General features: G+C 38.2%; 113 protein-coding genes (1 of these 113 cut by a window edge). 110 read left to right on the plus strand and 3 right to left on the minus strand.

Annotated features, from left to right (window positions below; genetic code table 11):
* The 63 genes from topA to MKY08_RS05005 form a co-directional block, all read left to right on the plus strand.
* On the plus strand, window positions 1-989 hold the 3' end of the coding sequence (topA, locus tag MKY08_RS04695) for a type I DNA topoisomerase (RefSeq protein ID WP_069510146.1). Its footprint begins 1,090 nt before the window's first position; only the last 989 of its 2,079 coding nucleotides appear in the window; its start codon lies off the left edge, out of view; the stop codon is at window positions 987-989.
* A gap of 18 nt (window positions 990-1,007) precedes the next feature.
* The gene (trmFO, locus tag MKY08_RS04700; RefSeq protein WP_024362044.1) at window positions 1,008-2,321 is read left to right on the plus strand and encodes an FADH(2)-oxidizing methylenetetrahydrofolate--tRNA-(uracil(54)-C(5))-methyltransferase TrmFO; all 1,314 of its coding nucleotides are present in this window, start codon (window positions 1,008-1,010) and stop codon (window positions 2,319-2,321) included.
* Between the two features lie 285 nt (window positions 2,322-2,606).
* On the plus strand, window positions 2,607-3,506 hold the full coding sequence (gene xerC / locus MKY08_RS04705) for a tyrosine recombinase XerC (RefSeq protein ID WP_069510145.1): 900 nt from the start codon (window positions 2,607-2,609) through the stop codon (window positions 3,504-3,506).
* 22 nt (window positions 3,507-3,528) lie between these two features.
* Window positions 3,529-4,074: an ATP-dependent protease subunit HslV gene (gene hslV, locus MKY08_RS04710; RefSeq protein WP_069510144.1), complete on the plus strand. Its 546-nt coding sequence runs from the start codon at window positions 3,529-3,531 to the stop codon at window positions 4,072-4,074.
* Window positions 4,074-5,474, plus strand: a complete 1,401-nt coding sequence (hslU, locus tag MKY08_RS04715; RefSeq protein WP_069510143.1) for an ATP-dependent protease ATPase subunit HslU — start codon at window positions 4,074-4,076, stop codon at window positions 5,472-5,474. Before hslV ends, hslU begins: the two co-directional genes overlap by 1 nt.
* Before the next feature lie 86 nt (window positions 5,475-5,560).
* Window positions 5,561-6,340 carry a GTP-sensing pleiotropic transcriptional regulator CodY gene (gene codY, locus MKY08_RS04720; RefSeq protein WP_024362040.1) on the plus strand — a complete coding sequence of 260 codons (780 nt, stop codon included), beginning with the start codon at window positions 5,561-5,563 and terminating at the stop codon, window positions 6,338-6,340.
* A gap of 875 nt (window positions 6,341-7,215) precedes the next feature.
* The gene (flgB, locus tag MKY08_RS04725) at window positions 7,216-7,608 is read left to right on the plus strand and encodes a flagellar basal body rod protein FlgB (protein ID WP_069510142.1); all 393 of its coding nucleotides are present in this window, start codon (window positions 7,216-7,218) and stop codon (window positions 7,606-7,608) included.
* 3 nt (window positions 7,609-7,611) lie between these two features.
* The gene (gene flgC / locus MKY08_RS04730) at window positions 7,612-8,073 is read left to right on the plus strand and encodes a flagellar basal body rod protein FlgC (protein ID WP_069510141.1); all 462 of its coding nucleotides are present in this window, start codon (window positions 7,612-7,614) and stop codon (window positions 8,071-8,073) included.
* Window positions 8,074-8,097: 24 nt separating this feature from the next.
* Window positions 8,098-8,403, plus strand: coding sequence for a flagellar hook-basal body complex protein FliE (gene fliE, locus MKY08_RS04735; protein ID WP_069510140.1), 306 nt, complete (start codon window positions 8,098-8,100; stop codon window positions 8,401-8,403).
* Window positions 8,404-8,551: 148 nt separating this feature from the next.
* A complete protein-coding gene (fliF, locus tag MKY08_RS04740; protein WP_069510138.1) occupies window positions 8,552-10,144 on the plus strand; it encodes a flagellar basal-body MS-ring/collar protein FliF in 1,593 nt (530 codons plus the stop codon).
* A gap of 15 nt (window positions 10,145-10,159) precedes the next feature.
* Window positions 10,160-11,173 carry a flagellar motor switch protein FliG gene (gene fliG, locus MKY08_RS04745; protein ID WP_024362036.1) on the plus strand — a complete coding sequence of 338 codons (1,014 nt, stop codon included), beginning with the start codon at window positions 10,160-10,162 and terminating at the stop codon, window positions 11,171-11,173.
* Entirely contained in the window at window positions 11,157-11,951 is a 795-nt protein-coding gene (gene fliH, locus MKY08_RS04750) for a flagellar assembly protein FliH (RefSeq protein WP_176723148.1), read from the plus strand. Before fliG ends, fliH begins: the two co-directional genes overlap by 17 nt.
* 5 nt (window positions 11,952-11,956) lie before the next feature.
* Window positions 11,957-13,282, plus strand: a complete 1,326-nt coding sequence (gene fliI / locus MKY08_RS04755) for a flagellar protein export ATPase FliI (protein WP_069510775.1) — start codon at window positions 11,957-11,959, stop codon at window positions 13,280-13,282.
* A gap of 1 nt (window position 13,283) precedes the next feature.
* A complete protein-coding gene (gene fliJ, locus MKY08_RS04760) occupies window positions 13,284-13,733 on the plus strand; it encodes a flagellar export protein FliJ (RefSeq protein ID WP_081327892.1) in 450 nt (149 codons plus the stop codon).
* A gap of 4 nt (window positions 13,734-13,737) precedes the next feature.
* Complete coding sequence (locus MKY08_RS04765) at window positions 13,738-14,346, plus strand: hypothetical protein (protein WP_069510136.1); 609 nt, start codon at window positions 13,738-13,740, stop codon at window positions 14,344-14,346.
* Between the two features lie 29 nt (window positions 14,347-14,375).
* The gene (locus tag MKY08_RS04770; protein ID WP_069510135.1) at window positions 14,376-15,659 is read left to right on the plus strand and encodes a flagellar hook-length control protein FliK; all 1,284 of its coding nucleotides are present in this window, start codon (window positions 14,376-14,378) and stop codon (window positions 15,657-15,659) included.
* 3 nt (window positions 15,660-15,662) lie between these two features.
* On the plus strand, window positions 15,663-16,331 hold the full coding sequence (gene flgD / locus MKY08_RS04775; protein ID WP_069510133.1) for a flagellar hook assembly protein FlgD: 669 nt from the start codon (window positions 15,663-15,665) through the stop codon (window positions 16,329-16,331).
* 15 nt (window positions 16,332-16,346) lie between these two features.
* Complete coding sequence (locus tag MKY08_RS04780) at window positions 16,347-16,718, plus strand: TIGR02530 family flagellar biosynthesis protein (RefSeq protein WP_024362029.1); 372 nt, start codon at window positions 16,347-16,349, stop codon at window positions 16,716-16,718.
* Window positions 16,719-16,803: 85 nt separating this feature from the next.
* Complete coding sequence (gene flgG / locus MKY08_RS04785; RefSeq protein WP_069510131.1) at window positions 16,804-17,751, plus strand: flagellar basal body rod protein FlgG; 948 nt, start codon at window positions 16,804-16,806, stop codon at window positions 17,749-17,751.
* A gap of 211 nt (window positions 17,752-17,962) precedes the next feature.
* On the plus strand, window positions 17,963-18,184 hold the full coding sequence (locus tag MKY08_RS04790; protein WP_069510129.1) for a flagellar FlbD family protein: 222 nt from the start codon (window positions 17,963-17,965) through the stop codon (window positions 18,182-18,184).
* On the plus strand, window positions 18,174-18,602 hold the full coding sequence (gene fliL, locus MKY08_RS04795; RefSeq protein ID WP_069510127.1) for a flagellar basal body-associated protein FliL: 429 nt from the start codon (window positions 18,174-18,176) through the stop codon (window positions 18,600-18,602). The genes MKY08_RS04790 and fliL overlap by 11 nt, the downstream gene beginning before the upstream one ends.
* A 33-nt stretch (window positions 18,603-18,635) precedes the next feature.
* Window positions 18,636-19,631, plus strand: a complete 996-nt coding sequence (gene fliM / locus MKY08_RS04800) for a flagellar motor switch protein FliM (protein WP_069510125.1) — start codon at window positions 18,636-18,638, stop codon at window positions 19,629-19,631.
* Window positions 19,624-20,856, plus strand: coding sequence for a flagellar motor switch phosphatase FliY (gene fliY / locus MKY08_RS04805; RefSeq protein ID WP_069510123.1), 1,233 nt, complete (start codon window positions 19,624-19,626; stop codon window positions 20,854-20,856). The genes fliM and fliY overlap by 8 nt, the downstream gene beginning before the upstream one ends.
* 21 nt (window positions 20,857-20,877) lie before the next feature.
* Window positions 20,878-21,240: a response regulator gene (locus MKY08_RS04810; RefSeq protein ID WP_004269288.1), complete on the plus strand. Its 363-nt coding sequence runs from the start codon at window positions 20,878-20,880 to the stop codon at window positions 21,238-21,240.
* Window positions 21,241-21,250: 10 nt separating this feature from the next.
* Window positions 21,251-21,922 (plus strand): flagellar biosynthetic protein FliO, encoded by a 672-nt coding sequence (locus MKY08_RS04815; protein ID WP_256093138.1) that lies wholly within the window; start codon window positions 21,251-21,253, stop codon window positions 21,920-21,922.
* On the plus strand, window positions 21,919-22,584 hold the full coding sequence (gene fliP / locus MKY08_RS04820; protein ID WP_024362022.1) for a flagellar type III secretion system pore protein FliP: 666 nt from the start codon (window positions 21,919-21,921) through the stop codon (window positions 22,582-22,584). The genes MKY08_RS04815 and fliP overlap by 4 nt, the downstream gene beginning before the upstream one ends.
* A gap of 13 nt (window positions 22,585-22,597) precedes the next feature.
* Window positions 22,598-22,867 carry a flagellar biosynthesis protein FliQ gene (gene fliQ, locus MKY08_RS04825; RefSeq protein WP_024362021.1) on the plus strand — a complete coding sequence of 90 codons (270 nt, stop codon included), beginning with the start codon at window positions 22,598-22,600 and terminating at the stop codon, window positions 22,865-22,867.
* Window positions 22,868-22,871: 4 nt separating this feature from the next.
* Window positions 22,872-23,648, plus strand: coding sequence for a flagellar biosynthetic protein FliR (fliR, locus tag MKY08_RS04830; RefSeq protein ID WP_024362020.1), 777 nt, complete (start codon window positions 22,872-22,874; stop codon window positions 23,646-23,648).
* Window position 23,649: 1 nt separating this feature from the next.
* Entirely contained in the window at window positions 23,650-24,738 is a 1,089-nt protein-coding gene (gene flhB / locus MKY08_RS04835) for a flagellar biosynthesis protein FlhB (protein WP_069510119.1), read from the plus strand.
* A gap of 24 nt (window positions 24,739-24,762) precedes the next feature.
* Entirely contained in the window at window positions 24,763-26,796 is a 2,034-nt protein-coding gene (gene flhA / locus MKY08_RS04840; RefSeq protein ID WP_069510118.1) for a flagellar biosynthesis protein FlhA, read from the plus strand.
* A complete protein-coding gene (gene flhF / locus MKY08_RS04845) occupies window positions 26,793-27,989 on the plus strand; it encodes a flagellar biosynthesis protein FlhF (protein WP_069510115.1) in 1,197 nt (398 codons plus the stop codon). The genes flhA and flhF overlap by 4 nt, the downstream gene beginning before the upstream one ends.
* Window positions 27,986-28,861 (plus strand): MinD/ParA family protein, encoded by an 876-nt coding sequence (locus MKY08_RS04850; protein WP_024362016.1) that lies wholly within the window; start codon window positions 27,986-27,988, stop codon window positions 28,859-28,861. Before flhF ends, MKY08_RS04850 begins: the two co-directional genes overlap by 4 nt.
* The gene (locus tag MKY08_RS04855) at window positions 28,862-30,016 is read left to right on the plus strand and encodes a chemotaxis response regulator protein-glutamate methylesterase (protein ID WP_081327891.1); all 1,155 of its coding nucleotides are present in this window, start codon (window positions 28,862-28,864) and stop codon (window positions 30,014-30,016) included. It abuts the gene before it with no gap.
* 16 nt (window positions 30,017-30,032) lie between these two features.
* A complete protein-coding gene (locus tag MKY08_RS04860; RefSeq protein ID WP_069510113.1) occupies window positions 30,033-32,096 on the plus strand; it encodes a chemotaxis protein CheA in 2,064 nt (687 codons plus the stop codon).
* Between the two features lie 27 nt (window positions 32,097-32,123).
* On the plus strand, window positions 32,124-32,570 hold the full coding sequence (locus MKY08_RS04865; protein ID WP_024362013.1) for a chemotaxis protein CheW: 447 nt from the start codon (window positions 32,124-32,126) through the stop codon (window positions 32,568-32,570).
* Between the two features lie 10 nt (window positions 32,571-32,580).
* Window positions 32,581-33,213 (plus strand): chemotaxis protein CheC, encoded by a 633-nt coding sequence (locus tag MKY08_RS04870; protein ID WP_024362012.1) that lies wholly within the window; start codon window positions 32,581-32,583, stop codon window positions 33,211-33,213.
* Window positions 33,214-33,216: 3 nt separating this feature from the next.
* Complete coding sequence (locus tag MKY08_RS04875; protein WP_069510111.1) at window positions 33,217-33,723, plus strand: chemotaxis protein CheD; 507 nt, start codon at window positions 33,217-33,219, stop codon at window positions 33,721-33,723.
* Window positions 33,723-34,094: a hypothetical protein gene (locus MKY08_RS04880; protein ID WP_069510110.1), complete on the plus strand. Its 372-nt coding sequence runs from the start codon at window positions 33,723-33,725 to the stop codon at window positions 34,092-34,094. Before MKY08_RS04875 ends, MKY08_RS04880 begins: the two co-directional genes overlap by 1 nt.
* 362 nt (window positions 34,095-34,456) lie before the next feature.
* Window positions 34,457-35,227, plus strand: a complete 771-nt coding sequence (locus MKY08_RS04885) for a FliA/WhiG family RNA polymerase sigma factor (RefSeq protein ID WP_069510108.1) — start codon at window positions 34,457-34,459, stop codon at window positions 35,225-35,227.
* A gap of 31 nt (window positions 35,228-35,258) precedes the next feature.
* The gene (locus MKY08_RS04890) at window positions 35,259-35,567 is read left to right on the plus strand and encodes a hypothetical protein (protein WP_024362008.1); all 309 of its coding nucleotides are present in this window, start codon (window positions 35,259-35,261) and stop codon (window positions 35,565-35,567) included.
* A 9-nt stretch (window positions 35,568-35,576) separates the two neighbouring features.
* Window positions 35,577-36,152, plus strand: coding sequence for a hypothetical protein (locus MKY08_RS04895; RefSeq protein WP_069510106.1), 576 nt, complete (start codon window positions 35,577-35,579; stop codon window positions 36,150-36,152).
* A gap of 157 nt (window positions 36,153-36,309) precedes the next feature.
* Complete coding sequence (gene rpsB, locus MKY08_RS04900) at window positions 36,310-37,029, plus strand: 30S ribosomal protein S2 (protein WP_024362006.1); 720 nt, start codon at window positions 36,310-36,312, stop codon at window positions 37,027-37,029.
* Between the two features lie 101 nt (window positions 37,030-37,130).
* Window positions 37,131-38,018: a translation elongation factor Ts gene (gene tsf, locus MKY08_RS04905; RefSeq protein ID WP_069510104.1), complete on the plus strand. Its 888-nt coding sequence runs from the start codon at window positions 37,131-37,133 to the stop codon at window positions 38,016-38,018.
* A 236-nt stretch (window positions 38,019-38,254) separates the two neighbouring features.
* Window positions 38,255-38,983 (plus strand): UMP kinase, encoded by a 729-nt coding sequence (gene pyrH / locus MKY08_RS04910; protein WP_024362004.1) that lies wholly within the window; start codon window positions 38,255-38,257, stop codon window positions 38,981-38,983.
* The gene (gene frr, locus MKY08_RS04915) at window positions 38,980-39,537 is read left to right on the plus strand and encodes a ribosome recycling factor (RefSeq protein ID WP_069510102.1); all 558 of its coding nucleotides are present in this window, start codon (window positions 38,980-38,982) and stop codon (window positions 39,535-39,537) included. Before pyrH ends, frr begins: the two co-directional genes overlap by 4 nt.
* A gap of 358 nt (window positions 39,538-39,895) precedes the next feature.
* Window positions 39,896-40,690: an isoprenyl transferase gene (locus tag MKY08_RS04920; RefSeq protein ID WP_069510100.1), complete on the plus strand. Its 795-nt coding sequence runs from the start codon at window positions 39,896-39,898 to the stop codon at window positions 40,688-40,690.
* Entirely contained in the window at window positions 40,687-41,487 is an 801-nt protein-coding gene (locus MKY08_RS04925; protein ID WP_069510098.1) for a phosphatidate cytidylyltransferase, read from the plus strand. Before MKY08_RS04920 ends, MKY08_RS04925 begins: the two co-directional genes overlap by 4 nt.
* A gap of 245 nt (window positions 41,488-41,732) precedes the next feature.
* Window positions 41,733-42,878 carry a 1-deoxy-D-xylulose-5-phosphate reductoisomerase gene (gene dxr / locus MKY08_RS04930; protein ID WP_069510769.1) on the plus strand — a complete coding sequence of 382 codons (1,146 nt, stop codon included), beginning with the start codon at window positions 41,733-41,735 and terminating at the stop codon, window positions 42,876-42,878.
* A gap of 46 nt (window positions 42,879-42,924) precedes the next feature.
* A complete protein-coding gene (gene rseP / locus MKY08_RS04935) occupies window positions 42,925-44,187 on the plus strand; it encodes an RIP metalloprotease RseP (protein ID WP_069510096.1) in 1,263 nt (420 codons plus the stop codon).
* A gap of 209 nt (window positions 44,188-44,396) precedes the next feature.
* Window positions 44,397-46,103, plus strand: coding sequence for a proline--tRNA ligase (locus MKY08_RS04940; RefSeq protein WP_069510094.1), 1,707 nt, complete (start codon window positions 44,397-44,399; stop codon window positions 46,101-46,103).
* A gap of 275 nt (window positions 46,104-46,378) precedes the next feature.
* A complete protein-coding gene (locus MKY08_RS04945; RefSeq protein WP_081327890.1) occupies window positions 46,379-50,710 on the plus strand; it encodes a PolC-type DNA polymerase III in 4,332 nt (1,443 codons plus the stop codon).
* Window positions 50,711-50,941: 231 nt separating this feature from the next.
* A complete protein-coding gene (gene rimP, locus MKY08_RS04950) occupies window positions 50,942-51,418 on the plus strand; it encodes a ribosome maturation factor RimP (protein WP_024361996.1) in 477 nt (158 codons plus the stop codon).
* Between the two features lie 24 nt (window positions 51,419-51,442).
* On the plus strand, window positions 51,443-52,576 hold the full coding sequence (nusA, locus tag MKY08_RS04955) for a transcription termination factor NusA (protein ID WP_024361995.1): 1,134 nt from the start codon (window positions 51,443-51,445) through the stop codon (window positions 52,574-52,576).
* A gap of 206 nt (window positions 52,577-52,782) precedes the next feature.
* Window positions 52,783-53,061: a YlxR family protein gene (locus MKY08_RS04960; protein WP_024361994.1), complete on the plus strand. Its 279-nt coding sequence runs from the start codon at window positions 52,783-52,785 to the stop codon at window positions 53,059-53,061.
* Entirely contained in the window at window positions 53,058-53,366 is a 309-nt protein-coding gene (locus MKY08_RS04965; RefSeq protein ID WP_024361993.1) for a YlxQ family RNA-binding protein, read from the plus strand. Before MKY08_RS04960 ends, MKY08_RS04965 begins: the two co-directional genes overlap by 4 nt.
* 14 nt (window positions 53,367-53,380) lie before the next feature.
* Window positions 53,381-55,663 (plus strand): translation initiation factor IF-2, encoded by a 2,283-nt coding sequence (gene infB, locus MKY08_RS04970; RefSeq protein ID WP_069510092.1) that lies wholly within the window; start codon window positions 53,381-53,383, stop codon window positions 55,661-55,663.
* Window positions 55,663-55,941: a DUF503 domain-containing protein gene (locus MKY08_RS04975; RefSeq protein WP_024361991.1), complete on the plus strand. Its 279-nt coding sequence runs from the start codon at window positions 55,663-55,665 to the stop codon at window positions 55,939-55,941. The genes infB and MKY08_RS04975 overlap by 1 nt, the downstream gene beginning before the upstream one ends.
* 123 nt (window positions 55,942-56,064) lie before the next feature.
* Window positions 56,065-56,406, plus strand: coding sequence for a 30S ribosome-binding factor RbfA (rbfA, locus tag MKY08_RS04980; protein WP_024361990.1), 342 nt, complete (start codon window positions 56,065-56,067; stop codon window positions 56,404-56,406).
* Between the two features lie 76 nt (window positions 56,407-56,482).
* Entirely contained in the window at window positions 56,483-57,394 is a 912-nt protein-coding gene (truB, locus tag MKY08_RS04985) for a tRNA pseudouridine(55) synthase TruB (RefSeq protein WP_069510090.1), read from the plus strand.
* A gap of 13 nt (window positions 57,395-57,407) precedes the next feature.
* Window positions 57,408-58,358, plus strand: a complete 951-nt coding sequence (ribF, locus tag MKY08_RS04990) for a riboflavin biosynthesis protein RibF (RefSeq protein ID WP_069510088.1) — start codon at window positions 57,408-57,410, stop codon at window positions 58,356-58,358.
* Between the two features lie 170 nt (window positions 58,359-58,528).
* The gene (rpsO, locus tag MKY08_RS04995; protein WP_008178982.1) at window positions 58,529-58,798 is read left to right on the plus strand and encodes a 30S ribosomal protein S15; all 270 of its coding nucleotides are present in this window, start codon (window positions 58,529-58,531) and stop codon (window positions 58,796-58,798) included.
* Between the two features lie 281 nt (window positions 58,799-59,079).
* Window positions 59,080-61,194, plus strand: a complete 2,115-nt coding sequence (gene pnp, locus MKY08_RS05000) for a polyribonucleotide nucleotidyltransferase (RefSeq protein ID WP_024361987.1) — start codon at window positions 59,080-59,082, stop codon at window positions 61,192-61,194.
* 73 nt (window positions 61,195-61,267) lie between these two features.
* Window positions 61,268-62,491, plus strand: coding sequence for a pitrilysin family protein (locus MKY08_RS05005; protein ID WP_069510086.1), 1,224 nt, complete (start codon window positions 61,268-61,270; stop codon window positions 62,489-62,491).
* Window positions 62,492-63,003: 512 nt separating this feature from the next.
* Here MKY08_RS05005 and MKY08_RS05010 read toward each other — a convergent pair.
* From MKY08_RS05010 to MKY08_RS05020, 3 genes are read right to left on the minus strand one after another with little or no spacing between them, the layout of a single operon-like run.
* On the minus strand, window positions 63,004-63,630 hold the full coding sequence (locus tag MKY08_RS05010) for an ABC-2 transporter permease (protein ID WP_069510084.1): 627 nt from the start codon (window positions 63,628-63,630) through the stop codon (window positions 63,004-63,006).
* Window positions 63,627-64,475, minus strand: a complete 849-nt coding sequence (locus MKY08_RS05015; protein WP_069510082.1) for an ABC transporter ATP-binding protein — start codon at window positions 64,473-64,475, stop codon at window positions 63,627-63,629. Before MKY08_RS05015 ends, MKY08_RS05010 begins: the two co-directional genes overlap by 4 nt.
* Window positions 64,476-64,853: a GntR family transcriptional regulator gene (locus tag MKY08_RS05020; protein ID WP_069510080.1), complete on the minus strand. Its 378-nt coding sequence runs from the start codon at window positions 64,851-64,853 to the stop codon at window positions 64,476-64,478. It lies immediately after the preceding gene.
* A 145-nt stretch (window positions 64,854-64,998) separates the two neighbouring features.
* Here MKY08_RS05020 and MKY08_RS05025 point away from each other — a divergent pair, with 145 nt between their 5' ends.
* The 47 genes from MKY08_RS05025 to MKY08_RS05255 all read left to right on the plus strand — a co-directional run bounded on the left by MKY08_RS05025 (window position 64,999) and on the right by MKY08_RS05255 (window position 115,278).
* Window positions 64,999-65,262, plus strand: coding sequence for a sporulation protein, YlmC/YmxH family (locus MKY08_RS05025; protein WP_024361981.1), 264 nt, complete (start codon window positions 64,999-65,001; stop codon window positions 65,260-65,262).
* A gap of 9 nt (window positions 65,263-65,271) precedes the next feature.
* Window positions 65,272-66,051 (plus strand): dipicolinate synthase, encoded by a 780-nt coding sequence (locus tag MKY08_RS05030; protein WP_069510079.1) that lies wholly within the window; start codon window positions 65,272-65,274, stop codon window positions 66,049-66,051.
* Window positions 66,045-66,635 carry a dipicolinate synthase subunit B gene (locus MKY08_RS05035; RefSeq protein WP_069510077.1) on the plus strand — a complete coding sequence of 197 codons (591 nt, stop codon included), beginning with the start codon at window positions 66,045-66,047 and terminating at the stop codon, window positions 66,633-66,635. Before MKY08_RS05030 ends, MKY08_RS05035 begins: the two co-directional genes overlap by 7 nt.
* Window positions 66,636-66,717: 82 nt before the next feature.
* Window positions 66,718-67,755, plus strand: coding sequence for an aspartate-semialdehyde dehydrogenase (locus MKY08_RS05040; protein ID WP_024361978.1), 1,038 nt, complete (start codon window positions 66,718-66,720; stop codon window positions 67,753-67,755).
* A 13-nt stretch (window positions 67,756-67,768) separates the two neighbouring features.
* Window positions 67,769-68,668: a 4-hydroxy-tetrahydrodipicolinate synthase gene (dapA, locus tag MKY08_RS05045; RefSeq protein WP_069510075.1), complete on the plus strand. Its 900-nt coding sequence runs from the start codon at window positions 67,769-67,771 to the stop codon at window positions 68,666-68,668.
* Between the two features lie 334 nt (window positions 68,669-69,002).
* Entirely contained in the window at window positions 69,003-70,670 is a 1,668-nt protein-coding gene (locus MKY08_RS05050) for a ribonuclease J (RefSeq protein ID WP_069510073.1), read from the plus strand.
* Window positions 70,671-70,974: 304 nt separating this feature from the next.
* Window positions 70,975-73,269, plus strand: a complete 2,295-nt coding sequence (locus MKY08_RS05055; protein ID WP_069510071.1) for a DNA translocase FtsK — start codon at window positions 70,975-70,977, stop codon at window positions 73,267-73,269.
* A 188-nt stretch (window positions 73,270-73,457) separates the two neighbouring features.
* Entirely contained in the window at window positions 73,458-74,186 is a 729-nt protein-coding gene (locus MKY08_RS05060; protein WP_024361974.1) for a GntR family transcriptional regulator, read from the plus strand.
* Window positions 74,187-74,239: 53 nt separating this feature from the next.
* Window positions 74,240-75,322: a BMP family protein gene (locus tag MKY08_RS05065; protein WP_069510069.1), complete on the plus strand. Its 1,083-nt coding sequence runs from the start codon at window positions 74,240-74,242 to the stop codon at window positions 75,320-75,322.
* A gap of 353 nt (window positions 75,323-75,675) precedes the next feature.
* Window positions 75,676-77,223 (plus strand): ABC transporter ATP-binding protein, encoded by a 1,548-nt coding sequence (locus MKY08_RS05070; RefSeq protein ID WP_069510067.1) that lies wholly within the window; start codon window positions 75,676-75,678, stop codon window positions 77,221-77,223.
* Entirely contained in the window at window positions 77,223-78,269 is a 1,047-nt protein-coding gene (locus tag MKY08_RS05075) for an ABC transporter permease (protein WP_069510065.1), read from the plus strand. Before MKY08_RS05070 ends, MKY08_RS05075 begins: the two co-directional genes overlap by 1 nt.
* A gap of 1 nt (window position 78,270) precedes the next feature.
* Window positions 78,271-79,230, plus strand: coding sequence for an ABC transporter permease (locus MKY08_RS05080; RefSeq protein WP_069510063.1), 960 nt, complete (start codon window positions 78,271-78,273; stop codon window positions 79,228-79,230).
* Window positions 79,231-79,450: 220 nt separating this feature from the next.
* Entirely contained in the window at window positions 79,451-80,722 is a 1,272-nt protein-coding gene (locus MKY08_RS05085) for a pitrilysin family protein (RefSeq protein WP_069510061.1), read from the plus strand.
* Entirely contained in the window at window positions 80,719-82,017 is a 1,299-nt protein-coding gene (locus MKY08_RS05090; RefSeq protein ID WP_069510059.1) for a pitrilysin family protein, read from the plus strand. Before MKY08_RS05085 ends, MKY08_RS05090 begins: the two co-directional genes overlap by 4 nt.
* On the plus strand, window positions 82,017-82,745 hold the full coding sequence (locus MKY08_RS05095) for an SDR family oxidoreductase (RefSeq protein WP_069510058.1): 729 nt from the start codon (window positions 82,017-82,019) through the stop codon (window positions 82,743-82,745). Before MKY08_RS05090 ends, MKY08_RS05095 begins: the two co-directional genes overlap by 1 nt.
* Window positions 82,746-82,793: 48 nt before the next feature.
* Complete coding sequence (locus MKY08_RS05100) at window positions 82,794-83,051, plus strand: DUF3243 domain-containing protein (protein ID WP_024361966.1); 258 nt, start codon at window positions 82,794-82,796, stop codon at window positions 83,049-83,051.
* A 227-nt stretch (window positions 83,052-83,278) separates the two neighbouring features.
* A complete protein-coding gene (locus tag MKY08_RS05105) occupies window positions 83,279-84,067 on the plus strand; it encodes a DUF3388 domain-containing protein (protein ID WP_069510765.1) in 789 nt (262 codons plus the stop codon).
* Between the two features lie 16 nt (window positions 84,068-84,083).
* Window positions 84,084-84,995 carry a RodZ domain-containing protein gene (locus MKY08_RS05110; protein ID WP_172583013.1) on the plus strand — a complete coding sequence of 304 codons (912 nt, stop codon included), beginning with the start codon at window positions 84,084-84,086 and terminating at the stop codon, window positions 84,993-84,995.
* Window positions 84,996-85,042: 47 nt separating this feature from the next.
* Window positions 85,043-85,621, plus strand: a complete 579-nt coding sequence (pgsA, locus tag MKY08_RS05115) for a CDP-diacylglycerol--glycerol-3-phosphate 3-phosphatidyltransferase (protein ID WP_024361963.1) — start codon at window positions 85,043-85,045, stop codon at window positions 85,619-85,621.
* 17 nt (window positions 85,622-85,638) lie between these two features.
* Window positions 85,639-86,898, plus strand: coding sequence for a competence/damage-inducible protein A (locus MKY08_RS05120; protein ID WP_069510056.1), 1,260 nt, complete (start codon window positions 85,639-85,641; stop codon window positions 86,896-86,898).
* A 254-nt stretch (window positions 86,899-87,152) separates the two neighbouring features.
* Window positions 87,153-88,217, plus strand: a complete 1,065-nt coding sequence (gene recA / locus MKY08_RS05125) for a recombinase RecA (protein WP_069510054.1) — start codon at window positions 87,153-87,155, stop codon at window positions 88,215-88,217.
* 446 nt (window positions 88,218-88,663) lie between these two features.
* Window positions 88,664-90,223: a ribonuclease Y gene (rny, locus tag MKY08_RS05130; RefSeq protein ID WP_069510052.1), complete on the plus strand. Its 1,560-nt coding sequence runs from the start codon at window positions 88,664-88,666 to the stop codon at window positions 90,221-90,223.
* Between the two features lie 337 nt (window positions 90,224-90,560).
* Entirely contained in the window at window positions 90,561-91,259 is a 699-nt protein-coding gene (locus MKY08_RS05135) for a Wzz/FepE/Etk N-terminal domain-containing protein (RefSeq protein ID WP_069510050.1), read from the plus strand.
* A gap of 31 nt (window positions 91,260-91,290) precedes the next feature.
* Window positions 91,291-91,995, plus strand: a complete 705-nt coding sequence (locus MKY08_RS05140) for a CpsD/CapB family tyrosine-protein kinase (RefSeq protein WP_069510048.1) — start codon at window positions 91,291-91,293, stop codon at window positions 91,993-91,995.
* 31 nt (window positions 91,996-92,026) lie between these two features.
* Window positions 92,027-92,791 (plus strand): CpsB/CapC family capsule biosynthesis tyrosine phosphatase, encoded by a 765-nt coding sequence (locus tag MKY08_RS05145; protein ID WP_069510046.1) that lies wholly within the window; start codon window positions 92,027-92,029, stop codon window positions 92,789-92,791.
* Window positions 92,792-92,849: 58 nt separating this feature from the next.
* Window positions 92,850-93,968: a glycosyltransferase gene (locus MKY08_RS05150; RefSeq protein ID WP_069510044.1), complete on the plus strand. Its 1,119-nt coding sequence runs from the start codon at window positions 92,850-92,852 to the stop codon at window positions 93,966-93,968.
* 40 nt (window positions 93,969-94,008) lie between these two features.
* Window positions 94,009-95,190 (plus strand): glycosyltransferase, encoded by a 1,182-nt coding sequence (locus tag MKY08_RS05155; RefSeq protein ID WP_069510042.1) that lies wholly within the window; start codon window positions 94,009-94,011, stop codon window positions 95,188-95,190.
* Complete coding sequence (locus MKY08_RS05160; protein ID WP_069510040.1) at window positions 95,187-96,527, plus strand: hypothetical protein; 1,341 nt, start codon at window positions 95,187-95,189, stop codon at window positions 96,525-96,527. Before MKY08_RS05155 ends, MKY08_RS05160 begins: the two co-directional genes overlap by 4 nt.
* 4 nt (window positions 96,528-96,531) lie before the next feature.
* The gene (locus tag MKY08_RS05165; RefSeq protein ID WP_069510763.1) at window positions 96,532-97,575 is read left to right on the plus strand and encodes a glycosyltransferase; all 1,044 of its coding nucleotides are present in this window, start codon (window positions 96,532-96,534) and stop codon (window positions 97,573-97,575) included.
* Window positions 97,572-99,080, plus strand: coding sequence for a polysaccharide transport protein (locus MKY08_RS05170; protein ID WP_069510039.1), 1,509 nt, complete (start codon window positions 97,572-97,574; stop codon window positions 99,078-99,080). The genes MKY08_RS05165 and MKY08_RS05170 overlap by 4 nt, the downstream gene beginning before the upstream one ends.
* Before the next feature lie 76 nt (window positions 99,081-99,156).
* Window positions 99,157-100,278, plus strand: a complete 1,122-nt coding sequence (locus tag MKY08_RS05175) for an acyltransferase family protein (protein ID WP_069510037.1) — start codon at window positions 99,157-99,159, stop codon at window positions 100,276-100,278.
* Between the two features lie 167 nt (window positions 100,279-100,445).
* Window positions 100,446-101,243, plus strand: a complete 798-nt coding sequence (locus MKY08_RS05180; RefSeq protein WP_024361951.1) for a TIGR00282 family metallophosphoesterase — start codon at window positions 100,446-100,448, stop codon at window positions 101,241-101,243.
* A 231-nt stretch (window positions 101,244-101,474) separates the two neighbouring features.
* On the plus strand, window positions 101,475-101,741 hold the full coding sequence (locus MKY08_RS05185; RefSeq protein ID WP_010858535.1) for a stage V sporulation protein S: 267 nt from the start codon (window positions 101,475-101,477) through the stop codon (window positions 101,739-101,741).
* A 434-nt stretch (window positions 101,742-102,175) separates the two neighbouring features.
* Window positions 102,176-103,915, plus strand: coding sequence for a 2-oxoacid:acceptor oxidoreductase subunit alpha (locus MKY08_RS05190; protein ID WP_069510035.1), 1,740 nt, complete (start codon window positions 102,176-102,178; stop codon window positions 103,913-103,915).
* The gene (locus MKY08_RS05195; RefSeq protein ID WP_069510033.1) at window positions 103,915-104,781 is read left to right on the plus strand and encodes a 2-oxoacid:ferredoxin oxidoreductase subunit beta; all 867 of its coding nucleotides are present in this window, start codon (window positions 103,915-103,917) and stop codon (window positions 104,779-104,781) included. The genes MKY08_RS05190 and MKY08_RS05195 overlap by 1 nt, the downstream gene beginning before the upstream one ends.
* A 208-nt stretch (window positions 104,782-104,989) precedes the next feature.
* Window positions 104,990-105,364, plus strand: a complete 375-nt coding sequence (locus MKY08_RS05200) for a 2-oxoglutarate ferredoxin oxidoreductase subunit beta (protein ID WP_256093137.1) — start codon at window positions 104,990-104,992, stop codon at window positions 105,362-105,364.
* Between the two features lie 255 nt (window positions 105,365-105,619).
* On the plus strand, window positions 105,620-106,708 hold the full coding sequence (locus MKY08_RS05205) for an extracellular solute-binding protein (protein WP_024361947.1): 1,089 nt from the start codon (window positions 105,620-105,622) through the stop codon (window positions 106,706-106,708).
* The gene (locus MKY08_RS05210; RefSeq protein ID WP_069510028.1) at window positions 106,698-107,528 is read left to right on the plus strand and encodes an alkaline phosphatase family protein; all 831 of its coding nucleotides are present in this window, start codon (window positions 106,698-106,700) and stop codon (window positions 107,526-107,528) included. Before MKY08_RS05205 ends, MKY08_RS05210 begins: the two co-directional genes overlap by 11 nt.
* Window positions 107,529-107,599: 71 nt before the next feature.
* Window positions 107,600-108,445 (plus strand): ABC transporter permease subunit, encoded by an 846-nt coding sequence (locus tag MKY08_RS05215; protein ID WP_176723147.1) that lies wholly within the window; start codon window positions 107,600-107,602, stop codon window positions 108,443-108,445.
* Window positions 108,442-109,227 (plus strand): ABC transporter permease subunit, encoded by a 786-nt coding sequence (locus MKY08_RS05220; RefSeq protein WP_069510024.1) that lies wholly within the window; start codon window positions 108,442-108,444, stop codon window positions 109,225-109,227. Before MKY08_RS05215 ends, MKY08_RS05220 begins: the two co-directional genes overlap by 4 nt.
* Window positions 109,224-110,225 carry an ABC transporter ATP-binding protein gene (locus tag MKY08_RS05225; protein ID WP_069510022.1) on the plus strand — a complete coding sequence of 334 codons (1,002 nt, stop codon included), beginning with the start codon at window positions 109,224-109,226 and terminating at the stop codon, window positions 110,223-110,225. The genes MKY08_RS05220 and MKY08_RS05225 overlap by 4 nt, the downstream gene beginning before the upstream one ends.
* Entirely contained in the window at window positions 110,222-111,004 is a 783-nt protein-coding gene (locus tag MKY08_RS05230; RefSeq protein ID WP_069510020.1) for a DeoR/GlpR family DNA-binding transcription regulator, read from the plus strand. Before MKY08_RS05225 ends, MKY08_RS05230 begins: the two co-directional genes overlap by 4 nt.
* Window positions 111,004-112,017, plus strand: coding sequence for a histidinol phosphate phosphatase domain-containing protein (locus tag MKY08_RS05235; RefSeq protein WP_069510018.1), 1,014 nt, complete (start codon window positions 111,004-111,006; stop codon window positions 112,015-112,017). The genes MKY08_RS05230 and MKY08_RS05235 overlap by 1 nt, the downstream gene beginning before the upstream one ends.
* Window positions 112,018-112,247: 230 nt before the next feature.
* Window positions 112,248-113,792, plus strand: a complete 1,545-nt coding sequence (gene miaB / locus MKY08_RS05240) for a tRNA (N6-isopentenyl adenosine(37)-C2)-methylthiotransferase MiaB (protein WP_069510016.1) — start codon at window positions 112,248-112,250, stop codon at window positions 113,790-113,792.
* Window positions 113,793-114,230 carry a RicAFT regulatory complex protein RicA family protein gene (locus MKY08_RS05245; RefSeq protein WP_069510014.1) on the plus strand — a complete coding sequence of 146 codons (438 nt, stop codon included), beginning with the start codon at window positions 113,793-113,795 and terminating at the stop codon, window positions 114,228-114,230.
* Window positions 114,231-114,409: 179 nt separating this feature from the next.
* Window positions 114,410-115,030 (plus strand): outer spore coat protein CotE, encoded by a 621-nt coding sequence (cotE, locus tag MKY08_RS05250; RefSeq protein WP_176723146.1) that lies wholly within the window; start codon window positions 114,410-114,412, stop codon window positions 115,028-115,030.
* A gap of 119 nt (window positions 115,031-115,149) precedes the next feature.
* A complete protein-coding gene (locus tag MKY08_RS05255) occupies window positions 115,150-115,278 on the plus strand; it encodes a hypothetical protein (protein WP_256093136.1) in 129 nt (42 codons plus the stop codon).
* The last annotated feature ends 65 nt before the right edge of the window (window positions 115,279-115,343 follow it).

The raw sequence follows: 115,343 nt of genomic DNA on the forward strand, positions 1-115,343 counted from the left end.
TTAGTCGCGATCAGCTACGCTTATACCGTTTGATTTGGGAGCGCTTTATTGCGAGTCAAATGGCACCTGCTGTTTTAGATACAGTAGCTGTAGATCTTCAGAATAACGATGCTTTATTCCGTGCAAACGGTTCACAGGTCAAATTTGCCGGATTTATGAAACTCTATATTGAAGGTACAGATGATCAAACTGAAGAAACGACGAAACTTCTACCGGAAATGGAAATCGGGGATCAGGTGACATCACTTGAAATCGAACCGAAGCAACACTTTACGCAGCCTCCACCTCGTTATTCAGAAGCACGTCTTGTAAAAACAATGGAAGAGTTAGGAATAGGACGACCGTCGACATATGCACCGACCCTCGATACAATTCAACGCCGCGGCTATGTTGTGCTTGATGCAAAAAGATTTATGCCGACAGAGCTAGGTGAAATTGTCCACCAACAAATGCTGGAATTTTTCCCTGATATCATCAATATCGAATTTACAGCAAAAATGGAACAAGATCTCGATGATGTTGAAGAAGGTAGTCGTAAATGGGTTGAAGTAATTGATGATTTTTATAAAGACTTTGAAGTTCATGTAAAGCATGCGGATGCTGAAATGGAGAAAGTAGTAATTAAAGATGAACCAGCTGGTGAGGATTGCGAAAAATGTGGTTCACCAATGGTATTCAAACTGGGTCGCTATGGAAAATTTATGGCTTGCTCGAACTTCCCCGATTGCCGAAATACAAAAGCAATTATGAAGCCAATTGGAGTGAAATGCCCTTCTTGTGAAACAGGAGAAATTGTTGAGCGTAAAAGTAAAACAAAGCGTTTATTTTATGGATGTAATCAATATCCAGAATGCGAATTTGTATCATGGGATAAACCAATTAGTAGACCATGTCCGAAATGTAGTGCATTATTAGTAGAGAAAAAATTAAAAAAAGGTGTCCAAATTCAGTGTACGAAATGTGACTATGAAGAGACACCAACACAATGATAGGAAGATGGTAAGAACATGACTGAACTAGTTGTAAATGTAATAGGTGCTGGCCTTGCAGGAAGTGAAGCGGCTTGGCAAATTGCTAAACGTGGGGTAAAAGTTAAACTTTATGAAATGCGTCCTGTTAAACAAACACCTGCCCACCATACTGATAAATTTGCAGAGCTTGTTTGTTCAAACTCACTACGTGCTAATACACTAACAAATGCAGTAGGTGTTATTAAAGAAGAAATGCGTTTATTAGACTCTGTTATTTTAAAAGCAGCCGATGCATGCTCAGTACCAGCAGGTGGTGCACTTGCAGTTGACCGTCATGAGTTTGCAGGCTATGTAACAGAAGCGGTAAAAAATCACCCTCTAGTGGAAGTAATACATGAAGAAGTTACAGAAATTCCAGAGGGCATTACGGTTATTGCAACAGGTCCACTTACTTCAAAAGCGTTAGCTGAAAAAATTCAAGGATTAACAGGTCTCGACTATTTATATTTCTATGATGCAGCAGCACCAATTATTGAAAAAGATAGCATCGATATGGATAAAGTGTATTTAAAATCTCGTTATGACAAAGGGGAAGCGGCTTATTTAAACTGTCCTATGACAAAAGAAGAATTTGATCGTTTCCGCCAAGCATTGATTGAAGCAGAAGTTGTGCCATTAAAAGAATTTGAAAAAGAAATTTATTTTGAAGGCTGTATGCCAATCGAAGTAATGGCAGCTCGTGGTGAAAAAACAATGTTATTTGGACCGATGAAGCCAGTAGGGCTTGAAGATCCAAAAACAGGTAAACGACCATATGCGGTTGTTCAATTGCGCCAAGATGACGCTGCAGGTACCCTTTACAATATCGTAGGTTTCCAAACCCACTTAAAATGGGGGCCGCAAAAGGAAGTACTACAACTAATTCCTGGACTAGAAAATGTTGAAATCGTACGATATGGTGTTATGCACAGAAATACTTTCATTAATTCTCCGAAAGTTTTAGAGAAAACATATCAGTTACGTGAACAAAAAAATATTTTCTTTGCTGGTCAAATGACGGGTGTCGAAGGTTATGTAGAATCAGCAGGAAGCGGTTTAATTGCTGGTATCAATGCGGCACGTTTAGCATTGGGACAAGAGCCAATTATTTTCCCATTTGAAACGGCATTGGGCAGTATGGCGCGTTATATAACAGAAGCACAATCGAAAAACTTCCAACCGATGAATGTCAATTTCGGCATATTCCCTGAATTACCACCTGGACGTCGTTCAAAACCTGAACGTGCAGAAATGCATGCTGCTCGTGCAATGAGCACAATTCAAAATTTTGTGAATTCACAAACAATTTAATTGCCAAAAGCCTCTAAAAGTTGATATACTCTTAGAGGCTTTTTCTTTTATGTAGACAAAATGCTTATTTACACGTATTTTATTATTTTGTATAGAGATTTTCTCAAAATATAACCATTTTCACTTGCTATATTACGAAGATAGGTATAGTGTCAATATGTATGTTTTTTAAAGATTACTAAAGCGACAAATTAATTTAGATGGCCACAATTGTTTTACCATTTGAATTTGTTGGTAATAGTAATGAGAGAAGGTTACGAATAATTCATTGGTGGTGAATCTTTCATGTTAGTTTCGTCCCAAGAAGCACTTGAACAGTTTATGCTTTACATCCAGGTAGAAAAAAACTTCTCTGTTCATACTGTGCGAGAATATGAATCAGACCTACTAGATTTTTTAGCGTTTTTACAGGCAGAGGGCGTTAATGATTTAGCTAGTGTTGAGTATATACATGCACGTCTATATGTAACGAAGTTGTACGATGAAAAGAAAGCAAGAACTTCTGTATCAAGGAAGATTTCATCAATCCGCTCCTTTTTTCGCTTTCTAAATAAACAGCACGGCTTGGATGATGGCGCTTTTCGATCGCTCTATCATCCGAAAAAAGAATCACGTTTACCAAGCTTTTTCTACGAACAAGAATTGATGCAGCTTTTTGATGCGAATGTAGGCGATGATTTGAAATCGTTGCGCAATATGGCGATTTTAGAGTTATTATATGCAACGGGCATTCGTGTGAGTGAGCTTACATCCATTATGGTAGGGGATATAGATTTCCGTTATTCTATTGTTCGGGTAATGGGTAAAGGAAGAAAAGAACGTATTATACCATTTGGTCAATTTGCGAGTGTGGCTATACAGCACTACATAGAGCAGGCTCGTCCACGTTTGATGAAACAAACAAGTCATGAGCAATTATTTGTCAACATGCGTGGTGGGGAACTTACACCACGAGGGGTACGTCATATTTTAAATGAAATGATTGACAAGACCTCACTCCATACGAAAATATACCCACATATGCTTCGCCATACTTTTGCTACACATTTACTGAATCATGGCGCGGATTTACGGACGGTGCAGGAGTTACTGGGCCACGCGCATTTAACTTCAACACAGGTTTATACGCATGTAACAAATGAGCATCTTCGTCAAACATATATGAATGCCCATCCAAGGGCATAATAGAGGCTAAGGAGGAAGGCAAATGGGACAAATCCATGCGACTACGATATTTGCGGTACATCACAACGGCGGGTGCGCTATGGCTGGCGATGGTCAAGTGACACTTGGCAATGCGGTTGTCATGAAAGGCACTGCAAAGAAGGTCAGACGTCTGTTTAATGGTCAGGTGTTAGCAGGCTTTGCAGGATCGGTAGCTGATGCATTTACACTTTTTGAAATGTTTGAAGCGAAGTTAAACGAATATAATGGGAATTTACAGCGAGCTGCTGTAGAAGTAGCAAAACAATGGCGCGGTGATAAAATGCTACGCCAATTAGAGGCGATGTTACTTGTGATGGATAAAAGTACACTACTCCTTGTATCTGGAACGGGAGAAGTAATCGAACCGGATGATGGTATTTTAGCGATCGGTTCTGGTGGGAATTATGCATTATCGGCAGGTCGTGCTCTAAAAAAATACGCAGGTGAAACAATGACTGCCCGAGAGATCGCGGAGGCAGCGTTAGAAACTGCCGCTGAAATTTGTGTATTTACAAACCATAATATTATCGTGGAGGCACTTAACTAATGACACCACAAAACTTAACGCCAAGACAAATTACTGAGCATTTGGATCGTTTTATCGTAGGGCAAAATGAGGCGAAAAGAGCGGTAGCTATTGCATTACGAAATCGCTATCGTCGTTCTCTTCTAGCGGATGATATGAAGGCTGAAGTTATTCCAAAAAATATTTTAATGATTGGACCAACTGGAGTTGGGAAAACTGAAATTGCAAGAAGAATTGCAAAGCTAACGAATGCACCGTTCGTAAAGGTTGAAGCAACGAAATTTACCGAAGTGGGCTATGTTGGACGTGATGTGGAGTCTATGGTACGCGATGTTGTAGAGGCTTCTCATCGTTTAGTGAAAGAAGAAATGATGGAGTCTGTGAAGGAGCAAGCGGAAGAGTTGGCAAATGAAGCCATTGTAAAATTACTTGTCCCTTCTTTACGTAAAAAACAGGCTATGCAAAATCCGTTTGAAATGTTATTTGGTGGCAAAGAACAACAAACGCATGATGATACATCTTCTGAAGAAACGGAAGTGCGTTCAAAACGTGCGCAAATCGCAATTGATTTACGCAATGGCAAATTAGAAAATGAGTGGGTTACAGTTGAAGTAACGGAGCAAAGTCCGTCGATTTTTGATGCATTGCAAGGAACAGGAATGGATATGTCTGCAAATAGTGGTATGCAAGATATGTTGTCTAGCTTAATGCCTAAAAAACAGAAAAAACGCAGAGTGCAAGTAAAAGATGCACGTCGTATTTTAACTATAGAGGAAGCAAATAAGCTGATTGACGCAGATGAAGTGTCACAAGAAGCGATTGCTAGAGCAGAACAATCTGGGATTATATTTATTGATGAAATTGATAAAATCGCAAGCAAAGATACGAACTCTTCTGCTAGTGTTTCACGCGAGGGTGTTCAGCGCGACATTTTGCCGATTGTCGAAGGTTCTACTGTGACGACAAAGTATGGGGCGGTCAAAACAGACTATATGCTTTTCATTGCAGCAGGTGCTTTCCATATGTCAAAGCCGTCCGATTTAATTCCAGAATTACAAGGGCGATTCCCTATCCGTGTTGAATTAGAAAAATTAACGAAGCAAGATTTTGTTCGTATTTTAAAGGAACCAGATCAATCACTTATTTTGCAATATAAAGCATTGTTAGAAACAGAAGGTGTAGCAATTGATTTTGCAGAAAATGCAATTGAACGAATTGCAGAAATTGCTACAGAGGTTAACCAAGAAACCGATAATATTGGTGCACGTCGTTTGCATACCATTTTAGAACGTTTGTTAGAAGAATTATCGTTTGAAGCGTCTGAAATTGCACCGGCGCAAATCGAAATAACTGCTGCTTATGTTGACCAAAAGCTAGCGGGTATTGTAAAAAACAAAGATTTGTCACAGTTTATACTGTAGGCAAGGCTTGTTAGTATCATTCAATTGTAAAAAACTTTAGAATATTAACTAAATACGGTATGGATTATTTATAGGAGGAACACATAATGAACTTATTAGAAAAAACACGTAAAATTAACTCGATGCTCCAAGCATCTGCAGGTAAGCCAGTAAACTTTAAAGAAATGGCTGACACACTAGGTGATATTATTGACAGCAATGTTTATATTGTCAGCCGTAAAGGGAAGCTTCTAGGTATTTCAATTCACCAACAAATTGAAAATGAGCGTATGAAAAAAATGTTCGAAGAGCGTCAATTCCCAGAAGAATATACACATAGCTTATTTACAATTTCAGAAACATCTTCAAACTTAGATATAAACAATGAACATACTGCGTTCCCTGTAGAAAATAAAGATTTATTCCAAAGCGCTTTAACAACAATCGTTCCAATCGTTGGTGGTGGTGAACGTTTAGGTACTTTAATTTTAGCGCGTTTATCCGCTCAATTTGAAGATGATGATTTAATTTTAGCTGAATACGGTGCAACAGTAGTTGGTATGGAAATTTTACGTGAGAAATCAGAAGAGATTGAAGAAGAAGCACGTAGCAAAGCTGTTGTACAAATGGCGATTAACTCACTTTCATATAGTGAATTAGAAGCGATTGAACATATTTTTGAAGAGCTAGACGGTAACGAAGGTTTATTAGTTGCTTCAAAAATTGCTGACCGCGTAGGTATTACACGTTCAGTAATCGTCAATGCATTACGTAAACTAGAATCTGCGGGTGTCATTGAATCACGCTCTCTAGGTATGAAGGGAACTTACATTAAAGTATTAAACGATAAGTTCTTAAATGCGCTAGCTGAAATTAAAATGAAATAATTAAAAAAGCTCCCTCGAAATCATTTGAGGGAGCTTTTTCACTGTAACTAAGTGTTGTTTTAGTTATCTCAACTATAGATTGCTAAATTGTTAAGCCTTACTTAGCTTTTCTTTACGTGCAAGTGGTATGTCACCAAATGGTATTTGTGTCATTTTTGTGAATGGGTCCAATCTTGTATTTCTAATAGGGAAAAATATGGTAGGGCTTTTTTAGTAGAGAAATTTAAAATCCATCTTTTGTAAGTATTGTAACTGCATCCTATGGTCTGTTTATTGTGGAAATGGGGAGTTGGCTTTACCAAAACGAAGGGACAATTCAAATTCGTTAAGCAAAGAATTAATGCTTATCCGAGAATAATGTGCTGATTTCGAAGGAATCTAATCTTTACATTTAGAGAATTTTTCAGGGAAGCGCCTGAAAAGATATCAGTTCGATGAAAGTACATCTGTACATAAGATAGTCATTTAAGTAGCCTTTTTTTGTCGATACGTGAAAAATTTCATAATTACATTTCTAGAAGGTTACTTATATAATCATATTAAATATAGTAAAAAGGGACTTTTTTTTGCCGAAAAATCACAATTTGTAATTTTTATCCAACCCTATCTAGTAATAAACAGGGAGATAATTGATACTAATACAGTAAACACTGTCGAAATAGTGTAAAATAACTAGAAATAAGACGAAACGCATCGACGCTTAGTGCCCCAAGGGATGGGGCATATTTGTCCTGGTTAAACTTCTAAAAAAATAGGGCGTATCTACTATTAAAAAATGACAAAAGACAATAGACACTACGTATCATCTTAATTACAATTGTATTATTGGATAAAATAAGAAGTACATAGATTGAATTAAAATGAGGTGAATGGTTTTGAACTTATTTGGAGGAACTATTAGTAGCCTGGAAAACGGACTTTCCTATGCAACTTTGAATCATAAAACAATCGCAAATAACATTGCGAATGTCGATACACCAAATTATAAGGCGAAAAGTGTAAGTTTTAAGGATATGTTGGAGAATGAGAAACAAACATCTATTTCGGCATATCGCACAGATATTAGACATTATGATTTCGAAATAAAACAATCGACACCAGGTGTTCATAATATTGCTGGCTTACGATATCGAAATAACGGAAATGCTGTAGATATGGATGCTGAACAAACGAAATTAGCAGAAAATCAAATCTACTACAATGCTTTAATCGACCGTGTAAATGGTAAGTTAAATACACTCAATACAGTTATTAAAGGAGGTAAGTAATAAATGTCTATTTTTCATGGAATGAATACCACTGCCTCTGCTTTAACAGCACAAAGGTTGCGCATGGATGTTATTTCTTCCAATATGGCAAACATGGATACTACCCGTGCTAAGCAAGTAAATGGGGAATGGGAGCCTTACCGACGGAAGTCTGTCACTTTTTCCGCGCAAGAAGGGCAATTTTCAAAGTTTCTTAATGTAGCAATCGGAAAAAATGCTAAAGGTGGCGTGGGGAATGGCGTGAAAGTATCACGAATTAAGGAAGATACAGAAACACCTTTCAAATTAGTGTATGATCCGACACATCCAGATGCTAATGCAGAAGGCTATGTCAACATGCCAAATGTTGACCCGTTAAAAGAAATGGTAGATTTAATGTCTGCTACGCGTTCTTACGAGGCCAACATAACGGTTTTAAATGCAAATAAGTCAATGCTGACAAAGGCGTTGGAGATTGGTAAATAAACATAAAGAAAGGATGGATACATAATGGCAATTTCGTCCGTTTCACTAATGACACCTACTCAGGTTGTAAATGAAACAAATAAACTAAATACGACACCTTACGAAGCGCAACAAAGCTTTGCGAATTCGTTAAAAGAGGCAATAGCGAAAGTGAATGATCAGCAAATCACTTCTGATAATTTAACACAAAAGCTAATAACTGGTGGAGATGTGGAGTTGCACGAAGTAATGATTGCATCTCAAAAGGCGAGCATTACATTAAACGCAACACTTGAAGTTCGCAATAAGGTGATTGAAGCTTACCAAGAAATAATGCGAATGAGTGTCTAATTTAATTGCGTTGGTGAAGAAAAGACACCAATCCAATTAATTAGGCTTCTCATGGAACTAAATATTTTATATTCATACTTCCATGAGATTCCACTGTTATCGCGAATTATTGATTGCTAGGTTATTCACTATAACCGGAGGATTCATAATGAATGAACGATTGACGAAAATAAAAACCGACACCAGCCAATTTTGGAAAAGTCGGAGTAAAACACAAAAAATAGTAATGCTTAGTTCTGTAGTAGGTGTGATAGCACTTGCAGCTATCATTACGTTTTTTGCAACAAAAACTACATATGTTCCGCTCTATAAAGATTTATCCACAAGAGAAATCGGGCAAGTAAAAGAAGCTTTGGATTCTCAAGGTGTAAAATATGAAATTGCCCCAGGAGGCACATCTATATTAGTGCCCCAAGAACAGGTAGATTCATTATTGGTGCAACTAGCATCAGAAGGATATCCACAGACTGGAACAATTGATTACTCTTTTGCTAATAGTTCTGGCTTCGGTATGACGGACAATGAATTCAATTTATTGAAAAAAGCTGCAACTGAAACAGAAATCGCTAAGCTAATCAAAAATCTAGAGGGCGTAAAAGATGCAAAAGTGATGATTACTCTGCCTGAAGAAGGAGTTTTCATACAGGATGTAAAAGAAGATGCAACTGCATCCATTGTATTGAACACAGATCCTGGCTATAAGTTTACAGAACAACAAATTGCAACAATGTACAACTTAGTTTCAAAAAGTATTCCGAATTTAAAAACAGATAACATTGTGATCTCGAATCAATTCTCAGAGTACTTTGATTTAAATGCTGCAACAACAGATGGTACATCGACAACTACAGCTGAAGGTCAATTACAAATGAAGAAATTGGTTGAACGTGACTTACAACGTCAAGTGCAAAATATGCTAGGGACACTGATGGGACAAGATAAAGTAATTGTTTCGGTTACAACAGACATTGACTTTAAAAAGGAAAATCGTGAAGAAAACTTAGTAACACCAGTTGATGAAGAGAATATGGCAGGGATTGCGATTAGTGCCCAACGTATTTCAGAGCAATATTCTGGTACTGGTAATGCAGCAATGGGTACACCTGAAGCTGAAACAACAACAGATAATTTCACAACATACAATGAGGGTGCAACAGGAAATGGTGATTACGAACGTACGGAAGAAACGATCAATAATGACGTCAACCGTATTCGTAAAGATATTCAAGAAGCACCATATAAAATTCAAGACATTGGCATCCAAGTAATTGTGGAGCCACCAACAGCTACAGACGCAGCATCACTACCTGATGGTGTACAACAAGACATTGAGAAAATTTTAAGTACTATTGTTCGTACGACAATTTCAAAGGATGTAGCAGCGGAACTTACTCAAGAGCAAATTGATGAAAAAGTGGCTGTTTCTGTCCAAGCGTTAAATGGTAAGGTAGCTGATACTGCTGATGAAACACCTGTTATCCCATGGTGGGTTTGGGTAGTTGGAGGTATTTTACTAGCTGTTATTCTATTACTTGCATTCTTTATTATCCGTTCACGTAAACGTGCGAAGGAAGAAGAAGAGTTAAGTATCCTAGAAGAACAAGAAGAATTGATGATTGATGATATTAATGAAGAAATTGAAACGGAAGCTACAATGCGTCGTAAGCAACTTGAAAAAATGGCGAAAGAAAAGCCTGATGATTTTGCAAAGTTACTGCGTAGTTGGATTGCGGAAGACTAACTAGGAGGTTCTGCTGTGTCCAAGAAAGATAAGGAATTAACCGGAAAACAAAAGGCCGCACTCTTGTTAATTTCACTAGGGCCTGAGGTTTCAGCTTCTGTCTATAAACATTTAACTGAGGAAGAAATTGAACGTTTAACGTTAGAAATTTCAAGTGTTAAAAAAGTAGAAGCAAATGTAAAAGAAGAAATTATTGAAGAATTCCACAATATTGCACTTGCGCAAGATTATATTACACAAGGCGGTATTGGCTACGCGAAGACGGTATTAGAGAAAGCACTAGGTATTGAACAAGCTCAAACAATCATTAATCGTTTGACTTCTTCCTTACAAGTGCGCCCATTCGACTTTGCACGTAGAGCAGATCCTGCACAAATTTTTAACTTTATTCAAAATGAACATCCACAAACAATTGCCCTTATTCTTTCTTATTTAGAAGCAGGACAGGCGGGTGTTATTTTATCTTCATTACCACAAGAAGTACAAGCTGATATAGCTAAGCGTATCGCAATGATGGAGTCAACTTCACCAGAAGTAATTAGTGAAATCGAGTCTGTCTTAGAACGTAAACTATCTTCAACTGTGACGCAAGACTACACAGAAACAGGTGGTATAGATGCAGTCGTTGAAGTATTAAATGGTGTAGACCGACAAACGGAAAAAACGATTCTCGATGCACTCGAAATTCAAGACCCAGAGCTTGCTGAAGAAATCAAAAAACGCATGTTTGTATTCGAAGATATCGTTACGCTTGACAACCGTTCGATTCAGCGTGTTATCCGTGATTGTGAAAACGAAGATTTACTCCTTTCAATGAAAGTGTCAAGCGAAGAAGTAAAAGATATTATCTTCCGAAATATGTCACAACGAATGGCAGATACTTTCAAAGAAGAAATGGAAATTATGGGGCCAGTTCGTTTGCGTGACGTAGAAGAAGCTCAATCGCGAATTGTTGCTGTTATTCGTCGCTTAGAGGATGCTGGTGAGATTATTATTGCACGTGGTGGAGGAGATGACGTCATTGTCTAGAATCATCCGTTCTGTATACACACAGTCCAATGGCGATAATGTAAAGAAGATACAAATTCGTGATATGTTTGATATACCCGAAATGGAAACAGATGAAACATCTCATCATCAAATGACAATGGAAGATGTATTTGCCGAACGTGATCGCTTACTTGCAGAGGCTCGAGCTGGAATTCAAGCGGCACGACAAGCCTTTGAACAAGAGAAGCAAATGCACTTCCAAGAAATTGAGCATATGAAACAAAGCTGGGAAGAAGAACGCCCAAATCGTGTACAAGAAGCGTATGATGAAGGGTATGGTCAAGGCTATGAGGATGGTACAAACAGAGCCACAGAAGCAATGGCGCAATCCCTTCAAACAGCGAATGAAATCATTGCACAAGCTGGGGAAAATGCAAAAAAATATATCCAAGATCAAGAAGCAATTATTTTGGAACTAGGCTTAACTGCTGCAGAACGTATTATAGGGACTTCATTAGAGCAAAACAATGAACTATATCTATCCATTGTTCATAGAGGTCTTAAAGAAGCGAGAGAAATGAAAGAAATTAAAATCTACGTTTCTCCTACATATTATGGCTTAATTACATCTAATCGTGATGAATTGGCAGAAATGTTCCCCACAGACGTACCATTTATGATTTTTGTTAATGAGGATTTTGCAAACGAAACAGATTGCTATATCGAAACAAATCATGGTCGGATAGTTGTCAGTATTGACGAGCAATTAAATGAATTAAGAATCAAGCTACTTGAAATATTAGAAAGTAAGGAATGATCGACATGAAAACGGCTCAATTAATCGAACATATTCCAAATATACCGACTTTCAAAAAGTTTGGTAGAGTAACGAGAGTTGTCGGCTTAATGATTGAGTCGCAAGGTCCCGATAGTTCCATCGGTGATGTGTGTAAAATTCATGTTGAAACGTCAAAAAACGGTCATCAAATCATTTTAGCAGAGGTTGTTGGCTTCAAAGATGAAATTGTTGTTTTGATGCCTTATACCTCGCTTCGAGAAATATCGATTGGTTGCTTAGTAGAAGGAACAGGGGCACCGCTTGAAATTAAAGTTGGACCAGAGTTAATTGGGAAAGTTCTAGATTCAATGGGGAATCCTATTGATGGCACTTTGTTACCGAAAGGATTAATGTCTGTACCGACAGAACAAGACCCACCCAATCCCCTTACTCGTCCGCCTATTAACGAAAGACTTGAGGTTGGAGTAAAAGCAATTGATGGAATGTTAACTGTCGGCAACGGACAACGTGTAGGTATCTTCGCCGGCTCTGGGGTAGGTAAAAGTACATTACTAGGTATGATTGCGCGCAATACACAAGCTGATTTAAATGTCATTGCGTTAGTTGGAGAGCGTGGCCGTGAGGTGCGCGAATTTATTGAAAGAGATTTAGGATCTGAAGGGTTAAGCCGTTCAATCGTTGTGGCAGCTACGTCAGATCAACCTGCGCTAATGCGTATTAAAGGAGCATTTACTGCAACGGCCATTGCAGAGTACTTTAGAAATCGTGGCTTAAATGTCATGTTGATGATGGACTCCGTGACGCGTGTTGCAATGGCACAGCGGGAAATAGGGCTTGCAACAGGTGAACCCCCTGCTCAAAAAGGCTATACGCCATCTGTATTTGCGATTTTACCAAAATTATTAGAGCGCACTGGGACAAATGAAAAAGGTTCGATTACTGCCTTTTACACAGTATTAGTTGACGGTGATGATATGAACGAGCCTATTGCTGATACTGTGCGAGGTATTTTAGACGGACATATTGTACTTGACCGAAACCTCGCTAATAAGGGCCAATATCCTGCTATTAATGTGCTGAAAAGTGTCAGTCGTTTAATGAATCATGTGGCAGAGCCAGCGCATAAAAAAGCGGCCGAGCGTTTACGTGAGCTTTATTATACATATGACAAATCAGAGGACTTAATTAATATCGGTGCCTATAAGCGTGGGACATCCAAAGAGATTGATGAGGCCATTCATTATGAACCGCTCATTACGGCTTATTTAAAGCAAGGGTATTTAGATAAGGTGACGCTTGAGGAAAGTATGAATGAGTTGATTACATTATCGAACGGTGGTGGCAAGTAGGTTGGTAAGTTATATGTATCGTTTTGAAAAAGTGCTAACCATTCGAGAACAAGAAAAAAATGAAACTGAAATTGCCTATAAAGAATCTGTTCGTTCTTTTGAAGAGGTTGCAACAAAGTTGTATGACTTGCTGAAAAAGAAAGAGAATTTAATAGAATTTCAGCAAGAACGTTTAGTTGTAGGATCATCAATAGAGGAAATTCATCACTATGCTCGTTTTATTGATAGCCTTGAAAAGACTATTGCCGACGTACAACAAAAAGTTGTACAGGCACGTTCTAAAATGAATTGGTACGAAGAAAAACTATTAGAAAAAAACTTGGAAGTACGTAAATTTGAAAAAATGCGTGAAAAAGATTATAAGTCTTTTCAACAAGAACAAGATCGCATTGAGAGCATATTTTTAGATGAAATTTCTTCACTTACGTATTTCAAGAAAGAAATCAGGTGATTTCATGGCGAAAAAAGAAAACCGTATTAAAACTGAATTAGAAGTACAACAGCCACCACGTAAATCAGGAGGTTTCCAAAAGTTTTTTATATGGATATTAATACCTGTTATGTTCGTAGTAGCGGTGTTACTTGTTGTAGCAACGTTAATGAATACGAACGTCTTTGATTTAGGAAAAAAAGCAGTAAGTAGCTTACCTTTTGTTGAATCAGAGGCACAGCAAGCGAAAGATGCTGTTGTAATTGATGATTCCAAAGTTGTAAGTTTACAGGCAGAATTACAAGAAAAAGAAGCCGAAATAGCTCAATTGCAAAAAAAATTAGATGACACGACAACTGAGAAAGAAAAATTGTTGACGGAACAAGAGAAATTACAGTTTGAAATAGAAAAATTAAATCGAGAACAAGATGATGTGAAACGTGATTTCAATGATATTTTGTCTACTTTTGATAAGATGTCACCTAAAGCAGCAGCACCGGTGCTTATAAAAATGAGCGATGCACAGGCGTTGCGCATTTTATCAAGCTTAAAACCGGATAAGTTAGCAGCTATTCTAGAAAAAATGGAACCACAAGATGCTGCGAAATATACTGAACTGATGGCTAAACAATAAAAAAACAATTGAAAAGGAGGTGAAAAAACATGAATATTGCAATGTTGAATATGACGGCTTCTAAAGTAAATACTGCTTCGCCGAAAGCTGTGTCAGCTAGTAATGCTGAAGTAAAAACAAATGCAGGGACAGCTCAAGATAAAGTATCAAGATTTGGTTCTGTATTTGGACAAGTAGTAGCTTCAACGAACCAGCAAAATAACATATCACAAAGCAGTGAAACACAAGACAACGATAAGTTAGCTGAACTAGAGGAATTATTAAATACTCAATCTATCGAGGAATTGTTAGATTTGTTAGAAATTCCGCATGACGAAGGCTTGTTAATGCTTCAAATAGGGGAAGATGGCAAAGCAGTAGCTATGGATGAGATGTTGAATTTAGACAATTTAATGGCTGCATTGAATGTAGATAAAGAGCAACTTCAGAAATTGGTTCAACAACTTCTAGGGGAAGAACAGCAAGCGAGCGATGTATGGGAGCTACTCACTTTAGTAGACGCTCAAGCACCTGTGTTACAGACACAGTTGGTAGCTGCTTTACAAGGGGAAGGACAAGTAACGCCCGAAGAGGCTACAACCCTACTTCAAGTATTAAAACTAACACAATTGGTTGGACAAAAAACAGATTTAACAATGTCTCAAGAAAATAGCTTGTCAAACGTTCAACAATTTTTAACAACGTTGCAAACGCAAATTGAAACGATTCAAACTGCACAACAAGTTACCACAAAAACAACCGTTACATTGCCGTTGCAAGGTTTCCAACAAGTCATTCAGCAAGTACAAGTGACGAAACAAAGCGATACAAATGCTAATGAAATGGTGACAGCAAATACAGTACAAACAAAAGCAGATACATTCCAAGTAACTTTGCCAACAGCTAAGCCAGCTCAATCGGAAGCATTACTGAAAGAAATGCAGGCAATCATCAATAAAGCTCAAATTTCTAATGCGCAAGGGATTACACGTTTAACATTAAAATTATATCCTGAAAATCTTGGTACAATTCGAATCGAGCTTGTCCAAAATGACGGTGTTTTAACTGCGCGTCTACTAGCATCTACTGCGCACGGGCGTGAACTGCTTGACAGTCAAGCACATCAATTAAAGCAAGCATTTGTTCAGCAAAATATCCAAGTGGAGCGACTCGATATTGCACAGTCGTTGCAGGATGCTGATAGACAACAGCGAGATCAACACTTCTTTAACAACTTCTTTAAGCGACAACAGCAAGAAGAACAAGAGCAACAAAATGAGGATAACGAAGAGAGTATGTCCTTCCATGATTATTTAGAAATTGAGGAGGTGTAAACAGTGGCTGAAACGAAAATTACAAATGATCTTTACTATTCAAACTATAGTGCACCAACTAAACAAACGGGTAGTAGTGAGCTCGGTAAAGATGCATTTTTAAAGTTATTAATTACACAATTACAACATCAAGATCCAACAAATCCTATGGATGACCGAGAATTTATTGCTCAAATGGCGCAGTTCTCATCTTTAGAGCAAATGCAAAATATGACAAAGGCGATGGAATCATTACTGATGTCTCAACAACAATCGCAGCTTATGAACTATACATCATTTGTTGGCAAAGAAGTAAAATGGCATGAAATCACAAAAGAAGTGGATAAAGATAATAAGCCGATTGTAAAAGAAGGTTCAGGCGTTATCCAATCTTTAAAATTTGTTGATGGGGAAGCCGTGTTTGTATTAGCAGATGGTAAGGAAATCTATCCTGGAAACATCTCTGCCATTCTTGGTAATAAAGAAACGAGCACAGGTGAAAACAATACATCAACTGAATCACCGCTTGTGCAAGCGAGTAAGCTAATCGGCAAAAATGTTACGTACAAAGACGGGGAACAAGATGCACAAGGCAGAATCACTTCTGTATCTAATAAAGATGGCATTATTTATTACGAATTAGCAAATGGTAAAAAACTAGCAGGAAAAGAATTTACAGTAATAAGCGAATAAAGGTGGTGGAGAAAGATGGATAAATTTTCAATTCATCGTGTCCCATTGTATCCAACTATTCGCCAAAAGCAACCTACACCTACCAATACACAGCAATCGTTTAGTGCACATTTACATGAGGCGACGAACCAACAGGAGCTAAAAGTCAGTAAGCATGCTCATGAACGCATTAAAGAGCGTAATATCGCGATTACTGAACAGGAATGGCAGGTTGTATCTGACAAGGTATTTGAGGCACATTCCAAAGGTGTCAAACAACCATTAGTCTTGATGGATCAAGCAGCTTTAATTGTCAGTGCTAAAAATGCTACTGTTATTACAGCAATGGATCGCACGGAAGCAAAGCAACAACTGTTTACTAATATTGATGGCACAATCGTGCTTTAAGGCTGGACCTTCTTTAGTAAGGAAGCCTATGTGTTGCTGACTGACAGAGGCACACAATTCAAAAATGAAGGGAGAACGACAACTTATGTTACGTTCTATGTATTCAGGTATTTCAGGTCTTAAAAACTTCCAAACAAAGCTAGATGTTATTGGCAATAATATTGCCAATGTAAACACGTATGGATTTAAAAAAGGTCGCGTGATTTTCAAAGACATCCTATCTCAAACAAGCGGAGGTGCTTCAGCTGCAACACCTACTCGTGGTGGTACAAACCCTATACAAGTAGGTCTTGGTTCAACACTTGCAGCAATTGATACAGTTCACGGTTCTGGCTCACGTCAAACGACAAACCGCCCATTGGATCTTGCCATTCAAGGTGAAGGCTTCTTTATGGTAGCTGACTCTGTAACAAATACGGATGGTGTTGCAGAAAACTATACAAACGTTGTTTATACGCGTGCAGGTAACTTCTACATGGATAATGCAGGTTATTTAGTGAATGCAGAGGGGAAATATTTAGTTGGTCATGCCAATGATACATTGTATGAAACAGACTCAACTGAAAGTAATGCAGAAGCAGATAAAAATGCAAGCCCGCTGAATGGCATAACGGAGGATTTACTTGGAGAAAACGATACATTTACTTTTGACGGTAATAACCCAATTAAAATTCCAACAACTGCAAAAGAGGTGAGTATCGGTCCAGATGGAACGGTTGAATATGTGGATGCCAATGGATATAGACAATATGCAGGTCAAATTGTTATGGTTAAATTCCCTAATGCAGGTGGTCTTGAAAAAGTAGGTAGTAACTACTTCCAAGCAACTGCTAACTCTGGAGCACCTTATGGACAAATTGCTACAGTAGCAGGTATGGGGTCAATTACGGCAGGGGCACTTGAAATGTCCAACGTAGACTTATCTGAAGAATTTACTGAAATGATTGTAGCGCAACGTGGCTTCCAAGCGAATACGCGTATTATTACTACATCGGATGAGGTTCTTCAAGAATTAGTTAACTTAAAACGATAGTTTAGAAATTAGTTACTTCTAGTTTCGAAAGCTGCTATCTCATAGTTTTTAAGCCTTCAAGTATGCAATAGCCAAATAGATGCTAGTAATATAGCAGACCTTTGGATGATGGAACAAGAGGCTATACGTAGATGGCGTTCGAGCTATAAAACATAATTTTCAATATGAGGGAGGGTCGGGCCGGCTCTTGCGCTAGACCGGCCCTATTTCAATGATTGAACTAACACGACTAAATGGCAAAGCATTTACACTGAATGCTTTATACATAGAAACAGTCGAATCTTTCCCAGATACGACTATTACTTTAACAACAGGAACAAAAATTATTGTGTTACAGAGTGAAGATGAGGTGCGACAAAAGGCAGCAGCTTTTTATAACAATATACAAGTACTATCAAACCCGCATCTACGAGGTGAAGAAGATGAAGAATAATAAAGTGTTAACGATGATTATCATCGTACTAGTGGCGATTATACTTATTGGCGTTATTGCGTTTGTATTATTTACTCAATTCAATAAGCCGGCAGCATCACTTGAACCATCAATAGACGATATTGTAGAAGCCTCTGTTGATGTTCCTGAAATTATGACCAATCTTGCTGATAAAAGGGTTGTGCGCATGACGCTAAAAATCCAAACTTCTAGCAAGGACGCTGCAGAAGAGTTAAAGAAGCGTGATTTCCAAACGAATAATTTAATTATTCAAGAGCTTTCAGAAATGGAACAAAAAGATTTAGATGGCAAGCAAGGTAAAATAATGTTTGAAAAGGCAATAAAAACACAGTTAAATGAATTGATGCAAGAGGGAGAAATTCAACAAGTATATATTACCTCCTACATCTTTCAATAAAAATTAGAAACTGCTTGAAATGGAGGTGGGCAAATGGCAGGAGATGTGTTATCCCAATCTGAGATAGATGCGCTACTATCCGCAATCTCGACCGGAGAAATGTCAGCGGATGACATTAAAAAAGAGGACGAGGGGCGAAAGGTTAAAGTTTATGACTTTAAGCGAGCGTTGCGCTTCTCAAAAGATCAAATCCGAAGTTTGACCCGAATACATGAGAATTTTGCACGACTACTGACTACCTTCTTTTCTGCACAGTTAAGAAGCTATGTACAAATTACAGTAGCATCAGTAGACCAAATACCCTTTGAAGAGTTTGTTCGTTCAATTCCGAATATGACGCTCATTAATGTGTTTGAAGTGCCACCACTTGATGGTAATATATTGATGGAAATAAACCCGAACATTGCTTATTCGATGTTAGATCGTTTAATGGGTGGTAGTGGAGCAAGTCATAGTAATGTTGATAACTTAACAGAAATTGAAACAAAAATTATGACAAATCTCTTTGAACGCTCATTCGACAATTTACGCGAAGCATGGGAAAATGTTGCTGAAATCGACCCGATTTTAGTAGAGCTTGAGGTAAATCCTCAGTTTTTACAAATGATTTCACCAAATGAAACGGTAGTCGTAATTTCGTTAAATACGATTATTGGTGAGACAAGCGGTATGATTAATATTTGTATTCCGCATGTTGTTTTAGAGCCAATTGTACCAAATCTATCTGTTCGCTATTGGATGCAAACTAATACAAAAGAGATGTCACCAGAGCAAACAAAAATGCTTGAAACACGTGTTAAACAAGCTAAATTGCCTCTTTCTGTTGAGCTAGGCATTAGCGACATCACCATTGAAGACTTCTTAATGATGCAAGTCGGTGATGTCATTCAATTAGAACAAAAAATTGATGATCCACTGCTGCTGAAAGTAGGTACATTGCCTAAATTCACAGTACAACCCGGAAAACAGGGTAAAAAATTAGCAATCCAGATTATCGACCCTTTGAAAGGAGGAGACGAAGATGAGTGATGAAATGCTCTCCCAAGAAGAAATTGAAGCGTTATTAAGGGGCGAAACGTTGGACGATAGAATGAACGACAGCGAAGCTTCTACAAAAGAAGAACAAAATGAGGTAAGAGTAGAGGATTACCTTGATTCGTTTGCTCAAGATGCACTCGGTGAAGTTGGCAATATATCTTTTGGTAGTTCAGCTACTGCTCTTTCTGCGTTATTAGGACAAAAAGTAGACATTACTACCCCTAGTATTTCAATGATTAACCGCAATAAGTTAGAAGAGGAATTTCCTCATCCGTATGTAGCAGTACAGGTAGAATATACGATTGGTTTAACAGGTATGAACTTACTTGTAATTAAACAATCAGATGCTGCCATTATAGCTGATTTAATGTTAGGTGGGGACGGTTTAAACCCTAAGCCTGACCTAGGTGAGATTCAACTAAGTGCAGTACAAGAAGCGATGAATCAAATGATGGGTTCTGCGGCAACATCCATGTCGACAGTATTCAACAAAAAGGTGGATATTTCGCCACCGACAATCGATCTAATGAATATTTCTAAAAATGAAGGTCGAGACAATATTCCAGAGGACGATTTACTAGTAAAAGTTTCATTCCGACTTCGTATTGGTAATTTAATTGATTCGAACTTAATGCAATTATTACCACTTAAGTTTAGTCAAAATATTGTCAAATCATTATTAGGTGAAACAGAGGCGATTGCAGAGCCAGTTGCAGCTACAATTGCACCGGAAGCGCCAATTGCGCCACCACCAGTTCAACATACACCGCCACCAGCACAGCAACCGGCATATCAACAACCCGCTGCACCAGTGCAACAGCCGATGTATCAAGAGCAACCACCAATGTATCAAGAACAACAACAAATTCATACGCAACAAAGACCAGTTCAACCTGTAAATGTTCAGCAAGCACAGTTTGCTAGCTTTGATCCAAATGTAATCTCTCAATCTGAGGCTAGAAATTTAAATATGCTACTTGATATTCCATTGCAAGTTACTGTAGAGTTAGGACGTACGAAACGTTCTGTTAAAGAGATTTTAGAACTAGCTAGTGGATCGATTATAGAATTAGATAAATTAGCAGGGGAACCAGTTGATATTCTAGTAAATAGTCGTCTAATTGCCAAAGGCGAAGTTGTTGTTATTGATGAAAACTTCGGTGTCCGCATTACAGATGTTTTAAGTCAAGCAGAGCGTTTAAATAATTTAAGATAGTTTCAATTGGAGGAGTTAACCATGTCTAAAAGAATTTTGATTGTAGACGATGCTGCATTTATGCGCATGATGATCAAGGATATTTTATCCAAAAACGGATTTGAAGTTGTAGGGGAAGCTGCCGATGGTCTACAGGCTGTTGAAAAATACAACGAATTAAAGCCAGATTTAGTAACAATGGATATTACAATGCCTGAAATGGATGGTATTGCGGCTCTTAAAGCGATTAAAGGTACTGATCCAAGCGCAACAGTAATCATGTGTTCAGCAATGGGACAACAAGCGATGGTAATCGATGCAATTCAAGCTGGCGCGAAAGACTTTATTGTTAAGCCTTTCCAAGCTGATCGTGTAATTGAAGCGATTCAAAAAGCACTAGGATGATTTCATGCAAATGTTAAAATCATTTCGTGTCACGATGATTTTCGCATTTCTTGTAACCTTCCTATTTGTGTACCCACCAACAGTTTCTGTTCATGCAGATACCGATACAAATAGCATTGAGTATTGTATGAAAAAACCAGAGGAATGTAAGGATAATTCAGACCCAGCTGCGAAAGAAGATACAGTTGTTTCAGCAGCTGGAGATGTTTCTGCATGGGAATACATAAAAATGGTTTTGGCGCTTATTTTTGTTGTAGCTTTATTTTATGGGTTGATGAAGTTTTTAAATAAAAGAAATTTAACTTTTCAACGAAATCAAATGGTACAAAATTTAGGCGGTTTATCGTTAGGTGCGCAAAAGTCTGTTCAACTGTTGCAAATAGGTAAAACGATTTATTTAGTAGGTGTCGGTGAAGATGTCCAACTGATACGTGAAATTACCGATCCGCAGGAAGTTGAAGAGTTGTTAGCGCTCTATAACGAAAAACAGGAATTTGCGGCAACATCACCTTATATAGCAGAAGTAATTTCTAAGTTTAAGAGAAAAAATAAACAAAATTCATCAACAAATACACAACAAGATTCGTTTGGTGAACTTTTTGGAAAAAAAATCTCTGAAATTAAACAGGAGCGTAGTGAAGAATTAGAGAGATGGAAGCAAAAGGAGAATGATGATAAATGAATGATATAGTCAATTATTTTTCCAACAGCGACCCAACCAATGTCTCAACTTCTATTAAGCTCCTTTTATTATTAACTGTATTGTCACTTGCCCCGAGCATTTTAATTTTAATGACATCATTTGCGCGGATTGTCATTGTGCTCTCATTTGTGCGTACAGCGTTGGCGACACAACAAATGCCTCCTAATCAGGTTATTGTTGGACTTGCCTTATTTTTAACCTTCTTTATCATGGCTCCTACATTTCAAGAGGTCAATAAAGAGGCATTACAGCCACTATTTGCTGAAGAAATTGGGCTAGAAGAAGCATATGAGAAGGCAAGTGTGCCGTTTAAAGAGTTTATGAGTAAGCACACAAGGCAAAAAGATTTAGATTTGTTTTTACAATATAATAAGGCAGAAAAGCCAGCATCTGTAGAGGAAATTCCACTTACTATGCTAGTACCTGCTTTCGCACTTAGCGAAATTAAAACCGCTTTCCAAATTGGTTTTATGATATTTATTCCATTCCTTGTAATCGATATGATTGTTGCAAGTACGTTAATGTCGATGGGGATGATGATGTTACCACCGGTTATGATTTCATTGCCGTTTAAGATTTTATTATTTGTACTCGTCGATGGCTGGTACCTCGTAATGAAATCATTACTACAAAGTTTTTAGGGGATGATACAGTATGACAGGTGAAATGGTTATTTCAATAGCAGAGCGTGCCATTATGATTATCCTTCTAACAAGCGGACCGCTATTATTAGTTGCTTTAATCTCTGGTTTAGCGGTAAGTATATTTCAAGCAACCACTTCGATTCAAGAGCAAACATTAGCATTCGTTCCAAAAATCGTCGCAGTATTAGTGGCCATCGTTTTCTTTGGTCCGTGGATGTTATCACAAGTTACGAGCTATGCGAGAGACATTTTTGAGAATTTAACGCGTTATATAGGGTGAGTACATGAATGAACTAGTCCCTCAAATAACGGTATTCTTATTAGTACTAGTGCGCGTAACAGCTTTTTTTGTTACGGTACCTTTCTTTTCATATAGGACGATTCCGCAGAAAGTACGAATTTCCCTCGCATTCGTTTTAGCTTGGATGATGTATTATACAATAGACGTAGAGCCATTTCTTTTTAATGGTGATTACATACTTTTAGTGATGAAAGAAGCTGTTATTGGATTGTTATTAGGTCTAATAGGCTATATCATCATGTCGGCAATTCAAATTGCCGGAAGCTTTATCGATTTCCAAATGGGATTTGCCATTGCCAATATTATAGACCCACAAACAGGGGCGCAAAGTCCATTAATCGGTCAATTTTTCAATACATTGGCGTTGCTGTTCTTATTGGCGATTGATGGTCATCATATGATTTTAGATGGAATTTTCTATAGTTATCAGTTTTTACCTATAGATCAGGGATTTCCTAATTTCGCACAAGATGATTATATCCAGTTTGTCATGACAACATTTACTGCCGTCTTTGCCATTGCGTTTCAAATGGCAGCACCTGTTGTAGCAACGTTGTTTTTAGTGGATTTAGCACTTGGTATAACGGCAAAAACGGTGCCACAATTAAATATCTTTGTGGTTGGTTTTCCAATTAAAATTGGTGTCAGTTTTTTAGTGCTCTTCACAATGATGGCGGTTATGATACAAGTCATTCAAAAGTTGATTACGATTATGATTTACGGAATGCGCGATTTAATGGCGATATTAGGTGGTGGATAAGATGTTGCTACTACTGGACTTAGACTTACAGTTTTTTGCAGGTGAAAAAACAGAAAAGGCGACACCTAAAAAACGACAAGATGCTAGAAAAAAAGGGCAGGTCGTAAAGAGTCAGGACATATCCAGTGCGATTGTAATGCTCATGGTGTTTATCTTTCTATTATTCTTTGCAGGATCATTGCGAGACGATCTGTTAGCTTTTTTTAGGCAAACATTTATCCATAACGTACGTGTAGAAACACTTACGATTGACAGTGTAATGCATTTATTTACCGAAACATTGGTAGAAATGGCTTATGTCATTGTTCCGATAATGGCAATTGCGTTTGTAGGAGCCTTGGCAGGTAATTTTCTACAATTTGGTTTCTTATTCACATTAGAGCCGATGAAATTTGATTTGAAAAAGATGGATCCAATTAAAGGCTTAAAAAAAATCTTTTCTGTAAAAGCCATTGTTGAACTTATAAAGTCAATCTTAAAGATTTCCTTTATTGGTGGAGTTACAACAATTATCATATGGTCAAATTTACATGAAGTTTTAGCACTATCATTTAAAAGTCCGTGGGTGACCCTTGTTACAGTTGGTAAACTTGTTGGCATTATGGGAATTGCGGCTTCTCTTGTGTTACTGTGTGTATCCTTATTGGACTGGATGTATCAAAAACATGAGTATGAAAAAAATCTGAAAATGTCTAAACAAGATATTAAAGATGAATACAAAAATAGTGAGGGTGACCCGCTGATTAAATCAAAAATCAAGCAACGTCAGCGCGAAATGGCAATGCGTCGAATGATGTCAGAAGTGCCAAATGCTGATGTCGTGATCACTAACCCAACTCACTATGCAATCGCTCTAAAGTATGATGAGGACAGTATGGATGCCCCTCGTGTAGTGGCGAAGGGGACAGACTTTGTTGCTCAAAAAATTAAACTGATTGCGAAAGAACATGATGTCGTAATGGTAGAAAACAGACCATTAGCCAGAGCCATGTATGATCAGGTAGAAATAGGCGATCAGGTACCAGAACAATTTTTCAAAGCAATAGCTGAAGTACTCGCTTATGTTTATCGTATTAAGCGGAAAATTTAAAGCTTTTATGTAGGAGGGACACAAATGAAGGTTCGCGATATAGGGGTTTTAGGTGCGGTTATTTTAATCGTTGCGATGCTCATCATCCCTCTTCCTCCGTGGATGCTAAGTTTCTTAATCGTCATTAATATTACGTTAGGATTAATAGTACTTTTAACAGCAATGAGTATGAAGGAAGCATTAGATTTCTCTATTTTCCCTTCCGTTATTCTTCTGTTAACCCTGTTTCGACTTGGCTTAAGTGTTTCCACAACGCGTGCAATTTTAGCAAATGGAGATGCTGGATCAGTTGTTGAAACCTTCGGGGATTTCGTAGTTGGTGGGAATGTTCTCGTAGGTTTAGTAGTGTTTTTAATTCTTGTATTGATTCAGTTTATCGTTATTACAAAAGGGGCGGAACGTGTTGCAGAAGTAGCTGCTCGTTTCACACTCGATGCGATGCCTGGTAAACAAATGAGTATTGATGCGGATTTAAACGCAGGTGTAATATCTGAGCGAGAAGCACGTGAACGACGTGACAAAGTTGCGGGAGAAGCGGATTTCTACGGAGCGATGGATGGTGCTACGAAATTCGTAAAAGGGGATGCAATCGCCTCCATGGTGATGGTAATTATCAACTTATTATTTGGTATTATTATCGGTGTTGTACAAATGGGCTTACCATTTGCGGAAGCAGCAACCCATTTCTCAAAGCTAACGGTTGGTGATGGTATTGTTTCACAAATCCCTGCACTTCTTATTTCAACAGCAACAGGGATTGTAGTAACACGCGCATCCTCTAAAGGAAGTCTAGGAGAAGATATTACAGGACAACTATTCGCTCAAGCAAAGCTTCTTTATGTTGCTGGGGGTACTATTGTTTTACTTGGTTTATTCACACCAATTCCTAACTGGGTAACGTTACCAATTGGTATTTCACTTATTGCAGGTGCTTACATGATGGAACGTAAGAAACCAGAGGATGAGGAAGAATTACTTGAAATTGAGGAAGAAGTGGCAACAGACGGCATGAAGAGCCCTGAAAATGTTGTGAATTTATTAAATGTGGACCCAATTGAATTTGAATTTGGCTATGGCTTAATCCCACTAGTAGATGCAGCCCAAGGTGGGGACTTATTGGATCGCGTCATCATGATTCGACGCCAACTAGCATTGGAACTAGGGATTGTCATTCCAGTTGTTCGTATTCGTGATAATATTCAACTTCAGCCAAATGAATACCGCATAAAAATTAAAGGTAATGAAATGGCTCGTGGGGAGCTCCTACTCGATCATTATTTAGCGATGAGCCCTGGAGATGATGATTCAATCGAGGGTATTGATACTGTTGAACCGTCATTTGGTCTTCCTGCAAAATGGATTACAGAGCAAGTGAAAGAGGATGCCGAGATGTCTGGTTATACAGTTGTTGATCCACCGAGTGTTGTGTCAACACACCTAACAGAAATGATTCGAGCAAATGCGCATGAATTATTAGGACGTCAGGAAACGAAACAATTAATTGACCATTTACGTGAAACACATCCAATTTTAGTTGAAGAATTAACACCTGCACCATTATCTACAGGAGAAATCCAAAAAGTACTGGGCAAGCTTCTTCGAGAAAATGTTTCTGTACGTAACTTGCCAATTATTTTCGAAACATTAGCAGACTATGCAAAACTAACAAGTGATACCGATATATTAACAGAGTATGTTCGTCAGTCATTAGCTCGTCAAATTACCTCTCAATATGTAGGAGACAGCTCATCATTGAAAGTCATTACTGTATCGGGTAAAGTAGAGAAAATGATTGCAGATAGCATTCAGCAAACGGATCACGGCAATTATTTAGCGATGGATCCTCAAGATTCTCAAACGGTGCTAGAGACCATTGCATCAGAGGTTGAGCGTGTGTCCTTTATGGAACAATCTGCTATTATATTGTGCTCACCAGCTGTTCGTATGTATTTACGTCAGCTGACAGAACGCTATTTCCCGCAGATTCCGGTATTATCTTATAATGAACTTGATGCTTCTATTGAAATTCAAAGTGTTGGGGTGGTGAATGTTGAGTGAAAATGAAAAAATATTATGCATCTTCCATACCAGAAGCAATGAAGCTTGTGCGTGCTGATTTAGGCGACGATGCTGTCATTTTGAATTCAAAAGTAGTCGTAACAAAGAAACTTTTTGGGCTTGTTAAAAAGAAAAGTTTTGAAGTTGTTGCAGGGATTGACACGATGGAGCCAAGCAATACGGCTCCAACAGCACCTGCAAGTATGCCTATGATTCCTGCTAAAAAAGAAAATGCTAGTTTACTAGAGATTACGAATGCTGTGCAAGCTATTCAACATGCTCAGCCTAAGCAAGAAATAACTTTGCAAGATGAGTCAGGTATGTCTGAAGAACTGAGGAAGGAAATTGCAGATTTAAAATCATTAATGCAATCAATGCACAAGAAGGCTACCCAAGCTCAATATCCCGATGAACTCTTATCCTTCATTGAATACTTAAGACAGCAAGAGCTAAATGAGGAGCTCATCACAACGATTGGTGATGAGCTTTTTGCGCATTTCAAAGAAGCTTCAGAAATCAATTTTTCACAATGCAAGCTAATTGCCAAAAACTTGTTGCGTAAAAAACTAGAAGGGTTGCCGATTGCAGGCCTATCCTATGAACGGAAATATATTAATGTGCTAGGACCAACGGGTGTCGGCAAGACAACGACAATTGCTAAAATGGCAGCTCGAGCAGTTTTAGAGAAAAAGAAAAAAATAGGCTTTATTACTACAGATACATACCGAATTGCTGCCATTGAGCAGTTAAAAACGTATGCGGGCCTATTACAAGCGCCTGTTGAAATTGCTTATAATTCGACAGATTACGAACAAGCTGTGCAACGATTGTCCCATTTAGATTTAGTCTTTATTGATACTGCGGGCCGCAATTATAAGGAAGCAAAATATGTAGACGATTTACAGCGTCTTATTAAGTTTGATGATCAAGCTGAATCCTTTCTAGTACTTGCTATGACGGCAAAAGAAAGGGATATGACCAATATTATTGAGCAATTTAAAAGTGTTCCAATTGAAAAATTTATTTTTACGAAGATTGATGAAACAAATTCTATTGGCACAATGATTAATTTAATGATTAAATATAATAAAGGACTTGCTTACTATACCAATGGTCAAGAAGTACCAGAAGATATTGAAGAAGCTGATTTAGAAGCAGTGCTTAATATGTTTTTCCAAGGTGAAGAAAAATGAGAGATCAAGCAGAAACATTACGCTTGAAAATGCTGAAACGGCAAGGTGAATTAGGTAAAACAATTGCCGTTGTTAGCGGTAAGGGTGGAGTTGGTAAAAGTAACTTTTCAATGAACTTTGCAATTAATTTAGCGAGTAAGGACAAAAAAGTAGCAATTGTAGATATGGATATTGGGATGGGGAATATCAATATATTAATTGGAAAAAATGTTTCTTATAGTTTAAAAGATTACTTAGAAGGAAATAAATCACTAGATGAGGTAATATTTGAAGGGCCACATGGTTTACAATGTATTGCTGGTGGCTCTGGTATGTCGAGTGTACTGGAATGGTCGGAGGCCATGTTTGAGAGACTGATTCATGCTTTTGAACAACTCCAAAAAAACTTCGACTATATCCTATTTGATATGGGAGCAGGCGCGACAAAATGGTCATTAGAGTTATTAACATCTATTGATGAAATTATAGTTATTACAACAGCTGAACCAACCTCTATTACAGATGCCTATTCGATGATGAAATATATTCATGTTCGTGATATGGATAAGCAATTTTATTTACTTTGTAATCGTGCTTTTTCTAAAGAAGAAGGTATTGAAACGATTGAACGTTTAAAGCTTACAATGAAACGTTTTCTAGACAAAGAGGTTATAGTATTGGGTTCCTTACCTGAGGACCCTGTTGTGCGTAATGCTGTGCGCGAGCAAGTACCATTTTCAATCGCATATCCAGAAGCACTTATTTCTAAAACACTTCAACTGATAGTGGCTCGGTTTATGGAACAACGTATGGAGGAAGTGCATGCACATGAACAGTCAGCAAGTAAATTCTTATCTAAACTTAGAAGTATTTTTTCGAAAGGGCGTGATTAATTGGACTTTGTACATAAAAGCAAGCTTTTAGTCGTTGATGATTCTGCTTTTATGAGAAAGCTAATTAGTGACTTTTTTGTTGGAAACTCGAGGGTTGAAGTAGTTGGAACAGCACGAAATGGAAAAGATGCGATTAAGAAAATCCAAACATTAAAACCAACAGTCGTGACAATGGATATTGAAATGCCTGAAATGAATGGACTCGATGCATTAAATGAAATTATGACAATTTGTCCAGTGCCTGTCGTCATGCTTTCGAGTACAACCCAGCGAGGGGCTGAAAATGCACTAACTGCGATCGAGTATGGAGCAGTTGATTTTGTTGCGAAACCTAGCGGAACAATTTCTCTTGATTTACATAAAATCCAATCTGAACTTGTCCATAAAGTTGAACAAGCTTCGTTGGTACCTATTTCTAAATTGAAAAAACCATCAATTAGCAAAAGACAACAAGAACCAATTGTATCGCCTACTTCAGTAAGAAAAGAATTGTCGAAGGAACGTAAAGTTATACCTCCAGTCAATGTGAACGCAACAGGTACGAATGTCACTAAGGGACATATTGAATGGAGTAAAGTTAGTAAAAAAATTGTGTTGATTGGGACATCTACTGGTGGACCGCGTGCACTACAAGAAGTAATTACTAAAATTCCAAAAACAATTCAAGCGCCAATTCTTATTGTTCAACATATGCCAGCGGGCTTTACAAAATCGCTGGCTTCCCGCTTAGACCAATTGAGCGAGATTACGGTAAAAGAAGCAGAGCAAGGCGATATTTTACAAAATGGCGTGGCCTATATCGCCCCTGGAGGATACCATTTAAGGTTAAGAAAAGTTGGTACCTCATTTGGCATCGTGCTAGATAATCACGAACCACCACGTTCTGGCCATCGCCCATCTGTAGATGTGATGTTTGAAGATGTAAGTCAATTTAAAGATTTTGATAAGGTAGCAGTCATTATGACAGGTATGGGCTATGATGGTTCGAAGGGACTGAAAGCATTAAAAAATACCGGAAATGTGGTTGCTATTGCAGAGTCAGCTGAAACTTGCATAGTGTATGGTATGCCGAAAGCTGCGGTGGAAACGCAGCTTGTCGATGAAGTCGCTGATGTAGATGATATTGCACAAACAATTATGAAATATTTGCCTTAAAAGGGGTGTCCTCTTAATGGAAGTCAATCAATATTTAGAGATGTTTATCGAAGAAAGTAAAGAGCATTTACAAGCTTGTAGTGAGCATTTATTAGAACTAGAAAAAAACCCAGATGATTTGGCTATCGTTGGAGAAATTTTCCGTTCGGCTCATACATTAAAAGGTATGTCAGCGACTATGGGCTTCGAAGACTTAGCAGATTTAACGCATAAAATGGAAAATGTCCTTGATGCAATTCGAAATGAAAAAATTCATGTATCACCAGAAATTTTAGATATTGTATTTGAATCTGTGGATCATTTAGAAGAAATGGTCATGGATATTGCTAATGGTGGAGACGGTAAAAGAGATGTTTCTTCCACTGTCGCACAGTTGAAGCGCATTGAATCTGGCGAGGAAGCACTTCCGGAAGTAGTAGCAACTGCAGCTACACCAGAAGTACCAAGTGTATTAGAATATGATAGCTTCGAGCAAACAGTTATAACGCAATCGGCTGAACAAGGATTTAATGCTTTTGAAATTTCAGTCAGACTGCGTGAAGATTGTCTATTAAAAGCAGCTCGCGTATTTATGGTATTCGAGATTCTTGAAAAAGATGGGGATGTTATTAAATCAACGCCATCTGTTGAGAAGCTTGAAGATGAGCAATTCGATCAACTATTTTATGTAGCGTTCGTAACGAAAGAATCTGCCGAAGATATGCAGAAGAAGTTAATGAAGGTTTCCGAAGTTGATGAAGTAAGTGTTGCAAAGATTAATCAAGAGCAATTCAGTGAAAAACAATATGAAGCAAATAAAGAAGTAGCCGCTACTGCAACCGCTACAGCAACACCGGTAGAGGTAGTAGATACACCAGTTGAAGCTTCAGCTAAGCCTACACCAGCAAAATCAACACCTGCCAAAGCAGATAAAAGTCATGCACCTGTAGGAAACAAAACGATTCGAGTAAATATTGAACGTCTCGATATTTTAATGAATCTCTTTGAGGAGCTTGTTATTGATCGTGGACGTTTACAATCCATTGCAACTGAAGTGAATCACGGGGAGTTAAACGAAACTGTTGAACGAATGAGCCGTGTTATGGGTGACCTACAAACAATTATTTTAACAATGCGTATGGTTCCTGTGGAAACAGTATTCAACCGCTTCCCTAAAATGATTCGTCAGTTATCTCGTGACCTTAATAAGAAAATAAACCTTGAGATTATTGGCGCAGAAACAGAGCTAGATCGAACAGTCATCGACGAAATTGGCGATCCACTCGTTCACTTAATCCGTAACTCTGTCGATCACGGTATTGAAAACCCTACTACACGCCGTGCAAAAGGAAAGCCAGAAGAAGGCACAGTGGTGTTACGTGCTTATCACAGTGGTAACTATGTCTTTATCGAAATTGAAGATGACGGAGCAGGCATTAATCGCGAAAAAGTGTTGGCAAAAGCGATTTCAAAAGGAGTTGTTACGCGTGAACAATCTCTTGCCATGTCAGACAATCAAATTAATGAGCTTATTTTAGCTTCTGGTTTCTCAACGGCAGATGTTATTTCAGATGTATCAGGTCGTGGTGTAGGGCTAGATGTTGTCAAAACAACGATTGAATCGTTAGGTGGTAACATTTCGATTGAATCTACACAAGATGTAGGCTCTATTTTCTCCATTCAATTGCCGTTAACACTATCTATTATTTCGGTAATGCTTGTAGAAATAGAAAAAGAAATTTATGCGATACCACTATCATCAATTATTGAAACTTCGATTATCCGTTCATCAGATATTATGAATGCGCATAACCAAAAGGTGATTGACTTCCGTGGTAAAGTGGTTCCACTTGTATTCTTAGAAGAAATCTTCGAAGTACCTCGTAAAGAGCTACAAGATGATGAATTCCATTCAGTAGTAATTGTTCGTAAAGGCGAGAAACTTGCTGGTTTAGTTGTAGATTCATTCATTGGCCAACAAGAAATTGTACTGAAATCATTAGGAAACTACTTAACGAATATCTTTGCAATTTCCGGTGCAACAATTTTAGGTAATGGTAAAGTAGCCCTAATTGTGGATTGCAATGCACTTATAAAATAAGGTCAATGAATAAGAGAGGTGTTTACTATGACAAATGCAGTTGAACAAGAAAATATTAAAGTAATTGTCTTCCAATTAGCAGATAAGGAATATGCGATTCCAGTATCACACGTCCAAGGTATCGAGAAACTTATGCATATTACACGTGTACCTAAAACGGAGAAATATGTAAAAGGTGTCATCAACTTACGAGGTGTCGTAACACCAATTATTGATTTACGCGAACGTTTTGAATTACCAATCTCTGAGCACGAAGAAACGACTCGTATTATCATTATCTCTTTAGAAGACATGGAAGTAGGCTTTGTTGTAGATTCAGCGAACGATGTGTTGGATATTCCAGCGAGCTCAATCGAACCTCAACCAGAGGTAGTAGGATCTCTTGAAGAAGAGTTTATTTCTGGCGTAGCCAAAATAGGTAAACGATTATTAATATTATTACATTTAGAGAAAGTATTAAATCCACTAAAGTAGGGATTCGATTATGACACTTAATCAAAAGATTACATCACTACATTTAGACGTATTAAAGGAAATTGGAAATATTGGAGCTGCTCATGCTGCAACAGCTCTTTCCAATTTACTTGGTAAAAAAATCGATATGCGTGTCCCAAAGGTTGAAATGGTGTCGTTTAATGACATGATGGAGCTTGCTGGTGGCTCTGAAAACGTTGTAGTTGGGATTTTTTTACGCATCGAGGGAGATGCTGAAGGAAGCATGTTTTTCATACTTCCGATTGAACAAGCAAATCGCTTTATCCGTCGTCTAATACAGGATGAATCATTCGACTTTAAAAACCCGCCTGTTTCGGAGTTAGGTTTATCCGCCATGCAGGAAATGGGGAATATTTTATCTGGTTCATATTTATCCGCGTTATCAGATTTTACAAATTTAAAAATTTATCCAACTGTGCCTGGTCTAAGTGTAGATATGTTTGGTGCTATTATTAGTATTGGCTTAATTGAATTATCGCACGTGAGTGATAATGTCATCGTAATTAATACATCCATTTTTGAAGACGGTGTGGAGGATCATGAAACAGTGAGGGGACATTTCTTCTTACTGCCTGATCCAGATTCTTTTGATGCTATTTTTAAAGCATTGGGAGTTTCATAGCCTATGCTTAACAACAATAATAATGGACAAGTTATAAAAGTTGGAATTGCTCAAATGGATGTAGCGAAATTTCCGAATACGATTAGAACTTCAGGACTTGGTTCTTGTGTAGGTGTTATTTTATACGATGAGTCAAAGAAAATAGCTGGTTTAATACATGTCATGCTACCAGATTCAAGTTTAGGTAGAGCAGAGTCAATAAATGTAGCGAAATTTGCAGATACGGGCATTTCAGCTATGATTGATTTATTAAAGCTAGAGGGTGTTCAAAAATTTAAACTGAAGGCAAAAATTGCGGGGGGTGCGCAAATGTTTCAATTTACGTCAGACAAAGATTCCATGCGCATCGGCCCTCGTAATGTGGAGGCTGTAAAGTTTGAATTAAAACGTCATGGAATTCCTTTAGTAGCCGAAAATACGGGCGGTAATAGCGGTCGAACAATTGAATTTAATCCTGCTACGTCGATATTACATATTCGAACGGTTAACCAAGGAGTGAGTGAAATATAATGTTTGGTTCTATTTTTTATAACCTGTGGGGGGCATTGATTGCCTTTTCCCTTTATTTCTTTATGACACTGCAACAGCCCTATCCACCATTACGTATTATCATCGGTTCATTTGTAACAGCAATCATCGTATTTTTTGTTATGTATATTGTAAGGTTTTTAATTGCGTATGTGTTATTTACACCAACTGCCGACCTGTCACAAGATGACAGTGGACTAGAAGAAAACAGTGATTCTGTTGTCGATGAGACAGGGAAAGAAACTGCTACGACTAATTCAACGGTTGAGTTTCAAGATGAAAGCACAGAAGATATTGCACAAGCCGTTCGAACGATGATGCATCGTGAAGATGAACAACAAGTAAATGCATAAGCCAGAACACTTTAAACTGCCTCTAATGTTAGCTGTCGACTAATTATTGGAGGCAGTTTTCTTCTGCCTAAAATAGAACAGCTATTAATAATAGAATAGTGTTAGAGAATCATATGAAATTATAGTCGAATGTTGTTATAATAAAAGGAAAGAATGGCATAGGTTTGTATCTAAATCTGTCAGTCATTGTAAGCACAATACTCAAAATGTGATAAGTGAGTCTTTTTTTTGATAGACATGTGTATGTTTTTAGTTTTTCAAGCGTACAGAGTTAACAAAGCGACAGAACTATTCCTTGGAGCATTTGAGAGGAAAGCGCAAAAAGTCCGTGCAAACAGGCGCAAAGTAGAGAGGTGGATTTTATGACACAACCAATTCTAAACGATGAACAAAAGCTGTGGAATCGATGGGTGAATGAACGTGATCCTGATGCGGGTGATTTATTAATAAAAAAATATACTTCTCTTGTGACGTACCATGTGCAGCGAATTGGTGCAGGTTTACCTAAGAGTGTATCGCGTGACGATTTAACAAGCTTAGGCATGCTAGGTCTATTTGATGCTTTAAATAAATTTGATATAAATCGAGACTTAAAGTTTGATACATATGCTTCTTTTAGGGTGAGAGGCGCTATAATTGATGGCTTACGTAAAGAGGATTGGCTACCTCGTTCTGCACGAGAAAAGGCCAAAAAGATGGATGCCAAAATTGAACAATTAGAACAACAGTTAATGCGCCATGCGACGCCTGAGGAGCTTGCACAGCATATGGAGTTACCTGTGGAAGAGGTTTACCAAACGGTGCAGGAGCATTTCTTCTCAAATGTACTCTCCATCAATGAGCAACAAGATCAGGAAGAAGCAGAAGGGAAGTCATTTGTAATCCGTGATGATACGACAAAGACTCCAGAGCAAGTCGTAATAAAATCGGAGTTACTCGATGATTTAGCGGTAAATATACAAAAGCTTAATGATAAAGAGCAGCTCGTACTGAGTTTATTTTATACAGAAGAGTTGACACTAACTGAAATAGGTGAAATGCTCGAATTATCAACATCACGTATTTCTCAAATTCACTCAAAAGCATTATTTAAGTTGCGAAAGCTATTGTCGAATGAAATGATTAATGTCTAGTATCTAACGGATTGTTGAGGGAGGAATTTTAATGAGTTTAAAAGGTGTCGAATTACAAATAGCTATTCCAAAAACGTTTGAAGCGGGTAAAATGGCAGATCAGGCACAACAACAAACTTTAGCTCAACAAGTACATGCAAATGAAGCGTTAAAAAAGGAATTAGAGCGCAAGCAAAAAGCTGTAAATACTTCAGAAGGTATGACGGAGATTAGCGAAGAGGAAGAAGCGGGTGGCGAGTATATAAAAGGAACGCGTAAAAAGAAAAAGAACCATAACGAAAAACCAGAAAAACAGGCGCAGCATCCGTTCAAAGGTAATTTCGTGGACTTTAGTGGATAGGAGTTTACTATGACAACCATATTAATTGCTGTTCTCTTTGTTTTGCAGCTACTATCATTTTATTTCATTATTATATTAAATACGAAATTAGCAAAATTCAAAGATTTAGAAGTAAAACAGGAACGCTTAATGCGAGAAATGGATGATACGATTAGCCTCTATTTAGCTGAAATGAAGGATGAAAATAATCGTCTAATTCAAGCTTTGCAAGTGGTACCAAAATCTACTATGACAGCTGATACTGGGCAACAGGCACAACCAATAGCTGTGCCTAAAAGTCAAGGACAGCCTTTGTCACAAACCGATAGTGAGAAGAAGGCAGTGACAGTTAATAGTGAGCCACGTATTTTAATGCCGAAAAATATCGTAGCGAATGCATATTCTCGTCAACAACAGGGAGGAACGACGGCTGTGCAAACGGCTGCGCCAAAGGTTGATAGTCTACAAAAAGAAGAATCAAAGCCGTTAACGATGGAACAACAAATTGTTCAAATGGCTGAGCAGGGAAAAACGGCTGAAGAAATTGCGAAAAAGCTGCAAAAAGGAAAGACAGAAATCGAGCTTTTATTGAAGTTTCATAGCTAAAACAGTTGCGAATGCCATAAAGCTGTGATATAGTAGCAAATGGTGTTATTACTACACACGCATTTTGATGCAGTAAGTGGTGCTCTAAGATTAGGGTAGCTTGTTGCAGGCGATAAATGCGGAGGAAAAAAACCAAACATTCTAGGAGGAAATTCACATGTCAGTAATTTCTATGAAACAATTACTTGAAGCTGGTGTACATTTCGGTCACCAAACTCGTCGTTGGAACCCAAAAATGAAGAAATTTATCTTCGTTGAGCGTAACGGGATCTACATCATCGACTTACAAAAAACTGTTAAAAAATTAGAGGAAGCTTATGACTTCATGCGTCAAGTTGGTCAAGACGGTGGTAAAGTTCTTTTCGTTGGTACGAAAAAACAAGCACAAGAAGCGATCAAAGACGAAGCTGAACGTTCAGGCAACTACTATATCAACCAACGTTGGTTAGGTGGTACTCTTACTAACTTCGGTACAATCCAAAAACGTGTTGCACGTATGAAAGCTATCGAAAAAATGGAAGAAGAAGGAACTTTCGAAGTTCTACCTAAAAAAGAAGTAATCCAACTTAAAAAAGAACACGAACGTCTAGTTAAATTCTTAGGCGGTATCCGTGATATGCACGATCTTCCAGACGTTATGTTCGTGGTTGACCCACGCAAAGAACGTATCGCTGTTGCTGAAGCTCGTAAATTAAACATCCCTCTAGTAGGTATTGTTGATACTAACTGTGATCCAGATGAAATCGACTATGTTATCCCTGCTAATGACGATGCTATTCGCGCTGTTAAACTTTTAACTGCTAAAATGGCTGACGCTTTAATCGAGTCAAAACAAGGTGAAGAAGAAGCTCCAGCTACTGAAGCTGCTGCTGAGTAATTCACGTTTACAAAAAGGTGATAAGTGGCTCAGAACCCTTATCACCTTTTTTAGAACCTACCACTATAAATAGTTTAACCAATTTGAGGAGGCAACACTAAATGGCAAACATTACTGCACAATTAGTAAAAGAATTACGTGAAAAAACTGGCGCTGGTATGATGGATTGTAAAAAAGCGTTAGTACAAACTGATGGTGATTTAGAAGCTGCAATCGATTTCCTACGTGAAAAAGGTCTTTCTTCAGCTGCTAAAAAAGCTGACCGTATCGCTGCAGAAGGTACAACTTATATTTTAGAAAAAGGTAACGAAGCAATTATTCTTGAAGTAAACGCTGAAACTGACTTCGTTGCGAAAAACGATAAATTCCAAGTATTAGTTTCTTCTTTAGCTGAGCAATTACTTGCTGCTAAACCAGCATCAGTAGAAGCTGCAGTAGAGCTTGAAAATGCAGAAGGCGTAAAAATCGCTGACCAAATTTCAACAGCTGTAGCAACTATCGGTGAAAAAATTACACTTCGTCGTTTTGAAGTAAAAACAAAAACGGATGCAGATGCTTTCGGTTCTTACCTACACATGGGTGGCCGTATTGGTGTATTAGTATCTTTAGAAGGTTCTACAGATGCTTCTGCTGCTAAAGATATCGCTATGCATATCGCAGCAATTAACCCAACTTACGTTTCTCGTGAAGAAGTTTCTGCTGAAGAAGTTGATCGTGAGCGTAAAGTGTTAACTGAACAAGCACTTAACGAAGGTAAACCAGAAAACATCGTTGCAAAAATGGTTGAAGGTCGTCTTGGTAAATACTTCGAAGACGTATGCTTACTTGACCAATCATTCGTTAAAAATTCAGATCAAAAAGTTCGCGACTTCGTTGCTTCAACTGGCGGTAATGTAACTGGTTTTGTACGCTACGCTGTTGGTGAAGGTATTGAAAAACGCGAAGATAACTTTGCTGAAGAAGTAATGAACCAAGTTAAAGGTAACTAATTTGTAGACTAGTTCAGTTGATGGATTGGCTTGCATTTGATCCTAATCAAATAATAACTAGATTTTCTAGACAAAAATGGGGAACACAACATAACGTGTTCCCTATTTTTCCGAGATGAGCTAAAAAAGGATAGAATTTTCTATTACCATTATTCACAACTAGCAATTATTGTTAGATATACTATAATGGTAAAGGAAAAGAAAAGTTTTAAATAAATGTCTGACGGAGGTTTACAATGAGTGTGCCACAATATAAACGAGTAGTTATTAAACTAAGTGGTGAAGCGTTAGCAGGAGAGGCTGGCTTCGGTTTATCACCAAAAATTATCAAGTCTGTTGCTGAAGAAGTGAAAGAAGTAGTAGATCTTGATGTAGAAGTTGCTGTAGTTGTAGGTGGCGGTAATATATGGCGTGGGAAAATCGGTAGTGAAATGGGCATGGATCGTGCAGCCGCTGACTATATGGGTATGCTAGCAACGGTTATGAATTCATTAGCTTTACAAGATGCTCTTGAAAAATTAGGTATCGAAACACGCGTGCAATCTTCTATTGTGATGACACAAGTAGCAGAGCCATATATTCGTCGTAAAGCAGTTCGTCATTTAGAGAAAAAACGTGTAGTTATTTTTGCTGCAGGTACAGGTAACCCGTTCTTCTCTACAGATACAACAGCTGCATTACGTGCAGCGGAAATTGACGCCGATGCGATTTTAATGGCGAAAAATAATGTAGATGGTGTCTATTCTGCAGATCCAAAGGTCGATACTACTGCTATCAAATATGATACACTCACATACTTAGACGTTATTCAGCAAGGGTTACAAGTAATGGATTCAACTGCTTCAACTTTATGTATGGATAACGATATTCCGTTAATTGTTTTCTCAATTACGGAACAAGGTAATATTAAACGTGCTGTACTGGGCGAGAAAATTGGAACTGTTGTTAGGAGGAATGCACAATGACTAAACAAGTATTAGACCAAGCGAAAGAAAAAATGAACAAATCAATTGCTGCTTTTTCACGTGAATTAGCATCAATCCGAGCAGGCCGTGCAAACGCATCTCTACTAGACCGTATTTCTGTAGAGTACTATGGTGCGCCAACACCAATCAATCAACTTGCAGGTGTTTCAGTACCAGAAGCTCGTTTACTCGTGATTACACCTTATGATAAAACCATTTTAGGTGAAATTGAAAAAGCGATTATGAAGTCAGATATCGGTATTACACCGACAAATGATGGTTCTGTTATTCGTTTAATGATTCCTGCGTTAACAGAAGAACGTCGTAAAGACCTTGTAAAACAAGTGAAAAAAGAAGCTGAAGATGCAAAAATCGCAGTACGTAATGTTCGTCGTGATGCTAATGATGATCTTAAAAAGCTTGAAAAAGCAGGCGAAATCACAGAAGACGATTTACGTGGATACGGTGACGATATTCAAAAATTAACAGATGAGTTCATCGTGAAAGTAGACCAAGTAGCGAAAGAAAAAGAAAAAGAAATTCTAGAAGTGTAAGCAGGCGCTTTGCATTTCTATGATGGAACTTTTTGATGAGATGAAGGCGTCCTATACATAACAGGACGTCTTTTCTCTTTTATTGTAAAAGTATTCATTTCTTATCGGTGTTACAATTTTCACCTGCTATTTACAGCCGTAATGGTTAACTCGTTTACACGTAGTATATGATTTACATTGTTCTGGCTTACTAGCAGTTGCGGAATGTAGCAAGACAAGATTTTTCTTTGAGATGTGTGTTGTTCTAAAATAAGCTAGTTCATACATAGTCAATTAGAGGGAAAAAAAAGACAAAAGGCACTTTTGTTTGTTATGATAGGTTAGTATACGTCCGATTAGTTGTAGTGGGGGAGTTAGCATGTTTAAGAAGCTATTAGGTAAACAAGTAAATATGGATACACTATCATTGGAGGAACGTGTTGCCCTTGCGAAAAGCGAGCCGATTCCTGCCCATGTAGCGATTATTATGGACGGAAATGGACGTTGGGCTAAAAAACGTGCCATGCCACGTGTTGCTGGGCACCATGAAGGTATGAAGACGGTACGGAAGGTAACTAGATTTGCATCTGATCTTGGCATAAAAGTATTAACAGTGTATGCGTTCTCTACAGAAAATTGGAAACGGCCAAAGCCTGAAGTCGATTTTCTGATGCGTCTACCTGTAGAATTTTTAGGATCTTTTTTACCGGAAATGATGGAGCGTAATGTGCGAGTTGAAATGATTGGAGATCCGACACTCTTGCCAGCACATACACAAAAAGCATTGTATGAGGCAATGGAAGAGACGAAGCATAATACAGGGTTAATTTTAAACTTTGCTTTAAATTACGGTAGTCGTTCAGAAATGGTAAGTGCCATGAAAACGATGCTTCAAAAAGTACAGGACGGTCAATTAACTATACAAGACATAAATGAGGAATGTATGACAGCTCATTTAATGACAGCTCATCTACCAGAGCCAGACTTACTCATTCGTACAAGTGGTGAAGTGCGATTAAGTAACTTTATGTTATGGCAGCTCGCCTATACAGAATTTTGGTTTACAGATACATTGTGGCCAGATTTTAGCGAGGAAAACTTTCTGGAAGCGGTGGAAAACTATCAAAAACGTAATCGCCGTTACGGTGGGTTGAAGGGAGAAGAAACATCTTGAAACAACGAATCATCACAGCAATCATTGCCGCGGCACTGTTTATTCCATTTGTTATTTATGGAAAAGTGCCCTTTACACTACTTGTACTAGCAATGGCTGTTGTAGGCTTTTATGAAATACTGAAGATGAAAGGTATTTCGATTTTTTCAGTACCTGGTATTATCGGTTTGCTAACGCTTATTATGCTTGTCATACCAAAAGATTGGGCAAATGAGGTAGTACATGCAATAGGCTATTCTTCGGTTCTAATGGTTATTTACGGACTGGTCATGCTGTTACTTATCTATGTAGTCCTAGTAAAAAATAAAATTACATTTGATGAAGTTGGCTTTATTTTGCTTGGGGCGTTTTATGTAGGATTAGGTTTCCATTATTTAATCGAAACGCGAAACTATGGTCTTGAGTTTGTTGTGTATTGTTTACTTGTTGTTTGGACAACAGATTCAGGAGCCTATTTTGTAGGTAGAAAACTAGGTAAAAATAAGCTTTGGCCTGAAATATCGCCGAAAAAAACGATTGAAGGCTTTGTTGGTGGGATTGTTATAGCGGTTATTTTTGCTATAGCTATGCAAGCGATTTATCCATTTGCTAACGGTTATGTTTCACTTATTGTTATCACGATTTTTGCTTCGATAATTGGTCAGATGGGCGATTTAGTGGAATCAGCTATCAAGCGCCATTTTGACGTAAAAGATTCAGGCAATATTTTACCAGGACATGGCGGGATTCTAGACCGCTTTGATAGTTTATTATTTGTCGTGCCACTATTGCATTTTTTACATTTATTTGGTAGCTAAGTATAGCAAGACCTTGTTAGTAAGCGCCGGTTGCCAATAGTTTTAGGAAAAGATATTTTAATGGGCGCAAGGCGGACGATTTCACTTTGGAAAGCGAGCCGTAATTAGCTCGACTTAATACAAAAGACGTCCGCCAGTTGCTTGTCGAGCAAGCACGAAATAAAATCTGGACGCAATGATGAATGATGGATGAAAATGCGAATTATGAAATTGATCGCTTAGATAGAAAAAGGGGACGTTTTGTCGTGAAAAAAATTAGTTTATTGGGTGCAACTGGTTCTATCGGTTGGCAAACCTATGATATTTTAAAAGAACAACGTGATGCATTTCATCTTGTAGCGTTTTCTTCAGGAAAAAACATAGAAAAAACACGTGAAATGATAGAGACTTTAAAGCCTGAACTGGTATCGGTTCAGCTTGAGGAAGATGCACTTATTCTCGCAAAAGACTACCCGCAAGTACACTTTACATTTGGTGAAAAAGGGCTTGTAGAGGTTGCTACACATCCTGATTCGACGGTGCTCGTGAATGCAGTGCTTGGTAGCGTTGGACTTGAATCGACACTAGCTGCTATTCGCATGGGCAAAACGATTGCGATTGCCAATAAAGAAACGCTTGTCACAGCAGGTCATTTAGTTATGGCAGAGGCAAAGAAATACAATGCTACAATTTTACCAGTGGATAGTGAGCATTCGGCTATTTTCCAATCGATGAATGGCGAAAATCCGAAAAATATTGAGCGTTTAATCATTACTGCTTCTGGAGGAAGTTTCCGCGACAAAACACGTGAGGAGTTAAAACATGTCACGGTTGCAGATGCACTTAATCATCCGAACTGGTCAATGGGTGCAAAAATTACGATAGATTCAGCTACTATGATGAATAAAGGGCTTGAAGTAATCGAAGCACATGTTTTATTTGATATGCCTTATGATAAAATTGATGTACTTTTACACAGAGAAAGTATTATTCACTCTCTAGTTGAGTATCATGATACTAGCGTAATTGCTCAGCTTGGTACGCCGGACATGCGTGTACCAATTCAGTATGCTTTAAGCTATCCAGACCGTATGCCGCTTCAAAATGGTCAACGCCTTAATTTAGCGCAAATTGGTCAACTGCATTTTAAAGAAATGGATTTTGAACGGTACCCAGCGTTGCGATTAGCATTTGAAGCAGGGCGTACAGGAGGAACCATTTTAACGGCAATGAATGCTGCGAATGAAGCGGCAGTAGCAGCATTTTTACAAGGGAAAATAATGTTCCTTGAAATTGATGAAACAATTGAACGTGTCATGCAGGCACACAAAAATGTATTCGTGCCAGATTTGCAAACAATTTTACATGTGGACAGAGAAACAAGAAAAATAGTGTTAGACATGGTAAAATAACGACAGGAAGCTTTCGTTAACTATTCGCTTTTAAAGGTGGGGTATTATGCAAACAGCCATTGCATTTATTTTAATATTTGGCTTGCTCGTGTTCTTCCATGAACTTGGTCACTTCCTATTTGCAAAGCGTGCAGGAATTATGGTGCGTGAATTTGCAATCGGTATGGGTCCGAAAATTTATGGCAAGACGCATGGGGAAACAATTTATACAGTCCGTTTATTGCCAATCGGTGGATATGTCCGCATGGCAGGCGAAGATATGGATGGTATTGAATTACAGCCTGGCTACCGTGTAGGGCTTATTGTCGATGAAGATAATATCGCCAAAAAAATTATCTTCAATCAAAATAATAGACAATTACCAGATTTATTATTTTTAGAGGTGGAACGTGCTGATTTAGAACGAGAATTATTTATTGAAGGCTATGATGAGGAAGAAAAATTAGTCCGTTACAGTGTTGCAAGAGATTGTGTTGTTGTAGAAAATGGCAGAGAAACAGTGATCGCGCCATATGATCGTCAATTTAACGCAAAAACAGTTGGGCAACGTGCGATGACCATTTTTGCTGGACCATTATTTAACTTTATATTAGCCTTTTTCATCTATATGCTTATTGGTTTACTAAACGGTGTACCGACATATGAGCCGATTATTACAGAAGTAGTAGCAAATGATCCAGCAGCACAAGCTGGAATGCTTGCAGGGGATAAGGTGACTTCGATTGATGGACAAGCAGTTGAAAAGTGGCAAGATTTAGCTGCCATTGTACAGAATCGCCCTAACCAAGAGATTAATGTAACGGTTGAGCGTGGTGGACAAATCGAAAACCTCAATATGACAGTGAAAGCAGTGGAGCAGAACGGCGAAAAGCTTGGACAAATTGGTGTAAAGTATGAAAGTCCGCGTGTTTATAACCCATTAAAAGCAGTAGTATACGGAGCTCAAGAAACGTATAATATGACGGTTAAAATCTTTGAATTACTAGGTATGCTTATTACAGGACAATTTACTATTGATGCATTATCAGGACCTGTAGGGATTTATAAAACAACTGAAGAAGTTGCGACATTTGGTATTTTTGCCTTAATCAATTTTGCTGCCATGCTAAGTATCAACCTTGGTATTATGAACTTATTACCTCTTCCAGCATTAGATGGAGGCCGATTATTATTCTTTGGCTTTGAGGCTTTAAGAGGCAAACCAATTGATCGTCAAAAAGAAGGTATGGTGCACTTTGTAGGTATCGTCTTGCTGATGATATTAATGGTAGTGGTGACGTGGAACGATATCCAACGTTTCTTCTTCTAGCAAGTACGTAATGACAATCGACTTTTGCGTTTCCAATATTTAGATAATGCGTAACTATTAGAACGTAAAATAGAAATATGGTTATGCTAAAGTAAAAATAAAATGGAAAATAGCTTTGAGCGCAATTATTTTGAAACATTGCGTTCAAAGCTAAATTTGTTTATGCTAATTAGAGTATAAATTTATTTATTAAAAAGGTGGAACACTGAATGAAGCAAAGTAAAACATTTATCCCAACGTTACGTGAAGTACCTGCTGATGCAGATGTAAAATCACATAAGCAATTATTACGTGCAGGGTTTATTCGTCAAAATACAAGTGGGGTATATTCGTATTTACCGCTTGCAAAACGTGTGTTAACAAAAATCGAAAATATTATTCGCGAAGAGATGGAAGCCATCAATTCTATCGAATTATTAATGCCTGCATTGCAATCTGCTGAACTATGGCAAGAATCCGGCCGTTGGGAAAAATACGGTCCAGAACTAATGCGATTAAAAGATCGTCATGATCGTGACTTTGCCTTAGGACCAACACATGAAGAGGTCATTACGACTTTAGTTCGTGATGAAATTAAATCATATAAAAAACTACCATTAACACTCTATCAAATTCAAACAAAATTCCGCGATGAAAAACGCCCTCGTTTTGGCTTATTACGAGGAAGAGAGTTTATTATGAAAGATGCTTATTCTTTCCATGCTTCACGGGAAAGCTTAGATGAAACATATGAGGATATGTACCGTGCATATTCTAATATTTTCTCGCGTCTTGGTTTAAACTATCGTGCAGTTATTGCCGATGCTGGTTCAATTGGTGGTAAAGGTACACATGAATTTATGGTGCTTTCTGAAATTGGGGAAGATACAATTGCTTACTCTGATACATCGGACTATGCGGCAAACATTGAGATGGCAGAGGTCACTGTAGAATATCAACCAGCCAATGAAGCGTTAAAAGATCTTGAGAAAGTAGCAACACCAGATCAAAAAACAATTGAAGAAGTATCTGTATTTTTACAAGTAGCACCTTCAAATGTTATTAAATCATTAGTATTTAATGTTGATGGTGAATTAGTGGTAGTGCTTGCTCGTGGCGATCACGAAATTAACGATATTAAACTAAAAAATGCGCTAGATGCTGGTTCTGTAGAACTTGCTGACGAAGCAGCTATTCGTCAATTGCTAGGCTGTGGCGTAGGTTCAATCGGCCCTGTGAAATTACCTGTAGACGTCAAAGTAGTTGCAGATCATGCAATTAAATCAATTCGTAACGGGGTAGCGGGTGCCAATGACGACGGCTTCCACTTAGTAAATGTTAACCCAGAGCGAGATTTTGCTGTCAATGAATACTTAGATATTCGCTTTATTCAAGAAGGAGACCCATCTCCTGATGGACAAGGCATCATTAAATTTGCAGAAGGTATCGAGGTTGGTCATATTTTCAAATTAGGTACTACCTATTCTGAAAAAATGAATGGAACATTTTTAGATGAGCAAGGAAAGGCTCAGCCGTTTATTATGGGTTGCTATGGTATTGGAGTGTCACGTATTTTAGCTGCCGTAGCTGAACATTTCCAAGATGAAAATGGTTTTACTTGGCCAATACAACTCGCTCCGTATGACATTCATGTTGTCCCTGTTAATACGAAAGATGAAACACAAGTTTCATTAGCAAATGAGTTATATGGCTTATTAAAATCATATCGCTATGATGTACTATTAGATGATCGTGCTGAACGTGCAGGTGTGAAGTTTGCAGATGCAGATTTAATAGGTTTACCAGTTCGTGTAACAGTCGGTAAAAAGGCAACAGAAGGTGTTGTCGAAGTGAAATTCCGTCAAACAGGCGAAACATTTGAATGGAAAAAAGAAGAAGTCATTGATCGTTTAAATGAATTTTTCCGCAAAAATTAATATCCTTTGGTAACATAATAGCCAAAAGATATAGATGTTCTTACTAGTAACATCTTTTGGAAGATGAATGAGGACAAGCAAACGAATTCGCGACACGCCTACGGGAAACCAAGCAAATCTCACTGCTATAAAAGCAAAGTGAGGCTTGCTAGAATAGCCCGTGGAAAGGGAGCGAATTTTTTTGCATCATAGTTGAAAACGTATTTGCTAGATAACAATGAGCAAGAGGTGATTAGATTGCCTCTTCCCATTAAAGTGAAAGTAGGTGTCATTGATTGGAACAGCAACAAGAAGCAAGACAAAGATTTCAAATGCTCTTGCAACAACTAGAGTTAACAGAAGATGTTTATATGTCCTTTTTTGAAGAAGGCGAATTAGCCCGTCTTACTGTGCATAAAAAAAATAGACTCTGGCATTTTAATATTAAATTACGTGGCATACTTCCATTTCCGTTATATCAACTATTTCGTACACATCTAGCTGAAAAATTCGCTGCTATAGCTCAAATCGAAACAACTTTTGAAACAATTGAAAAAAATGTTACGGAAGAGCTGATTCAAGCGTATTGGTTAACCATTGTTGAGCAAATCGACGATATGGCACCAACCTTAAAAAATTGCCTTGTATCGCAAATACCGATGTGGAATGGGCAAAAAATTACGTTATCCTGCGTGCAGGAAATGGAACTGATGATGCTGAAAACGAAATATGCGGAAAAGCTAGCTCTTAGCTACAGTCAATTTGGATTTCCACATATCGCCTTTGATTTTATGCTGCAAGAGGAAACAGAAGAAATGCGTGAAGCCCAAGAAGCATTCATCGAGCAAAAACGTTTAGAAGAAGCAGCGATGGCTCAACAAGCAATGCAAGACTTCCAAAAACGTGAGCAGGACAAAAAGGATAATCCAGCATTGGCGGCCCTTGGTGATCGTCCATTTCAGCTTGGTATGCAAATTAAAGACGATGAAATTATGGAAATTAAGCGCATAGTCGAAGAAGAACGCCGCGTCATTATTGAAGGATTTGTGTTCGATACCGAAATTAAAGAATTAAAAAGTGGCCGCTCACTTCTACAAATTAAAATTACCGACTATACAGATTCAATTGTTGTAAAAATGTTCTCACGGGATAACGACGATGCAGAATTGATGCAGCATTTGAAAAAGGGTATGTGGGTGAAAGTACGTGGCTCGGTTCAAACCGATACTTTTATTCGTGATTTAATTGTGATGGCAAATGATATTAATGAAATAAAAAAAGAAACACGACAAGACAAGGCACCAGAAGGTGAAAAACGAGTAGAGCTCCATTTGCACACACCGATGAGTCAAATGGATGCAGTTACACCAGTAGATAGGTTAGTGGCTCAAGCGGCGAAATGGGGTCATCCAGCGATTGCGATAACAGATCATGCGGTTGTGCAGTCGTTTCCAGAGGCTTATAGTGCGGGCAAAAAACATGGCATAAAAGTGATTTACGGTTTAGAAGCTAATTTAGTCGATGACGGTGTACCGATTGCGTATGCTTCTGAGCATCGTGCATTAGATGATGCTACCTATGTGGTGTTTGACGTCGAAACGACAGGGCTTTCTACTGCATACGATACCATCATAGAGCTTGCAGCAGTAAAAATTAAAGGCGGACATGTGATTGACAAATACGAAAGTTTTGCCAATCCACATCATGCATTGTCCGCAACGACGATCGAACTGACAGGCATCACAGATGAGATGGTTCGCAATGCGCCGGAAGTGGAACAAGTGATTCATGAGTTCCATGCCTTTATAGAGGACGCTATCGTCGTGGCACACAATGCCTCTTTTGATATGGGCTTCCTCTATACAGGTTATAAAAAATACGGTTTGGAAAATACCATTCACCCAGTTATTGATACATTAGAACTTGCCCGTTTGCTCCATCCTACGATGAAAAATCATCGTTTAAATACATTATGTAAAAAATTCGGCATTGAATTAACACAACATCACCGTGCCATTTATGATACGGAAGCAACAGGTTATTTATTATTGCATCTATTAAAAGAAGCGGATGAACTCGGCATTAAATATCACGATGATTTTAATAAGCATATCGGCGGTGGCGATGCCTATAAAAAAGCGCGTCCGATGCATTGTACGATTTTAGCAGTCAATAATGACGGTTTAAAAAATCTATTTAAGCTTGTGTCTCATTCGCATACAAAGACTTTCTATCGTGTCCCGCGTGTAACACGTGCGACGTTGGAACAATACCGACAAGGACTGTTAGTGGGTTCAGGCTGTAGTAATGGTGAATTGTTTGAGACGATGATGAATAAATCACCCGAGGAAGCCGAACAAATCGCAAGGTTTTACGATTATATTGAAGTGCAACCGAAGGCTGTATATGCACCGTTAATTGAACGTAATGTCGTGCGCGATGAATGGACCATTGAGGATATTATTCGCAAGCTAGTGAAACTTGGCAAGAAGATGGATAAGCCTGTAGTCGCTACAGGAAATGTTCATTATCTAGATCCGAACGATGCTATGTTTAGACAAATACTGATTGGTTCTCAAGGTGGCGCCAATATTTTAAATAGATCTAAGCTGCCAGCGGTTCATTTTCGAACTACGGACGAGATGTTGCAAGAGTTTGATTTTTTAGGTCCTGATCTTGCAAAAGAAATCGTCGTTACCAACACGCAAAAAATTGCGGCTATGATTGACGATGTAAAGCCGATTAAGGATGATTTATATACACCTAAAATTGAAGGTTCTGATGATGAAGTAACCAATTTAACGTATGAGATGGCCCATCGTATCTATGGTGAAGAGTTACCGGAAATCGTTAAAGCTCGTATCGAGAAAGAGCTAAAGTCGATTTTAGGGCATGGATTCGGTGTAATTTACTTAATTTCTGCAAAGCTTGTGAAAAAGTCACTTGCTGATGGCTATTTAGTAGGTTCTCGTGGTTCGGTTGGGTCTTCATTAGTGGCAACCTTTATGGAAATTACGGAGGTAAACCCATTACCACCGCATTATATTTGTCCAAATTGTAAGCATTCCGAGTTTTTTAATGACGGTTCTGTTAGCTCAGGCTATGACCTACCGAACAAAGATTGTACGGAATGTGGCACACCTTATAAAAAAGACGGACAAGATATTCCGTTCGAAACTTTCCTTGGTTTTAAAGGAGATAAAGTACCTGATATCGATTTGAATTTCTCGGGTGAATACCAACCACAAGCCCACAACTATACAAAAGTACTGTTTGGTGAAGATTATGTGTTCCGTGCTGGAACAATTGGTACTGTTGCAGAGAAAACAGCATATGGTTACGTTAAAGGCTATGCGAGCGACAATAATCTTCATTTCCGAGGTGCTGAAGTAGACCGTTTAGTACAGGGTTGTACAGGTGTTAAACGAACAACAGGTCAACATCCAGGTGGGATTATCGTTGTACCAGATTATATGGATATTTATGATTTCTCACCAGTGCAGTTCCCAGCGGATGCACAAGATTCGGAGTGGCGAACAACACACTTTGATTTCCACTCCATTCATGACAATATTTTAAAACTCGATATTCTTGGACACGATGATCCGACTGTTATTCGTATGTTACAAGATTTATCTGGCATTGATCCGAAAACAATTCCAACCGATGATCCGGTTGTTATGAAAATTTTTAGTTCACCTGAATCGCTAGGTGTGACAGAAAAGCAAATTGGGTGTAAGACAGGAACACTAGGCATTCCGGAATTTGGTACACGATTTGTTCGCCAAATGCTAGAAGATACGAAACCATCAACATTTTCGGAGCTAGTGCAAATTTCTGGTCTATCACACGGAACAGACGTATGGCTTGGTAATGCACAGGAGCTAATACAAAATGGTACATGTGTGTTAAAAGAAGTAATCGGCTGTCGCGATGACATTATGGTGTATTTAATCTACCAAGGACTTGAACCATCTTTAGCCTTCAAAATTATGGAGTCTGTGCGTAAAGGGAAGGGCTTATCAGAGGAATTTGAAGCAGAGATGTTAGCAAATAAGGTGCCTGGTTGGTATATCGAATCATGTAAAAAGATTAAATATATGTTCCCTAAAGCCCATGCCGCTGCCTACGTTTTAATGGCAGTACGTATTGCTTGGTTTAAAGTGCATTTCCCAATCTTGTATTATGCTGCCTACTTTACCGTAAGGGCAGATGATTTTGATTTAATCGCGATGACGCAAGGTTCCCAAATGATTCGTGCAAGAATCGATGAAATTAACATGAAGGGCTTAGATGCGTCAACGAAAGAAAAAAACTTACTGACAGTAATGGAACTTGCACTGGAGATGTGCGAGCGTGGCATGAGCTTCCAAAAGGTGGACTTATATCGTTCACAGGCTAGTGAGTTTATTATTGATGGCAATTCTTTAATACCGCCATTCGATGCGATTCCTGGGCTTGGCACAAACGTTGCCAAAACCATTGTAGCTGCACGTGAAAATGGCGAGTTCTTATCGAAAGAAGATTTACAGCAACGTGGACGTGTATCGAAAACATTAATTGAGTATATGGATCAATTAGGTTGTTTAGAAGGTATGCCTGATGCAAACCAGTTATCGCTCTTCTAATGTCTAAAATAAGGAAGTTTGCATTGTGACGTAAATTGTGCTATCCTTATGGTAATAATTTGTTGATAGTTTTCCAGCAAAAGAGTGGGGCATTCCCGCTCTTTTCTGTTGTTATACCGAAGCAAAACAAATTTTTTAGACTAACAGCAGGTAAGACCGTCAAATTTCACCAACATTACTGGTGGAATTTCTGTTTTATTACGCCTGAAATTGAAAATGCAGGAGGAAACAATGAGCAAAGTACCATCTTTAATTGAAGAACTTGCTACACCGATTGTCGAAGAGTTAAATCTTGAATTGGTGAATGTTGAGTTTGTGAAAGAAGGACGTAACTGGTTTTTACGTGTTTATGTAGATACACCTGAGGGTGGAATTGACATCGGCCAATGTGCTCAAGTTAGTGAACGACTTTGTTTACTGTTGGATGAAAAAGATCCTATTACACAAAATTATTATTTAGAGGTATCTTCACCAGGTGCAGAACGTCCATTAAAAAAAGATACTGATTTTAAAAAAGCCGTTGGCAAATTTATTTATGTGAAAACCTATGAGCCCATTAAGGACATGAAGGAATTCCAAGGCTACTTAACGTCATACGATGAACATACATTAGTGATGGAAGTACCTATTAAAACACGCAAAATTACAGTAACAATTGAACAGGAAAAAATCGCTTTGGCACGACTTGCCATCGATTTTTCAGCATAATGCATATTTAGGAGTGAAAATAAAATGAGTAGTGATTTGTTAGATGCGCTAACGGCGCTGGAAGAACAAAAAGGAATTTCAAGAGATGTGTTAATTGAAGCGATAGAGGCGGCATTAGTTACAGCTTACAAGCGCAACTTTAACCAAGCTCAAAATGTTCGTGTAGACTTAAACTTAGACAAAGGCTCAATTCGTGTATTTTCACGTAAAGATGTTGTTGAAGAAGTAGAAGATGACCGTTTACAAATTGCTTTAGAAGATGCGAAGGCTATCAACCCTGCTTACCAATTAGAAGATATTGTTGAACAGGAAGTAACGCCTCGTAATTTTGGGCGTATCGCTGCACAAACAGCGAAGCAAGTCGTTACACAACGTGTGCGTGAAGCAGAACGTGGCTTAATTTATGAGCAATACGTAGATCGTGAAGATGACATTGTAACGGGTGTAGTCGAGCGTTTAGATGCACGTAATATTTACGTGGGTCTTGGTAAAGTAGAAGCTGCATTACCACAAAATGAACAAATCCAAGGTGAAACGTATCATCCACATGACCGTATTAAAGTATATATTACAAAGGTTGAACGTACGACACGTGGTCCACAAGTAATCGTTTCACGAACACATCCAGGCTTATTACGTCGATTATTTGAGATGGAAGTACCTGAAATTTATGAAGGCATTGTAGAAATCAAGTCAATTGCTCGTGAAGCGGGAGACCGTTCTAAAATTTCGGTACATGCACATAACGAAGAAGTTGATCCTGTAGGCTCATGTGTAGGTGCGAAAGGTGCACGTGTTCAAACAATCGTCAATGAATTAAATGGTGAAAAAATTGATATCGTTGAATGGTCAGAAGACCCTGTTGTATTTGTAGCAAATGCATTAAGCCCTTCAAAAGTTTTAGATGTGCAAGTAAATGAAGAAGAAAAATCAACAACTGTTGTAGTACCGGATTACCAATTATCTCTTGCAATTGGTAAGCGTGGTCAAAATGCTCGTCTAGCTGCAAAATTGACTGGTTGGAAAATCGATATTAAAAGTGAGACAGATGCACGTGAGTTAGGGATTTATCCATCTGCAACAAGCACTTTCGTACCTGCTGATGATAGTGACTACGAAGAAGCTACAGTTGACTTATATCAAGACGACGAAGAATAAGTAAGAAAGCCCGTGTGACTGGTCACCTGGCTTTATTCAGTGGGCGTCCTGGGCCGACTGAATAAAGCCAGGAACTGTGGCGAAGGTCTTGAGTGTTGAGAGACGAGATTGTACTCCGCAATGTTCAAATCACAAAATTCTACCTTTGCGTTTTGGTTATGGCTGGTCCACCTCTTACGAAGCTTCAGAGAGGAAAGGTGATTCTTATGGCGGTAAATAAAAAAGTACCACTTCGAAAATGCGTAGCTACTGGAGAAATGCTACCGAAAAAAGCAATGATTCGTGTTGTTCGCTCGAAAGAGGGCGAGGTTAGCGTAGATGTTTCAGGGAAAAAGCCTGGACGAGGCGCTTATGTTTCAAAGTCTGAACAGGCGGTTGACATCGCGCGTAAGAAAAATGTTTTAGGGCACCAACTTGATGCAAAAATTCCTGAAGAGATATACGAAGAGCTACTATTGCTCATTCGTAGGGAGGCTATTTTATGACCAATCAAGCAGTGTTTAATTTGCTTGGTATAGCTGCAAGAGCTCGTAAAGTTATTTCAGGAGAAGAGTTAGTAGTAAAGGAAGTCCGCAATGGTAATGCTAAGCTTGTACTGCTTGCAAACGACGCTTCTAAAAACTCTAGTAAAAAAATTCAAGATAAATGCACTTATTACAACGTTGAGTATCATGTAATTGGCGATCGTTATGATCTAGGACATGCTACAGGTAAGGAGGCCCGAGTGGCTTTAGCTATTACCGATAAAGGTTTTGCAAGTAAATTGTCTAGTCTACTCAACGAAAAATAATCGGGGGTGAGCAGATGACCAAAATCAGAGTTCATGAATATGCCAAACAAGTGAATAAATCGAGTAAAGAGGTTATTGAAGCGCTAAGTAAATTAAATGTGAGTGTAACGAACCATATGTCTATGTTGGAAAAAGATACTGTGGCAAAGTTAAATCAATCATTTAAAGCACCGACAGAGAAAAGAGAGGCAAAGCAAGCTACTCAAAATGTAACACAACGTTCACAAGCGAATGGACAACAAAAACCACAGCAATCGGTGAAAAAGCAAGATGGACAAAAGCAGCAATCTGCTACATCGACGCCGAAAGCAAATCATTATAATACGCAACAAAAATCAAATTCGTCTAACGAAAAATCTAAGAATACTAAAGGTAATCAAAATAGAAATATGACACAAAATAATAATAATAACAATAATAATAATAATCGCAGAGGCGGCGGATACAACCAACGTCCAAAACCAGGAATCCACGGTGGTAAACGCCGTCATCCAAAAACGCATCAACCAACATTACCAATCAAACAAAAAGAATTACCAGAAAAAATTACTTTTGTTGAATCGCTTTCAGTAGCTGAATTAGCAAAAAAATTATACCGTGAACCATCTGAAATCATTAAAAAATTATTTATGCTTGGCGTAATGGCGACAATTAACCAAGAATTAGATAAGGATGCAATTGAGTTAATTTGCGCAGACTACGGTGTAGAAGTTGAAGAAGAAATTCGTGTAGATATTACGGATTTAGAAACTCACTTCGAGCAAACAGAAGAAATCAATGAAGCTGAATTATCAGAACGTCCACCTGTAGTAACAATTATGGGTCACGTTGACCACGGTAAAACGACTTTACTTGACTCAATTCGTCATACAAAAGTAACAGCTGGAGAAGCTGGTGGTATTACACAGCATATCGGTGCTTACCAAGTAACTGAAGGCGACAAAAAGATTACGTTCCTTGATACACCAGGGCACGCTGCATTTACAACAATGCGTGCGCGCGGTGCAAAAGTAACGGACTTAACAATTCTAGTAGTGGCGGCTGACGACGGTGTGATGCCTCAAACAGTTGAAGCCATTAACCATGCAAAAGCTGCAGAAGTGCCAATTATTGTTGCTGTCAACAAAATGGATAAACCTTCAGCAAACCCGGATCGTGTAATGCAAGAATTAACCGAACATGGTTTAGTACCTGAAGCTTGGGGTGGCGATACAATTTTCGTGCCAATTTCAGCATTAAAAGGTGAAGGTATTGATACATTGCTAGAAATGGTATTACTTGTTGCCGAAGTTGGAGAGCTAAAAGCAAATCCAGATCGTCTAGCACTTGGTACTGTAATTGAAGCACAGCTTGATAAAGGCCGTGGTTCTGTTGCAACACTATTAGTACAAGACGGTACATTAAAAGTCGGTGATCCAATCGTAGTTGGTCACGCTTATGGCCGTGTTCGTGCGATGGTTAACGATAAAGGGCGCCGTGTAAAAGAAGCTGGCCCATCAACACCAGTAGAAATTACAGGTTTAAACGATGTACCGCAAGCTGGGGACCGCTTCGTTGTCTTCGAAGACGAAAAAACAGCTCGTCAAGTTGGGGAAACTCGTGCAATGACAGCTATTCAAGCACAACGTTCTGAAAAACAACGTGTCACGCTTGATAACTTATTTGAACAAATGAGTCAAGGCGAAATGAAAGAGTTAAACTTAATCGTTAAAGCTGACGTTCAAGGTACTGTAGAAGCAATGGCTGCTTCATTAATGAAAATTGATGTAGAAGGCGTAAATGTGAAAATTATTCATACTGGCGCTGGCGCAATTACAGAATCAGATATTTCTCTTGCCGCAGCATCGAATGCAATTGTAATTGGTTTCAACGTACGACCAGATACAAATGCAAAACGTGCAGCAGAGGAAGAAGGCGTAGATATTCGTCTACACCGTGTTATTTATAAAGTAATTGAAGAAATCGAACAAGCGATGAAAGGTATGCTAGACCCAGAATTTGAAGAAAAAATCATCGGTCAAGCAGAAGTTCGTCAAACAATTAAAGTATCTAAAGTTGGTACAATTGCAGGTTCTTACGTGACAGAAGGTAAAGTAACACGTGATTCAGGTGTCCGTGTTATCCGTGACAACGTGGTAATCTTCGAAGGCGAATTAGATACATTAAAACGTTTCAAAGATGAAGTAAAAGAAGTGGCAAGAGGATACGAATGTGGTATTACGATTACAAACTTCAATGACATTAAAGAAGGCGACATCATTGAAGCCTACATTATGGAAGAAGTTAAACGTGCATAATGATTGTATACGTTGAGGTAGAATTTATTATCCAAACTGCCCATTCGTTAAAGGAAAAACGCGCTGTCTTACAGCGTATGATTACGCGCACAAAACAGAAGTTTAATGTATCCATTGCCGAAATTGACCATCAAAATGTATGGCAACGTACGAAATTAGCGCTTGTTGCTGTTTCTTCCTCGAAGGACGCAGCAGAGCGTGAAATCAATCACGCCCTTCATTATTTGCAGTCAAATCCGTCTTGGGAACAACTTAATGTGTGGCGAGATTATTTATAAGCAGCAAAGGTTATTTGAGAGATTGGATGGTTATTGTCAATAAAAGGCTTGTTTAAAACCATTTATTGACACATTCATTCCCTTAACGCAAATAGCTGAACATCGAAATAGAGGTGACTAATTATGTCTCTACGCTCAAACCGTGTTGCTGAGCAAATGAAAAAAGAGCTTGGTGATATTATTGGCCGTAAAATTAAGGATCCGCGTGTTGGCTTCGTTACTGTTACTGGTGTAGATGTAACAGGTGATTTACAACAAGCGACAATTTATATTACATCATTAGGCAATGAACGTGAACGTGAGGAAACGCTAAAAGCTTTAGTAAAAGCTGCTGGTTTTATCCGTTCTGAAATCGGTTCTCGTATTCGGTTACGTCGAACACCGGAATTAATCTTTGAATTTGACTCATCGATTGAGTATGGTAATCGCATTGATTCATTACTACGTGGTTTACACAAAGAATAACAACAGTAAAAGTCTGCCACATGCATCTTCATGCAGGCAGGCTTTTTTCATGTGATGGTGCAAAAGGGGGATTTAGATGAACGGTATTTTACCGCTTTGGAAAGAACGTGGCATGACGAGTCATGATTGCGTCTTTAAATTACGAAAAATATTGCGAACAAAAAAAGTTGGCCATACGGGCACTTTAGATCCAGGAGTGGAAGGGGTTCTGCCCATCTGTATCGGACAGGCAACACGTATTGCCGAATATTTAACGGATGCAGGGAAGACTTATGAGGCAGTCATTTCCATTGGGCGCACAACGACGACTGAAGATGCAGAAGGGGAAACGGTTGCGGAAGATACTACAAATAAGGCGTTTACGCGTGCGAAGTTGCTGGATGTCTTAGCTTCCTTAACGGGTGTTATTAATCAGACACCACCGATGTTTTCAGCTGTTAAAGTCAATGGGAAACGGTTATATGAATATGCACGTAAAGGCGAAACGGTGGAAAGACCGACAAGACAGGTGACAATTTATGCTTTAGAGTTACTTGATGATAAGGAAATTTACGAAGGGCATGAAATTACATTTCCTGTAAGGATTTCATGTAGCAAAGGCACATATATTCGTACATTAGCTGTACAAATTGGGGAAGCGCTTGGCTATCCTGCACATATGCAAGAGCTTGTGCGAACTGCATCGGGCACATTTACACAAGACAATTGTTTTACACTAGCACAAGTTGCCGAATTAATGGAAAATGAACAAATTCATACATGCATTCTTCCAGTAGAATATGCCTTATCAGACTATCCATATATTGAAATAACATCATCGATTGAAAAAGAAATTTTCAATGGACAAGTGCTTCCAGCAGATGCATTATTAAAGGTGCATGATAAAATTGTGTTTGGAATCAAAGGGAAAGCATTTGCGGTTTATCAAGCCCATCCGACAAAAGAAGGGTTGATGAAGCCACATAAAATGTTCCCAACGATAGAGTAGGAGGATTTTTTGTATGGAGGTCATTCATTTAAAATACCCACACCAATTACAACAGCGAGAAAGTATACAGCCGTACTCATTGGCAATTGGCTTTTTTGATGGTGTACATATTGGACATCAGGCGGTTATTGAAGCGGCAAAGCAAGAGGGGGACAAGCGACAAATCCCGACTGCCGTTATGACATTTGATCCGCATCCATCATTAGTGCTAGGCGGACGCAATGAAAAAGTATTTTATATTACATTATTACAGCAAAAATTGCAGTTGTTTGAAGAACTAGGTGTGGATACGGTATTTGTTGTACACTTCACATCAGACTTTGCGAAGCTGTCACCGGCTGCTTTTATTGATACCTTTATTCGAGGGTTAAATATTCAACATGTTACAGCAGGATTTGATTTTTCATTTGGAGCATTCGGAAAAGGCACGTTGGAAGATATGCGTGCCTTGAGCAATGGCGAATATGGTGTAACGGTGGTCGATAAGAAAACGGACTCGCTTGAGAAAATTAGCTCAACACGCATTCGTAAATTATTACAAGAGGGCGATATGGAAGCTGCACGTACGCTTCTAGGGCGTCCATTTGAAATAAAGGGTATTGTGGTGCATGGCGATAAACGTGGGCGTACAATGGGCTTTCTTACTGCAAATGTTCAAGCATTAGAGGGTACTTACATTCCAGCAAGTGGTGTGTATGCAGTACGACTGCTTGTACAAAATAATTGGTATGATGGGGTATGTAATGTAGGCTATAAACCAACATTTAAAGATCCAAACGATAAGCAACTGTCGATCGAAGTACATATTTTAAACTTCGAGAAAAACATCTATGGGGAAGAAGTACATGTTGCTTGGTATAAACGTATTCGAAGCGAGCGGAAGTTTGACGGAATTGAAGCACTAAAAATTCAAATAGAGAAAGATAAGCAAGAGGCTATACAATTTTTTCATGTTATGAAATAGCGCTGTCCGCAGCACCACATGGTATGAGCTATGTTATTACTTGCTTGCCCCATTGTTTTATGGTAACATTCATAAGTGCATAAAGTGCTTAACCTTAGCTCGGTATACCGATGACTCCAACGTTTACTGTGCTAATGGGGATTTAACAATTATTTAGGAGGTCAATACAAATGGCTATTACAAAAGAACGTAAAAACGAAATTATCGCTGAGTACCGTACTCACGAAAGTGACACTGGTTCTCCAGAAGTACAAGTTGCAGTTTTAACAGCTGAAATCAACGCTTTAAACACTCACTTACGTACACACAAAAAAGATTTCCACTCTGAGCGTGGTCTTCTTAAAATGGTAGGTCGTCGTCGTCACTTACTTAAATATCTTCGTGAAACTGACGTTCAACGTTACCGTGAACTAATCAATCGTTTAGGCTTACGTCGCTAATTGACAATCGAAAAGCGGGATTATTCCCGCTTTTTCTTTATGTTTATAAACTTTCTAGCTAACGACGAATCGCAACAAGATAAGTAAAATATAAGAAGAAAACAAGCAAAAACGCCATTAAAACCAAATAAAGCAATAAATCCTAAATAAATTGGCAATAACTGAATTTAAATGTATGATTATTTCATGAAATATTTAGCATAGAACAAGCATTTTTGGTACACTTACTATTAGTACATACAGACGAGTAAGTGTTTTTATAATAGAGAGGGGTTCATTGAATGAACGAAAAGAAAGTCTATTCCTACGAATGGGCTGGCCGTCCACTAGTAATTGAAGTAGGACAGTTAGCAAAACAAGCAAATGGAGCAGCATTAGTACGCTACGGTGATACTTCTGTACTTGCAACAGCAACAATGTCAAAATCACCAAAACCACTTGATTTCTTCCCATTAACAGTAAACTACGAAGAACGTTTATATGCAGCAGGTAAAATTCCTGGCGGCTTTATTAAACGTGAAGGACGCCCATCTGAAAAAGCAATTCTAGCAAGCCGTTTAATTGACCGTCCAATTCGTCCGATGTTCCCAGACGGTTTCCGTAATGAAGTACAAGTTATTTCAATGGTTATGTCTAATGACCCTGATTGCACATCTGAAATGGCCGCAATGGTAGGTTCATCATTAGCATTAGCAATATCTGATATTCCTTTCGATGGACCAATTGCCGGTGTACAAGTTGGTTATATTGACGGTGAATTCATCGTGAATCCAACTGTCGAGCAAGCGAACATGTCAACAATCCATTTATCTGTAGCGGGTAACAAGGATGCTATTAACATGGTTGAAGCAGGCGCTTTAGAAGTGCCTGAAGAAGTAATGTTAGAAGCAATTATGTTCGGTCATGAAGAAATTAAAAAAATAATTGCTTTCCAAGAACAAATTGTTGCTGAAGTAGGGAAAGAAAAATTACCTGTCACATTATTTGAAATTGATGAAGCAATTCAAGCAGATATTAAAGCAGCTTGTGAAACTGACATGCATGACGCTATTCAAACAGCTGAAAAGCATGCCCGTGATGAAGCAATCACTGCGGTAAAAGATCGTATTATTGCTTCTTATGAAGAGCAAGAAGCCGATGAAACAACAATGAAACAAGTTCATACTATTTTAGATAAAATGGTAAAAGACGAAGTACGTCGTCAAATTACAGAAGATAAAATCCGTCCAGATGGTCGTAAGTTGGATGAAATTCGTCCACTTTCTTCTGAAACAGGGCTATTACAACGTACGCACGGTTCAGCATTATTTACACGTGGACAAACTCAAGCCTTATCAATTTGTACATTAGGTGCACTTGGTGATGTTCAAATTATTGACGGCTTAGGTGTTGAGGAATCGAAACGCTTTATGCATCACTACAATTTCCCACAATTCTCTGTCGGGGAAACTGGCCCAATTCGTGGACCAGGTCGTCGTGAAATCGGTCACGGTGCTCTAGGTGAGCGTGCACTAGAAGCGGTCATTCCTGATGAATCAGTATTCCCATACACAATCCGTTGTGTATCAGAAGTACTTGAATCGAATGGTTCAACATCACAAGCTTCAATTTGTGCATCTACATTAGCTATGATGGATGCTGGTGTTCCGTTAAAAGCACCTGTTGCAGGTATCGCGATGGGGCTGATTAAAAAAGGCGAGCATTATTCCATTTTAACAGATATCCAAGGTATGGAAGACCATTTAGGCGATATGGACTTTAAAGTAGCAGGTACTGCTAAAGGCGTAACAGCACTTCAAATGGATATTAAAATTGACGGTCTATCACGTAATATTTTAGAAGAAGCATTGACTCAAGCTAAAATTGGCCGTATGCATATTTTAGAATCAATGCTTGCAACATTGGCTCAACCACGTGAAAAATTATCTGCTTATGCACCAAAAATCGTGATTGTACGTATTAATCCAGATAAAATCCGCGATGTTATTGGACCAGGCGGTAAGCAAATCAATAAAATTATTGAAGAAACTGGCGTAAAAATTGATACAGAACAAGATGGTACAATTTACATCTCTTCAGCAGACGAAGAAATGAACGCTCGTGCAAAACAAATTATCGAAGACATCGTACGTGAAGCAAAAGTGGGCGAATACTACTTATCCACTGTAAAACGTATCGAAAAATTCGGTGCATTCTGTGAAATCTTCCCAGGTAAAGATGGCTTATTACACATCTCTGAAATTCAAGAAGAACGTACAAAGCAAGTGGAAGATGTGTTAAAACTAGGCGATCAATTACTTGTAAAAGTAATTGAAATCGACAAACAAGGTCGTGTGAATTTATCTCGTAAAGTGGTTATTCAAGAAGAAAAAGAACGCGCAGAACAAGGTAAATAATTTGATAAAAAAAGGCTGCGTATGATGCGCAGCCTTTTTTAAATAAAACGGATGTATAAGAGGAGGAAACTATTTGGTACAAGTACATACATGTCAAAACGGAGTGCGTATTGTGTCAGAGCAAATTGATCATGTTAGATCTGTTGCTCTTGGCATATTTGTCAATGCTGGTTCACGCTTTGAATTACCAGAGGAAAATGGGATTACGCACTTTATCGAACATATGCTTTTTAAAGGTACAACAACGCGAAGTGCCCGCCAAATCGCTGAAGAGTTTGACCGTATTGGTGGCGAACTAAATGCCTTTACTTCAAAAGAAAATACTTGCTATTATGCGAAAGTTTTAGACCATCATGCAGAGCTGGCTATTACCATCCTAGCAGATATGTTCTTTCATTCGACATTTGCAGAAGAGGAATTAGAAAAGGAACGTCAAGTCGTATTAGAGGAAATATTAATGAGTGAAGATGCTCCAGATGATGATGTGCATGAAAAGCTTTGGGAAGTCATGTATCCTAATGATGCCCTTGGTCGCCCGATTTTAGGGACCGCCGCTACGTTAAAAACATTTACAGCAGATATGATTCGCCATTATATGGCGAAACATTATGGACCAGCATCCATTGTTATTTCTGTGGCAGGCAATATTTCTCCAACACTATTAACAACGATTGAAGATTTATTCGGACATTATGAGGCATCACCTCTTGCTGTTGTGCCTGTTCTAACAAATCCCCAGTTCCATCCTGGAGAAATAACGAAAACACGAGATACGGAGCAGGTACATTTAGCTCTTTCTTACCCAGCAATTGGCGTCAAAGATCCGGATATGTATAGCTTTATTGCCTTAAATAATATTATTGGTGGCAATATGAGTTCCCGACTATTTCAAGAAGTACGGGAAGAGCGTGGCTTAGCATATACAATTTTCTCTTATCAATCTTGCTACGCAGATGTTGGGGCATTTACAATTTACGGTAGTGCAAGCCGTCAACAGCTATCACAATTGCAACATACCATTGATGCCACATTGCTTGATATCGTAGCGGGGGGCGTGACGGAGGAAGAGTTAGATAATGCCAAGGAACAGTTAAAAGGAAGCTTTGTGCTTGGCCTTGAAGGAACAGGGGCACGCATGAACCGAAATGGTACCAGTGAATTAGTACACCGAAGACACCGGTCAGTAGATGAAGTACTTGCGTCCATTGATGCGGTAACGATGGAGTCAGTGGATCGCCTTATTGCGAAAATATTAAAAGCTGAGCCAGCGATTTCCATCATCGGACCTGAAGCTTAACATAAAGCGGATAACGATCATAAAATTTCATCTTTTAGTGCGAGGCATCCATCGATTCAAACATTGGATGCCTTTCTTTCAGAAAACGATGGAATGGAAATTGACCCTCAATTGAACTAATGAGCAAAGCCCCATCACGATACTTTGGATGGGGCTTTGCTTATTGCCGGTATGATTAACAAATCTCTTTTGCTCTATAAAACGCATGGCATTTTCCAAAAACGACAACACTAATTATGGTACTAATTACTGTTGGTATTAGTATGACGGACAAATTGGCGGCCACCATTGCTAAGTAATAATGAATTGGAAAATTAATAAAAAATACCTACTATATAAATGAACATTCTAAAGGAACGGGTCCCTTTAGTTTCCTCTTCATGGCGATAGAAGCGTTACTAAAATAACGTAAGTTGATTAAAGTTATAATTAAGCTAATAATAACTATAAAAATATGCCCTTTTTGCATGGACAATCTATGCCACAAGAAAGCTTTCATTGTGCATCCCCCTCTAAAAATCCTTGCGTTTATAGATTGCTGTTGCAATAAGAGAAGATAACCATAAAATTAATAGTCCAATAAATGGTGCTAAATAGCTGAACTGTTGTAGCTTGGAAATCGTGATCAAAACATCCGCAAAATACTCCTCTAACAGTCCAACGAGTAAACCAGGAATAAAGCATAAAACAATTAGAACGATTCGACCTTTAATAGAGCCGTATTTAATATAAATCGGTAAGATTAAAGCAAGCAAACAAAATGCCGCAGCAATTAGCAGATTAAATGTAAGGAAAAAATTAGCAGTTTCCCAATCGTTTGTGAAATGACTTATGATAAAAACTACAGGTAATGCAATAATCAGACCAATTAACATTAATACAAGGCTAAGCATGTATTTACTAAGGACAATTTCGCTCTTGCTAATGGGTAAAGTATTGACATATTTATCCCAACTGCAAAGTTCATCGTAGGTAAGGGCAGTAATGGCTTGAATAACAAGGATAAATAATATAAAGGAAAAAATAATAGATCCTTGCCCCATCATTATGGAAAAAAGTAGCATGGGGATAAGTATAAAAGCTTGGGTCTTTAGCTGACGCTGTATCGTCATTAAATCTTTTACTAGAAGAGCAGTCATGACTGAACACTACCTTTCACGAAAAATAGCATGATATCCTCAATAGTCGGTCTTTCAACGGTAAATGCTTCGCTTATTTCATTTTTTAACACAAGTACTTCAAGCCCGAAAGTACCTTCGCGTTTTTGAATAATTGCTTGCTCAGGTAGTTCGCTTACTTCCTCATTAGTCCCTTTAAAAATACCGTAGTCATACAGTAAGACATCCTTGCTTTCACTAAATAATATTTCGCCGTTATGAATAAATGTAATGTAGTCAGCTATCTTTTCTAAATCACTTGTTATATGTGATGAAAATAATATGCTATGAGTTTCATCCTGCATAAACGTTAAAAATAAGTCGAGAATTTCATCACGTATAATTGGATCTAATCCACTTGTTGGTTCATCTAAAATTAATAATTTTGGATGATGGGACAATGCTAACGCTATCGATAGCTTCATCCTCATTCCTCGAGACAACTCTTTTACCTTTTTTCGTTTAGGCACCTTAAATTGCGTCAATCGCTCAAAATAATAATTAGAATCCCATGATTTAAATACCTTTTTCATAAATTTGTCGAGTTGCGTCGCATTCAGCGTTTCAGGTACATGTAACTCGTCGAAAACGACACCGATGTCGTTTTTTATCGCAAGCTCATATTCGACAATATCTTTACCGAATAGCAAAATTTCGCCATATTCTTTTTTCAATAAATTAAGCATGCATTTTATGGTAGTGGATTTACCTGCACCGTTTTCACCCACAAAGCCCATTACTGTACCTTGAGGTACTGAAAAACTAATATCTTTTAGTGAAAAGCCTTCAAAGCCTTTGTGTAAATCATGGATTTCAATGGCATTCATTTAGTTGTCCTCCTCTACAATTAATGAAAGTAAGTCTATTAATTCCTCTTTTGCAAGTCCTGCAGTTTTGGCTGTTCTTACGGCTTTTTGCAAATGCTCCTCTACTTGGCGCAATAACTCCTCTCGTAAAAAATCTTGGTTACGTTCAGTAACAAAGCTACCTTTTCCCGCTACCGTTTCAATAAAGCCGTCTCGCTCCAAATCCGCATAAGCTCGTTTGGTTGTCATCACGCTAATTTTAAGATCCTTGGCGAGTGCACGTATAGAGGGTAGTGCATCGCCGGCGTGAAGCTTATTTGCTAAAATGGCTTCTTTTAGTTGAACAGTTATTTGTTCATAGATTGGTTTATCACTCGCATTGCTTAAATGGATACGCACTTATTTTCACCTCACGATTAAAACTGTATATACACACTATACACAGTATGTATAAAAGTTGCAACCTAGAAGTACTTTCGTATGGGGCACGAATTGCAAAAACTCGGCATATATTGGGTTAACGGCTCAAGGAGGGAGATGAGGCATGCTATTATCTGAAATGGTGGATAAAGAATTGATTCAAGTTGAAGGTGGTGTACATTTTGGCATACTGGCACACACAGAATGCCTATTAGATGTGCAGACAGGAAAGATACATGGATTTGAGATTATTAAAGAAAAAATGCCATTCCAAAAGAAGAAAGTAAAAGTTAGTGAAATGATTCCGTGGCATGAAATTATATTAATTGGAGAAGATCGTATTTTATTTAACAAAACGACGACAGTACAGTCTGAATTTTTACAGTGAGGTGAGCTTTTGGAAAACGAAAAATGGCTGGTAATCGGCGAGGACTCAAGATTAAAAGAATTAGCGACGATGCTGCGAAGTCCTTCACGTACAGTATTTTATAAAAGAACTTCTGTTTGGAATGAGGAGTTAAATAAACTTGTTTTAGAGTTCCAGCCGAATAAAATTGTTCTCCCTATACTTCCGTTGAAGATAGAAGTTGAGCAATTGTATGGCATATCACAAGTGAAGTTTTATACAGGTCGATTGACAATGCATTGGAAGCAGTTGCTAGAAAAAAATGACACAAACTGTTATTTACAGCAGGAGTCTTTTATTTGGCAAAATGCAAGGTTGACGGCGGAGGGATTTATCGCCACGTTTTACGGACTCGAGCAGAAATGTATTTACGGACAAAACTTTACTATCGCAGGCTTTGGGCGCATCGCCAAAATGCTCGCTTCTTTACTCGTAAAGATGGGCGCTAATGTGCATATTGTTGCGCGTTCGGTGGTACAAGTGAGTGAAGCAAAAGCATATGGCTATAAAGCTTCGAATTTAGACGATCGAAAATGGTCCGTACATGATGGGATTTTCATTAATACGATTCCAGCGAAGTGGATTACAGAATCGTTTCAGGATCATGTGCCAGCCGTGTTATATGATTTAGCTTCGGAGCCAGGCTGTTTAGATATTGATGCGGACCAATTGCAGACATATGTACTATTGCCATCATTACCTGGGAAATACTTTGCACATGATGCGGCAGATATTTTGTGCAAGGCAATAGAGGAGGAAGAAAATTGCTGACGGGTAAACGAGTTGGTTTAGGCATTACGGCTTCACATTGTACGTATGAAGATGTTGTACCAAAAATTCAAAATTTTATTGATGCAGGGGCGACCGTTATCCCCATCATTACGCATTCAGTATTACATGCTGCAACACGTTTTGGAACAGGGGAAGAATGGATTGCGAAAATTGAGGCATTAACAGGGGAAAAAGTCATTTCTTCTATAAAAGAAGCGGAACCATTTGGGCCTTCCAATCCGTTGGATGCAATGGTCATAGCACCGATGACTGGCAATAGTATTAGTAAGTTTGCCAATGCCGCGACGGATAGCCCTGTTCTCATGGCTGCAAAGGCAACTTTACGAAATGGCTCCCCAGTTGTTCTAGGTATTTCCACAAATGATGCACTGGGCTTAAATGGCATCAATATTATGAAACTGCTCAATGCGAAAAACATCTACTTTATTCCATTCGGTCAGGATTCACCACATGGAAAACCCAATTCATTAATTGCTGATTTTGACCAAATGGTCGACACGGTTCATGCAGCAATTACGCAGAAAAAGCAATTACAACCACTGTTGATACAATATTTCAAATAAATCATTAATTGCACACAATTTTCAGTATTTTTATGATACAATAGCACACATTATGGAACTTGTATTCAAGGAGAGATGACAGATGACTAAGCAGTTAACAGTTGCGGTTGTAGGTGCAACAGGAGCAGTAGGTTCAAAAATGATGGAACAGCTAATTAAACGAAAATTTCCGATCGGACAGATTAAGTTTTTAGCTTCTGCACGTTCCGCAGGAAAACCAATCGAATTTAATGGTGAGACGTATACAATTGAAGAAGCGACACCTGAAGCTTTTGAAGGCGTCAATGTCGCTTTATTCTCTGCGGGTGGTTCTGTATCGGCAGTGCTGGCGCCAGAAGCGGCTAAACGCGGGGCAGTAGTCATTGACAATACGAGCCATTTCCGTATGGATCCAGAGGTACCCCTAGTAGTACCAGAGGTGAATCGCGGCGATCTTGCTAAACATAAGGGGATTATCGCCAATCCAAACTGCTCAACAATCCAAATGGTTGCAGCGCTTGAACCAATCCGTGCAACATTTGGTTTAACAAAAGTATTGGTATCGACGTACCAAGCAGTTTCTGGTGCAGGGATTTCAGCAATTGAAGAACTAAAAGCACAAAGCGCAAACTGGGATGCAGGTAAAGATGTAGAAGCAAATATTTTACCGAGTGGTGGCGACAAACGTCATTTCCCAATTGCTCGTAATGTCATTCCACAAATTGATAAATTTACTGACAATGGCTTTACATATGAAGAAATGAAAATGATTAATGAAACGAAGAAAATTATGCACGCACCAGAGTTAAAAGTCGCTGCTACTTGCGTACGTGTACCAGTTGTTTCAGGACACTCTGAATCTGTTTATATTGAAGTAGAAAAAGAGACAACAGTAGAAGGCATTTTCGAAGTATTACGAAATGCACCTGGAATTGTATTACAAGATGATATCGCAACACAAACTTACCCAATGCCGATTTACGCAGAAGGGGAAGATGCTACCTTTGTAGGACGTATCCGTCAAGACTTAGACAATAAAAAAGGATTCCACCTATGGATCGTATCAGATAATTTATTAAAAGGCGCTGCATTGAACTCTATTCAAATTGCAGAAGCAATGCTTGAGGATAACTTACTATAAGAGGGGTGTAAGGATGAATTTAGGTCGAATTGGAACGGCAATGATAACGCCGTTTAAAGAAGATGGTACGATTAATTATCCAGAACTAGAACGTATTATTAATCATTTAATTGATAATGGTACTGATTGCATTGTTGCATGTGGCACAACCTCTGAAAACCCAACTATGACCACAGAAGAAAAAATTGAAGTTGTACGATTTACAGTAGAAAAAGTAGCGGGCCGTGTACCAGTAATTGCAGGTACAGGGGATAATGAAACAGCTTATTCAATCGCGATGACGCATAAGGCTGAAGAAAATGGTGCTGATGGCATTATGTTAGTAGCACCTTATTATAATAAGCCAAACCAACGAGGTATTTACGCGCACTTTGAGACGATTGCAAAAGAAACAAAGCTGCCTGTGATGCTTTATAATGTACCAGGACGCACAGGTATAAACGTGGCCTATGAGACGTCTGTTGATTTAAGTAAAATTCCTAATATCTCATGGATTAAAGAGGCGAGCGGGAATTTAGATCAAATGGGCGATATTATTGAAAACGTTGAAGCTGCAGATAATTTTTTAGTGTATAGCGGGGATGACGGATTAACATTACCGTTGCTGGCAATTGGTGGGGCTGGTGTCATTTCAGTTGCTTCACACGTTGTCGGAAATGATATGCAGTTAATGATAAAATTATTTGAAGAAGGAAAGCATGAACAGGCTGCAAAAATTCATCGAGCATTATTACCTTTAGTGCGTGCGCTATTTGCACAACCGAATCCTTCACCGATCAAATATGCGATGACAAAATTAGGCTTTGATACATTAAATGTTCGACTACCAATGGTGGAAATGACAGATGAAGAAAAAGCTAACTTCGACCAAATATGGGAAACGTACCAAGAAAAAGCTAAAAATTTTAGATAATAAGTGAAACTATAGATAAACTCACCAATAAGAGTTTATCTATAGTTTTTTTATTGATGCGGTGCCAGGCACTCAAACAATTCTCAAACAATTTCATCACAAGCGAAGTAAAAATCCAAGGCAGGCGCCAGTGGGAACATGTAGGTGTAAGCCGCAACAATCCAAGCGTTAGCGAGGAGTTTCGGCTTACAACATGCCTGCGGAAAACGCAATGGTTTTTTACGCTAGAATTGTTTGGGTGCCAGGCACTTAAAATAATTTGTGCAAAAGCCTTGCAAACCGTATAATGAAAATAAGTGGTTGCTGTTCGGGATATTTTTTAGGAGGAAACAAATTGACAAAAAAGAAAAATGAATTAATTCGCATCATTCCACTAGGTGGTGTGGGCGAAATTGGAAAAGCAATGTGCGTAGTAGAAATTGACGAAGAGCTATTTGTAGTTGATAGCGGTTTAATGTTCCCAGAAGACGAGATGTTGGGCATTGACATCGTAATACCGGATATTACGTATTTAGAAGAAAACAAAGAGCGTGTGAAAGGGATTTTCTTAACACATGGTCATGAGGATGCCATTGGGTCAATCGCTTATATTTTACAAAAAGTGAAGGCACCAGTGTATGGATCAAAATTAACGATTGCACTTGCAAAAGAACATTTAAAAGAATTACCTGCACCACATCAGGTAAAATTCTTTGAAGTAACAAATCGTAGCCGTATGAATTTCAACTCTACGTATGTGACATTCTTCCATACAACACATAGTATTCCCGATTCGTTAGGGGTTGTGTTCCATACTTCTGAAGGAGCGATTGTTCATACGGGAGAGTTTAAATTCGACCAATCGGCAACAGGTAAGTTTAAACCGGATTTAGCCAAAATGGCACAATTAGGTGAAGAAGGCGTATTTATTTTACTATCTGAGTCTTGTGAAGCAGAGCGACCAGGCTATACGACATCTGAAATTGTGATTGAAGAGCAATTATCAAAAACATTCCATTCGGCACCAGGTCGTATTTTAGTAGCTGTCTATGCGTCTAATTTCATTCGTATTCAACAAGTCCTAACGCAAGCGCAAAAATCGTTCCGCAAAGTGGTTATTGTGGGGAAACCTTTAGAAAAAGCTGTTGATTTAGGTGTACAGTTAGGGTATTTAACGGTAGAAGAAGATACGATTATTCCAATCTCTGAAATGCAAAAATATCAAGAAGAAGAAATTATTATTATCGCAACGGGTAATAGAGGCGAACCGTTAGATGCATTAGAGAAAATTGTTCGTAAGCATCATCGAGACATTAAAATTAAACAAAATGATACAGTACTCATTACGTTTACGCCGTCTCCTGGTATGGAAGTACAAATGGCAAATACGATGAATTCCATTGCGAAAGCTGGAGCTGAAATTTTGACATCAAGTAAAAATGTCCATGTATCGGGTCACGGTAGCCAAGAAGATTTAAAGCTAATGTTGAATTTAATGCAGCCGAAATACTTTATTCCAGTTCAAGGGGAATATCGTATGCTGATTGCACACTCTAAGTTAGCACAACAGCTTGGTATGCAAAAATCACAAATTTTTATCGCTGATAAAGGTGATATTGTCGAATACAAAAATGGCAAAATGCGTATGAGTGGTCGTGTACAAGCTGGTAATGTATTAATAGACGGTATTGGTGTAGGCGATGTTGGAAATATTGTTTTACGTGATCGTAAATTACTTTCGCAAGATGGTATATTCATTGTTGTTGTCACTTTAAACCGTGCACAAAAGAAAATTGCTTCAGGTCCCGAAATATTATCGCGTGGTTTCGTCTATGTGCGTGAGTCAGAGCAGCTAATGGTGGAAGCATCTGAAATTGCGAAAAACGTGATTGAAAAATATGTTGGGAAAGATACTTTCGAATGGACAAACATTAAACAAGAAATTCGTGATACATTAAATACCTATTTATTCCAAAAAACGAAGCGCCGCCCAATGATTATCCCAATCATTATGGAGTATTAAAATTTTAAAAGATTTCTTTAACGCATGTTGCTAATGAGTGACGCCACATTTTGTTGCGTTACCGATTGAATGTCAAAAAGTATGTCATTGTCTAACATGAAAATGTGACATGACATAGTCAAGCACTTCAAAATAAGCTTGTTTTTTGATAGAAGTAATGTAGAGCAAGCTTTGAAGAAGTAGCGAAGGAGGAAGGATTTTCTAGCCGATAAAACGGTGGAAAATCCTTTTTTTGAAATATTCGAGTTCTACGTGATATTATTCGCTACATATATAGAATGGATTGCAAAAGAAGGTGAAAAAGATGGCAAGTAGTAAAAGGAAAAAAGTCACGAAAGCAAAACCTACATCCGATAAAAAAGAAATGCATCCGCTCATGTACGAAATTTTAGGGCTCATCTTAATCGCGATTGCGGTCATTATGATTTTTGAATATGGCATGATTGGGCGTATTTTACAAACCATTGCCATGTTTCTTTTAGGGAATTTACATTTTGCAGTGCCATTTATGCTTATATTTGTCGCATTGCTTCTTATGATTGGACAGAAAAAAGTAAGCATGAAGGACCGGCTTATGTTAGGGATGGTGCTCATTGTTATGAGCTTGACTATTTTTAGTCATGGCATTTTATTCGAGCAATTAACAAAATCAGGTGGTTTATTATCGGAGTCTGTTTTGAGGGAGTCATGGCGAATATTAATCGATACGGATGGCGTAGTTCATCGAAGCAATGCACTTGGTGGTGGTATGGTAGGTGCACTGTTATTTAGCGGTCTTCATGTATTATTTGAAGCCACAGGAGCTAAAGTGGTAGCTTGGGTCCTTTTCTTTATTGGCTTAATTTTAGTAACAGGAAAAGCACTCGTTCCATATTTAGCTGAAAAAATGCCTGTGCTCTTTGGGAAATGGCAAAAAAAACAGCAAGAAAAGAAAAAAAATAAGCCTAAGAAACCGAAAAGTCGTCGTTCCAGAGCGGAAAGCACAGACGAGGTTGCAGCGGTCAATCACGCGCCAGCAGCCTATGAGGAAGAAGAGGAAGTTCCTCATGAGCCAATTATTTCTGCCTTTACGCAAAACGTTTCACATGAGCGAGTAGAACCGTTGCAAACTGCTGAGCCTGTGGATATTGAAGATGGAGAGCTTGTTGATGATGTTCATATTGGTAGTGCAGATGCTGTGGAAAATGCCGATTATCAGCTTCCTTCGTTCAATCTATTACAAATGCCTCCACAACATGACCAAAGTGGTGAATATTCCGTTATTCAGGCAAATGCGAAAAAGCTAGAGCAAACATTGCAAAGCTTTGGTGTAAAAGCCAAAGTGACACAAGTTCATTTGGGACCTGCTGTTACAAAGTATGAAATTTTACCGGATATTGGTGTAAAAGTCAGTAAAATTGTCAACCTACAAGATGATCTTGCATTGGCACTTGCAGCGAAAGATATTCGGATGGAGGCACCGATTCCTGGAAAGTCTGCCATTGGTATTGAAGTTCCAAATAGTGAGGTAGCAATCGTTACATTGCGAGAAGTACTAGAGTCAAAAGACGGAGCAAAGCCTGAATCGCTATTACAAGTAGCTTTAGGGCGTGATATTACAGGACAAGCTGTGTTAGCAGAACTCAATAAAATGCCGCATTTACTTGTGGCAGGTTCAACGGGCAGCGGGAAAAGTGTGTGTATAAATGGCATTGTCGTATCCATACTAATGCGTACAAAGCCACATGAAGTCAAGCTGATGATGATTGACCCGAAAATGGTGGAATTGAATGTTTATAATGGAATTCCTCATCTGTTAGCACCGGTTGTAACCGATGCACGCAAAGCGTCGCAAGCTTTGAAAAAGGTCGTTTCGGAAATGGAACGACGTTACGATTTATTTTCACATACAGGCACAAGAAATATTGAAGGTTATAATGGGCATGTCCAAAAGGTCAATGAACAAACAGAGGAAAAGCACCCTAAATTGCCATACATCGTAGTTATTGTAGATGAGTTAGCAGATTTAATGATGGTTGCCTCAAATGACGTCGAGGATTCCATTACACGTTTAGCACAAATGGCACGAGCAGCGGGCATCCATTTAATATTAGCGACACAAAGACCAAGTGTAGATGTTCTAACGGGTGTTATTAAGGCGAATATCCCATCCCGTATCGCATTTGCAGTATCATCTGCAATCGATTCGAGAACGATTTTAGATATGGGTGGAGCAGAGCGTCTGCTTGGACGTGGCGATATGTTATTTTTACCTGCTGGTGCATCGAAGCCGAAGCGCGTGCAAGGTGCCTTTTTATCTGATCAGGAAGTAGAAGCGGTTGTTAACTTTGTTATAGAACAACAAAAAGCACAGTACCAGGAAGAGATGATTCCAAGTGAAGAAGAGACTGTTTTAGAAGAAACGGATGAATTATTTGACGAGGCTGTGCAATTAGTAGTAAATATGCAGACCGCTTCGGTATCAATGCTACAACGTCGCTTCCGTATTGGTTATTCTCGTGCTGCGCGCATTGTCGATCAGATGGAACAACGCGGTATTGTAGGGCCTCCAGAGGGAAGCAAGCCTCGACAGGTGCTAATTCATCAATATGATAATTAAGGAAAAAACATGGGGTCATTGCGGAATTTATGTCCAAATGTTTGCGTCGAAAGTAAGGAAAGGATGATTTCTATTATTGATTTTGCTCAAAATAGTTTATTTCATTCTGCAAAAATGTTATATTTATGAACGATTAGTAGGAATGTTGTACATCAGATGTCTGATCTCTGATTTTGGTGGTGATTTATGTGACTATTAAAGCAGATCATCGTCATCTCTATCTTCAAGTAATTGATCGTTTAAAGTCTGACATCGAGACGGGCGTTTTCAAAGAAAATGAAAAACTTCCATCAGAATTTGAATTATCGAAATCACTAGGAGTAAGTCGAGCAACACTTAGAGAGGCGCTTCGACTGTTGGAAGAGGAAAATGTGATAGTGCGTCGACATGGGGTTGGTACATTTGTCAATCCTAAGCCGTTGTTTACATCAGGCATCGAGCATTTATCCAGTATTTCTTCTATGATCGAAACAGCAGGTATGGAACCAGGGTCTAAGTTTTTAAAGGCAACTGAGAATATCCCTTCTGATGAAGATTTAAAACGCTTCCAATGTGATGGCGAAGATAAAATACTCACGATTGAACGCGTCAGAACAGCAGATGGTGAACCAGTAGTTTATTGTATAGATAAATTACCAGCTAGCTTCCTGCCTACTGACTTTGTTGACAAAAAAGAAGTTTCACTTTTCTCGGCACTTGAGCAATCGGGTAAAATTCATGTTGCCTATGCTGTAACGTATATTGATCCGGTTGGGTATCATGAACAAGCATCACCGATTTTAAATTGTGGTCGTGAAACAGCTCTTTTAGTATTGAAACAGCTCCATTACGATGACAATGATCAAGTAGTGCTGTATTCAAAAAATTATTTCCGAGCTGATAAATTCAGCTTCCATGTAGTACGTAAACGGGTGTAGAACATTTCTAAATTATTTTCCTGCTAATTACAATACCTTGGGGGGTTAACAAAATGAAAAAACGTAAATTTGGTTTAGTATTATCATCAGTTTTAGCTGCAAGTGCAATTTTAGGTGCATGTGGTACGAAAGACGAAGAAAAACCTGCAAAAGACAATGCTTCATCAGGTGATAACAACACAGAAGAAACTTTCTCAGTAGCAATGGTTACTGATGTAGGTGGCGTTGACGATAAATCATTCAACCAATCAGCATGGGAAGGTGTTCAAGCTTATGGTAAAGAACACAACCTTAAAAAAGGTGAGGGTGGTTTCGACTACTTACAATCATCATCTGACGCTGACTACGAAACGAACTTAAACAATTTACTACGTCGTAACTTTGACCTAGTATTTGGTATTGGTTTCATGATGGCTGATGCTGTTGAAGCGGTAGCTGCTGACAACCCAGACAAACACTTCGCATTAATCGATGCTGAAGTAAAAGCTGACAACGTTGTTTCTATTCTTTTCAAAGAACAAGAAGGTGCATTTTTAGCAGGTGTAGCGGCTGCTAAAATGTCTAAAACAGGTAAAATCGGCTTCGTAGGTGGCGTAGATATCCCAGTTATCAATCGTTTTGAAGCTGGTTTCGTTGAAGGTGCTAAAGCTGTTAACCCAGATATCGAAATTCAACGCAACTATACAGGTGCATTTGATAAAGCGGACCTTGGTAAAATTGCTGCTAACAGCATGTACTCTTCAGGCGTAGATATTATTTTCCACGCTGCTGGTGCAACTGGTAACGGTGTATTCTCTGAAGCAAAAGAGCGTAAAGCAAAAGACCCTAAGGCAAACGTATGGGTAATCGGTGTAGATGCTGACCAATATGATGAAGGTAAAGTAGATGATAAAACAAACGTGACTTTAACTTCTATGTTAAAAGGTGTTAACGCTGCAGTAGTAGATTTCTCAAACAAAGCGAAAAATGGTGAATTCCCAGGCGGTACAACAGTTGTTTACGGTCTTGCTGAAGACGGTGTAAAACTGGCTGATTCTCGCGGTGCAATCCCAGCAGACGTACAAGCTGTTATTGACGAATATAAAGAAAAAATTGCTAGCGGTGAAATCGTAGTTCCAGAAAAAGTGGAAAAATAATTCATCTCTTAATCATCATAAGGGCTTTACAACTGCCCTTATGATGATTTTTCAATCTATCGTTATATTTCGACTATTTGTAATACTCTGTTTGGATATATTATATTTTTCTATATTTTTTTATATAAAAATAGAATTATTATATTAGATTATCGTAAGTTTAAGATATGATGGTAACAAGTTAATAGAAGAAAGGTTTCTAACGATGACCTTTCCTGTATTAATTTATTTTTCATTTAGAAAATGCCTTATCTTTAGGTGAGGGTTTTACTGTATTGCAATAGAGGCAGGTAGAAATACACCAGTGAATAAAATTATTTTAGAGAAAATTGCCTAATAAGGGAGTGACAATATTGGAATACGTGATTGAGATGCTTGGAATTCGCAAAGAGTTTGGTGGATTCGTAGCAAATAATAACATCACCCTCCAACTAAAAAAAGGCGAGATTCATGCACTGCTAGGAGAAAATGGTGCAGGTAAATCGACTTTAATGAACGTCCTTTTTGGTCTGTATCAGCCAGAGGGTGGAAAAATTCGTGTTCGTGGGAAAGCTGTTAAAATTACAAACCCGAATGTTGCCAATGATTTGGGGATTGGCATGGTGCATCAACACTTTATGTTGGTGGAAAACTTTACAGTAACAGAAAACATTATTTTAGGTTCAGAACCTACAAAAATGGGTGTAGTCAATATTAAAGATGCAGCGAAAAAGGTGCAAGCGCTTTCTGAGAAGTATGGGCTCGATGTAGATCCAAATGCAAAAATCGAAGACATCACTGTAGGAATGCAGCAACGTGTTGAGATTTTAAAAACGCTATATCGTGGCGCAGAAATTTTAATTTTCGATGAACCGACTGCTTCTTTAACGCCACAAGAAATTACAGAGCTTATTCAAATTATGCGCCGATTAATCGCTGAAGGTAAATCCATTATTTTAATTACACATAAGCTGAAAGAAATTATGGATGTATCTGATCGAGTGACAATTATTCGTAAAGGGGAAGGGATTGGTACGGTTGTAACGGCTGAAACAAACCCTGACCAATTAGCTGAATTAATGGTTGGTCGTCAGGTTGAGTTTAAAACAGAAAAAATAGATGCTAATCCAACCGAGGAAGTACTAACGATTGAGCAGTTAGTCGTAACAGACTACCGTAATATCGATAAAGTAAAAGGTCTTAACCTTAATGTTCGTAAAGGTGAAATTGTCGGAATTGCTGGTATTGATGGTAATGGTCAATCAGAGCTAATCGAGGCAATTACGGGTTTACGTAAAGTGAAAAGCGGTACGGTAAAGCTTAACGGCAAAGATGTAACAAACATGAAACCACGTAAAATTACAGAACAAGGTGTAGGGCATATTCCACAAGACCGTCATAAGCATGGACTAGTGTTAGATTTCCCAATCGGTCACAATATTGCACTCCAAACATATTATCAACCACCGATTGCTAAAGGCTTTGTAATGGATTATAAAAAGGTATCGGAAAAAGCGAAACAAGTTATTCAAGAATATGATGTGCGTACAGGGAATGGCGAGATGACGCCTGCACGAGCACTTTCGGGTGGTAACCAGCAAAAAGCGATTATTGGTCGTGAAATTGACCGAGATCCAGATCTACTGATTGCAGCACTTCCGACACGTGGGCTAGACGTAGGGGCAATTGAATTTATCCACTCTCGACTAATCGAGCAGCGTGATAAAGGGAAAGCCGTATTATTAATTTCGTTTGAGTTAGATGAAGTAATGAATGTTTCAGACCGAATCGCTGTTATTTATGACGGTCAAATTGTGGATGAGCTAAATCCAAAAGAAACAACAGAGCAAGAGCTTGGTCTATTAATGGCGGGACAAAGTAAAAAAAATAGCACAAATATAGCGAAGGAGGGGAACGACTAATGTCAAATCGTGTCATTAATATACTCGTTCCTATCATCTCAATCATTATCGGTTTAATTGTTGGTGCTATCGTAATGGTAGTCAGCGGCTATGACCCAATCCAAGGTTATAGTGCTCTTTGGACAGGTATTTTTGGAGATTCATATTCAATCGGGAACACAATTCGTCAAATAACACCGTATATTTTAGCAGGTCTAGCGGTAGCATTTGCCTTCCGTACTGGCTTATTCAACATCGGGGTTGAAGGTCAGTTAATTTTAGGTTGGCTTGCAGCAGCATGGGTAGGCTATGCTTTTGAACTACCAAAAATTATTCACTTGCCATTGGCATTACTCGCTGCAGCAGCAGCAGGTGCATTTTGGGCCTTTATTGCAGGTTTCTTAAAAGCGAAATTTAAAGTTCATGAAGTAATTGCGACAATTATGCTAAACTATACAGCGCTTTATATTGCGAACGCTGTTATTAAAAAATTGTCAGATGGTAGCTTTAAAACAGAACGTGTACTTGAATCGGCTTCATTACGTTCTCCGTTTTTAAGAGAGCTTACAGACAACTCAAGTCTTCACTATGGGATTCTGATAGCACTTCTGATGGTAGTGGTAATGTGGTTTATTTTAGAAAAAACAACACGTGGTTATGAGTTAAAAGCAGTTGGTTTTAACCAACACGCGGCAGAATATGCTGGTATGAGTGTCAATAAAAACGTTATTTTAGCCATGACAATTTCAGGTATGTTTGCTGGTCTTGGTGGCGCGATGGAGGCACTTGGTACTTTCCAAAATGCATCCATTAAAGCAGGCTTCACAGGGATTGGTTTTGATGGTATCGCTGTTGCCTTACTTGGGGCAAATACACCACTTGGCGTAGTATTCGGGGCTTCTTTATTTGGTTCGTTAAAATATGGTGCTCTTAATATGCCGAATGCTGCAGGGATTCCAGAGGAAATCGTATCAATTATTATCGCCTTGATTATTTTCTTTGTAGCTTCAGGCTACGTTATTCGAGTAGGATTACAAAAGTTAAGTAAGAAAAAGGAGGGACAATAACATGAGCTTTTTAGAAATGTTATATTTCATCATCCCTTCTGCAATCCTTTATGCGACACCATTAATTTTCACTGCAATCGGTGGTGTATTCTCTGAACGTTCAGGTGTTGTTAACATCGGGCTAGAAGGTTTAATGATTGTCGGCGCATTTGTTGGTATTTTTGTCAATTTAGAATATGCATCACAATTAGGTTCCGCAACAGTATGGGTGGCAATGCTTGCAGCAGTGATTATCGGAGGAATTTTCTCCTTACTACATGCCGTCGCGGCAATCTCATTCCGTGCCGATCAAACGGTTTCTGGGGTAGCTATTAACTTACTTGGTTTAGCGGTTACAGTATTCTTAGTGAAAATGATTTATGATAAAGGTCAGACAGATATGATTGAACAACCAATTCGTCGTTTTGCTGTTCCTTACTTAGAGGATATTCCGTTCTTTGGACCATTATTATTCCATAACGTATATAGCACTTCGATTTTAGCCTTTGCTGTGGCAATAGGTGCTTGGTTTATCATTTATAAAACACCATTTGGTTTACGTTTACGTGCAGTAGGAGAACACCCAATGGCAGCTGATACAATGGGTGTAAACGTTAATAAAATGCGCTATATCGCTGTTGTTCTTTCAGGTGCACTTGGTGGTCTTGGTGGCGCGGTTTATGCACAAACAATTACAGGGAATTTCTCACATGCAACGATTGCTGGGCAAGGGTTCATGGCACTTGCGGCGATGATCTTTGGTAAATGGCATCCAATGGGAGCGTTAGGGGCAGCGTTATTCTTTGGTTTAGCCCAAACGTTAAGTATTGCAGGGAATCAAATTCCGTATGTGCAAGATATTCCAGCAGTATATTTACAAATTTTACCTTATGTCTTAACGATTTTAGCGTTAGCCGGATTTATTGGGAAAGCGAATGCACCAAAAGCAAGTGGTCAACCTTACATTAAAGGCAAACGATAAGTATCAGGCAACAGGTTTTATTCGTTGAATGACTGGACGAGGTTGGAAAGAAATGAAGCGAATAAAAAGACTGGGCAAACCAAGCCCAGTCTTTTGCCTTATACAGTAAATTTTTTCACTTTCCACATACATACTTTGGATTCTTTTTGCAATTATAGACAATAGACATGTATAGTATTTGTAGTACATTGTTATATTAAGAAAGATAGGAGGGTTTCATATGTTTAAAACAATACCTTTTGCAAAAGGTGTCAATTTGCATATCCGACAAACGACCCAATTTAAAACAGTAAATTTCTCGATAAAATGGAGAAGAGCATTAACAGCCAAATGTGCGTCTGAACGTACGGTGTTAACCAATGTATTGCAACATAGCAATGCAAAATATACAACAACTGCCGCTTTTCGTAGTTTTTTAGATGACCTTTATGGGACAGTGTTGTATTTTGATACATCAAAGCGTGGTAACGAGCATACGGTATTGATGAATATGGAAACCGTAAATGATCAATTTTTGGCGAATACAAGTGTATTAAATGAAGTGCTAGGTATCATGCATACAGCTATTTTTGAGCCGAATTTTGAAAACGGTGTATTTAAGGAATCAATAGTAGAACGCGAAAAGAAAATGGTCATCCAACGTATTGAATCCATTTTTGACGATAAATCTCGCTTTGCACAGATGCGTCTTCAGGAAATTCTACGTCCAAATGAGCCTGCCTCTATTTCAGCAAATGGGACAGTGGAAGACATCGAAAGTATTACACCAGCATCTTTAGTGGCAGCGTACGAATCAATGCTAACTACTGACAAAATCGATATTTATGTTGCAGGCGATATCAATGAAGAAGAGCTTGTTGCAAAACTGAAAAAGGCACTGCCTTTTAAAGATCGTATACCTGAAGAAATTCCAACTGTTGTGCCTCAAAAACACCCACAAAATGATTATGTACGCGAACAACAGGAAATGAAGCAAGGGAAATTGCATATTGGCTTTAGTACACCAGTGCGATTTGGTGATGCGGATTTTGCTAAAATGCAAATCTTTAATGGTGTTTTCGGTGGCTATCCACATGCCAAATTATTTATGAATGTTCGTGAAAAGGAAAGTTTGGCTTACTATGCTTCAAGCTCATATGCATCACATTATGGCTTATTATTTGTGGTATCTGGCATTGAGGCGAAAAATGAAGAAAAAGCACTAAATTTGATTAAAGAACAACTTGTGGCAATACAAGCAGGGAATATTACCGATTTAGAATTAGACCAAACGAAAGCGATGCTGACAAATCAGTTAAAGGAATCGCTTGATTCTGCGCGTGGTCAAATTGAAATTTTTGACCAATACAAAGATTTACCAGAGGAATTTTCTGTCGAAGCTTGGGCAACGAAGTGGCAAGCTGTGACAAAAGAAGATGTTGTCGACATGGCGAAGCAAGTGAAGTTAGAAGCGGTCTATTTCTTAAGTGGAAAGGAGCAAGCCGCACAATGAAAACAATTGAATTCAAACAATTAGATGAAACACTTTACTATGAAAAACTAGAAAATGGTTTAGATGTCTATATTTTACCAAAAAAAGGATTCTCAAAAACATTTGTAACGTTCACAACAAAGTACGGTTCTGTTGACCGCACATTTGTACCGCTTGGAGAATCGCAAAGCATTACAGTACCGGATGGCATTGCGCACTTTTTAGAGCATAAGATGTTTGAAAAAGAAGATGGCGATGTGTTCCAGAAATTTAGCGAATATGGTGCTTCAGCCAATGCTTTTACTTCTTTCACACGGACTGCGTATTTATTTTCATCAACAGATAATATTTATAAAAGCACTGAAACTTTATTGAATTTTGTTCAAGAGCCATACTTTACAGAGGCTACGGTTAATAAAGAAAAAGGGATCATTGGTCAGGAAATTACAATGTATGATGACCAACCGGATTGGCGCCTATACTTTGGCACAATTGAAAATATGTATCATACTCACCCAGTGAAAATTGATATTGCGGGGACAATCGAATCGATTGATGGCATTACAGCTGACCATCTATATACGTGCTACAATACGTTTTATCATCCATCTAATATGTTATTATTTGCTATTGGTGCCGTGGAGCCTGAAGAAATGATGGCGTTTATACGTGAAAATCAAGGCAAAAAAGAGTTCCCAGAGCCTACACCAATTCAGCGTTTCTTTGAGGAAGAGCCAACAGATGTTGCTGTAAAAGAACGCACATTGCACATGGATGTGCAAAAACCAAAGGTCTACATGGGCTTAAAAGCGAAAGACACGAATTTGTCTGGCCGTGAAATGTTACAACATGAGCTATCCGTACAAATTGCATTAGAGCTTATTTTTGGGCGAACTTCAAGCTTTTATGAACGCGTTTATGATGAAGGCTTGATTGATGAATCGTATGCGTTTGACTTTACGTTAGAAAAAGGTTTTGGCTTTGCATTGATTGGCTCTGATTCTACAGAACCTGATGCATTAGCAAAAGCGATTAAAGCGGAATTAGAAAAATACGAACAAGGTGCGCAATTTGCCAGTGCAGATTTAGAACGCATCAAGCGTAAAAAAATTGGCTTTTTCTTACGTGCATTAAATTCAATCGAATTTATTGCGAATCAATTTACACGTTATTCTTTTAATGAGATGAATTTATTCGATGTTGTCCCTGTCTTAGAAGAATTAACAATTGAAGATTTAACTAAAGCGTTTGCTTCTATTCAAGGTGAATCGCAACAAACTGTATTCAAAGTGTTACCAACAGAGAAGGGCGCATAATGAAAAAGTTTGCCCTAATAGTAGGTGCATCGGGTGAGATCGGTCGTGCTATTTGTCGAAGTTTGGCACAAGACGGCTGGTCTCTCTATGTGCATTATGCTCATAACAAGCAAATGGCTCAAGTTTTATGTGATACGCTCGCAGGCGATTTTCCAGCGCAGGAATTTATGCTTGTACAAGGAGATTTTACAAATATACAAGCAGCGCAAAAATTGGCTTCACAAATATTTAGTGTCCAAGCAATTGTCTTTGCCAATGGGCAAGCACATTATGCCTTGTTGGAGGATACAACAGCGGAGGAAATGGATGCATTATGGCGTGTTCATGTGCAAAACCCGATGCAATTAACTGCTTTATTATCTTCAAAACTACGTACTCATGATGTCAGTTATGTGCTTTTTATCGGTTCTATTTGGGGCGAAGCAGGATCTGCTGGAGAAGCGCTTTATGCTACGGTGAAAGGCGCGCAGCATGCTTTTGTGAAGTCCTATGCCAAAGAAGCCGCATTATCTGGAATTCGTGTTAATGCCATTGCCCCAGGCTTTATCAATACTTCGATGAATAACCATTTAAGTAATGAAGAACTGCAATACATTTTAGAAGATATTCCATTAGGTTCAGTCGGTCATACAACAGATGTAGCTGAAATGGTTCGTTTTTATCTGTCAGGAAAAGCAAATTATGTGACAGGACAAATAATTCGATTAAATGGTGGTTGGTACATATAATATCTCTTCTTTTTGCACATACTACATGTGTAAAGGAGGAGGAAACATATGACCATTTTAGAAAACTGGCAAAAATGGACATCTTTTTTAGGACAAAATGTTATGCAGGCTGAATCAAGTGGTATGCCAAAGAAAATGATTCAACAAGCTGCTGTACAAATTGGCGAATATTTGGCGACAAATATCGACCCTAAAAATGAACAAGAACGAGTGCTGTCGGATTTATGGGGCGTTGCCTCTGATGATGAAAAGCAAGCGTTGGCGAATTGTGTCGTAAAACTTGTGCAAAATAAACATGTACAGTAAAAAAAGAGGAGAGCTACTCTCCTCTTTTTTCTATATTAAAAATCGATATTTGCGTGGAAAAGGGAACGTATGTAAGTCTATTTCCAGTAGGACAATAAATTTTAGTAAGAATTTAAAAATAACGCTATAATTCCATGTATTCTAACTTTCCATTACATAAAAAATCAGCTATGATGGAACTTATAAAAGATTTTTTACGTTAACTAATAGGAAGGGAACGAGTGTGTTTGAGCGATTGGTACTTTGAATATGAAATTCAGGTGAATCGCCCTGGATTATTAGGAGATATTGCTTCACTTTTAGGGATGCTTCGTGTCAATATTATATCAATAAATGGTGTCGATGAAGACAGGCGTGGTATGTTAGTGCATACAGACAATGATGAAGCAATTGAGCGTTTTCGTACAATTGTTTTGACAATGGAACATATCCACGTTACTAAATTTCGACAACCAAAACTCCGTGATCGTTTAGCTATTAGGCATGGTCATTATATTCCTCGAGATGCAGATGAAAAAAATACCTTTCGCTTCGTCCGAGATGAACTAGGTATTTTAGTGGATTTTATGGCAGAACTCTTTAAAAAGGAAGGTCATAAACTCATTGGAATACGTGGGATGCCTCGGGTTGGTAAAACGGAATCTATTGTTGCGGCAAGTGTTTGTGCCAATAAAAAGTGGATTTTTTTATCATCTACAATGATTAAACAAACTATTCGTAATAAGCTTGCAGGCGATGAATTCAGTGACAATAATATTTTTATATTGGACGGCATTGTAACGCGTCGTTCCGCTGATGAGCGACATTTACAATTAGTGCGTGAAATGATGAATATGCCTTCGATTAAAGTTGTAGAGCATCCGGATATGTTTGTTCAGCATTCTGAATATAAGATTGAGGATTTTGATTATATCATTGAACTACGGCATCACCCAGATGAAGAAATTACTTATGAAATAATGGAAAAAAATCAGATGATGTCCGAATCCGATTCATTTGGAGGATTTAATTTTTAATTTGATATTAAAGTAGGTGTTATTAGTGGCGGAATTAGGGACTCGACTGAAAGAGGCGAGACTGTCTAAAGGCTACAGCTTAGACGATTTACAAGAAATAACGAAAATTCAAAAACGTTATTTAGTAGGTATTGAAGAAGGCAATTATTCAATTATGCCAGGTTCGTTTTATGTACGAGCTTTTATTAAACAATATGCAGAGGCTGTTGGGTTAAATCCAGAGGAAATTTTAGAGACATTTAAAAGCGAATTGCCAGGGACACCGAACGACCAAGTTAGCCAATCATTGACTCAAACTTCAACTAGAAGAAAGGTTTCAAAAAGCCCTTCAAACAAAATGATGGAGGCCATGCCAAAAGTCATTGTTGCATTATTTATTATCGTTATTATTGTTGCAATTTGGGTTCTGTTACAATCAAAAAGTAAAACAGGATCAAGTGAATTTGATGATTCGACACCAATGGTGGAGTACGATAAAAAACCAAAACCAATAGATAATGAAAAAGAAAAAGAGGAAGAAGATAAAAAAGCTCAAGCTAATACAGAAAAAGAGCAGACAGAAGATGTAACACCAGATGATAGTAAAACCGAAGAGGTTAAGCAAACGATTTCAGCAGGTACAATCGAAGCAGATGGCGCTACAACATCTTACACTTTAACGGGTACTGATACATTTAAAATACGAATTGAAGTATCAGGACCTACATTTATTGGTATTCGTAACCAACAGCAGCAAGAATTACTGACTGATACTCGTGTGTATAAAGCCGGGGAAATTGTAGAGTTTGATGCAACAGCACAAAGCTATGCACGTATTCGTTTAGGTAATTCTACGCAAGCTAAGGTCTATATTAATGACGAGCTTTTAACGTATGCACAGCAAATCGTAACGCAAAATATTGTCGTCAATTTCAATAAAGAACAGTAGTCATCCTATGATGACTACTTTCTTTCATCATGAAAGGTGTTAGTAAAATGAACATTCCAAATAAAATTACCATTTCACGTATCTTACTTATTCCGTTTTTTGTCATTGTTATGATGTTTGATTTCGGCTGGGGAACAATGACCTTATTTAGTGCAGAGATGCCAGTCCATCATTTTGTTGGAGCTCTTATTTTTATTATTGCATCGACTACGGATTGGGTAGATGGTTACTATGCGAGAAAGTATAATCTTGTAACAACGTTTGGTAAATTTTTAGACCCATTAGCAGATAAATTACTTGTTTCTGCAGCGTTTATTCTAATGGTAGAGCTTGGTATGGCACCAGCTTGGATTATTATTGTTATTATTAGCCGCGAATTTGCTGTAACTGGCTTACGTTTAATTCTTGCAGGCGGTGGAGAAGTGGTAGCAGCCAATCAGCTTGGCAAGATCAAAACATGGGCACAAATTGTTGCGATTGCAGCAGCCCTTTTACACAATACAATATTTGTGTATTTTGGAATTCCGTTTGATAAAATAATGCTATATATTGCATTATTCTTTACACTATGGTCTGGATGGGATTATTTCTATCTAAATCGACGTGTGTTACTTGAGTCTAAATAAGAAAGGTCTTGTGGATTATGAATGCTGAAATCCTTGCAGTTGGCTCAGAGTTATTACTTGGACAGATTACAAATACAAATGCAAAATTTATTTCAAATCAGCTATCTGAGTTAGGAATTAATGTGTTTTATCATACCGTTGTTGGTGACAATTCAAAACGGTTAGAAGAAGCCATTAGCATAGCGGAATCGCGCGCTAATCTCATTATTTTTTCAGGAGGCTTAGGTCCAACGAAGGATGATTTGACGAAGGAGACGATTGCTCGTCATCTTGGGGTAGACCTTGTATTCGATCAAGTTGCATTAACATACATTGAGGAGTTTTTTGCTAAACGAGGCCGTTCAATGACGGAAAATAATCGCAAGCAGGCGCTAGTATTAGCAGGTAGTGAGGTGCTTGCTAATCATCATGGTATGGCACCGGGAATGATTTTAACAAAAGATAATTGCACTTATATTTTACTTCCGGGCCCACCAAAAGAATTAGAGCCGATGTTCCAATTTGAAGCGAAGCCAAAGCTTGGTAAAATGCTTAACGATGGCGGAGTGATTGTGTCTCACGTAATGCGTTTTTATGGTATTGGAGAAGCAGAGTTAGAAGTGCGTGTGCAGGATATTTTAGATACACAAACCAATCCAACGGTTGCCCCGCTAGCAGCTGATGGAGAGGTCACTTTACGCGTAACAGCAAAGGCCCAATCAGAGCACGAAGCGCATCAGTTGATTGCTGCAAAAGTGGCAGAAATTCGTGCTATTGTTGGCGACTATCAATATGGCGTAAATGATGACTCACTTGCCTCAAAAACGGTGGAAATGTTACAGGACAATAATTTAACGATTGCTGCGGCAGAAAGTTTAACAGCTGGTTTATTTCAATCAGAGCTGGCTGAAATACCAGGGGTAGGCAATGTGCTCATTGGAGGAGTAGTGACCTATACCGAAGATGCGAAGGTCAAGCAGCTTGGCATTTCTCAACAATTATTAGATACGCATGGTATTGTGAGCAGTGAATGTGCAGCGGCAATGGCTAGTGCAGTACTTCAAAAATTTGGTACAAGTATCGGTATCGGGCTAACAGGTGCGGCTGGTCCTACGGCACATGATCATCAGCCGGTAGGAACGGTATGGATTGGTATTGCAATAGGTGACGAAGAGCCAATTACGTATTTACTTCACTTATCCGGTATGCGCAATACAAACCGATTGCGTGCCGTGAAGTTTACTTGTCACTATTTAATGCAGCAATTGGAAGTACGAGGTTACAAGAAACGTATGTAACTTGCTTCACAAGTCTATCACTTCTAAAAGTGTAAGAAGAATGCCAAGACGCATAGGTTGTGAAGCTATTACGCTGAAATAGGATAGATAGATTACAATAGTTCAAAATGGGAATTTGGGTAGGAAAAACTTATCCAAATTTTTATTTTGCACAAAAATCGAATAAATGTTCGCTTTTTTCTTGCGTGTTCTCTCAAAAACAAGTATAGTAGAGATAGACAAAAACAGTGAACAGTTTCGAAGGAGGAAAAATAATGAGTGATCGTAAAGCAGCCTTAGAACAGGCGTTAAAACAAATTGAGAAGAATTTCGGTAAAGGCTCTATCATGAAGCTGGGCGAAAAAACAGATTTAGAAATCGCTACATCTTCAAGTGGTTCGCTAGCGCTTGATGCAGCATTAGGTGTTGGTGGCTATCCACGTGGACGTATTATTGAAGTATATGGTCCAGAATCATCAGGTAAAACAACTGTTGCGCTTCATGCTATTGCAGAAGTACAAGCTAAGGGCGGACAAGCTGCATTTATCGATGCTGAGCATGCATTAGATCCAATTTACGCACAAAAATTAGGCGTAAATATTGATGAACTGTTATTATCTCAACCAGATACGGGTGAGCAAGCGCTTGAAATTGCAGAAGCATTAGTGCGTAGTGGTGCGATTGATATTATCGTTATTGACTCTGTTGCAGCGCTCGTACCAAAAGCTGAAATCGAAGGCGATATGGGTGACTCTCACGTTGGTTTACAAGCTCGTTTAATGTCTCAAGCATTACGTAAGCTTTCAGGTGCTATCAATAAATCAAAAACAATTGCTATTTTCATTAACCAAATTCGTGAAAAAATTGGTGTTATGTTCGGTAACCCAGAAACAACTCCTGGTGGTCGTGCGCTAAAATTCTATAGTTCCGTCCGTTTAGAAGTACGTCGTGCTGAAGCAATCAAACAAGGTAATGACATTATGGGTAACCGTACGAAAATTAAAATTGTTAAAAATAAAGTGGCACCACCATTCCGTACTGCTGAAGTTGATATTATGTATGGTGAAGGGATTTCTAAAGAAGGCGAAACGGTTGATTTAGGTGTAGAATTAGATATCGTTCAAAAAAGTGGATCTTGGTATGCGTATGGCGATGAGCGTCTAGGCCAAGGTCGTGAAAACGCAAAACAATATTTAAAAGAAAACCCTGCTGTTTTAGATGAAATCGCAAATAAAATTCGTTCGTCTTACGGCATTGCTGCACAATCGTATACAATTGCTGCACATGATGACGAGGAAATGGATGAAGAGTTAATGCTTCTTCTTGAAGATGAAAAATAATAATGCATCGTTCTCACTCTAAAGGGGTGAGGACGATTTTTTTGTTTTCATTGATAGGTATGAATTACGATTGACCGTCTGCAAAATATAGCCATTAAGAAAGAAGTCTTCGTTTTGTCAAAGAAAGTGAAAATAATTGTATTAAGATGTACGCAATTGTGGTAATAATTGTATTATAACCTTTGTCCCGAATAAATAAATTTTTAAGGAGCACAGGTATTTTATCTAGCACAAAAGGTGCAGTAAATTTATAGACCTTATGGATATGACTTACTTTTTTTCTGTCAGATAGGCGAACAGATGCCCGTCTATCCTTGACAGAGCTTGGGGCTAGCTATACAATTAAATATGTATAATTTCTGAATTATGACTTTAAAATAGGCAGTACAATTTTTGTATGCGCCGACTGAAACTGTATTACCCAAATAGCAAGAGGAGGTGTTCATATGGATGGAATTACTATCATCTCCGCTTTGCTTGGACTCATCGTTGGTGCCGCTGTTAGCTATATCTACATGAAAAAAGTGAATGACTCAAAAATCACTGGTGCTAAACATGTCGCTGAAACAATCGTTGAAGAAGGAAAACGAGAAGCGGAGGCATTAAAGAAAGAAGCACTACTTGAAGCCAAAGATGAAACTCACAAATTTCGCACTGAAGCAGAAAATGACATTCGTGACCGTCGTTTAGAACTTCAAAAACAAGAGAACCGTTTATTGCAAAGAGAAGAGAATCTTGATCGCAAGGATGATGCTCTAAATAAGAGAGAAGCCGGCTTAGAGCGTAAGGAACAAGCTCTAGCTGAAAGACAACAGCATATTGAACAGATGGAAAGCAAAGTGGACGAGCTCGTTGCAGCGCAAAAAACAGAGCTAGAGCGCATTTCTGCATTAACAAGAGATGAAGCTAAGACTATTATCTTAAGTGAAGTAGAAAAAGAGCTAGCAACTGATATTGCTGTGATGACGAAGGAATCTGAGACGCGTGTGAAAGAGGAATCTGATAAAAAAGCGCGTGAAATTTTATCATTGGCACTACAACGCTTTGCAGCAGATCACGTAGCAGAAACAACTGTTTCTGTTGTGAACTTGCCAAATGATGAAATGAAGGGTCGTATTATTGGTAGAGAGGGTCGAAATATTCGTACACTCGAAACGTTAACAGGTATCGATTTAATTATCGATGATACGCCAGAAGCCGTTATTTTATCTGGTTTTGATCCAATTCGTCGTGAAACGGCTCGACTTGCACTTGAAAAGCTGGTACAGGATGGTCGTATTCACCCTGCTCGCATCGAGGAAATGGTTGAAAAATCTCGTCGCGAGGTAGATGAACAAATTCGTGAAACAGGGGAACAAACGACATTTGAAATCGGAATCCACAATCTACATCCTGACTTAATGAAGATTTTGGGCCGCATGAAATATCGTACAAGCTACGGGCAAAACGTCCTAAAACATTCGGTGGAGGTCGCACATTTAGCAGGCTTACTAGCTGCTGAACTTGGTGAAGACGTAGCGTTAGCTCGTCGTGCTGGCTTATTGCATGATATAGGTAAAGCAATCGACCACGAAGTTGAAGGAAGCCATGTTGAAATCGGCGTGGAATTAGCAACGAAGTATAAAGAACATCCTGTTGTTATTAACAGTATCGCTTCTCACCATGGTGATACAGAAGCAACATCTGTCATTGCAGTATTAGTAGCTGCAGCTGATGCATTATCTGCAGCGCGTCCTGGTGCTCGAAGTGAGACACTGGAAAACTATATTCGCAGACTAGAAAAATTAGAAGAGATTTCTGAAAGTTACGATGGTGTTGAAAAATCATATGCCATCCAAGCAGGGCGTGAAATCCGTATTATTGTTCAACCAGAAAAAATTGATGATTTAGCTTCTCATCGACTTGCGCGTGATATTCGTAAGCGCATTGAAGAAGAACTAGATTATCCTGGACATATTAAAGTAACTGTTATCCGCGAAACACGTGCAGTGGAGTACGCGAAATAATAAAATAAATGGCTCCTCTTGCCTACAAGCAAGGGGGGCTTTTTTTATGTGTATGAACGAATCAAGCAGTGTCTTGTCTTTTCAAAAGAGCTAACATTTAGCTCAAATAAGAAATGAACAACAACATCTGGCATTGTGCAGTGTTCCTAAAGATGGGAACACTTTTTTTGTGTCCAATTTTATATAAGAAAACCGCCGTATTAGCTCTTTTCCAAGATGAATAAAAGAGGGAAATCGATAATATAATAGGCAATAAAACTTTTTGCCGAAAAAATTATCGGAGGAAATAACGAAAATGAGTATTGCTAGCATATGTAATGTCAAGGAGTGAGGGGCGTTGCAAGAATCTATCACCTTGCAGGATGTATTGAGAATAGTACGAAAGCAATTGCTGTATATTATGAGCTTTGCACTTTTTTTAGCATTAGTCATTGCGTTCTTTAGTTTTTTTATAATAAAGCCTACCTATGAAGCGCAAACACAGCTATTAGTAAATCAAAAAAATATCGACCAACAAGCACGTTTAGGCGTACAACAGGTGGAAACGGATTTGCGTTTAATTAATACGTATAATGTCATTATTCAAAGTCCTGCTATTTTATCGAAAGTGATTAGCCAGCTCGATTTAGATAGTACACCAGAGAAATTAAAAGAACAGATTACTGTATCGAGTGCGAGTAATTCCCAAGTTGTGAATATTGCCGTTCAAGACAAGCAACCCGATATGGCAGTTAATATTGCCAATACAGTAGCAGAGGTATTTCAAGAGGAAATTCAAGTGTTAATGACGATAGACAATATTAATATTTTGTCAGTAGCGACATTAGATGACAAACCTGAGCCAGTAGCGCCAAACAAAAATTTATATATTGTAGCTGCTGCAATGCTAGGATTCATCGTAAGTGCTGGCTTTGCTGTATTGATAGAATGCTTTGATACAACAGTTAAGACAGAGCAAGATATTGAAGAAATCATTGGCTTGCCGATTATGGGTATCATTAGCAAAATAAACGATGCAACCTATAAAAATATATGATGGAATCCCGTACCAGAAGGAGGGAGTAACGATGTTTCAACATAAAAGAGCAAATAAAAAAAAACTAGCCAAAATGGGCAGGAAGCTTGTGACAGTAGCTAATAGTAATTCCTTTGTTTCAGAGCAATTTCGTACAATCCGAACAAACATTACCTTTGCAATGCCCGACCAAGAAATCAAAACGATTTTAGTGACATCTGCCACACCGGGCGAAGGAAAGTCCACAAATGTGGCTAATTTAGGCGTTGTCTTTGCACAAGAAGGAAAAAAGATAGTAATTGTTGATGCAGATTTACGTAAGCCAACCATGCATTATACGTTTCGCTTACCAAATATAAGAGGACTATCAAATTTACTGACTAGACAATATGAAATGGCAGACGTGTTACACAGTACAGATATTCCGAATCTTTTTGTTATGACAAGTGGACCAATTCCTCCTAATCCAGCAGAGCTTTTAGCTTCTAAAACGATGGATAGCGTCATTGTTCAATTGATAAAAGATTTTGACATTATTATTTTTGATGCTCCGCCATTGCTATCGGTCACAGATGCGCAAATTTTGTCTAATAAATGCCATGGCACACTATTAATTGTCAATAGTGGTGTTGTGGAAAATACAAGCGTACTAAAAGCAAAATTAAGTCTTGAGGCGTCAAAGGCGAATATTTTAGGTGTCGTTTTAAACAATTATAAAACACCACTCGGTGAATATTATGATCACTATTACCGGTAGTATCTGGGCATAGATAGGGAAGTGAAATGTAATGGTCGATATGCATAGCCATATTTTAGTGAATGTTGATGATGGTCCCGAAACAGTAGAGGAGACATTCCAATTATTTGAACAAGCTATTGCACAAGGCATTACAGCTATGATAGCGACATCACATGTTCTGCATCCATTATATAATGTTCATTTTCATGAAGTGAATGAACAAATTGCACAATTACAACAGGAAATTAATAACCGAAACATGCTGTTAACACTTTATCCTGGGCACGAGGTGAGACTAGCGGGGAATATTTTAGCGTTGTTCGAAAGTGGGCAGTTGCACACATTAGCCAATTCGAATTACTTATTATTAGAGCTTCCATCAGGTTACATGCCGACATATACACGAACAATGATTTACGATTTATTGACAGCAGGTATCACGCCAATCATTGCACATCCAGAACGCAATACAGCCATAGCAGAAGATCCAAGTTGCTTGGAGCAAATTATACGAGAGGGGGCACTCGCACAAATAACCGCAGGCAGTTTAGCTGGTCTATTTGGCAAATCAATTCAACAGCTCTCTTTAAGATTAGTTCGCTCGAACCTCGTTCATACATATGGTTCGGATGTGCATAATGGAACGACACGCCCATTGTTATTTGAAAAAGGTCTTCGTTTTTTAGAAAAGCACAAACAATTAGATGCAGTGGATGATTTTTTAGCCAATAATGCACGAATCATCAACAATCAGCCTATCATAGTAGATGAACCTGATCATCAATTCACAAAAAAAGGTTGGCGTTTATTTTAAGTAGGCACAAACTTGTATGACTAATTGAAGGTATTAAATAAATAAGGGGACCGTAGGGATGAGAGTTGTTTTTATGAGAAGTAATCCAATATCTCCAGATCCTAGAGTTGAAAAGGAAGTGGACAGCCTTATAAAAAATAACTGGCATGTACAAATAGTAGCTTGGGATAGAGATCGCAAATATAAGGAAAAGGTACAATTTTTAAAGCGTACACAGGCCATTAAAATCACAAGGTTTGGCATCCCTGCTACTTTTGGTGGAGGATTTAAAAAAAATTTATTTCCACTATTGCGATTTCAAATAAAACTATTTCAATGGCTACTTCAACATAAAAATACCTATGATATTATACATGCTTGTGACTTCGATACAGCATTTATCGGCACGATATGTGGGAAGTTACTCCATAAAAAAGTTATTTATGATATGTTTGATTCCGTTACTGCACCCTTTCATGGACCAGCAATGATAGGGAAAGTTGTTGAAAAGATAGATATCGCTCTGTTGAATCGTGTGGATGCTGTCATTATTTGTACAGAAAAACGAAAAGGTCAAATAGCGAATGCATCACCTAAAAAAATAGAGGTGATTTATAATACGCCACTTCCTATACCGTTAAATCATGATTTTCATTTGAATAAAGAGAAAGTAAAAATAGTCTATGTTGGCATATTAGCAAAGGAAAGACTTATTAAAGAACTAGTTGAAATAGTAAAAGTGAATGGAAACTATGAATTGCATATAGGTGGATTTGGCGAGTATGCAGATGAATTGGCCGAACTCGCACAAAAGTATGACAATATCCTCTATTACGGGAAGATTCCATATGACAAAACACTCGCTTTAGAAAATAGTTGTGACATTATGACTGCGATTTACGACCCCAAAGTTTCTAATCACTATTATGCAGCACCGAATAAATTTTACGAGGCACTGATGCTGGGAAAACCTTTAATTATGGTGAAAAATACAGGAATGTCGGAAGTAGTAGCAGCACATAATCTAGGAGAGTTAATTGATTATAATCAACATAGTTTACAACAAGCTATTGAAAAGTTAATTGAGCGCAAAAAAGAATGGCCAGGAATATCTCGTAAAATGAAGCTGTTATACGAAGACCACTATAGCTGGAGCGAAATGGAAAAGCGAATTATTACATTATACAGCCATTTATAGCAGCACATAATATTACATTTCAAGGGGGACTTCAGACGATATGAAAATATTATTTGTTGCGCAAAATTTTCAGATGGGCGGTATTCAAAAGGCATTAATTAATACATTGAAAGAACTTAGTGTTGATGAACAATATGAAATTGATATTTTTACATTCGGTGAAGGTGAGCTTTTAAAGGACATCCCTCCTAACGTCAATGTAAATATCGGCAACTTACTATTACAACTAATCGCTACCCCCTTTTATGTCGTGAAACAGAGAAAAAACGGCTGGTATATTATGCTGCGCTTAGTATGTATGTTGCTTGTACGCATCATGGGCTCTAACAACTTTTATACATTACTTTTAAAAAAACATCGCCCTAAAAAACATTATCATATAGCCATTTCTTATTTTAATGACGCACCAAATAGTTATTTTAACCGAGGTACAAATTTATTCGTCGATAAATTTGTACAGGCACATAAAAAGCTTGCATGGATACATACCGATCCATTAAGAGCAAATTTTAATTATAAAGTTTGTGTCAAAACCTATGAAAATTTTGATAGATTAATATGTGTTTCTGAAGCATGTAAGCGAAATTTCCTGAAATTTCTCCCGCTATATCAACATAAAATACACGTTGTCTACAATTTTTTTCCGATAACGGAAATAAAAGAGTTAGCAACAGATTATATGCCATTTGAAAAAGGAACAATGGATTTATTATCTGTTGGTAGAATGGACAATGCCACAAAAAGATTCGACCTTATTCCATATATATGTAAGCTTTTAAAGGAGTCTTCTATCAAGCAATTTTATTGGCGAATTATAGGCGATGGACCGGACTTACTTTTTAATAAACAATTAGCATTACAATTAGGTGTAGATGATGTAGTTGAATTTGTTGGGGAATGTCATAATCCATATCCGTTTATTAAAGAAAGCGATGTCCTTATATTAACTTCAGCGTATGAAGGTTATCCGATGGTAGTTGGCGAGGCATTAATATTAGAAACGCCTGTGATTACGACGAATTTTGCAGCAGCAGGTGAACAAATACAACATGGATTCAATGGATTGATAACAGATGGGGATATAGAGGATATGTACGCGGTCATAGCTAATATCATCCAAAGTAAGGATTGCCTCGACAAGATGAAAAAGTATATTGAAGAAAATAGCTATACAAATCGAAAGGCACGAGAGCAATTAGTATTGGAGTTTGATCGCAAATGATCGAAAAAAGGAAAAATTATAGTATATTGCTTTGTGTTGTTTCCAGTATTTTTGTTGTGTTCAAAATGTATACAGGTAATCCTCTTTTTCTTTGGTTTTTTATCTTATTTGTAATGACAGCGATGCTGTTGGCTAAACAACAACATCGACTAGATTATTTACTGTTCTTTATTTCTTGGGTATATGTCATAAAGTTTGAATTAACAGGTCACTCACTTTTTGTCGTGCTAAGCTTTTTTTATATTGTGTTAAGTATAGGAACGCTTTTTCTACACAAAAAGAGGATTTCAACACAGCTTGTTTTAACATATGTTCTTTTTGTGTTTTTTGCTGTTGGGGCAACACTGTTTAGTAGCGGCAATGTCATCGAAGCGTTTGGCTTTGTATTAAATTATAGTGTAATCTTTTTTGCTGTTCTGTTTATCGATTCCAATGTTTATTATAGAAGATATACGTATGTTTATGCAGCAGGTTTATTATGCGCTGCTATCGTACGGTGGGTAAGTTTTTCTGTTCCAGCGATTAATCACTTTATTGAGTCCATGACAATCGTTAATACAGTAAAAACAACAAGTACCATTAATACGCGGTTTACAGGTTTAGATTTAGATCCGAATTATTTTAGTTTGCAAATTCTAATAGCCATTGCGTGCCTAGTCGTTCTTTATTATTACAACAACAAATTAGAGGTTACACCGATTGTGCTTATTCTAATCTTATCTATATTTGGTGTATTTACTTATTCTAAAATGTTTATTATCACATTGATCACATTGATTTTATTAACGTTCATAATGTTTATAAAGAACAATGTCAAAACAGCGATTAAATTTGCTTCATTTATTGTAGTAATGGTAAGTGTTTCGTTATTTTTTTTTTACGAGAGACTATTCGAAATTTATTGGGTTCGCTTTTTTGGCGCAGGAACATCGACAGATGCTATTACGACTGGTCGAGTAAGTAGCTGGAATATGTTTGCGACAGAAATTTTACAAAGTACGAAAATCGTAGTTTTTGGAGCGGGGTTTGGCACGAGTTTCTCTACTGCAAAAATGGCACACACAATGTATCTATCCACGCCTTATTATCTTGGGGTACTAGGAATAACACTTGCATTACTATACATCTTCTCTTTAAATAAAGTTCTCCGTCAAAATAGTAGTAATCGTAAAACAAACATTCAATACCTAACCATCAACGCAATTCCTCTCTATATTATGTTAATCGCTAATACTGTACTTGATTCGTTCGTTATGGATTATTTCCCTTTTCATATATTGATGATTATGTTTGCCTTAACACTTAATAAAACGCAGGAGCATGAGGTTGGGGGGTGATGCAGTGCCATTATTAAGTATTATTGTGCCCATTTATAATGTGGAGCTGTATTTACAACAATGTGTAGATAGCATTTTAAGACAAACGTTTGAGGACTTTGAATTAATACTGGTCAATGATGGCTCAACGGATAATAGTCCCAACATATGTGACGATTATGCTGCACGCGATGCAAGAATTATTGTCGTGCATAAAGAAAATGGTGGCCTTGTTAGTGCGCGCAAAGCGGGCCTAAGCATTGCAAAAGGGAAATATATTGGATATGTGGATAGTGATGATTGGATTGAAGCTGACATGTATCAAGCACTATGTGATGCAGCACAAGCTTTTAATGTAGATATTGTGATTTGCGATATTATAGAAAATTATCTAGATTATGAAGTGAGAAGTACGCAAATTGTGAAACCTGGATTATATCGAAAGGATAGAATGATAAAAGAAGTTTACCCGATGATGTTGTATGCGGGGCGATACTATCAGTTTGGATTATTTCCTTCTGTTTCAAATAAAATATTTAAAAAGTCACTTCTTGAAAAATTTCAATTTCGTGTCGATGATCAAATACGCATGGGGGAAGATGTTGCCTGTACATATCCAAGCTTACTTAATGCGAAAAGTATCTATCTATTAGACAAACAGTATCTTTATCATTATCGCCAAAATCCTTCCTCTATGACAGCTAGCTATGATCAGAAGTTTTTTGAGAAAATACTCGTCTTATATAAACATTTGAGAGGTTTATCCCCAGCTCCTTATTTTGCAAATCAACTACAGTATTATTTGACCTATTTAGTGATTGCAGGAGTCCATAATGAATTTCATCGAGAGAATAAGAAGAGCTTACGAGAAAAAAGAGTCTTTCTCAAAAAAATGCTTAAACATCGCGACATTAACGAGGTGTTACAGGCAATTTGTCCAAATACATTGCCATTCAAAGTGAAAATTATCACTGTATTATTAAAGAGACAATCTATTTTTTTACTATATGTATTGGCTAGGATGAAACAAAAAACTAATTTTCGTAAGGCTATAAAAGGAGCGAAATGAGAACAAGGAAAATTTTATTAAACTTATTTTCCAATGTCATGTTGCAAGTTGTGACCGCCGTGATTAATTTTATTTTGCCTCGATTATTTATGACGACTTACGGTTCTGCTACGAATGGACTTGTGACATCGATTAAGCAATTTTTAGGTTATTTAAAAATTGTAGAAGCGGGTATCGGCAGTGCATCCATCGCAGCGCTTTACAAACCGTTAGCTAGGAACGACAAAGAACAGATAAATGGCATCCTTTCAGCGACGCACTATTTTTATCGACGTTCGGGTATGGTTTTTGTTGTATTAGTAGCCTTGTTGGCTATGTTCTATCCGCTGTTAGTAAAGGAAGATGTGTCACCCCTAACCGCATTTTATATGGTGCTTATTTTAGGTATCAGTGGTGTATGGGACTATTTTTTGATTGGGAAATATTACGTTTTGCTAACAGCAGATCAAAAAAGCTATATTGTGTTCCGTATTCAAACATGCTTATTGGTTGTTAGTACAATGCTCTCTTTGACTTTATTAACACTGGGGTTTTCAATCATTATTGTAGTTGGCAGTTCTAGCATTCTATTATTACTAGATATTCTTTTTTTAAAAGTATATGTCCAAAAAAAATACCCATATTTTAATAGTAAAGGAACACCAAATACATCAGCCATAAATAAAAGATGGGATGCTTTAATCCATCAAATCGCCTCGCTTGTTGTTTTTAATACACCGTTTATGTTCATTACTATTTTTCTTGGACTTGCAGAGGTTAGTGTATTTACTGTATACAATATGGTATTTAATGCTATTACATTATTTATTTCCGCTTTCTCCGGTGCGATGTTAGCAGCCTTTGGAGACATACTTGTAAAAGAAGAGCGAGAGGCACTGCAACGACATTTTCATCATTTTGAATGTATTTTTTTTGCAGTCGTTGCTTTCGGTTATACATGCACAGCCCTGTTAATTTTGCCTTTTATAACAATTTATACAGCGGGTGTTGAGGATGCAAACTATATAAGACCATGGTTAGCAGCACTCTTTGTCATAGTAGGTATTGCCAATGCAATAAGAATTCCTGCGAATACATTAGTAAATTCGGCTGGGCATTTTAAAGAGACGAAAAATAGAGCGATTATGGAAGCGGCCATTAATTTTTCTGTGTCCTTTGTTTTAGTTCAATTTTTAGGGGTGGAAGGTATTTTAATAGGCGGGCTTTGTTCGTATGCCTATCGTACTTGTGACCTAATCTTTTATACATCTAAAACAATATTAAAAAATTCCGTACGTATTACGGTTAAAAAAATAGTGCTGAATTTTGTTTTGGCATTTATCGCGGCATCCCCATTTCTATTTTTCATCGAACTACATATCGTGAGCGTAAAGGCATGGTTTTTAGCAGCTATATGCATTGCTTTATGGACCATTTTAGTAGTTGTGCTGGGAAATTTTATGTTTCAACCGACAACGATGCGAGAAATTTTGCAGCATTTCAAACGTGTAATTTCCAATGATTAGCAACGTTTTCTAGTAGTGAGGAAGCATACAAGCTAGAGAAAATAAGATAGATTGTTTAGAAATGGCAGGTGGAAAAATGAAGCCAGTTGTGAAGGAAATATTTTTACTAAGGTTTGTCGCCTGTTTAGGAATTGTTTTAATGCATAGTGTCACTTTAGGATTGGACTTGTTCGATATAGAGAAAAGTACAATATTTATTGTGCTGACATCGCTTCAATTAGCATTAATGTTTGGAACACCTATCTTTATTTTTATTTCGGAGTTTGTTATTGCTTATTCCTATCCACATCAACTGCCAAAAAAATTTTATAAAAAACGTTTGAACTATATTTTTCTTCCGTTTATTTTTATCGGTTTTTTGGATGCGGCTTTTCATTCAATAAGCATGACTAATGTTGAATTTGATAAGAAGATTATTTTAAATTTTTTTGAAGGTGATTTCCACGGGTATTTTATCGTGATCGTCTTTCAGTTTTATTTTTTACATCCATTATTTGTGAAATTTGTTGTACCCAAATACCGTGCTTACCAAGTGATTATGACGGCATGTCTTGTTAATTTTTCTTACCTTGCAGTCTTTAATTTTTTCGATCCTTTTCGGTATTTATCGTTCCTTCCTTATCTAGAAGTGGAATGGAATGTGTTAAATAAGATGCCGTTTCCCGCTTGGATTGCCTATTTTGTCGTCGCCTATTATTGCGGTAAAAACTATGAGCAGTTTTTATTGTTACTCCAACGATTGCGTTATTTCTTACCGAGTGTAGGTATACTTACACTCGGTATATTACTCGCCAGTCAATGGTCTGGCTTGATTACTGAAGTTCACTCCAAGAGGATTGATGTAATCCCCTATACATTGAGCATAGCCTTTCTATTGTTCTATATGGCAAATAAAGTAAAGTACATGCCTAAGTTTGTGACTTTTATTAGCCGATACTCATTTGGAATTTATTTACTACATCCTCTTTTTATTATTTTACTAAAAACTATTTTTATAAAATTTATAGATGATTTAAGTGTATTTACTGTTATTATCACAACATTTTTATGCAGCACAATATGTTCTATCTGTGCTACGTATTTGCTGAATAAATGGCGGTTTGGTCCTTATTTAGTAGGGCAAGTACATGCAGAAGAAAGCTTAGCGAACGACAAAAAAATTGCCGGTAAAACAAAACAGGTACTTCATCAACGTTAATGAATGCCAGTTAGACGAGATGCTTTTGGCTTAAAAGAGAAATTAAAGCAAGGAAATGCAAACAAGGGATATAATTTAGTGATGGTTTTTCTTTATATTTTGCGATTGATGAAGAAAAAATGGTAAACTCTAATGAGTGTTATTGATAGAAAGAGTGGTTTTGTAAAATGAAAGTAATTTTTATTGGAGATATCGTCGGTTCAATTGGCCGAGATGCGGTAGAAAAATATTTACCACGATTAAAAAAGAAGTTTAGTCCAGATGTTGTTATTGCAAATGGTGAAAATGCAGCAGCAGGTCGTGGGATTACACGTAATATTTATAATGATTTATTACAAATGGGTGTAGATGTTATTACTATGGGTAACCACACTTGGGATAATAAAGATATTTTTGATTTTATTGATGATGCTGATTATTTAATTCGCCCTGCGAACTTTTCGTCTGAGGCACCGGGTAAAGGCATGGTGCAAATTGCGAAAAATGGCGTTACATTATCAGTTATTAATTTACACGGTCGTGTATTTTTGCCACCGCATGAAGATCCGTTTGCAATGGCTGAACAATTGATTGAAGAAGCTCGTAAAACGTCACCGCTTGTATTTGTGGATTTCCACGCTGAAGCGACAAGCGAAAAAATAGCGCTTGGTTGGCACTTGGATGGCAAGGCATCGGCAGTCGTTGGAACGCATACGCATGTGCAAACAGCAGATGCGCGCATTTATCCTAACGGTACTGCTTATATTACAGACGTAGGTATGACTGGTCCATATGATGAAATTTTAGGCATGACAAAGGAAAGTGTGATTTACAAGTTCCAAACAAATATGCCGTCTCGTTTTGAAGTACCGAAAAAGGGCCGTGATGTGTTAAGTGGCTTTTTTGTTGAGATTGATGACAAGACAGGGAAGGCATTGCGTTGTGAAAGAATTTATATTAATGAGGACTATCCGTTTCAGGCGTAAGATAAACTACTGTGCATTTTTTATGTGCAGTAGTTTTTTTGTTGTGTCGAGCTATTTTAACGAAAGAAAATAACTCGTTTTTTTAAGGCTTTACAATATATAAGAATTGAAAAATAGTCTATTTTCATATTGCCGAGCATAAAATGAGCTACGGACAATAACTTGGGGACCAAAAAGGGGGACATGAGTTGTTGAGCGTAAACACTATTCGCGAAACGGGGAGGAATAATTGTGGATTCATTAAAAGTATCGTCACGCTCTAATCCAAATTCAGTTGCAGGTGCATTAGTCGCGGTAATAAGAGAAAAAGGGCAAGCAGAAATGCAGGCAGTTGGGGCAGGTGCACTTAACCAAGCCGTGAAAGCAGTGGCCATTGCACGCGGATTTGTAGCGCCAAGTGGCACAGATTTAATTTGCGCTCCGGCGTTTGCCGATATTTTGATTGCGGGCGAAGAACGTACAGCCTTAAAGCTGCTAGTAGAAAAACGAGTTCGATAATAAAGTAGAACTTTAATCGGTGGGGGGAAACCCCCACCGATTATTAGTGCCAGTCACCGAAACAATTCTGAATTTTTATCGCTCTGTCAGTAGGGCGAATAAAGTAAAAATCCACGATTGCTCCTGTGGGACACACAACATATGACGCAACAAGCCTCGTAAAATCGAGGGTTGCGGCTTGTATCGTGCCCGCAAAAAGCGAAGTGGATTTTTTTACATGCCAGTCACTCATACAATTATTCTGCACTTGAAATTAGTGAGTTAATTTTTTATACTTAATTGATTTGAAAATTACAACTTTTTGAACAACATTTTCAGTCAAAGGTCTGAATTTCGTCTAATTCATTGAATAACAATAGTGTAGACCGTTTCTTCGTGTTAAACTTATGAAGGAAAAAAATAATAGTATACATTGGATTTAAGGAGTTGTTGAGATGTTACATCAGCTTTCGTGGAAAGTCGGTGGGCAACAGGGTGAAGGGATTGAGAGTACAGGTGAGATTTTCTCGATGGCAATGAATCGTCTAGGTTATTTCCTATACGGTTATCGTCACTTCTCTTCTCGTATAAAAGGTGGCCACACTAATAATAAAATTACAGTTCGTCCAACAGAAGTACGTTCCATTGCGGATGATTTAGATATTTTAGTGGCGTTCGATCAAGAAACAATCGACGTCAATTATAAAGAATTAACAGAAAAAGGGATTATCTTAGCCGATGCAAAATTTGAACCTGTAAAGCCAGAGGATTCAAAAGCGCCATTATTTGCCGTACCATTCACAGAAGTGGCAGCTGAACTAGGTACAACGTTAATGAAAAACATGGTTGCTATTGGAGCTACTGCTTCACTTCTAAACTTAGAAGACGCTGTGTTCCAAAATGTTGTGGATGACATCTTCGGTAAAAAAGGTGAAGAGGTTGTTCAGAAAAACATGGAGGCCATTGCGCGCGGTCATGACATGATGAACGAATTATTAGGCAATCGTGTCGGTGAGTGGGCATTAGCGCCAGCTGATGGTAAACGCCGTATGTTTATGATCGGTAATGATGCAGTAGCACTTGGGGCATTAGCTGCGGGTACACGCTTTATGGCAGCTTATCCAATTACACCTGCATCTGAAATTATGGAATACCTTATTAAAAAATTGCCAAAATTCGGTGGCGCTGTGATTCAAACAGAAGATGAAATTGCTGCAGCGACGATGGCGATTGGTGCAAACTTCGGTGGTGTTCGTTCATTTACAGCGTCAGCAGGTCCTGGTCTTTCACTTATGATGGAAGCAATCGGTCTTTCAGGTATGACTGAGCAGCCTCTAGTGGTGATTGATACACAACGTGGTGGTCCATCTACTGGCTTACCAACGAAACAAGAGCAATCTGATTTAATGGCTATGCTTTATGGTACGCATGGTGAAATTCCGAAAGTGGTCATCGCACCTTCTACAATGGAAGAAGCATTCTTTGATACTATTCAAGCGTTTAATATTGCAGAGGAATTACAATTGCCAGTTATTTTAATGACAGACTTACAATTATCACTTGGTAAACAAACGGTTGAACCATTCGATTACAATAAAATTGAAATTCGTCGCGGTAAAATTGTCACTGATGATATTGAAGCTTCAGCAGATAAAGCTTACTTCAAACGTTATGAAGATACAGAAGACGGTATTTCACCGCGTGTGTTACCAGGTCACTTAAATGGAATCCACCATGTTACTGGTGTTGAGCATGATGAAACAGGGAAACCATCTGAAGCAACGGGCAATCGACGTGCACAAATGGACAAACGTTTCCGCAAGCTAGAAGCCCTGAAGTTTGATACACCAGTTTACAAAAATGCACCACATGAAGAAGCGGATGTATTATTAGTAGGCTTTAACTCAACTCGTGGAGCAATTGAAGAAGTACAAGAGCGTTTAAACGCACAAGGCATGAAGGTGAACCATGCGCATATCCGTTTAATTCACCCATTCCCTTCTGCTGAGATGGCACCTCTTGTAGCGAAAGCGAAAAAAGTAATCGTTGTGGAAAACAACTACACAGGTCAATTGGCTAATATCATGAAAATGAATATTGGTGGTCACGATAAAATTGAGATGATTACAAAATATAACGGTACACCATTTTTACCAGGTGAACTAGAAAATAGAGTGAAGGAGTTGACTCGCTAATGGCAACGTTTAAGGATTTTCGTAATACAGTGAAACCGAACTGGTGCCCAGGATGTGGCGACTTCTCTGTACAGGCTGCGATTCAACGTGCAGCAGCAAATGTAGGCATCGAACCAAATGAGCTAGCTGTTATTTCTGGGATTGGCTGTTCAGGTCGTATTTCAGGTTACATTAATTCATATGGTTTCCACGGTATCCATGGTCGTGCATTACCAATTGCACAAGGATTGAAAATGGCCAATCGTGATTTAAACGTCATTGCCTCTGGTGGTGACGGAGATGGTTTTGCGATTGGTATGGGTCATACAATCCATGCCATCCGTCGAAATATTGATATTACGTATGTTGTGATGGATAACCAAATTTACGGTTTAACAAAAGGGCAAACATCTCCACGCTCGGCCGCTGGGTTTATTACAAAATCAACGCCAGGTGGTGCAATTGAGCCATCATTAAAACCGTTAGAAGTAGCCTTAACTAGTGGTGCAACGTTTGTGGCACAAGGCTTCTCAACGGATATTAAAGAATTAACAGCTTTAATTGAAGCGGGCATTAACCATAAAGGCTTTTCTTTCATCAACGTATTTTCACCATGTGTTACTTACAACAAAGTGAATACGTACGATTGGTTTAAAGAAAACTTAACAAAGCTAGCTGATATTGAAGGTTATGATAATGCTGACCGTGGCATGGCAATGCGCACAGTAATGGAGCATGAAGGCTTAGTAACAGGTATTATTTATCAGGATAAAGAAACAACTTCTTATCAAGAAAAAGTACCTGGCTACGCTGAGTTGCCATTAACGGATATCGACATTAAAATGAGCGAAAATGAATTCGATGCACTTGTGCAGGAGTTTATGTAAATAAAAACATTGAAAGCCACTATGCTCGATTGTGGCTTTCAAAATGAAGACAGAAGGCATTAAGATGGAATATCTTAATGCCTTCTGTCTTTTTGTTTGAGTGTCAGGCACCCAAACAATTCTGAAATTACTTCATCAATGATTAATAAGGGGCGTGCGCGGGTAAAATTAAATGAAAAAATGATACAATAAAAGAAAAAAAGAGGCGATGTTCGTGAATAATATCATTGATTTTATTGCGAAAAAAAAGGAACGAGAAGAACGACAACGTGCGCAAGATTTAGAGCGCTATGTTGCAACGCATTGTAAATTTCATCAGCCAGAAAATATCGATGCACTCGTTGATGGGAAAATGATTGAAGTGAAAGATCATACATTGTTTTTAGGTTTTCTATCTATATTAAAAGATGAACAAATCGAGCCACTACATATCTTTCAGGACGTTTTTACCTTAGAACCTATCCGTTTTGAAATGGCCTACAATATGAAATGGTGGTCAGTTGTTCAACTTGCTTTTACATTTTTAACGATTTTAAAGGAAAATGAACCGCATACATATGCAGATTTTCTAGGACTTTCTTGATTCATCTAGGGTGTGTGCACGTCTGAAAACTAAACAAACGTGCGCATACGTAACTGGATTCCTCTTTATCTTCTTGATAGAATAGCATCTTTTATACAACTCCCCTACGACTTAAAAAACTTCACATAAATTTATAAACGATCAATATTTTTTACTAAATATTTTTAATCCATCCATACTTGCTTAATGTTTGTTTTATAAGATTACTCTTGTAAGCAAATAAAAATAAACATAAACAAATGGAGGGTCCAACTCATGGCAATTCAAAAGCTATGGAAGAAAAGTTTAGTTGGTGTATTAGCAATATCTATGTTAGCAGCATGTTCTGACAGTTCGTCTAATGCAAATGACATCAAAAGTGATTTAACGCTTGATGAAATTACAGAAAAGGCAAAACAAGAAGGTACTGTCAATTCAGTCGGTATGCCAGATACATGGGCAAACTGGGTAGAGACATGGCAAGAGCTTGAAACAGAGTACACTCTCAAACATCAGGACACAGATATGTCGAGTGCAGAGGAATTAGCGAAGTTTGAAGCAGAAAAAGACGATGCGACAGCCGATATTGGCGACGTAGGAATTGCCTTTGGTCCAATCGCTAAAGATAAAGGTCTTACATTGCCATACAAAACTTCTTATTGGGATGATATTCCTGACTGGGCAAAAGATGAAGAGGGCCATTGGATTGTTGGTTATACAGGGACCATTGCATTTCTAACAGATAAAAACAATGTGAAAAATCCACCAACGTCTTGGGAAGATCTTAAAAATGGCGACTATCATGTCAGCATTGGAGATGCGTTAACTGCAAACCAAGCACAATTTGCGATATTAGCTGCAGCAATGGCTTTCGGTGGAGATGAATCTAATATTCAGCCGGGCATCGACTTTTTTGCGGAATTAGCAAAACAAGGACGCCTACAAGGTGATCCAACAGTCGCTAATTTAGAAAAAGGGGAGATTGATGTTGCAATTTTATGGGATTTCAATGCACTAGGTTATCGTCATCAAATTGATGAGCAACGTTTCGATGTAGTCATCCCATCGGAAGGCTCTGTCACATCAGGCTACGCAACCGTTATTAATAAATATGCGAAAAATCCACATGCGGCGATGTTAACACGAGAATATATTTTATCGGATGCAGGACAGGAGAACTTAGCAAAGGGTTATGCCCGACCAATTCGTGAAAATGTGCAATTACCTCAAGAAGTAAAGGATTTATTATTACCAGCAGATATGTATAAAAATGCGCAACCTGTTAGCGACCAAAAGCAGTGGGAGGAAACAACAAAGCAAATTCCACAAATGTATCAAGAGCAGGTATTAATTCATGCCAAATAACAAAGTTGTCCTTATTGTTGTTGATGCACTTCGTTTTGATACTGCCTGTACACATATGGGCTTTATGCAACATTTAGTAGAACGTAAAATGGCCTCGCGTTTTGAGGTTCGTTCGGAAGTACCATCACTATCGAGACCATTATATGAAACGATTTTAACGGGCACTCCACCAATTGTTCATGGCGTCACTAGTAATATGACGGTGCGCCTATCAACACAAAATAGTTTATTCCATTTAGCACAGTCAAATGGTTTATCGACTGCAGCGGCTGCTTATTATTGGGTAAGTGAACTTTATAATCGTGCACCCTTTCAGCATATGGAGGATCGTTTACAATTCGATAAACAGCTTCCGATTGAAAATGGCTTGTTTTACTTTGAGGATCATTATCCTGACAGCCATTTGTTTGCAGATGCCGCATGGTTAATGGACCAAAAACAACCAGATTTCTTATATATTCATCCGATGAATGTAGATGACGATGGGCATAAATTTACAGCAAATTCAGCGCAATATCGTAATCGTGTATTAGCTGTGGATGCACTATTGTCGTTGTTTATACCTAAATGCATGGCGCAGGGATATGATGTCATTGTGACAGCAGATCATGGGATGACAAGTGATGGCAATCATGGTGGGACAACGATAGAGGATCGACATGTACCGATGTTTGTCATCTCTCAAACCGTGAAGGCAGGTATAAAAGACGGTGTAGTATCACAGCTACAAGTGGCACCTCTTTGCTGTCACCTGCTAAATATAGCGCCTTCAGAGGAAATGGTGCCATTACTATTAGAGGGCGTCCAGACAGTAAAATAAAACAATAAATAGTATCAGGGAATTTTGAACAATATTCATTATAAATTTCAAAATCTTTAAGTTAGAAAGTAGTGATTGTTTTGATTTCCAAGCGGCAATCGTTTGCCTGGCTTACACCTTTCTTATTACTTGTCCTGTTGTTTTTCCTTGTGCCTTTACTGTATATGCTGATAACGAGTTTTAGTAATAGCGAAGGATTTACGTTAGCACAATATAAATCTGTATTAACAAACACGTATATTTTACAAGGTTTTAAAAATAGTTTTACATTATCTGTTATTTCGGCTGTGATTGCGCTCGTCGTTACATTGTTTGCCGTGTATGCTATTACGCACTTTTCGCAGCCGGTACGGGAAAAAATTTTAATACTAACCAATTTAACATCTAATTTTTCAGGTATTCCTTTAGCTTTTGCATTTATTGTCTTGCTTGGGAATAGTGGATTATTTACTTTGCTATTTGATAAGTGGGAAATTGGCGCTTTATCGTCATTTTCCCTTTATAGCTGGAGTGGTCTATTACTCATTTATATTTATTTTCAACTGCCATTAGCATTGATGCTATTGTATCCAATTTATGATGGTATTCAGCAGCAATGGAAGGAAGCAGCCGCTCTTTTAGGAGCTTCTACTTTACAGTTTTGGCTGAAGGTAGGGATACCTGTTATGTTACCAGGGATTGTTGGAACCTTTAGTGTGTTGTTTGCCAATGCAATGGGTGCCTATGCATCTGCTTACGCATTGACAAATAGTAATTACAATTTAGTGGCCATTCGTATTGGAGCACTCATTAAAGGGGATATATTTGCACAACCCGAGTTGGCAAGTGCGATTGCTGTATTGCTAGCGGTAACAATGGTAACCGCCATGCTGATAAGTGAATGGAGCATTAAAAAGACAAGGGGGAAATTAAAGTGAAAAAAAGAAGTTTAGCTAATATCATTTTCCTCTTTTTAATGTTGTATTTGCTATTACCGATTGTAGCGACAATGCTGTATGCTTTTTCGTCAAAGTGGCATAAAAGTATTTTTCCCGAGGGGCTAACATTCAAGTGGCTTGCTACACTGTTTCAAGATACGGCATTTATGCAAGCATTTGGCCGCTCTGTCCTCCTTGCGGGAGGGGCGGTTATCATCGCACTAATCGTTATTGTCCCTGCAATTTTTGTCATCGTTTTGTATTTTCCAAAGTATGAGAAATGGATTCAAGTTGCCGTTGTAATGGTCTATTCATTTCCAGGGATTATTTTAGCTGTTGGCTTAATTCGGGTGTATTCAACAATAGGTGTACCCATGATCTTGGTCGTATTGGGTGCCTATGTAATCGGTATTTTGCCCTATATTTATCAAGGCACGCGCAATAGCTTGCGTAATGTAGATGCAAGACAGTTATTGGATGCTGCGCAATTATTAGGCGCAACGAAAACACAGGCATTTACAAAAATACTGTTGCCTACCGTTTATCCAGGCTTGTTTGCAGGTGCATTATTATCGTTTTCCGTGCTATTTGGAGAATTTGTACTTATTAACTTAGTCGTCGGCTCACGCTTTGAAACGGTACAAATTTATTTAATGAAAAAGCTAAGTACGAGCGGTCATATTGCTAGCGCAGTTGTCTTTATTTATATCGTTCTGATGGGCATATTAACGTTCGCTATTGCGATATTAACGAAACGTTCGAAAGGTGCGACGAATTTATGAGCTATATTGTGATTGAAGGACTTCATAAAAAATATGACCAAACAACTGTCTTATCCAATATCGATATGACAATTGAAAAAGGTCAATTAATTACGCTTTTAGGGCCGAGTGGCTGTGGGAAAAGTACCATTTTGCGCATTATTGCGGGCTTAACAAATGCTACAGCAGGAGAAATTCAATTGGAAGGACAAAACATGAACGGTGTCCAACCGAAAGAGCGTCAAGTGGGCATGGTTTTTCAATCTTATGCGCTATTTCCTAATATGACTGTTAAAGAAAATATAGCATTTGGTTTGCGGATGCAAAAAGTTAATAATACAGAGCTAGAACAACGTGTACAAGATATGCTCCATATCGTTCATTTGACAGAAAAAGCGAATGCTTATCCAAAGGAGTTATCAGGCGGGCAACAGCAACGTGTAGCGCTTGCACGTGCGCTTATTGTGCGACCGAAAGTATTGCTTTTAGATGAACCTCTTAGTGCACTTGATGCCCAAATACGAAAAAAATTGCAGACCGATTTACGGGCAATACAACGCAAGCTTGGCATGACGATGATTCTAGTAACACATGATCAAGATGAAGCTATGGCTGTGTCAGACAAAATATTTGTGATGAGCAATGGGCAAATTGCGCAATGTGGTTCACCGACAGAAATTTATACAAATCCACAAAGTGAATTTATCGCTAATTTCATTGGTCATTATAATGTTATTCCTAGACAAGTGTTAGAGACAATGATTGGAGAAAAATTACCTGGAGATAATAAGAAGTTTGCCATACGACCAGAAGCTCTTCATTTAGAGATGATGGAAGGTGACCTTTGCCTTCGCGGTGTAGCGACACAGTCACTTATGAGTGGCAATATTATCCGTACAACGCTTGAAGGTGACTGTATGTTTACAATGGAACAGTTACATCAACGTGGGCATACGCTTGAAGTGGGTAAAAACTACAAATGTTATGTAGCGAAGGAAGATGTGATTGCACTGTCATGACATATGCAAAAATTGAACGTTTTGAATTTATTTTAAAGCAGTTAGAGCTTGATGGCAAAATTATTGTAGCGAATATTGCTGAGACACTGCTCGTAGCACCTGAAACTGTTCGTCGAGATTTGGATGAGCTAGAACAACAGCATTTATTGACCCGAGTGCATGGCGGGGCAATCAAATATACCAACGTTCGAACGGAGCCAGCATTTTTGCGAAAACTGCAAATGCATAAAGAGGCGAAATGTGCTATTGCACGTCAGGCCGCACAGCGTATTTGTGATGGAGATACGATTGCCGTTGATACAGGGACGACGACAGTCCATATAGCGGATTACTTAATGGCAGTTGATGATATTACGGTTGTGACTAATTCTATTGCCGCCGCCGCACAGTTTAATCTCGCCATTGAAGAAAGACGGATGACAGGGAAAGTTATTTTACTAGGCGGTACAACAAATCCAAGGCAAGCTTCAGTTGCAGGTGCGATGACGTTGGAGTGGTTAAGTCATATGAACTTTGATAAGGCCTTTTTATCATGCGGGGGCATCAAGGATGGCATTGTCTATGATTATGATTTAGATGAATCCTTGATTTCCCAAAAAATGCTTCAACAAAGTAAGAATTGTATATTACTAGCGGATGCATCAAAGCTTAATGGCAAATCATTTTATCAAATTTGTGATTTGGCACAATGTACGGAAATCATGTGTGATATGGCTTGTCCTGAGGAATGGCAAGCGTACGAAGAACAGTGGACAGTATGTAGTGGAGGGAAGAGTTGATGACAATTGATTACCATGTACATTTAGAGGAGGGCCCATATTCTTTTCGTTGGTTGGAGCGAACATCACAAGCCATAGCCAATTTTCATGACCTAAAAAATGTTGACAATGGCTCTAAAGCTTTAATTGAGTGGCAAGTGGCAACGCTTGCTAAAAGATTGCATAATGGCTGTTATAGTGAAGAATGGCTCGATTTATATTTACAACGGGCAAAGCAACTTGGTTTACGAGAGGTAGGCATTGTGGATCATTTGTATCGGTTTAAGGAAACACGCTCCTATTTTGAGCGTTATATGCAATTGGATGAATCAACAGAAATCGGTCAACTCCAACGATATTGGCTAAATAGTGTGATGACAGAAAGTATGGACGATTTCGTAATGGCAATTGACAAGGCAAAGGACAAATGGCGTCAGCACGGTGTTGAGTTAAGGCTAGGGATTGAAGCGGATTATTTTGTAGGCGGTGAAGAAGAATTGACCGCGCTCCTACAAGGGCATCCGTGGGATTATGTTATTGGCTCGGTTCATTTTATAGATGGCTGGGGTTTTGATAATCCACAAACGGAGCATCTATTTAAAAAGATGGACCAGCCAACTTTACAGATGAAGTATACACAGTTTTATACCACGGTTGTGCAAATGATTCAGTCTAATATGTTTGATTTTGTAGCTCATTTGGATAATTTTAAAGTCTTTAATTATCATGTGCAGGATGAGGCGTTTAATCTTTTATGGTATGAACAGATTGCACAGGCGCTTGTCGCAACACAAACTGCTACAGAAATAAACGCAGGGTTATATTATCGCTATCCGGTTAAAGAAATGTGCCCCGGTCCACTGTTTTTGCAAGTTCTCGTGAAACGAGGTGTCGAGTTTACCGTATCTTCAGACGCCCACTTCCCAGATGATTTAGGAAACTATACATTTGCCAATACAGATTGGCTAAAAACTTTGGGTGTTAAGAAGCTTTTAGGCTTCCAACAACGCACCAAGAAATATATCGAGCTTTAACGAAGATCACCGTTGATACCTGTCATCGGTGATTTTTTCTGTTTCAAGCAGTGGCAACTAGATGTTACAAACGGGGACATGTCGAATTCTTCTGGTTAAGAAAGTGTATTTAAGTCAAAACCACGACATTTAGTACGCAAACCTTGTAGGAAGTAGTAATCATTCAGTATAATAGTAAAATGGGAATTCGAATGCACGGATTTCGTTTGAAAGGAGTTACCTGACCTGCAATGAATGAGGAACAACGCTTAACGAGTCAACAAGTCAATCAACCAAAAAAAGAAGACAAGCCTGAAAAGGATTATAGTAAATATTTTGAGAAGGTCTTTACGGCACCTTCATTAAAAGATGCAAAAAAACGTGGCAAAGAAGAAGTGAAATATCATAAAGACTTCCAAATTGCTGAACAATTCGCTGGCATGGGTGAAGGGCGGACGTTTTATATCCGTACGTATGGCTGTCAGATGAATGAGCATGATACAGAAGTAATGGCTGGTATTTTTATGCAACTTGGCTATACTTCAACAGACATTATCGAAGAAGCAGATGTGGTGTTACTGAATACATGTGCGATTCGTGAAAATGCAGAAAACAAAGTATTTGGAGAGCTTGGTTTCCTGCTAAAATATAAACGTAAAAATCCAGAAATGTTGATTGGCGTCTGTGGTTGTATGTCACAGGAAGAATCCGTCGTCAATAAAATTTTAAAAACGTATCCACACGTCGATATGGTATTTGGAACGCACAATATTCATCGCCTGCCAAATATTTTAAAAGAAGCGTACATGTCAAAAGAAATGGTTGTAGAGGTTTGGTCGAAAGAGGGCGACGTTATTGAAAACTTGCCGAAAAAACGTCTAGGTTCCATAAAAGCTTGGGTCAATATTATGTATGGCTGTGACAAGTTTTGTACGTACTGCATTGTACCTTATACACGTGGCAAAGAGCGTAGTCGCCGTCCAGAAGAAATCATAGCAGAAGTGCGTGAGCTAGCTGCTGCAGGCTATAAAGAAATCATGCTATTAGGGCAAAATGTCAACGCTTACGGCAAAGATTTTGAGGACATGGATTATCGACTGGGTGATTTAATGAATGAATTGCGAAAAATAGATATTCCACGGATTCGCTTTACAACAAGTCACCCGCGTGATTTTGATGATCATTTAATCGAGGTATTGGCGAAAGGTGGCAATTTAGTTGAACACATTCACTTACCGGTACAATCAGGCTCAAATGATGTATTAAAAATTATGGCGCGCAAATATAGTCGTGAGCATTTCCTTAGCTTAGTAGATAAGATTAAAGCCGCAATCCCAGGTGTTACATTAACAACAGATATTATTGTTGGTTACCCAAACGAAACGGAAGAGCAATTCGAAGAGACGTTATCTTTATATCGTGAAGTAGGCTTTGATATGGCCTTTACGTATATTTACTCTCCACGCGAAGGAACACCAGCCGCGAAGATGGTTGATAATGTTCCTGAAGAGGTGAAAAAGGAACGTCTACATCGTTTAAATGCTGTCGTACAAGAATATTCTAGAAAAGCGCTAGAGGGCTTGAAGGGCGAAGTGGTTGAAGTGTTAGTTGAAGGAACAAGTAAACGTCGTGATGATGTGCTTGCTGGCTATACGCGTAAAAATCGTCTCGTCAATTTTAAAGCACCTTCAGAGTTGATTGGTCAGTTAGTGAAAGTGAAAATAATAGAGGCTACTTCTTATTCATTAACTGGTGAATTTGTGGAAGTAGTAAAAAATGAAAAGGTGGAAGCGTAAATGACTCAAGTATTGTATACAAAAGAAGATTTAATTAAGAAATCCCATGAAATTGCGCATATGATTGCCAATACACCAGAAGTTGAGTTTTTCAAAAAAGCTGAAGCACAAATTAATGAAAATCAACTTGTTCGTGAACGTATTGCTAGTTTAAAAAGCTTACAAAAGCAAGCAGTAAACTTTCAACACCTAGGCAAAGAAAAAGCGTTAAAAATGATTGAAGACAAAATTGCAAAAATTGAAGAAGAAATTAATGATATTCCTGTTGTGCAGCAATTTAAAGAATCACAAGGTGATGTCAACGACTTATTACAATTAGTATCAAATACCATTGCTAACAATGTGACGAACGAAATTGTACGCTCAACAGGTGGCGATGTGTTACGTGGTGAAACGGGTTCGTATGTACAAAATACACAGCCAGGTAGTTGCTCATAAATAATAGAAGAAACAGCTCGAATGACAGCATTCGGGCTATTTTTATGCCGAAATTTAGGATGGCGTCGGTACTGAATTAGAGCCCCTCTTAACGCTGTTGAATGCAAAAATGGAGAAAGTAAATCAATTAGATTCTATGAAATCTGTTCACCCAATGGGCGCTACCTGCATATGATGGAGTGAAAAGAGTCGAAGGAGGAATTGCGCTGAAACGTTTACGACAAATCGTGACGAAAGCAGTAGTTGCCAAAGGGAAGAAGAGAACAGAAGAACGTGTAACGTTATGTCCAACAAATAAACCGACGAGCATTCTCGGTTGCTGGGTAATCAACCATACTTGTTCAGCAAAAAAAGTCGGTAAATTTGTAGAAGTGTCAGGAAAGTTTGATGTCAATGTATGGTATGCTTATAGTAATCATTCGAAAACAGCAGTGTTTTCAGAAACGGTTCACTATAAAGATAAGGTAAAGCTGCACTTTAGAGATGGCGAAGTAACAGTTGGCGATGATGTACGTGTGCGTGTGATACAAGAACCAAATTGCATGGAAGCGATAATTTCTCCATGTGGCACGAAATTTGAAATTGTAGTAGAGCGTGAGACTGTTGTTGAGGTAATGGGTGAAATGACAATTTGCATTAGTGTACATCCGCTAGATTTCGAAGAGGAATGGAACTTTAATGATGAAAGCTCATCTTCCTCTTCATCCTCGTCTAGCTCTAGTTCCAGCTCGTCAAGCTCAAGCAGTGACGGTAGGTTTGTTTTAGAGTCCTCATCGTTTCCTGATGAACGACCAAGATAAATCACAAGATGATATTTTTTTGATACATGCGAAATGCTAGCATCTTTACAAAGGTGAAATAAGCGTTTCGCATGTATCTTTTGTTATAATAAAACTAACAATCAGAGGATGACGTCTACTTGTCTTTGAAGAAAATCGTTGAGGGTGAAACTTTGGATCGTACAGAATCGTTGCTAAACAAACACTTAGCCCCAAGCATAAGCGCTGGTGAAGACGTACTGATGCGTCAAGGTTCGCTATCACAATGAAGGAAGTAACGAAAACGGTGTGCACATAGAGGCAACACATAAAATGATTTAGACGTAAATATGCC

Origin of the sequence: Lysinibacillus sp. FSL M8-0337, assembly GCF_038593855.1 — a bacterium.
GTDB lineage: Bacteria > Bacillota > Bacilli > Bacillales_A > Planococcaceae > Lysinibacillus > Lysinibacillus sphaericus_D.

Coding starts and splice junctions, on each gene's coding strand:
- MKY08_RS05155 (WP_069510042.1), top strand. CDS start 94,009: ATGAAAATATTATTTGTTGCGCAAAATTTTCAGATGGGCGGTATTCAA.
- MKY08_RS05080 (WP_069510063.1), top strand. CDS start 78,271: ATGAGCTTTTTAGAAATGTTATATTTCATCATCCCTTCTGCAATCCTT.
- ribF (WP_069510088.1), top strand. CDS start 57,408: ATGGAGGTCATTCATTTAAAATACCCACACCAATTACAACAGCGAGAA.
- pnp (WP_024361987.1), top strand. CDS start 59,080: ATGAACGAAAAGAAAGTCTATTCCTACGAATGGGCTGGCCGTCCACTA.
- MKY08_RS05040 (WP_024361978.1), top strand. CDS start 66,718: ATGACTAAGCAGTTAACAGTTGCGGTTGTAGGTGCAACAGGAGCAGTA.
- hslU (WP_069510143.1), top strand. CDS start 4,074: ATGACACCACAAAACTTAACGCCAAGACAAATTACTGAGCATTTGGAT.
- MKY08_RS05175 (WP_069510037.1), top strand. CDS start 99,157: ATGAAGCCAGTTGTGAAGGAAATATTTTTACTAAGGTTTGTCGCCTGT.
- MKY08_RS04960 (WP_024361994.1), top strand. CDS start 52,783: ATGGCGGTAAATAAAAAAGTACCACTTCGAAAATGCGTAGCTACTGGA.
- fliQ (WP_024362021.1), top strand. CDS start 22,598: ATGACAGGTGAAATGGTTATTTCAATAGCAGAGCGTGCCATTATGATT.
- MKY08_RS05120 (WP_069510056.1), top strand. CDS start 85,639: ATGAATGCTGAAATCCTTGCAGTTGGCTCAGAGTTATTACTTGGACAG.
- MKY08_RS04765 (WP_069510136.1), top strand. CDS start 13,738: ATGGCGAAAAAAGAAAACCGTATTAAAACTGAATTAGAAGTACAACAG.
- flgG (WP_069510131.1), top strand. CDS start 16,804: ATGTTACGTTCTATGTATTCAGGTATTTCAGGTCTTAAAAACTTCCAA.
- MKY08_RS05010 (WP_069510084.1), bottom strand. CDS start 63,630: ATGACTGCTCTTCTAGTAAAAGATTTAATGACGATACAGCGTCAGCTA.
- MKY08_RS05100 (WP_024361966.1), top strand. CDS start 82,794: ATGACCATTTTAGAAAACTGGCAAAAATGGACATCTTTTTTAGGACAA.
- fliL (WP_069510127.1), top strand. CDS start 18,174: ATGAAGAATAATAAAGTGTTAACGATGATTATCATCGTACTAGTGGCG.
- MKY08_RS05225 (WP_069510022.1), top strand. CDS start 109,224: ATGAGCTATATTGTGATTGAAGGACTTCATAAAAAATATGACCAAACA.
- MKY08_RS05095 (WP_069510058.1), top strand. CDS start 82,017: ATGAAAAAGTTTGCCCTAATAGTAGGTGCATCGGGTGAGATCGGTCGT.
- MKY08_RS05190 (WP_069510035.1), top strand. CDS start 102,176: ATGTTACATCAGCTTTCGTGGAAAGTCGGTGGGCAACAGGGTGAAGGG.
- rpsB (WP_024362006.1), top strand. CDS start 36,310: ATGTCAGTAATTTCTATGAAACAATTACTTGAAGCTGGTGTACATTTC.
- MKY08_RS04880 (WP_069510110.1), top strand. CDS start 33,723: ATGTTTGGTTCTATTTTTTATAACCTGTGGGGGGCATTGATTGCCTTT.
- MKY08_RS04890 (WP_024362008.1), top strand. CDS start 35,259: ATGAGTTTAAAAGGTGTCGAATTACAAATAGCTATTCCAAAAACGTTT.
- xerC (WP_069510145.1), top strand. CDS start 2,607: ATGTTAGTTTCGTCCCAAGAAGCACTTGAACAGTTTATGCTTTACATC.
- fliY (WP_069510123.1), top strand. CDS start 19,624: ATGAGTGATGAAATGCTCTCCCAAGAAGAAATTGAAGCGTTATTAAGG.
- MKY08_RS04885 (WP_069510108.1), top strand. CDS start 34,457: ATGACACAACCAATTCTAAACGATGAACAAAAGCTGTGGAATCGATGG.
- rimP (WP_024361996.1), top strand. CDS start 50,942: ATGAGCAAAGTACCATCTTTAATTGAAGAACTTGCTACACCGATTGTC.
- MKY08_RS04875 (WP_069510111.1), top strand. CDS start 33,217: ATGCTTAACAACAATAATAATGGACAAGTTATAAAAGTTGGAATTGCT.
- MKY08_RS04940 (WP_069510094.1), top strand. CDS start 44,397: ATGAAGCAAAGTAAAACATTTATCCCAACGTTACGTGAAGTACCTGCT.
- MKY08_RS05085 (WP_069510061.1), top strand. CDS start 79,451: ATGTTTAAAACAATACCTTTTGCAAAAGGTGTCAATTTGCATATCCGA.
- MKY08_RS05075 (WP_069510065.1), top strand. CDS start 77,223: ATGTCAAATCGTGTCATTAATATACTCGTTCCTATCATCTCAATCATT.
- fliH (WP_176723148.1), top strand. CDS start 11,157: ATGACGTCATTGTCTAGAATCATCCGTTCTGTATACACACAGTCCAAT.
- rny (WP_069510052.1), top strand. CDS start 88,664: ATGGATGGAATTACTATCATCTCCGCTTTGCTTGGACTCATCGTTGGT.
- MKY08_RS04860 (WP_069510113.1), top strand. CDS start 30,033: ATGGAAGTCAATCAATATTTAGAGATGTTTATCGAAGAAAGTAAAGAG.
- trmFO (WP_024362044.1), top strand. CDS start 1,008: ATGACTGAACTAGTTGTAAATGTAATAGGTGCTGGCCTTGCAGGAAGT.
- flhB (WP_069510119.1), top strand. CDS start 23,650: ATGTTGCTACTACTGGACTTAGACTTACAGTTTTTTGCAGGTGAAAAA.
- MKY08_RS04815 (WP_256093138.1), top strand. CDS start 21,251: ATGTTAAAATCATTTCGTGTCACGATGATTTTCGCATTTCTTGTAACC.
- MKY08_RS05160 (WP_069510040.1), top strand. CDS start 95,187: ATGATCGAAAAAAGGAAAAATTATAGTATATTGCTTTGTGTTGTTTCC.
- MKY08_RS05210 (WP_069510028.1), top strand. CDS start 106,698: ATGCCAAATAACAAAGTTGTCCTTATTGTTGTTGATGCACTTCGTTTT.
- MKY08_RS04780 (WP_024362029.1), top strand. CDS start 16,347: ATGGATAAATTTTCAATTCATCGTGTCCCATTGTATCCAACTATTCGC.
- MKY08_RS05055 (WP_069510071.1), top strand. CDS start 70,975: ATGGCAAGTAGTAAAAGGAAAAAAGTCACGAAAGCAAAACCTACATCC.
- tsf (WP_069510104.1), top strand. CDS start 37,131: ATGGCAAACATTACTGCACAATTAGTAAAAGAATTACGTGAAAAAACT.
- MKY08_RS04790 (WP_069510129.1), top strand. CDS start 17,963: ATGATTGAACTAACACGACTAAATGGCAAAGCATTTACACTGAATGCT.
- hslV (WP_069510144.1), top strand. CDS start 3,529: ATGGGACAAATCCATGCGACTACGATATTTGCGGTACATCACAACGGC.
- MKY08_RS04810 (WP_004269288.1), top strand. CDS start 20,878: ATGTCTAAAAGAATTTTGATTGTAGACGATGCTGCATTTATGCGCATG.
- fliM (WP_069510125.1), top strand. CDS start 18,636: ATGGCAGGAGATGTGTTATCCCAATCTGAGATAGATGCGCTACTATCC.
- MKY08_RS05015 (WP_069510082.1), bottom strand. CDS start 64,475: ATGAATGCCATTGAAATCCATGATTTACACAAAGGCTTTGAAGGCTTT.
- MKY08_RS05145 (WP_069510046.1), top strand. CDS start 92,027: ATGGTCGATATGCATAGCCATATTTTAGTGAATGTTGATGATGGTCCC.
- fliE (WP_069510140.1), top strand. CDS start 8,098: ATGGCAATTTCGTCCGTTTCACTAATGACACCTACTCAGGTTGTAAAT.
- rbfA (WP_024361990.1), top strand. CDS start 56,065: ATGTCTCTACGCTCAAACCGTGTTGCTGAGCAAATGAAAAAAGAGCTT.
- recA (WP_069510054.1), top strand. CDS start 87,153: ATGAGTGATCGTAAAGCAGCCTTAGAACAGGCGTTAAAACAAATTGAG.
- MKY08_RS04870 (WP_024362012.1), top strand. CDS start 32,581: ATGACACTTAATCAAAAGATTACATCACTACATTTAGACGTATTAAAG.
- MKY08_RS05235 (WP_069510018.1), top strand. CDS start 111,004: ATGACAATTGATTACCATGTACATTTAGAGGAGGGCCCATATTCTTTT.
- frr (WP_069510102.1), top strand. CDS start 38,980: ATGACTAAACAAGTATTAGACCAAGCGAAAGAAAAAATGAACAAATCA.
- fliR (WP_024362020.1), top strand. CDS start 22,872: ATGAATGAACTAGTCCCTCAAATAACGGTATTCTTATTAGTACTAGTG.
- MKY08_RS05195 (WP_069510033.1), top strand. CDS start 103,915: ATGGCAACGTTTAAGGATTTTCGTAATACAGTGAAACCGAACTGGTGC.
- miaB (WP_069510016.1), top strand. CDS start 112,248: ATGAATGAGGAACAACGCTTAACGAGTCAACAAGTCAATCAACCAAAA.
- flhA (WP_069510118.1), top strand. CDS start 24,763: ATGAAGGTTCGCGATATAGGGGTTTTAGGTGCGGTTATTTTAATCGTT.
- pgsA (WP_024361963.1), top strand. CDS start 85,043: ATGAACATTCCAAATAAAATTACCATTTCACGTATCTTACTTATTCCG.
- MKY08_RS04920 (WP_069510100.1), top strand. CDS start 39,896: ATGTTTAAGAAGCTATTAGGTAAACAAGTAAATATGGATACACTATCA.
- fliF (WP_069510138.1), top strand. CDS start 8,552: ATGAATGAACGATTGACGAAAATAAAAACCGACACCAGCCAATTTTGG.
- MKY08_RS05150 (WP_069510044.1), top strand. CDS start 92,850: ATGAGAGTTGTTTTTATGAGAAGTAATCCAATATCTCCAGATCCTAGA.
- MKY08_RS05180 (WP_024361951.1), top strand. CDS start 100,446: ATGAAAGTAATTTTTATTGGAGATATCGTCGGTTCAATTGGCCGAGAT.
- MKY08_RS05090 (WP_069510059.1), top strand. CDS start 80,719: ATGAAAACAATTGAATTCAAACAATTAGATGAAACACTTTACTATGAA.
- MKY08_RS05140 (WP_069510048.1), top strand. CDS start 91,291: ATGTTTCAACATAAAAGAGCAAATAAAAAAAAACTAGCCAAAATGGGC.
- infB (WP_069510092.1), top strand. CDS start 53,381: ATGACCAAAATCAGAGTTCATGAATATGCCAAACAAGTGAATAAATCG.
- nusA (WP_024361995.1), top strand. CDS start 51,443: ATGAGTAGTGATTTGTTAGATGCGCTAACGGCGCTGGAAGAACAAAAA.
- codY (WP_024362040.1), top strand. CDS start 5,561: ATGAACTTATTAGAAAAAACACGTAAAATTAACTCGATGCTCCAAGCA.
- fliI (WP_069510775.1), top strand. CDS start 11,957: ATGAAAACGGCTCAATTAATCGAACATATTCCAAATATACCGACTTTC.
- fliP (WP_024362022.1), top strand. CDS start 21,919: ATGAATGATATAGTCAATTATTTTTCCAACAGCGACCCAACCAATGTC.
- MKY08_RS05170 (WP_069510039.1), top strand. CDS start 97,572: ATGAGAACAAGGAAAATTTTATTAAACTTATTTTCCAATGTCATGTTG.
- MKY08_RS04865 (WP_024362013.1), top strand. CDS start 32,124: ATGACAAATGCAGTTGAACAAGAAAATATTAAAGTAATTGTCTTCCAA.
- rseP (WP_069510096.1), top strand. CDS start 42,925: ATGCAAACAGCCATTGCATTTATTTTAATATTTGGCTTGCTCGTGTTC.
- truB (WP_069510090.1), top strand. CDS start 56,483: ATGAACGGTATTTTACCGCTTTGGAAAGAACGTGGCATGACGAGTCAT.
- MKY08_RS05205 (WP_024361947.1), top strand. CDS start 105,620: ATGGCAATTCAAAAGCTATGGAAGAAAAGTTTAGTTGGTGTATTAGCA.
- MKY08_RS05200 (WP_256093137.1), top strand. CDS start 104,990: ATGTTCGTGAATAATATCATTGATTTTATTGCGAAAAAAAAGGAACGA.
- MKY08_RS04965 (WP_024361993.1), top strand. CDS start 53,058: ATGACCAATCAAGCAGTGTTTAATTTGCTTGGTATAGCTGCAAGAGCT.
- rpsO (WP_008178982.1), top strand. CDS start 58,529: ATGGCTATTACAAAAGAACGTAAAAACGAAATTATCGCTGAGTACCGT.
- MKY08_RS05065 (WP_069510069.1), top strand. CDS start 74,240: ATGAAAAAACGTAAATTTGGTTTAGTATTATCATCAGTTTTAGCTGCA.
- dapA (WP_069510075.1), top strand. CDS start 67,769: ATGAATTTAGGTCGAATTGGAACGGCAATGATAACGCCGTTTAAAGAA.
- MKY08_RS05230 (WP_069510020.1), top strand. CDS start 110,222: ATGACATATGCAAAAATTGAACGTTTTGAATTTATTTTAAAGCAGTTA.
- pyrH (WP_024362004.1), top strand. CDS start 38,255: ATGAGTGTGCCACAATATAAACGAGTAGTTATTAAACTAAGTGGTGAA.
- MKY08_RS04895 (WP_069510106.1), top strand. CDS start 35,577: ATGACAACCATATTAATTGCTGTTCTCTTTGTTTTGCAGCTACTATCA.
- MKY08_RS05025 (WP_024361981.1), top strand. CDS start 64,999: ATGCTATTATCTGAAATGGTGGATAAAGAATTGATTCAAGTTGAAGGT.
- flgC (WP_069510141.1), top strand. CDS start 7,612: ATGTCTATTTTTCATGGAATGAATACCACTGCCTCTGCTTTAACAGCA.
- MKY08_RS04850 (WP_024362016.1), top strand. CDS start 27,986: ATGAGAGATCAAGCAGAAACATTACGCTTGAAAATGCTGAAACGGCAA.
- MKY08_RS04975 (WP_024361991.1), top strand. CDS start 55,663: ATGATTGTATACGTTGAGGTAGAATTTATTATCCAAACTGCCCATTCG.
- MKY08_RS05245 (WP_069510014.1), top strand. CDS start 113,793: ATGACTCAAGTATTGTATACAAAAGAAGATTTAATTAAGAAATCCCAT.
- MKY08_RS04770 (WP_069510135.1), top strand. CDS start 14,376: ATGAATATTGCAATGTTGAATATGACGGCTTCTAAAGTAAATACTGCT.